This is a genomic window from Arsukibacterium sp. MJ3 (genome assembly GCF_000987765.1).
Classification (GTDB): domain Bacteria; phylum Pseudomonadota; class Gammaproteobacteria; order Enterobacterales; family Alteromonadaceae; genus Alishewanella.
In genome coordinates this window covers 1-107,361 of sequence record NZ_LAHP01000013.1, presented here as the reverse complement: position 1 = coordinate 107,361, position 107,361 = coordinate 1, and the positions used below count along the sequence as shown (strand labels likewise).

Annotated in this window: 105 protein-coding genes; 72 read left to right on the top strand and 33 right to left on the bottom strand. The window is 46.2% G+C overall.

The features are described from left to right. The 16 genes from miaA to alr form a co-directional block, all read left to right on the top strand. Positions 1–983: tRNA (adenosine(37)-N6)-dimethylallyltransferase MiaA (miaA, locus tag VT06_RS11180; protein WP_369796911.1), on the top strand; the 983-nt coding region annotated here is incomplete at its 5' end. 74 nt (positions 984–1,057) lie between these two features. After that, a complete protein-coding gene (gene hfq, locus VT06_RS11175) occupies positions 1,058–1,321 on the top strand; it encodes an RNA chaperone Hfq (protein WP_046554389.1) in 264 nt (87 codons plus the stop codon). Between the two features lie 545 nt (positions 1,322–1,866). Then, entirely contained in the window at positions 1,867–3,012 is a 1,146-nt protein-coding gene (gene hflK, locus VT06_RS11170; RefSeq protein WP_046554388.1) for an FtsH protease activity modulator HflK, read from the top strand. A 3-nt stretch (positions 3,013–3,015) separates the two neighbouring features. Then, complete coding sequence (gene hflC / locus VT06_RS11165; protein WP_046554387.1) at positions 3,016–3,897, top strand: protease modulator HflC; 882 nt, start codon at positions 3,016–3,018, stop codon at positions 3,895–3,897. 81 nt (positions 3,898–3,978) lie between these two features. Next, positions 3,979–5,142, top strand: coding sequence for an aminotransferase class V-fold PLP-dependent enzyme (locus VT06_RS11160; RefSeq protein ID WP_046554386.1), 1,164 nt, complete (start codon positions 3,979–3,981; stop codon positions 5,140–5,142). Between the two features lie 115 nt (positions 5,143–5,257). Beyond that, a complete protein-coding gene (locus tag VT06_RS11155) occupies positions 5,258–6,553 on the top strand; it encodes an adenylosuccinate synthase (protein ID WP_046554385.1) in 1,296 nt (431 codons plus the stop codon). A gap of 76 nt (positions 6,554–6,629) precedes the next feature. Beyond that, positions 6,630–7,973 carry a S41 family peptidase gene (locus VT06_RS11150; RefSeq protein WP_046554384.1) on the top strand — a complete coding sequence of 448 codons (1,344 nt, stop codon included), beginning with the start codon at positions 6,630–6,632 and terminating at the stop codon, positions 7,971–7,973. A 98-nt stretch (positions 7,974–8,071) separates the two neighbouring features. Continuing rightward, positions 8,072–8,689 carry a tetratricopeptide repeat protein gene (locus VT06_RS11145; protein WP_046554383.1) on the top strand — a complete coding sequence of 206 codons (618 nt, stop codon included), beginning with the start codon at positions 8,072–8,074 and terminating at the stop codon, positions 8,687–8,689. Positions 8,690–8,757: 68 nt separating this feature from the next. After that, on the top strand, positions 8,758–11,130 hold the full coding sequence (rnr, locus tag VT06_RS11140; RefSeq protein WP_046554382.1) for a ribonuclease R: 2,373 nt from the start codon (positions 8,758–8,760) through the stop codon (positions 11,128–11,130). A 41-nt stretch (positions 11,131–11,171) separates the two neighbouring features. After that, complete coding sequence (rlmB, locus tag VT06_RS11135) at positions 11,172–11,903, top strand: 23S rRNA (guanosine(2251)-2'-O)-methyltransferase RlmB (RefSeq protein WP_046554381.1); 732 nt, start codon at positions 11,172–11,174, stop codon at positions 11,901–11,903. A 147-nt stretch (positions 11,904–12,050) separates the two neighbouring features. Next, the gene (gene rpsF, locus VT06_RS11130) at positions 12,051–12,446 is read left to right on the top strand and encodes a 30S ribosomal protein S6 (protein ID WP_046554380.1); all 396 of its coding nucleotides are present in this window, start codon (positions 12,051–12,053) and stop codon (positions 12,444–12,446) included. A gap of 5 nt (positions 12,447–12,451) precedes the next feature. After that, the gene (gene priB, locus VT06_RS11125) at positions 12,452–12,757 is read left to right on the top strand and encodes a primosomal replication protein N (protein WP_046554379.1); all 306 of its coding nucleotides are present in this window, start codon (positions 12,452–12,454) and stop codon (positions 12,755–12,757) included. 11 nt (positions 12,758–12,768) lie between these two features. Next, positions 12,769–12,996 carry a 30S ribosomal protein S18 gene (rpsR, locus tag VT06_RS11120; RefSeq protein ID WP_008218940.1) on the top strand — a complete coding sequence of 76 codons (228 nt, stop codon included), beginning with the start codon at positions 12,769–12,771 and terminating at the stop codon, positions 12,994–12,996. Between the two features lie 18 nt (positions 12,997–13,014). After that, positions 13,015–13,467, top strand: coding sequence for a 50S ribosomal protein L9 (gene rplI / locus VT06_RS11115; protein ID WP_046554378.1), 453 nt, complete (start codon positions 13,015–13,017; stop codon positions 13,465–13,467). A 154-nt stretch (positions 13,468–13,621) separates the two neighbouring features. Beyond that, positions 13,622–15,007 (top strand): replicative DNA helicase, encoded by a 1,386-nt coding sequence (gene dnaB, locus VT06_RS11110; RefSeq protein ID WP_052750232.1) that lies wholly within the window; start codon positions 13,622–13,624, stop codon positions 15,005–15,007. After that, the gene (gene alr, locus VT06_RS11105; protein WP_046554377.1) at positions 15,008–16,090 is read left to right on the top strand and encodes an alanine racemase; all 1,083 of its coding nucleotides are present in this window, start codon (positions 15,008–15,010) and stop codon (positions 16,088–16,090) included. It begins immediately after the preceding gene. 20 nt (positions 16,091–16,110) lie between these two features. On the opposite strand, the gene VT06_RS11100 is transcribed toward alr, so the two are convergent. Both VT06_RS11100 and zur read right to left on the bottom strand, forming a co-directional pair. After that, the gene (locus tag VT06_RS11100) at positions 16,111–16,575 is read right to left on the bottom strand and encodes a chemotaxis protein CheX (RefSeq protein WP_046554376.1); all 465 of its coding nucleotides are present in this window, start codon (positions 16,573–16,575) and stop codon (positions 16,111–16,113) included. Between the two features lie 100 nt (positions 16,576–16,675). Then, positions 16,676–17,116 carry a zinc uptake transcriptional repressor Zur gene (gene zur / locus VT06_RS11095; protein ID WP_046554375.1) on the bottom strand — a complete coding sequence of 147 codons (441 nt, stop codon included), beginning with the start codon at positions 17,114–17,116 and terminating at the stop codon, positions 16,676–16,678. A 192-nt stretch (positions 17,117–17,308) separates the two neighbouring features. Here zur and VT06_RS11090 point away from each other — a divergent pair, with 192 nt between their 5' ends. From VT06_RS11090 to VT06_RS11055, 8 genes are all read left to right on the top strand, one after another. After that, the gene (locus VT06_RS11090) at positions 17,309–17,557 is read left to right on the top strand and encodes an RNA-binding protein (protein ID WP_046554374.1); all 249 of its coding nucleotides are present in this window, start codon (positions 17,309–17,311) and stop codon (positions 17,555–17,557) included. Positions 17,558–17,877: 320 nt separating this feature from the next. Then, positions 17,878–18,084 (top strand): cold-shock protein, encoded by a 207-nt coding sequence (locus VT06_RS11085; protein ID WP_046554373.1) that lies wholly within the window; start codon positions 17,878–17,880, stop codon positions 18,082–18,084. A gap of 233 nt (positions 18,085–18,317) precedes the next feature. After that, complete coding sequence (gene dusA, locus VT06_RS11080; RefSeq protein ID WP_235357416.1) at positions 18,318–19,316, top strand: tRNA dihydrouridine(20/20a) synthase DusA; 999 nt, start codon at positions 18,318–18,320, stop codon at positions 19,314–19,316. 199 nt (positions 19,317–19,515) lie between these two features. After that, the gene (locus tag VT06_RS11075; protein WP_046554372.1) at positions 19,516–19,791 is read left to right on the top strand and encodes a hypothetical protein; all 276 of its coding nucleotides are present in this window, start codon (positions 19,516–19,518) and stop codon (positions 19,789–19,791) included. A gap of 231 nt (positions 19,792–20,022) precedes the next feature. After that, entirely contained in the window at positions 20,023–20,460 is a 438-nt protein-coding gene (locus VT06_RS11070; RefSeq protein ID WP_046554371.1) for a copper chaperone PCu(A)C, read from the top strand. A 9-nt stretch (positions 20,461–20,469) separates the two neighbouring features. Then, positions 20,470–21,447, top strand: a complete 978-nt coding sequence (locus VT06_RS11065; protein WP_046554370.1) for a DUF2333 family protein — start codon at positions 20,470–20,472, stop codon at positions 21,445–21,447. Positions 21,448–21,452: 5 nt separating this feature from the next. Next, positions 21,453–22,256 carry a TIGR04219 family outer membrane beta-barrel protein gene (locus VT06_RS11060; protein ID WP_052750231.1) on the top strand — a complete coding sequence of 268 codons (804 nt, stop codon included), beginning with the start codon at positions 21,453–21,455 and terminating at the stop codon, positions 22,254–22,256. 177 nt (positions 22,257–22,433) lie between these two features. Continuing rightward, positions 22,434–24,530, top strand: coding sequence for a response regulator (locus VT06_RS11055; RefSeq protein WP_046554369.1), 2,097 nt, complete (start codon positions 22,434–22,436; stop codon positions 24,528–24,530). A gap of 39 nt (positions 24,531–24,569) precedes the next feature. Here the strand turns inward: VT06_RS11055 and VT06_RS11050 are convergent, their stop codons facing one another. After that, positions 24,570–25,472, bottom strand: a complete 903-nt coding sequence (locus tag VT06_RS11050; protein WP_046554368.1) for a TIGR03899 family protein — start codon at positions 25,470–25,472, stop codon at positions 24,570–24,572. Positions 25,473–25,659: 187 nt separating this feature from the next. Between VT06_RS11050 and VT06_RS11045 the strand changes: the two genes are divergently transcribed. Continuing rightward, entirely contained in the window at positions 25,660–27,891 is a 2,232-nt protein-coding gene (locus tag VT06_RS11045; RefSeq protein ID WP_046554367.1) for an EAL domain-containing protein, read from the top strand. 85 nt (positions 27,892–27,976) lie between these two features. On the opposite strand, the gene ppa is transcribed toward VT06_RS11045, so the two are convergent. Both ppa and VT06_RS11035 read right to left on the bottom strand, forming a co-directional pair. Next, the gene (gene ppa / locus VT06_RS11040; protein ID WP_046554366.1) at positions 27,977–28,504 is read right to left on the bottom strand and encodes an inorganic diphosphatase; all 528 of its coding nucleotides are present in this window, start codon (positions 28,502–28,504) and stop codon (positions 27,977–27,979) included. A 56-nt stretch (positions 28,505–28,560) separates the two neighbouring features. After that, positions 28,561–29,532 (bottom strand): class 1 fructose-bisphosphatase, encoded by a 972-nt coding sequence (locus VT06_RS11035; protein WP_046554365.1) that lies wholly within the window; start codon positions 29,530–29,532, stop codon positions 28,561–28,563. A gap of 135 nt (positions 29,533–29,667) precedes the next feature. Here VT06_RS11035 and mpl point away from each other — a divergent pair, with 135 nt between their 5' ends. The 5 genes from mpl (at position 29,668) to panP (ending at position 35,145) form a co-directional block, all read left to right on the top strand. Further along, on the top strand, positions 29,668–31,023 hold the full coding sequence (mpl, locus tag VT06_RS11030) for a UDP-N-acetylmuramate:L-alanyl-gamma-D-glutamyl-meso-diaminopimelate ligase (protein ID WP_046554364.1): 1,356 nt from the start codon (positions 29,668–29,670) through the stop codon (positions 31,021–31,023). Positions 31,024–31,025: 2 nt separating this feature from the next. Beyond that, a complete protein-coding gene (locus VT06_RS11025) occupies positions 31,026–31,670 on the top strand; it encodes a flavin prenyltransferase UbiX (RefSeq protein ID WP_046554363.1) in 645 nt (214 codons plus the stop codon). Beyond that, positions 31,667–32,593 carry an ABC transporter ATP-binding protein gene (locus VT06_RS11020; protein WP_046554362.1) on the top strand — a complete coding sequence of 309 codons (927 nt, stop codon included), beginning with the start codon at positions 31,667–31,669 and terminating at the stop codon, positions 32,591–32,593. Before VT06_RS11025 ends, VT06_RS11020 begins: the two co-directional genes overlap by 4 nt. Further along, positions 32,593–33,363, top strand: coding sequence for an ABC transporter permease (locus VT06_RS11015; protein WP_046554361.1), 771 nt, complete (start codon positions 32,593–32,595; stop codon positions 33,361–33,363). The genes VT06_RS11020 and VT06_RS11015 overlap by 1 nt, the downstream gene beginning before the upstream one ends. Before the next feature lie 144 nt (positions 33,364–33,507). Then, complete coding sequence (panP, locus tag VT06_RS11010) at positions 33,508–35,145, top strand: pyridoxal-dependent aspartate 1-decarboxylase PanP (protein WP_046554360.1); 1,638 nt, start codon at positions 33,508–33,510, stop codon at positions 35,143–35,145. On the opposite strand, the gene frdD is transcribed toward panP, so the two are convergent. Genes frdD through VT06_RS10985 form a run of 5 tightly spaced genes read right to left on the bottom strand, consistent with a single transcriptional unit; the run spans position 35,122 to position 39,372 of the window. Continuing rightward, positions 35,122–35,511, bottom strand: a complete 390-nt coding sequence (frdD, locus tag VT06_RS11005; protein WP_046554359.1) for a fumarate reductase subunit FrdD — start codon at positions 35,509–35,511, stop codon at positions 35,122–35,124. The genes panP and frdD overlap by 24 nt on opposite strands. Further along, positions 35,508–35,897: a fumarate reductase gene (locus VT06_RS11000; protein ID WP_046554358.1), complete on the bottom strand. Its 390-nt coding sequence runs from the start codon at positions 35,895–35,897 to the stop codon at positions 35,508–35,510. The genes frdD and VT06_RS11000 overlap by 4 nt, the downstream gene beginning before the upstream one ends. Before the next feature lie 11 nt (positions 35,898–35,908). Further along, on the bottom strand, positions 35,909–36,619 hold the full coding sequence (locus VT06_RS10995; protein WP_046554357.1) for a succinate dehydrogenase/fumarate reductase iron-sulfur subunit: 711 nt from the start codon (positions 36,617–36,619) through the stop codon (positions 35,909–35,911). After that, positions 36,612–38,432: a fumarate reductase (quinol) flavoprotein subunit gene (gene frdA, locus VT06_RS10990; protein WP_046554356.1), complete on the bottom strand. Its 1,821-nt coding sequence runs from the start codon at positions 38,430–38,432 to the stop codon at positions 36,612–36,614. Before frdA ends, VT06_RS10995 begins: the two co-directional genes overlap by 8 nt. Positions 38,433–38,475: 43 nt before the next feature. Continuing rightward, positions 38,476–39,372 (bottom strand): prenyltransferase, encoded by an 897-nt coding sequence (locus VT06_RS10985; RefSeq protein ID WP_046554355.1) that lies wholly within the window; start codon positions 39,370–39,372, stop codon positions 38,476–38,478. 171 nt (positions 39,373–39,543) lie between these two features. Here VT06_RS10985 and VT06_RS10980 point away from each other — a divergent pair, with 171 nt between their 5' ends. From VT06_RS10980 to VT06_RS10965, 4 genes are all read left to right on the top strand, one after another. After that, positions 39,544–40,191 carry a DUF2959 domain-containing protein gene (locus tag VT06_RS10980; protein ID WP_046554354.1) on the top strand — a complete coding sequence of 216 codons (648 nt, stop codon included), beginning with the start codon at positions 39,544–39,546 and terminating at the stop codon, positions 40,189–40,191. A 54-nt stretch (positions 40,192–40,245) separates the two neighbouring features. Continuing rightward, positions 40,246–40,470: a hypothetical protein gene (locus VT06_RS10975; protein ID WP_046554353.1), complete on the top strand. Its 225-nt coding sequence runs from the start codon at positions 40,246–40,248 to the stop codon at positions 40,468–40,470. A 71-nt stretch (positions 40,471–40,541) separates the two neighbouring features. Beyond that, complete coding sequence (locus tag VT06_RS10970) at positions 40,542–42,404, top strand: SLC13 family permease (protein WP_046554352.1); 1,863 nt, start codon at positions 40,542–40,544, stop codon at positions 42,402–42,404. After that, positions 42,401–44,758 (top strand): SLC13 family permease, encoded by a 2,358-nt coding sequence (locus VT06_RS10965; protein WP_046554351.1) that lies wholly within the window; start codon positions 42,401–42,403, stop codon positions 44,756–44,758. The genes VT06_RS10970 and VT06_RS10965 overlap by 4 nt, the downstream gene beginning before the upstream one ends. 113 nt (positions 44,759–44,871) lie before the next feature. Here the strand turns inward: VT06_RS10965 and VT06_RS10960 are convergent, their stop codons facing one another. The 7 genes from VT06_RS10960 to dksA all read right to left on the bottom strand — a co-directional run bounded on the left by VT06_RS10960 (position 44,872) and on the right by dksA (position 50,870). After that, the gene (locus VT06_RS10960) at positions 44,872–45,693 is read right to left on the bottom strand and encodes a DUF72 domain-containing protein (RefSeq protein ID WP_200897965.1); all 822 of its coding nucleotides are present in this window, start codon (positions 45,691–45,693) and stop codon (positions 44,872–44,874) included. Positions 45,694–45,718: 25 nt separating this feature from the next. Further along, the gene (gene panC / locus VT06_RS10955) at positions 45,719–46,561 is read right to left on the bottom strand and encodes a pantoate--beta-alanine ligase (RefSeq protein ID WP_046554349.1); all 843 of its coding nucleotides are present in this window, start codon (positions 46,559–46,561) and stop codon (positions 45,719–45,721) included. Beyond that, a complete protein-coding gene (panB, locus tag VT06_RS10950) occupies positions 46,562–47,356 on the bottom strand; it encodes a 3-methyl-2-oxobutanoate hydroxymethyltransferase (protein WP_046554348.1) in 795 nt (264 codons plus the stop codon). A gap of 53 nt (positions 47,357–47,409) precedes the next feature. Then, on the bottom strand, positions 47,410–47,922 hold the full coding sequence (folK, locus tag VT06_RS10945) for a 2-amino-4-hydroxy-6-hydroxymethyldihydropteridine diphosphokinase (protein WP_046554347.1): 513 nt from the start codon (positions 47,920–47,922) through the stop codon (positions 47,410–47,412). Next, complete coding sequence (gene pcnB, locus VT06_RS10940; protein WP_046554346.1) at positions 47,915–49,375, bottom strand: polynucleotide adenylyltransferase PcnB; 1,461 nt, start codon at positions 49,373–49,375, stop codon at positions 47,915–47,917. Before pcnB ends, folK begins: the two co-directional genes overlap by 8 nt. A gap of 122 nt (positions 49,376–49,497) precedes the next feature. Beyond that, positions 49,498–50,403: a tRNA glutamyl-Q(34) synthetase GluQRS gene (gluQRS, locus tag VT06_RS10935; protein WP_046554345.1), complete on the bottom strand. Its 906-nt coding sequence runs from the start codon at positions 50,401–50,403 to the stop codon at positions 49,498–49,500. Positions 50,404–50,420: 17 nt separating this feature from the next. Continuing rightward, a complete protein-coding gene (gene dksA, locus VT06_RS10930; RefSeq protein WP_046554344.1) occupies positions 50,421–50,870 on the bottom strand; it encodes an RNA polymerase-binding protein DksA in 450 nt (149 codons plus the stop codon). Positions 50,871–51,183: 313 nt separating this feature from the next. Between dksA and pepB the strand changes: the two genes are divergently transcribed. The 6 genes from pepB (at position 51,184) to VT06_RS10900 (ending at position 61,998) form a co-directional block, all read left to right on the top strand. Further along, positions 51,184–52,500: an aminopeptidase PepB gene (gene pepB / locus VT06_RS10925; RefSeq protein ID WP_046554343.1), complete on the top strand. Its 1,317-nt coding sequence runs from the start codon at positions 51,184–51,186 to the stop codon at positions 52,498–52,500. Positions 52,501–52,507: 7 nt separating this feature from the next. Beyond that, positions 52,508–55,030 (top strand): ATP-dependent helicase HrpB, encoded by a 2,523-nt coding sequence (gene hrpB, locus VT06_RS10920; RefSeq protein ID WP_235357415.1) that lies wholly within the window; start codon positions 52,508–52,510, stop codon positions 55,028–55,030. Next, complete coding sequence (mrcB, locus tag VT06_RS10915; protein ID WP_046554342.1) at positions 55,014–57,263, top strand: penicillin-binding protein 1B; 2,250 nt, start codon at positions 55,014–55,016, stop codon at positions 57,261–57,263. The genes hrpB and mrcB overlap by 17 nt, the downstream gene beginning before the upstream one ends. A gap of 37 nt (positions 57,264–57,300) precedes the next feature. Continuing rightward, complete coding sequence (locus VT06_RS10910; RefSeq protein ID WP_046554341.1) at positions 57,301–59,469, top strand: winged helix-turn-helix domain-containing protein; 2,169 nt, start codon at positions 57,301–57,303, stop codon at positions 59,467–59,469. A 111-nt stretch (positions 59,470–59,580) separates the two neighbouring features. Beyond that, entirely contained in the window at positions 59,581–59,823 is a 243-nt protein-coding gene (locus tag VT06_RS10905) for a hypothetical protein (protein WP_046554340.1), read from the top strand. Between the two features lie 93 nt (positions 59,824–59,916). Next, complete coding sequence (locus tag VT06_RS10900) at positions 59,917–61,998, top strand: winged helix-turn-helix domain-containing protein (protein WP_046554339.1); 2,082 nt, start codon at positions 59,917–59,919, stop codon at positions 61,996–61,998. 47 nt (positions 61,999–62,045) lie between these two features. Here the strand turns inward: VT06_RS10900 and hemL are convergent, their stop codons facing one another. The 4 genes from hemL to VT06_RS10880 all read right to left on the bottom strand — a co-directional run bounded on the left by hemL (position 62,046) and on the right by VT06_RS10880 (position 66,577). Beyond that, entirely contained in the window at positions 62,046–63,326 is a 1,281-nt protein-coding gene (gene hemL, locus VT06_RS10895; protein WP_046554338.1) for a glutamate-1-semialdehyde 2,1-aminomutase, read from the bottom strand. 18 nt (positions 63,327–63,344) lie between these two features. Further along, positions 63,345–64,349, bottom strand: coding sequence for an aspartate carbamoyltransferase (locus tag VT06_RS10890; RefSeq protein ID WP_046554337.1), 1,005 nt, complete (start codon positions 64,347–64,349; stop codon positions 63,345–63,347). A 90-nt stretch (positions 64,350–64,439) separates the two neighbouring features. Further along, positions 64,440–64,877 carry a CopD family protein gene (locus VT06_RS10885; protein ID WP_046554336.1) on the bottom strand — a complete coding sequence of 146 codons (438 nt, stop codon included), beginning with the start codon at positions 64,875–64,877 and terminating at the stop codon, positions 64,440–64,442. After that, the gene (locus VT06_RS10880; protein WP_046554335.1) at positions 64,874–66,577 is read right to left on the bottom strand and encodes a chloride channel protein; all 1,704 of its coding nucleotides are present in this window, start codon (positions 66,575–66,577) and stop codon (positions 64,874–64,876) included. The genes VT06_RS10885 and VT06_RS10880 overlap by 4 nt, the downstream gene beginning before the upstream one ends. A 178-nt stretch (positions 66,578–66,755) precedes the next feature. Here VT06_RS10880 and erpA point away from each other — a divergent pair, with 178 nt between their 5' ends. Further along, positions 66,756–67,097 (top strand): iron-sulfur cluster insertion protein ErpA, encoded by a 342-nt coding sequence (gene erpA, locus VT06_RS10875; protein WP_046554334.1) that lies wholly within the window; start codon positions 66,756–66,758, stop codon positions 67,095–67,097. A 505-nt stretch (positions 67,098–67,602) separates the two neighbouring features. Beyond that, positions 67,603–67,845, top strand: coding sequence for a helix-turn-helix domain-containing protein (locus tag VT06_RS10870; RefSeq protein ID WP_046554333.1), 243 nt, complete (start codon positions 67,603–67,605; stop codon positions 67,843–67,845). Positions 67,846–67,868: 23 nt separating this feature from the next. Here VT06_RS10870 and VT06_RS10865 read toward each other — a convergent pair whose 3' ends face one another. The 5 genes from VT06_RS10865 to VT06_RS10845 all read right to left on the bottom strand — a co-directional run bounded on the left by VT06_RS10865 (position 67,869) and on the right by VT06_RS10845 (position 71,945). Further along, positions 67,869–69,209 carry an MFS transporter gene (locus tag VT06_RS10865; RefSeq protein ID WP_046554332.1) on the bottom strand — a complete coding sequence of 447 codons (1,341 nt, stop codon included), beginning with the start codon at positions 69,207–69,209 and terminating at the stop codon, positions 67,869–67,871. 64 nt (positions 69,210–69,273) lie between these two features. Then, a complete protein-coding gene (locus VT06_RS10860) occupies positions 69,274–69,594 on the bottom strand; it encodes a hypothetical protein (RefSeq protein ID WP_046554331.1) in 321 nt (106 codons plus the stop codon). Between the two features lie 54 nt (positions 69,595–69,648). Further along, positions 69,649–70,230: a peptidylprolyl isomerase gene (locus VT06_RS10855; RefSeq protein ID WP_046554330.1), complete on the bottom strand. Its 582-nt coding sequence runs from the start codon at positions 70,228–70,230 to the stop codon at positions 69,649–69,651. Between the two features lie 4 nt (positions 70,231–70,234). Further along, positions 70,235–70,786 carry a YajG family lipoprotein gene (locus VT06_RS10850; protein WP_046554329.1) on the bottom strand — a complete coding sequence of 184 codons (552 nt, stop codon included), beginning with the start codon at positions 70,784–70,786 and terminating at the stop codon, positions 70,235–70,237. Positions 70,787–70,790: 4 nt separating this feature from the next. Then, positions 70,791–71,945: a methyltransferase gene (locus VT06_RS10845; RefSeq protein WP_046554328.1), complete on the bottom strand. Its 1,155-nt coding sequence runs from the start codon at positions 71,943–71,945 to the stop codon at positions 70,791–70,793. A 32-nt stretch (positions 71,946–71,977) separates the two neighbouring features. Here VT06_RS10845 and VT06_RS10840 point away from each other — a divergent pair, with 32 nt between their 5' ends. The 12 genes from VT06_RS10840 to VT06_RS10785 all read left to right on the top strand — a co-directional run bounded on the left by VT06_RS10840 (position 71,978) and on the right by VT06_RS10785 (position 82,719). After that, positions 71,978–72,601 carry an alpha-ketoglutarate-dependent dioxygenase AlkB gene (locus VT06_RS10840; RefSeq protein WP_046554327.1) on the top strand — a complete coding sequence of 208 codons (624 nt, stop codon included), beginning with the start codon at positions 71,978–71,980 and terminating at the stop codon, positions 72,599–72,601. Positions 72,602–72,640: 39 nt separating this feature from the next. Then, positions 72,641–72,961: a BolA family transcriptional regulator gene (locus VT06_RS10835; protein WP_046554326.1), complete on the top strand. Its 321-nt coding sequence runs from the start codon at positions 72,641–72,643 to the stop codon at positions 72,959–72,961. A 126-nt stretch (positions 72,962–73,087) separates the two neighbouring features. Beyond that, a complete protein-coding gene (fabV, locus tag VT06_RS10830) occupies positions 73,088–74,281 on the top strand; it encodes an enoyl-ACP reductase FabV (RefSeq protein WP_046554325.1) in 1,194 nt (397 codons plus the stop codon). A gap of 328 nt (positions 74,282–74,609) precedes the next feature. Beyond that, positions 74,610–75,947, top strand: a complete 1,338-nt coding sequence (locus tag VT06_RS10825) for a Na(+)-translocating NADH-quinone reductase subunit A (RefSeq protein ID WP_046554324.1) — start codon at positions 74,610–74,612, stop codon at positions 75,945–75,947. A 2-nt stretch (positions 75,948–75,949) separates the two neighbouring features. Beyond that, entirely contained in the window at positions 75,950–77,155 is a 1,206-nt protein-coding gene (locus tag VT06_RS10820) for an NADH:ubiquinone reductase (Na(+)-transporting) subunit B (protein ID WP_046554323.1), read from the top strand. After that, the gene (locus VT06_RS10815; RefSeq protein ID WP_046554322.1) at positions 77,148–77,951 is read left to right on the top strand and encodes a Na(+)-translocating NADH-quinone reductase subunit C; all 804 of its coding nucleotides are present in this window, start codon (positions 77,148–77,150) and stop codon (positions 77,949–77,951) included. Before VT06_RS10820 ends, VT06_RS10815 begins: the two co-directional genes overlap by 8 nt. Next, positions 77,944–78,573: an NADH:ubiquinone reductase (Na(+)-transporting) subunit D gene (locus tag VT06_RS10810; RefSeq protein ID WP_046554321.1), complete on the top strand. Its 630-nt coding sequence runs from the start codon at positions 77,944–77,946 to the stop codon at positions 78,571–78,573. The genes VT06_RS10815 and VT06_RS10810 overlap by 8 nt, the downstream gene beginning before the upstream one ends. Before the next feature lie 10 nt (positions 78,574–78,583). Then, complete coding sequence (gene nqrE, locus VT06_RS10805; protein WP_046554320.1) at positions 78,584–79,192, top strand: NADH:ubiquinone reductase (Na(+)-transporting) subunit E; 609 nt, start codon at positions 78,584–78,586, stop codon at positions 79,190–79,192. Between the two features lie 20 nt (positions 79,193–79,212). Then, positions 79,213–80,439, top strand: coding sequence for an NADH:ubiquinone reductase (Na(+)-transporting) subunit F (nqrF, locus tag VT06_RS10800; protein WP_046554319.1), 1,227 nt, complete (start codon positions 79,213–79,215; stop codon positions 80,437–80,439). A gap of 70 nt (positions 80,440–80,509) precedes the next feature. Beyond that, a complete protein-coding gene (locus tag VT06_RS10795; protein WP_046554318.1) occupies positions 80,510–81,541 on the top strand; it encodes an FAD:protein FMN transferase in 1,032 nt (343 codons plus the stop codon). A 3-nt stretch (positions 81,542–81,544) separates the two neighbouring features. Continuing rightward, on the top strand, positions 81,545–81,757 hold the full coding sequence (gene nqrM, locus VT06_RS10790) for a (Na+)-NQR maturation NqrM (RefSeq protein WP_046554317.1): 213 nt from the start codon (positions 81,545–81,547) through the stop codon (positions 81,755–81,757). Between the two features lie 98 nt (positions 81,758–81,855). Continuing rightward, entirely contained in the window at positions 81,856–82,719 is an 864-nt protein-coding gene (locus VT06_RS10785; protein WP_046554316.1) for an MBL fold metallo-hydrolase, read from the top strand. A 33-nt stretch (positions 82,720–82,752) separates the two neighbouring features. On the opposite strand, the gene dbpA is transcribed toward VT06_RS10785, so the two are convergent. From dbpA to ygfZ, 5 genes are all read right to left on the bottom strand, one after another. Continuing rightward, positions 82,753–84,132, bottom strand: a complete 1,380-nt coding sequence (gene dbpA, locus VT06_RS10780; protein WP_046554315.1) for an ATP-dependent RNA helicase DbpA — start codon at positions 84,130–84,132, stop codon at positions 82,753–82,755. A gap of 64 nt (positions 84,133–84,196) precedes the next feature. After that, positions 84,197–84,535 carry a polymer-forming cytoskeletal protein gene (locus VT06_RS10775; protein ID WP_046554314.1) on the bottom strand — a complete coding sequence of 113 codons (339 nt, stop codon included), beginning with the start codon at positions 84,533–84,535 and terminating at the stop codon, positions 84,197–84,199. Between the two features lie 8 nt (positions 84,536–84,543). After that, on the bottom strand, positions 84,544–85,494 hold the full coding sequence (locus tag VT06_RS10770; protein WP_046554392.1) for a M23 family metallopeptidase: 951 nt from the start codon (positions 85,492–85,494) through the stop codon (positions 84,544–84,546). Between the two features lie 151 nt (positions 85,495–85,645). Further along, positions 85,646–86,131, bottom strand: a complete 486-nt coding sequence (locus tag VT06_RS10765; RefSeq protein ID WP_046554313.1) for a peptidylprolyl isomerase — start codon at positions 86,129–86,131, stop codon at positions 85,646–85,648. Between the two features lie 10 nt (positions 86,132–86,141). Next, the gene (ygfZ, locus tag VT06_RS10760) at positions 86,142–87,113 is read right to left on the bottom strand and encodes a tRNA-modifying protein YgfZ (protein WP_046554312.1); all 972 of its coding nucleotides are present in this window, start codon (positions 87,111–87,113) and stop codon (positions 86,142–86,144) included. Positions 87,114–87,249: 136 nt separating this feature from the next. Between ygfZ and VT06_RS10755 the strand changes: the two genes are divergently transcribed. Then, entirely contained in the window at positions 87,250–87,501 is a 252-nt protein-coding gene (locus VT06_RS10755) for a succinate dehydrogenase assembly factor 2 (RefSeq protein ID WP_046554311.1), read from the top strand. After that, positions 87,488–87,985: a protein YgfX gene (locus VT06_RS10750; protein ID WP_369796906.1), complete on the top strand. Its 498-nt coding sequence runs from the start codon at positions 87,488–87,490 to the stop codon at positions 87,983–87,985. The genes VT06_RS10755 and VT06_RS10750 overlap by 14 nt, the downstream gene beginning before the upstream one ends. Here VT06_RS10750 and nadB read toward each other — a convergent pair. Continuing rightward, entirely contained in the window at positions 87,962–89,572 is a 1,611-nt protein-coding gene (gene nadB, locus VT06_RS10745) for an L-aspartate oxidase (RefSeq protein WP_046554309.1), read from the bottom strand. The two genes, VT06_RS10750 and nadB, sit on opposite strands and share 24 nt — an antisense overlap. A 214-nt stretch (positions 89,573–89,786) precedes the next feature. Between nadB and rpoE the strand changes: the two genes are divergently transcribed. The 11 genes from rpoE to acpS all read left to right on the top strand — a co-directional run bounded on the left by rpoE (position 89,787) and on the right by acpS (position 98,818). Further along, positions 89,787–90,362, top strand: coding sequence for an RNA polymerase sigma factor RpoE (gene rpoE, locus VT06_RS10740; RefSeq protein ID WP_046554308.1), 576 nt, complete (start codon positions 89,787–89,789; stop codon positions 90,360–90,362). A 35-nt stretch (positions 90,363–90,397) separates the two neighbouring features. Continuing rightward, a complete protein-coding gene (locus VT06_RS10735) occupies positions 90,398–91,012 on the top strand; it encodes an anti sigma-E factor RseA C-terminal domain-containing protein (RefSeq protein WP_046554307.1) in 615 nt (204 codons plus the stop codon). Between the two features lie 2 nt (positions 91,013–91,014). Continuing rightward, entirely contained in the window at positions 91,015–91,944 is a 930-nt protein-coding gene (locus VT06_RS10730; RefSeq protein WP_046554306.1) for a MucB/RseB C-terminal domain-containing protein, read from the top strand. 20 nt (positions 91,945–91,964) lie between these two features. Next, on the top strand, positions 91,965–92,417 hold the full coding sequence (locus tag VT06_RS10725) for a SoxR reducing system RseC family protein (protein WP_046554305.1): 453 nt from the start codon (positions 91,965–91,967) through the stop codon (positions 92,415–92,417). A gap of 155 nt (positions 92,418–92,572) precedes the next feature. Beyond that, on the top strand, positions 92,573–94,372 hold the full coding sequence (gene lepA / locus VT06_RS10720) for a translation elongation factor 4 (RefSeq protein WP_046554304.1): 1,800 nt from the start codon (positions 92,573–92,575) through the stop codon (positions 94,370–94,372). Positions 94,373–94,398: 26 nt separating this feature from the next. Next, positions 94,399–95,322 carry a signal peptidase I gene (lepB, locus tag VT06_RS10715; protein WP_046554303.1) on the top strand — a complete coding sequence of 308 codons (924 nt, stop codon included), beginning with the start codon at positions 94,399–94,401 and terminating at the stop codon, positions 95,320–95,322. A gap of 9 nt (positions 95,323–95,331) precedes the next feature. Further along, positions 95,332–96,006, top strand: a complete 675-nt coding sequence (gene rnc, locus VT06_RS10710; RefSeq protein ID WP_046554302.1) for a ribonuclease III — start codon at positions 95,332–95,334, stop codon at positions 96,004–96,006. Further along, positions 95,996–96,904 (top strand): GTPase Era, encoded by a 909-nt coding sequence (gene era / locus VT06_RS10705; RefSeq protein WP_046554301.1) that lies wholly within the window; start codon positions 95,996–95,998, stop codon positions 96,902–96,904. The genes rnc and era overlap by 11 nt, the downstream gene beginning before the upstream one ends. 19 nt (positions 96,905–96,923) lie before the next feature. Beyond that, positions 96,924–97,607, top strand: coding sequence for a DNA repair protein RecO (gene recO, locus VT06_RS10700; RefSeq protein ID WP_046554300.1), 684 nt, complete (start codon positions 96,924–96,926; stop codon positions 97,605–97,607). A gap of 102 nt (positions 97,608–97,709) precedes the next feature. After that, positions 97,710–98,441: a pyridoxine 5'-phosphate synthase gene (gene pdxJ / locus VT06_RS10695; protein ID WP_046554299.1), complete on the top strand. Its 732-nt coding sequence runs from the start codon at positions 97,710–97,712 to the stop codon at positions 98,439–98,441. Further along, positions 98,441–98,818: a holo-ACP synthase gene (gene acpS, locus VT06_RS10690; protein WP_046554298.1), complete on the top strand. Its 378-nt coding sequence runs from the start codon at positions 98,441–98,443 to the stop codon at positions 98,816–98,818. The genes pdxJ and acpS overlap by 1 nt, the downstream gene beginning before the upstream one ends. Here acpS and VT06_RS10685 read toward each other — a convergent pair. After that, complete coding sequence (locus VT06_RS10685) at positions 98,802–101,555, bottom strand: response regulator (RefSeq protein WP_046554297.1); 2,754 nt, start codon at positions 101,553–101,555, stop codon at positions 98,802–98,804. The two genes, acpS and VT06_RS10685, sit on opposite strands and share 17 nt — an antisense overlap. Positions 101,556–101,637: 82 nt before the next feature. Between VT06_RS10685 and rlmD the strand changes: the two genes are divergently transcribed. The 5 genes from rlmD to VT06_RS10660 all read left to right on the top strand — a co-directional run bounded on the left by rlmD (position 101,638) and on the right by VT06_RS10660 (position 106,815). Further along, positions 101,638–102,975, top strand: a complete 1,338-nt coding sequence (gene rlmD / locus VT06_RS10680) for a 23S rRNA (uracil(1939)-C(5))-methyltransferase RlmD (RefSeq protein WP_046554296.1) — start codon at positions 101,638–101,640, stop codon at positions 102,973–102,975. Between the two features lie 9 nt (positions 102,976–102,984). Next, a complete protein-coding gene (relA, locus tag VT06_RS10675) occupies positions 102,985–105,183 on the top strand; it encodes a GTP diphosphokinase (RefSeq protein ID WP_046554295.1) in 2,199 nt (732 codons plus the stop codon). Between the two features lie 20 nt (positions 105,184–105,203). Next, complete coding sequence (gene mazG / locus VT06_RS10670) at positions 105,204–106,004, top strand: nucleoside triphosphate pyrophosphohydrolase (protein ID WP_082122500.1); 801 nt, start codon at positions 105,204–105,206, stop codon at positions 106,002–106,004. 102 nt (positions 106,005–106,106) lie between these two features. Further along, entirely contained in the window at positions 106,107–106,331 is a 225-nt protein-coding gene (locus VT06_RS10665) for a Rap1a/Tai family immunity protein (RefSeq protein WP_046554294.1), read from the top strand. Positions 106,332–106,377: 46 nt separating this feature from the next. Beyond that, complete coding sequence (locus VT06_RS10660; RefSeq protein WP_046554293.1) at positions 106,378–106,815, top strand: T6SS effector amidase Tae4 family protein; 438 nt, start codon at positions 106,378–106,380, stop codon at positions 106,813–106,815. Positions 106,816–107,361: the final 546 nt, after the last annotated feature.

Genomic DNA, 107,361 nt, shown 5'->3' with positions numbered 1-107,361 from the left:
TTATCCAGCAGTATTGCTGCGTTAAACCGGGAGCAGCCGACATGAGCAACGCTTTACCGGTCATTTTTATTATGGGGCCAACAGCGTCAGGTAAAACCGCATTAGCGATGGCGTTGCTGCAGCATTTGTCAGTCGAACTGATTAGTGTTGACAGTGCGCTGGTATATCGGGGCATGGACATTGGTACTGCCAAACCGACCGCTGCTGAGCTAGTACTGGCACCACATCATTTACTGGATATTCTTGAACCAGAGCAAAGTTACTCTGTAGCCGATTTTCGTGCTGACGCTTTGCGCTTAATTGTTGAAATCCACGGGCGGGGGCATATACCAGTGCTGGTTGGTGGCACTATGCTGTATTTTAAGGCTTTGCTAGAGGGGCTTTCGCCTTTACCTGGTGCTAATAGCGACATCAGGACCGAACTGGAAGCTGAAGCTGCTCAGCACGGCTGGCAGGTTATGCATCAGCAATTAGCGCTAATTGATCCGGTCGCTGCCGCCCGTATACACCCTAATGACCCGCAGCGAATTAACCGGGCCTTAGAGGTGTTTAGGTTAACAGGAAAAAGCATCACAGAATTAACTGCAGAAAAAGGGGAACCTTTTCCGTATAACGTACACCAATTTGCCATTGCGCCCACTGATCGTGCGTTATTACATCAGCGTATAGCAGACAGGTTCAGGCAAATGCTGGCAAATGGCTTTGAGCAAGAAGTGCTAAATTTGAAAATGCGGCCGCAGTCACATGCAGATTTACCGGCGATGCGCTGCGTTGGTTATCGTCAGGTTTGGCAGTATTTGGATGAAGAGTGCAGTTATGAGCAGATGGTTGAGCAAGGTATTGCTGCTACCCGGCAACTTGCCAAGCGTCAGCTAACCTGGCTTAGAGGGTGGCCAAACGTTACCTGGTTAAAAAGCGAGGTAGCACTGGCGGAAAACTTGCAAGCTGTACTTTCTTCGCTAAGCTTGATAAGTCGTAAATAAGTAAGCTTTTACAACTTGAAATAAAAAAAATAATACCTATATACAGCTCACTAATAAAAAAAGGAAAGCGGCACATGGCAAAGGGCCAATCTTTACAAGATCCATTTTTAAACACCTTAAGACGAGAGCGTATTCCGGTCTCTATTTATCTGGTGAATGGAATTAAACTGCAAGGGCAAATTGAGTCTTTTGACCAATTCGTCATTTTGCTAAAAAACACAGTAAGCCAAATGGTTTATAAACATGCTATTTCAACAGTGGTACCTTCACGTGCGGTGAATACTATGGTCACTCATGGTGCTGGCCAAAACGATAATGATGGCGAGGACTTGGAATAACACTAGAAGTAACAATGCTTGTTTGTTTTGGCTGCGCTGGCAGAACAAGCTCTTCTAGTTCATGTAAACTGTTCGCATGAACAACGCAACGACAATTTGCAGGAGTTTACCATGTTGGTAGCATCTGCAAATATCGATGCGATGTTCGTTACTATTGCTGATTGCAGAGTACCTGGCGTTAGGCTTTTTGTCGGGTAGGTTCACGCTGAAGAAATAAAAACTGCGGTGCAGTGTATCTCTGTTATTGCATTTGCCTTCAACCCTATCTTAAGCCCTAGCCAAACCCGTAACCTTAAGCAAATATTGGTTTTAGTAAAGTAGACCAAATGGGCCAGTTTGCCCGTATAAATAATGTGGTTAGTAACAATCGCTGAGTGTTTTGATGTATCGGGTGTCTTCTGGTTGAATATTATTGTCGGCTTTTGATTGCTCAATGGGCATTGATATTGAATCAAAGAGAGGGTGAGCTGGAAAACTATATCGTCATCGCCTCCGTTATTTGATACATTAACCGTAAGTTTTTTTAATTAGAGATGGAGTAAAGCATGGCTTGGAACGAGCCGGGTAACAATGGTAAAAACAACGACCCCTGGAAACAAGGCGGTCGTGACCAGGGTCCACCCGATTTAGATGAAGTATTTCGCAATTTTGGTAAAAAATTTGGCGGAATTTTTGGTGGTGGCGGTAATAAGTCATCAGGCAACGGGGCGTCTGCTGCGTTGATCTTGATACTGGTTATTGCTGCTGTGGTTTGGGCTATCAGTGGTTTTTATACCATTAAAGACGCCGAGCGCGGGGTAATTCTGCGATTTGGTCAATATCATACTGAAGTTGGTGCGGGTATCCACTGGAAACCTACATTTATTGACACGGTAACGCCGGTAAACGTGCAGGAAGTAAAATCATTACGTGCTGATGGTTTTATGCTAACGCAAGATCAGAATCTGGTACGGGTAACCTTTGAAGTTCAGTACCGGGTGTTTAATGCTCGCGAATACTTATTTTCTGTTATTAATGCCGACAGCAGCCTAGCTGAAGCAACCGATGCTGCTGTGCGCTTTGTTATTGGTCACTCGATCATGGATGACGTGTTAACCAGGGGCCGTGAAGTGGTTCGTCAGAATACTCGCGATGAACTGGTGTCTATTATTGCACCTTATAACATGGGGTTAACCCTCGTAGATGTTAACTTCCGCGATGCGAGGCCACCAGAAGAAGTGCGTGATGCTTTTGATGATGCGATTAAAGCACAAGAAGATCAGGAACGTTTTGTGCAGGAAGCAACCGCTTATGCCAGAGAAATTGAACCACGTGCCCGTGGTCAGGTAAACCGTGTAATGCAGGAAGCTGAAGCATATAAGCAACAAATTGTGTTAAAAGCTCAGGGTGAAGTGGCCCGCTTTGAACAATTGTTACCAGAGTATTTGGCTGCGCCAAGAGTAACTCGCGACCGTTTGTACCTGGAAACTATGGAATTTGTTTACAGCAACACATCGAAAGTACTAGTTGATGTTAAAAACGGTAATAATATTATGTACTTACCGCTAGATCGGCTGATGAACCAATCGGGTAAAAGTAATACTAACAGTGATGGCACAAACCTAATGTCGGTGCCTGGGCAAGCTAACGATGCCAGCACGCCGCGATCTGAAACAACGCGTAGCAGCACAACTCGTAACGGAAGGGGGTAATTTATGAAGAATTTTATTATCGCTATCATTATTGCAGTTGCGTTTATCGTGGTTTCAGCGTTGTTTGTGGTACCAGAAGGTCAGCGTGCTATTGTTACTCAATTTGGTAAAATTCAACGTAATGATGCCGGCGAAGTTGTGGTTTACCAACCAGGCTTACACTTGAAAATTCCAATGATTGAAGTGGTACGTAAGCTCGAAGCTCGCGTGCTAACGCTTGATGATCAACCTGATCGTTTTGTAACTGCTGAGAAAAAAGACTTATTGGTCGACAGCTACGTTAAATGGCGGATTAATGACTTCGGCACCTTTTTTCTAACCACCGGTGGTATTACTTCTCAGGCTGAAGTGTTACTAAAGCAGTATATCAACAACGGTTTACGGACTGAGTTTGGTGCTCGTACTATTCAGGAAATTGTCTCGGGTGAGCGTAGTCAATTGATGGAAAGTGCCTTGGCACAAGCTGGCGCTGCTGCTACTGAACTGGGTATTGAAGTAATTGACGTACGGGTAAAGCAAATTAACTTGCCAACCGAAATCAGTGAATCTATCTTTGCCAGAATGCGCGCTGAGCGTAAAGCAGTAGCAGACGAACATCGTGCCAGAGGTCGTGAGCAGTCAGAAATTATTCGTGCTGATGTTGATGCAAGGGTAACCGTTATGCTGGCTGACGCTGAACGTAACTCTCGTACTGAACGTGGTCAGGGTGATGCTTCAGCAGCAAAAATCTATGCTGAGGTATTTAACGCTAATGCTGAGTTCTATTCATTTGTTCGTAGTCTTGAAGCGTATAAAAACAGCTTTAATAATAAAAACGACATCATGGTAATACAGCCGGATAATGACTTCTTTAAATATATGAAGTCAGACAAAGTGCAAAACTGAAAAGTGGATAACTACGTTTAGTTTTAGATAAAAAGGTCCGAAAGGGCCTTTTTTGTCTGTGGCTATGTCAGCGGAGACTTTATGTATCAACAATTTTATCAACGTTTTTTGCAAGCAAATCAGGGTAAGCAACATTTTGCCTGTCATTCGCATCATTATTGGCCAGATGTCACCCGGGATGCCACCTTGGCTTATTGGGATGACAGCGCCCGGTTGGTTGATGATAAATGGCAAACCATTTTTGGTGAGAAAATTCCGCAAACCCAACAGCTTATTGCAGATATCCTTAACCTGCCAGCACCAGAACAAATTGTTTTTACTACTAATACTCATGAACAGGTGATGCGGTTATTCAGTTGTTTTGATTTGCAAAAACCGTTAAAAATACTCAGTACCGACAGTGAGTTTTATAGCTTTCAACGCCAGGCTAAACGTTTAGCTGAGCTTGACAATGTAGAAATTATAACGGTAGCAACGGAGCCTTTTGCCAGTTTTACCGAGCGTTTTATTGCTGCAGCCAAAGAAAATCAGCTTGATATGGTTTTTTGCAGCCAGGTATTTTTTAACTCTGGTTATGCGATAGCCGATTTACCCGCCTTTGTGCAGGCTTTAGCAGCGGTAACGCCTGCCATGTTGGTGATAGATGGTTATCATGGCTTTATGGCGTTACCTACCGATTTATCTTCAATTGCAGAACGGGCCTTTTATTTGTCGGGCAGTTATAAATATGCACAAGGTGGAGAAGGCTGCTGTTTTATGGCAGTACCACCAGGCAGCAAACAGCGGCCATTATACACCGGTTGGTTTGCTGAATTCGGCACCCTGGCAGCAAAAAAGTCGGCGTTAGTTTTATACAGTAATGACGGTAATCGCTTTGCCGGAGCCACCATGGATTACACCGCGTTGTACCGGTTGCATGCTGTTTTATTGTTGTTTAAACAGCAGGGGATTACCGTCGGACGTATCCACCGTTATGTGCAGCAGCTGCAAGAGGCTTTTCTTGCTGAACTGGCCCGATGGCAGCATTCTGCTATTAACCAGAGCAATTTATTAGCCCATCAGCTGGGGCAGCATGGTCATTTTTATACTTTCAAACTGAGTAACACCAGTGAGGTGGCTGAATTAGCTGCGTTTTTAAAGAATAATGGCATCATTACTGACTTCCGAGGCGATCGGCTACGTTTTGGTTTTGGCCTGTATCAAAACCATATCGATTTTGATTTATCTTGCCTGCAGCATGGTTAGTTTAGAGTGTTTAGGAAAAGCCGGATAAAAAACCGGCTTTTTTTGGCTATACAGCTGTAAGTTGGCTGACGATTTGATAGAATCGACGCCTAATTTTTTCCATGATGTAGGAACCATGGCCAAAAACGTCGTTGTGCTCGGCACCCAGTGGGGTGACGAAGGTAAAGGTAAAATCGTTGACTTATTAACCGATAAAGCCAGTTATGTGGTGCGCTATCAAGGCGGCCATAATGCCGGCCATACTCTGGTTATTGAAGGTGAAAAAACGGTATTACATTTAATTCCATCAGGCATTTTACGGCCAAACGTAAAATGTGTTATCGGTAATGGCGTAGTGTTATCGCCAGAAGCTTTTTTAAAGGAAATGACCATGCTTGAAGAGCGTGGTGTGCCGGTAAAAGAGCGGCTGTTGCTAAGCGAAGCCTGCCCTTTGATCTTGCCATTTCATGTGGCCTTAGATGTGGCGCGGGAAAAAGCCCGTGGTGACAAAGCCATTGGCACTACCGGCCGTGGTATTGGCCCCGCTTATGAAGATAAAGTGGCGCGCCGCGGATTACGGGTTGGTGATTTATTTAATCCTGAATTGTTTGCTGAAAAGCTGAAAGGCGTGATGGAGTTACATAACTTCACTCTTACTCAGTATTACAAAGTGGATGCAGTGGATTACCAAACTACCTTGGATAACGCCTTGGCTATGGCTGATTTACTGAAGTCGATGGTGGTTGATGTTACTGATTTGCTGGATAAAGCCCGCAAAAACGGTGATAACATTATGTTTGAAGGTGCACAGGGTACTCTGTTAGACATCGACCATGGTACTTATCCTTATGTTACGTCGTCGAACACCACCGCCGGTGGGGTAGCTACCGGCTGTGGTTTTGGACCGCGTTATCTCGACTATGTGCTGGGTATTGTCAAAGCCTATACTACTCGGGTGGGTTCAGGGCCCTTTCCAACTGAACTTGATTGTGCAGTTGGTGAGCACTTAGGTGTTAAGGGCCATGAGTTTGGCGCCACTACTGGCCGTAAACGGCGCACCGGCTGGTTTGATGCGGTAGCCGTTCGCCGTGCGGTGCAGCTGAACAGTATTTCCGGGTTTTGCTTAACCAAGTTGGATGTGCTTGATGGTTTAGAGAGCATCAGTATTTGTATTGGTTATCAACAGCCCGATGGTAGTGTGCTTGATACGCCGCCACTGGCCGCTGAAGGTTATGAGCTGGTTATTCCAGTTTACGAAACCATGCCAGGGTGGTCTGATAATACATTTGGTATTCAGCAGCTGGCACAATTGCCACAAGCTGCCCGTAATTATATCAGCCGTTTGGAGCAGCTTACTGGTGTATCCATTGATATTGTCTCTACCGGACCAGACAGGGTGCAGACTATCGTGCTGAGCCATCCGTTTGCGTAACACGTGCATATAAAAAAACGCTGCCATTTGGTGGCGTTTTTTTATACTCTGTAGCCACAATGGCGGGAGGGATCTGATGAACAAGCTTCTGATTTTAATATTTAGTATGCTGTTAGTGGGCTGCGGCGGCTCAGACAGTGCTGATAATAGCCCAACGAATGATATTGCTGAATGTAATCGCTCTGATATTAACAGCCAGCTCTATTGTAAGTTATATGCTGATTATCTGTGGTACCGAGAGCTTAAAACCGGTGTTGATCCGCTGGCTTTCAGCACTCCTGCAGCCTATTTAAGGCAAGTTATTGCCGATCGCGATCGTTACAGTTTCGTTATGACGGAGCAGGAATATCAGGATCGATATATAAATGCAGTATTTTTTGGCTACGGTTTTGCTACACAACGCACCGACAACAACACGGCACTGCAAGTGCTTTATGTTTTTAATGCCGGATCTGCCGCCCAGCAAGGTTTACGCCGGGCCGATAAAATTACGCAAATTGACGGTATTAGCGTGGCAGAGTGGTTAAGTCAACTGGATGCTGGCACGGTAACCAATGACGATATTTATGGTCCAAATGAAGAAGGTGTGGTGCGTAATTTTGTGTGGCGCAAGCCAAATGACACGCAGCAGCAGGCTGATTTTGTGAAAGGTACAGTGAGCACCAACACGGTAATGCACCGTTCTGTGGCAGCAGTTGGCACAAAAAAAGTTGGTTACCTGGTGTTTAATACCTTTATTGAGCTATCAGAAACTGAACTTGAACAGGCCTTTAGCTACTTCGCTGCTCAAGACATTGATGAGTTGGTATTGGATGTGCGCTACAACGGTGGTGGTTTAATTCGGGTAGCCAACCAGTTAAGTTCTCATATTGCCTTAGCTAGGTTGCAAGATAATATTTTTGTAAAGTACCGTTATAACGATAAAAATACCCGCAAAAATAGTACGGTAACTTTTGCTTTAGGTGCTGGCAGAACGCAGTTAAACTTACCGAGGGTGTTTGTACTGACTACTGCAGGGAGTTGTTCTTCCAGTGAGTTGGTAATAAACGCCTTAAGCCCGTTTATTGACGTAGTACAAATTGGCGAAACAACGTGTGGCAAACCAGTTGGTCAGGTGCCTGACCGGGTCGGTGATTTCAGGCTGTTCGCAATTAATTTTCAAACCGTTAATGCGCTCGATTTTGGCGAGTATTTTACTGGTTTAATGCCTAACTGCCCGGTAACGGCAACGGTGACCGGCGATTGGGGTGTATCGTCTGATCCGCTGTACGCTGAAGCGGTAGCCTACATTGCTAATGGCAGCTGTAGCCTGGTTGCAATCAGCGACCAGAATGCTCAGCTTTATTCGAGAGCAGAGCCAATAATTGAGCCTAACGTTGAGCCAGTACAACCACAGTGGCTTCGATACAATGAGCAGTAATAGGCCTTGGTAAATACAACATGGTTTAGCTTTTGAGACTGGCGTATTTTTTGCAATAAAATCGTATTGCTCAGACCTTATTAACGGTTATTTGACAGATGATAAAAACAGCTATTTTATGTTTAACAGCGATATTGCTGATTATTCCAGCTGCAGCACAGCAAGTTGATGTGGTGCAACTGTACAGCCAGGATCAGTTGCTGGAATTAATTAAAACCAATAGCCATTTAGCTAAGGTGAAAGCAGATGACTGTCAGCTGGTAGAGGATATTGAAGCACGGGCTGATATTATGAGCTTGCCAGCTTATCAGTTTTTATACGGCGACATGTTGGCTTATGCTGTTTGTGTGCCACGTAATGTAGAACGTGGCTGGGATTTAATGTTGCAAGCTGCGGCACAGGGCCTACCTGAAGCGCTGGAGCAAGTAGGGCGTTATTATCATATTGGTCGTTTTGTACAGGTTGATATCGATCAAGCTTTGGTTTACTTGCATGAAGCGGCTGCTATGGGTAACCTTAATGCGCGCCTGCGCTATGGCCAGCTGTTGGTTGACGGCTATGGTTCGCCGGTAGATTACGAACAAAGCTATCGTTGGTTACATCATACGATTAGTGCAGATAAGGCTACTCATGCTAGAATACAAAAATTACTGCAACAACTTGCCAAAAAAATGCCAGAACGGGTAATTGCTAGTGCCCGTCGATCTATAAAATGAATTTCATCCAATTTTTCGGCTTAGCTGTTACACTCAATATATGAACACAGGAAATAAAAGTTTAAGTAATGACGGTAAATGATCCGCATCTTGCGCGTGAGCAAGAAAAATATGACAATCCCATCCCCAGCCGGGAATTTATCCTGGAGCACATCGACAAACGGCAACAACCTGCCTATTTTGACGAATTAGTTACCGAGTTAGGCTTAACGGACGACGATGCTATTTTCGCCCTGAAAAAGCGGCTGCGGGCAATGGAACGCGACGGTCAGCTTATTTTCACTAAGAGTAAACGCTATGGTCTGGTTGATCATATGGATTTGGTGAAAGGCACAGTGATGGGCCATCGAGAAGGGTTTGGTTTTTTAAAACTGGAACAAGGCGGTCCCGATTGGTACTTACCTTACCATGAAATGCAACGGGTATTACCAGGGGACAAAGTACTGGCAACAGCCGCCGCCATGAAAAGTAAAGATAAAGTAGAAGCCCGCGTTGTCCGGATTTTAGAGCCTCGCACCGAACCGATAGTAGGCCGGTATTATAAAGATTCTGCGGTAAGTGTGGTGGTGCCTGATGATCCAAGGATTACTCAGGACATCATGGTGCCGGAAGGCGAGCAAGGCGCAGCGCGACATGGACAGATTGTGTTAGTTGAAATTAGCCAGCGCCCATCTAAACGGGTCAGTGCTGTAGGTAAGGTTATTGAAGTGTTGGGCGAGCATATGGCGCCAGGCATGGAAATTGAAGTAGCGATCCGTAATCATCAGATCCCACATGAGTTCCCCCAAGCCGTATTACAACAAGTATCAAAATACGGCGAGCAAGTGCCGGCAGACGCTAAACAAGGCCGGGTTGACCTGACTACATTACCATTGGTAACTATTGACGGTGAGGATGCCCGCGATTTTGACGACGCAGTATATGCACAAGCCAAAGAAAGCGGTGGCTGGAAACTTTGGGTCGCTATTGCGGATGTTAGTGCCTACGTTAACCCGGATTCACCGCTTGATAAAAGTGCATTGGAGCGCGGCAACTCAGTGTATTTCCCCGATCATGTGGTGCCAATGTTGCCGGAAGCATTATCAAATGGTTTGTGCTCGTTAAATCCGCATACTGATCGTTTGTGTTTTGTCGCCGAAATGCACGTTAGTGTCAGTGGCAAGCTCGACAGCTACCAGTTTTATGAAGCGGTAATGCACTCAGCTGCGCGTTTTACGTACAATAAAGTACATGCCATTTTGCAGGGCGATGCTGAACTTCGGCAGCAATATGCGGCAAACCTGACTAACTTAGAAACACTGAACAGCCTCTACAAGAAATTAGCAAAGGTGCGCGGTCAGCGCGGAGCCATAGAATTTGAAACGGTTGAAACCCGCTTTATTTTTAATAGCCACCGTAAAATTGAGCAAATTGTGCCTGTGCATCGCAATGAAGCGCATAAAATCATTGAAGAATGTATGATTATGGCTAACGTGGCGGCAGCCCGTTTTGTTGAAAAGCATGAGGCGCAGGCACTTTTCCGGGTACATGAGCGGCCCGATAGCGATCGCTTTGCTAATTTTCGCCGGTTTTTAGCTGAATTAGGTATAGAAGCTAATATATCCAGCGAGCCCACGCCGTTAGAGCTTACTCAAATATTGGCGACGTTAGTCGACAGGCCTGATCGGGAACTAATTGAAACCACCATGCTACGTTCGATGAAGCAGGCGGTGTATCAAGGCGATAATCAGGGCCATTTTGGTCTGGCGCTGGAAGCTTATGCTCACTTTACCTCACCGATACGTCGCTATCCCGACTTAGTATTGCACCGGGCGATTAAAGCTATTTTGCTAAAGCAAAACCAGGCAGTCAACGGCGAACGTGCTTATAGTGAAAAAGAAATTACTCACTTTGGCGAGCAATGCTCAATGACCGAGCGCCGCGCTGATGACGCGACCCGCGAAGTATCTGATTGGTTAAAATGTGAATACATGCAAGATCACCTAGGCGATGAGTTTGAGGGGGTGGTTGCTACTGTTACTAACTTTGGTTTATTTGTCCGGTTAAGTGAGTTGTACATTGAAGGCTTGGTGCACGTTACTTCATTGCAAAATGACTACTATCGTTTTGATGCTGAGCGGCAAGTACTTACTGGCGAGCATAGCGGTGTCAGTTATCGGATGGGCGATCAGGTAAAAGTAAAAGTGGTGGCAGTAAGTCTGGAGTCCCGCAAGATTGATTTAACGGTTGTCGGCGAGCCGAAGCACAATGTGTCGGGTCGGGCGGTAAAAGCCAGCCGTAATGCAGCTTTTGCAGAAAAAGACGCTAAGGCCGGTGCGGGACGATCCAGTACTAAAAGTAATGCTAAAGGCTCAGCTAAACCGACAGCTAAGGCTGGCGACAAACCTAAAACTGCCAAAAGTGCGACTAAAAAGCCGCGTCGCCGGGCGAAGAAGTCTTAAACACCTGATTAAAACTTTTAAATAAAGAGAATAAGCTAACAATGAATGCAGATTTTGTCTTTGGTATTCACGCTGTTAATGCCCTGTTGGCAAGGGCGCCACAGGATATTTTAGAGCTGTTTATCATGAAAGACCGTGAAGATAAGCGCATGCAACCGCTTATTCAGCAAGCCCGGCAAAATGGTATTTCAGTGCAGTTTTGTAACCGTAAAACATTGGATGATATGGTCAGTGGTCAGCACCAGGGTATTGTTGCTAAAGCGCGTTTGGCCAGTAGTGGCAATGAAAGCGACTTGATTACTTTGCTTGAGCAAAAAGAAAAACCATTTTTATTAGTGCTTGATGGTGTTACCGATCCACATAACCTGGGCGCCATTTTACGCAGTGCTGATGCGGCCGGAGTGCACGCGGTTATTTCACCAAAAGACCGCTCAGTAAAACTCACCGCAGCCGTTCGCAAAGTTGCCTGCGGTGCAGCTGAAGCCGTACCCTTTATTACCGTGACTAACCTGGCGCGAACTTTGCGCGAATTACAAGATGCCGGGGTGTGGGTAGTAGGTACTGCAGGCGAAACGGATACCACCATTTATCAGGCTGACTTTAAAGGCCCATTAGCCTTAGTACTAGGGGCTGAGGGTGAAGGGTTACGTCGGTTAACACGCGAAACCTGCGACGCCTTGGTAAAAATACCGATGTTTGGTAGTGTCTCCAGCCTGAATGTCTCAGTAGCGGCGGGTATTTGCTTATTTGAAGCAGTGCGTCAAAGAACATAACTCTTTAAAATTCTCTTGGTATATTCTGCTTGTTATTTACCCGCTAACTCCGTAAACTACGCGACCTTCGGCCATACACTCACGTTCCTTGCCTCTATGCGGACCCGGCCGAGTTCACCCGAGGCTTACTAACCGTAAGGAGCTACAATGCGTCATTACGAAATCGTTTTTATGGTTCACCCTGATCAGAGTGAACAAGTGCCTGGCATGATCGAGCGTTACACTGGCTCTATCAAAGAAGCGGGCGGTACTATCCACCGTTTAGAAGACTGGGGTCGTCGTCAACTGGCTTACCCAATCCAAAAACTGCACAAAGCACACTATGTGTTGCTAAACGTGGAAGCACCACAAACAGTGATTGATGAGCTGGAAACTAACTTCCGTTACAACGATGCTGTTTTACGTAACCTGATTATGCGCACCAATGGTGCCGTAGTTGAGCCATCTCCAATGGCTAAGGTACGTGATGAGCGTTCACGTGACGAGCGTCCTCGTGACCGTGCTCCTCGTGAAACAGAAGAGCAGGTAGAAAACGAAGAGTAAGTTTGATGGACAACATCATCGTGCTTAGTGGCGCCGTTTGTCGGCATCCTGAACGCAGTGAGAGTCCGGCGGGGATACCGCACACTGTTATCACGGTAGAACATCGTAGCAACCAGCAGGAAGCCGGCCTTAATCGACAGGCTTACGTCAGGATGCAGATTGTTTTAAGCGGTACAGTGTTACATCAGCAAGCTCAAACTTTGACGTTGGGTAGCATGGTAAAGGTTAGCGGGTTTTTAAACCGGCACCAAAACCGCAGTGGACAGGCAAAACTGGTACTGCACGCCCAGCAGATTGAACAAATAAGTTAGGAGACAGACAAATGTCACGTTTTTTCCGTCGCCGTAAATTCTGCCGTTTTTCTGCAGAAGGCACTGTAGAGATTGATTACAAAGATACCGCTGTTCTGAAAAACTACGTTACAGAAAGTGGCAAGATCGTACCTAGCCGTATTACTGGTACCAGCGCTAAATATCAGCGTCAGCTGGCTCGTGCTATTAAGCGCGCTCGCTACCTGGCCTTGTTGCCGTACAGCGACTCACACAGCTAATACAGAAGGGGTATAAGTATGCAAGTAATTCTGTTAGACAAAGTCTCTAACCTTGGTAGTTTAGGTGACAATGTTACTGTTAAGTCTGGTTATGCTCGTAACTTCTTATTCCCACAGGGTAAAGCAGTTCCGGCTAACAAAGCTAACACCGAAAAGTTCGAACAGCGTCGTGCTGAATTAGAAGCCAAACTGGCTGCTGGTTTAACGACTGCCAACGAACGCGCTGCTAAGCTGGCAGAACTGGCTGAAGTGACTATTGCTTCTAAAGCCGGTGATGAAGGCAAGCTGTTTGGTTCAGTAGGTACCCGCGATATCGCTGATGCCATTACTGAAGCTGGCGTAAAAGTAACTAAAGCTGAAGTAAAATTACCTAATGGTACTTTACGTGAAACTGGCCAGTTCGATATCGATCTGCAGTTACATGCTGAAGTAGTAGCAACTATTAAAGTTGTTATTATCGCAGAAGCCTAAGGCTATAGGCGCACTGCATTGCAGTGCGCCACTCTCTCGTTTTCGGCTGTCTCCCCGTAATATCCTCTATTTTTAAAAATAATCTCAACGTTGCTTTTTATTCTGCCGCTTGCAAGGTAGCATTGCATTGTTATTCTAAATATTGTCAGGTGTTATGAGCAGTAATAAAGACAAGCAGGTCGCTGGCCTAAAAATGCCCCCGCACTCAATTGAAGCTGAGCAATCTGTGCTGGGTGGTTTAATGCTGGATAATCAGGCATGGGACCGGGTATCAGAGAAGGTGGTTGAGCAGGACTTTTATTTGCGCTCGCACCGTTTTATCTTCAGTGCCATGGCGCGGATTGCTGAAGCAAACCAGCCGATAGACTTAATTACCGTATCGGAAGCGCTGGAAGCTAACCAGAAGCTGGACGATATTGGTGGCTTTGCTTACTTAGGTGAAATTGCCAAGAATACCCCCAGTGCCGCTAATATTATGGCCTATGCCGATATAGTACGAGAGCGTGCTGTGGTGCGTGACATGATTGCCGTAGCACATGACATAGCTGATGCTGGCTATGACACTCAGGGGCGTACCAGCGCTGAGCTACTGGATTTTGCCGAAAGCAAGGTGTTTAAAATTGCCGAGCAACGGGCGAATGCCAATGAAGGTCCCGAACCCATTAACAATATTTTAGCTAAAACCATCGATAAAATTGATGCCTTGTTCCGTTCGCCACAAAGTGGTATTACTGGCTTGTCATCGGGGTATATGGATTTAGACAAAATGACCAATGGCTTTCAGCCATCAGATTTAATTATTGTGGCGGCGCGGCCATCAATGGGTAAAACCACCTTTGCTATGAACCTGTGTGAGCATGCTGCCATTACCAGCGATAAACCCGTACTGATTTTCAGTCTGGAAATGCCCTCAGAACAAATTATGATGCGAATGCTGGCCTCTTTGGGCCGGATTAACCAAACCAAGGTGCGTACCGGTCAGCTGGAAGATGAAGACTGGGCCCGGTTATCATCTGCTATCGAGTTGTTAAACAGCAAAGGCAAAATGTATATTGACGATGCGTCAGGTTTAACGCCAACCGAGGTGCGCTCGCGAGCCAGACGAGTGGCGAGAGAGCATGGTGGTCTTAGCATGATTATGGTTGACTACCTGCAGTTGATGACGGTGCCTGGCATGACTGAAAACCGTACGCTGGAAATTGCCGAGATATCCCGTTCATTAAAGTCGTTAGCCAAAGAGCTGAAAGTACCAGTGGTGGCGTTATCGCAGCTAAACCGGGGGTTAGAGCAGCGTGCTGACAAACGTCCTATTAACTCTGACTTACGTGAGTCGGGTTCAATTGAGCAGGATGCTGACTTAATTATGTTTATCTATCGTGACGAGGTTTATCACGAAGACAGTGCCGAAAAAGGCCTGGCTGAAATCATTATTGGCAAGCAACGTAATGGTCCCATCGGCAAGGTACGGTTGACCTTCCACGGCCACTTTTCCCGTTTCGATAACTACGCGGGCAGTGCCCGCTTTGAAGATGACTATTAAATGTCACGCCGGCCGATAGCACAAATTAATCTGGCCGCACTTAGCCATAATTTACAGCGGGTGCAGCAGTTGGCGCCTGCCAGTAAAATATTAGCGGTTTTAAAAGCCAATGCTTATGGTCATTGCTTGGTTAAAGTAGCCCAGACCCTTACTGAGGCAGATGCTTTTGCTGTGGCCAGAATAGATGAAGCGTTAGCCTTGCGTACCGGCGGTATTGTTAAGCCAATAGTATTGTTAGAAGGCTTCTACGAGGCCGCTGAATTGCCGTTACTGCTGGCCAATAATTTACAAACTGTAATTCATAATGAAGAGCAGTTACAGGCGCTGGAGCAGAGCACCCTAGGCGGCCAGCTGAAAGTGTGGCTCAAAATTGATACCGGTATGCACCGGTTAGGTATAGCGCCGGCGCAATTTAGTGAATTTTACCGCAGGCTATGGCAATGCGCTGCAGTGCAACCCGGAATTAGGTTAATGAGCCACTTTTGCTGCGCTGATGAGCCTGGCTCAGCCAAAACCTTGCAACAACTGGCGCTGTTTAATCAGTTGTGTACTGACAAAGCGGAAGAGCGAAGTTTGGCCAATAGCGCTGCAATTGTTCGCTTACCACAAAGTCATGCTGATTGGGTTCGTCCAGGGTTAATGCTGCATGGTATTTCACCGCTGCCGTCACATCAGGGCCACCAGCATCAATTGCAGCCGGTAATGCGGCTAAGTAGTAGGCTAATTGCCATGCGCCAGGTACCGCAGGGCGACACAGTGGGTTATGGTGGCAACTGGCATGCTGTTACGTCAACTTGGATTGGGGTAATTGCTATTGGGTATGGCGACGGTTACCCGCGCCATGCTGCCAATGGCACCCCGGTGTGGTTAGCCGGGCGTGAGGTCAGCCTGGTTGGGCGGGTCTCAATGGATATGATAACGGTTGATTTGGGCGAAAATCCTACCGAGACCATTGGTGCTGAAGCAGTATTGTGGGGGCCAGAGCTGGCCATTGAGCGAGTGGCTCTGTGCGCTGCTACCATTCCTTACGAGCTATTATGTAACATTACGCCGCGGGTAGATTATCAATACTTAACCGTTTAGTGGACACAATAGCTGGCACATTACTTGTCGAAACTAACTTCAATATGCACTTTGCCAAACTCAGAATCAAATGGCATTAAAATGGTTGGCCCTTCGCACTTGTGAGTAATAGTATGCGCTTTACCTGATACTACGATTGGCGTCGCCATTGAAAATTCGTAACCTTTATCGCCCAAAATACGCTTAGCACCTCCGGTAACCATATTGGTAATTTCACCTACCATGTCAATGACGTCTGCATTAATAGCTTTTGGTTTTTCACCCAGCATTCGATACATCACTTCCAACGCCAGTGATTCTTCAAAACTAACCGAAAATGAGCCTTTAATATCAGCGCCAACCATACCAATTAGCCCTGAGACATCGCCGCGCGCCACTTCATCTTTTTTTATCCTTGGCTGGCCCGGCACTATAGTGGTATTGGCCATAGTTGCCAGTACATTGACCAGCGAGGACAGAAACGGGTTTATATACTCAACATTCATGAAACGCGCCTATTTTGTGTGCAGTGGAATATGTCAGTATGCCGCGTAAAGATTCAGAACTTTTATAGAACCCAAAATCAGCCTATTATTATAACGGTAATTATGCAACTTGCTGACACTTATGGCAAAAACCATGTGCTTCAATCGTCTGATGTTTAATCTTAAAGCCCTGTTCAGTTGCCAGTTCTCTAAATTCTTGTTGTAACACGACAGAATGTAATTCACTTACACTACCACAGCTGTCACAAATCAATAACTGCGCCGGATGATGATGCCCAAAATGATGGCACAGCATAAAGGCATTGCTGGACTCAATTTTGTGAATAAAACCTTGTTCAGTTAAAAAATCCAGAGCACGGTAGATGGTCGCAGGTTTTGCCGCAGGCTCAGTTTGCTTTAATTGCTCTAGTAAGTCATACGCCCCCATGCCGCCATCAGTTTCAGCCATCAGCCGAAATACTTTTTCTCTTATAGAGGTAAAGCGAGCACCATTGTTGTCGCAGATGGTTTTCGCCCGGCTTACTAATGATTCAGTTGACATACTTTTATCTCCTGGCAGCAGTCGATGGCAGTGTAGCATAACGCGATTTAACTTCCACGCCGTGCTTTACCTTTAAGCTATACAACAGTGTTCTATTATAATTTGCTACTAACGCCACAAATTATCGACAGTTTGCTGTAGAATGTGTTTTTAGTCATTTAGCTTTAATAAATAATTACTGATGGAATTTAAATGAAATTATTAGTACGAAACTTGGACCGATTAACCACAGAAGATCAACTGCTGAAAATTTTTCAGGAATATGGCACAGTGCAATCATGCAATGTAGTAGTAGATTTGGTTAGTGGCTCGTCTAAAGGTTTCGGTTTCATTGAAATGCCAAAATCAGGTGAAGCTAAAGCCGCTATTAAAAATCTAAACAACACCCTTATCGGCAGTAATAAAATACGCGTTAAAAAAGCGGATGATAAAACGATATAATGTGTTTATCTAAAATTTCCTAAGGTAAAATGGCTTATTTGTTTTATAATAACCATTCGGCTTCTTGCTTTAAAGAACACTGTATTGCCTAGGTTTTTCGGCAGCAGGCTAAAATTTGTCGATTTTTATCAGTAAAATACGCTATAAATAATTGATTATATGTAAAGTAGCGGTTATCTTTCCGCATAACGGGCTTAGATTGCTAATCTGTTGTACTATTGCACTGTGACATACGACGAGTCTGAAATATTCGATTTATACCCGAACTGGTGGATTCGTGTATAATAATTATTCTTCACCAACAATCATGAGATAAGAAAATGGCTAAAGGTACTGTAAAGTGGTTCAACGCTGAAAAAGGTTTCGGTTTTATTACTCCAGAAGACGGCAGTAAAGACCTGTTCGTTCATCACTCTGAAATTCAAGCAGGTGGCGGTTACGCAACATTAAGCGATGGCCAAAAGGTCGAGTTTGAAGTTGGCCAAGGCCAGAAAGGTCCTTGCGCAAATAAAGTTGTTGCTATCTAATAAGCTGCAGCTTACAAGTAAAACAACCGGTTGGCTTTGCCGCCGGTTTTTTTTATTGTCATTTACACCATTTTTTAAAAACCTAGCTGAACCTCCCCCTTCAATATTAGCTTTTTAAACAAGCCCGGTTTGCTCTCGCTCAGCAGTCTGACTGCGCTTGGTGTTTTGCTATGGTATAATTCACTTCCTTTTTTATCTGTGTTACGTCACTTACGTGGAATGTCATAAAATCAATGATCAACAATAGTCTGCATCAGCCCGACTCCAGGATGTTGTCACCCAAGTTCTCTGTCGCTCCCATGCTGGACTGGACCGATAAACATTGCCGTTTTTTTCACCGGTTAATGACCAAACATGCGGTGCTTTACACCGAAATGATCACCACGGGTGCACTTATTCATGGCAAAGGTGATTATCTGGCGTTTAACGAACAAGAGCACCCATTGGTGTTGCAGCTGGGTGGCTCTAATCCGCAAGAAATGGCCCGCTGTGCTTTGATGGCACAGCAGCGGGGTTATGATGCGGTAAACATTAATGTTGGTTGCCCATCAGATCGGGTACAAAACGGTATGTTTGGCGCCTGTTTAATGGCCCGCCCTCAGTTAGTTGCCAGCTGCGTAAAAGCTATGCTGGATGTGGTCACTATACCTGTAACGGTGAAAAGCCGGATTGGCATTGATGAGCTTGATAGCTACCTTTTTTTAACTGATTTTGTTGGTACCATTGCTGATGCAGGTTGCAGCCATTTTATTGTGCATGCCCGAAAAGCTTGGTTAAAAGGGCTTAGCCCCAAAGAAAACCGAGAAATTCCAGCACTGGATTACCCCAGAGTTCACCAATTAAAGCAGGATTTTCCTCAGCTTGATATTAGTATTAATGGCGGGATTAAAACCCTCGACGATGCGCGCTATCAACTGCAACGGGTAGATGGAGTGATGGTGGGGCGGGAAGCTTATACCAATCCCTATTTACTGAGCCAGGTTGATCATTTTATATATGGCGATGAACGGCCCGTATTAAGCCAGCATCAGCTAGTTAGAGCGATGCTTCCTTACATTGAACAGCAGATGCAGCAAGGTGCCCGTTTCTGGCATATTGCCCGGCATATGCTTGGGTTATTTCAGGGCTTGCCTGGCGCACGACTGTGGCGGCGCCATTTAAGTGAGCATGGTCATTTAGCGGCGTCAGGGCCTGAGGTTTTAATACAAGCGCTGGCAGCAGTACCAGAGTAAATTAATGTTAGTTAAATTAACCAGTAGAGTGGTTAAAAATACCACTTTTTGGCTTTTAAATAGTGCATAAAATATTGCCATTGCGAAGATTAAATTTAATTGTATAAATATTAATGGTTTATAAGATTTTTAAAGTTGGCATAAGCTTTGTAATAAGACAGTTGTAGTACCAACTAATCTCATTATGAAGGAATATGATATGAAAACTTTAGCTACTTTAACCTTTGCTGCCGGTGTTTTACTGGCTGCTTTACCAACGCAAGCTAACCCGGTTACTGAAGTTATGCAGCAATTAGCCGCCAGCCAGTTAGCTGAAATTAAAACTGCCGTGGTGCAACAAGCGCGGCAAGCTGTAGAACAAACAGCCACTGATTTACGTCAGTTATTGCAAACAACGGCACCCTTAACAACAGAGCTGGTAGCAGTAGGACAAGACGCTGTTGTTCAGACAAATACCAAGCCCGCGGCAGAGTAGACGATGTTTCCTGCCAGTAATTTATTGCTGCTGTATTTACTGCCAGTTGCTAGCATATTTTCGGCATTTATTTTGTGGTGTTATGTTATGCCGATAATATTGTGGTGGCAAAGAGCCCGGAGCTAGTTGTTCCGGGCTTTTGTCTTGTTAAACGGCATAACGTTGCTTGTTGACGCTGCTTGCTGCCATAATTTGGTGTAAGATAAGTTAAATTTGTTAAGGGAGCCTAACATGCGCCGACTATTTCGTTTTGTTGCAGGTGCTATATTCAGTTTGTCAGCGGTAGCCGCCATCGCGTCAGAATTAACCGTTACTGATGGTCAGGTAAGAGTACCTATGCCAGGTCGAACAGTGACTGCAGCTTATTTTACGCTGCAGAATGATACTGCCGCTGCCGTTAGTTTGCTGGCGGTACAAAGCTCTGCTTTTGAAAAAGCTGAATTACATCAACATACGCATCAGGATGGGGTGATGCGGATGGAGCAAGTCGCACAGATTGATATTGCAGCAAATTCCAGTGTTACTCTGCAACCCGGTGGCTTACATCTGATGCTGTTTAACCCTGTGCAGCCTTTACTGGCTGGAGAGAGTGTTACGGTTACCTTGAGCTTTAGTAATGGCGAACAGCTGTCGTTAAGTATGCCGTTAACTGAAATGCCGCGTCGCTAAGGATAAATTATGATTAAGCGTAACATCACATACCTTATTGCAGGCTTGTTATTGTTTATTTTTGTAGTCGTTAGCTGGTGGGTAAGCCGGGAACCAGAAGTAATTGCCGAACAGATACAACAAGCTCAACAAACGGCGGGTGCAACACCGACTGTCGGTTTTACAATGACCACTGCATTGATCAAAGTGACTGAAACCTTACTAGATAAGCCAGGTGGTTATTTGGCGAACGATATTTTACCGCCCTATAGTTTGTTAGATAACATGCCAGCCTGGGAGTTTGGGGTGTTGGAGATGTCGCGCGACCTGGCGCTAGCTTTTCGCAAAGACTTTAGCCGTTCACAGTCGCAATCGGCTGAGAATGAGTTTCTAAAAGTTGCTCAGCCTCAATTTAATATTGATCATAAAAGTTGGGCTATTCCCAGTGCCGAATCTGAATATCGTAAGGCAGTTGAGCAATTGTATTTGTATCGGGACGCGTTATCTAACAGCAGCCAACCCGATAGTCAGTTTTATGCCCGGGCTGATAATCTCAGAGACTGGTTAAAGAACGTGGAAAAACGGCTTGGCAGTTATTCTCAGCGACTCAGCGCCAGTGTTGGCCAGGATCGTTTAAACACTGATTTAGCCGGTGATGCCGGAGCCAGACAGTCTACTAATGCACCAGCAAATCAAGTTGTTAAAACCAGTTGGTGGAAAATTGATGATGAATTTTATGAAGCTCGTGGTGCAGCCTGGGCGTTATTACATTATCTGAAAGCGGTAGAAGTCGACTTTGCAGAAGTGCTGCATCGACGCAATGCTATGGTAAGTTTACAACAAATTATCCGCGAACTTGAAGCCACCCAGCAACCGATTTGGAGTCCGATGGTATTAAATGGTAGTGGTTTTGGTTTGCTGGCAAACCACAGTCTAGTGATGGCAAATTATATTTCCCGTGCGAATGCCGCCCTGAATGATTTATCAGAATTATTGATTCAAGGATAAGCAGTATGAAGCAAGTCGTTGCCAGTAAAACGGTTATTAACAACACAGTCAGCAGCAACACTGCCTTAACCCTGGTGCTAGTGGCATTTCTGGGATCGTGGCAAGCAGCCGCTGACACCCTATTAGGCCTTTATATTGGCGCAGACGGTTGGCGTAGTAACGTGGCTGGTAGTTTTGGTAATAGTGAACCTGCTCCAGAGTTTAATTTTGGCAGTAAAACTCAGGGGGCGTACTTTATTGCATTGGAACATCCGATACCGGTATTGCCTAATGTAAGGCTGGCACATAACCAGCTTGAGGCGAATGGTATTACGGTGCTCGACGGTCAGTTTAGTTTTGCCGGCCAGGACTATTCGGTCAATACGACCCTGGCAAATCAGGTCGATCTGACGAATACCGATATCGTGCTGTATTATGAGTTGTTGGACAATAGTGTCGTTTCCCTTGATTTTGGCGTAAACAGTAAACTTATTAACGGTTCTGCGGCGGTGCAGGAGCAGACCGAAAACGGTTTGCAAGCGGAAGAGTCGGTTTCACAATGGCTGCCTATGTTATATCTTAGTAGCAAAGTTGGCTTGCCGCTTACTGGTTTAGACGTGTTTGCTCAGGGTAGCTATGTTGGCTGGAGTGACAGTCAGATGTACGATATTCAAGCTGGGGTTGGTTATGAGCTTATTAACTCATTAACTGTTGATATCAGGGTTAAGCTCGGATACCGGGCGGTTAATCTGCGTTTAGACGATTTGGATGAGCTGTATAGTAATCTTGATTTTAAAGGCGTCTTTGCCGGGGTCGAGTTACACTTTTAATCAGGTGTTTATAGTGGTCTTATTGTCAGTGTGGCTCGGGGTATTACAACACTTGCCGTTGTCGTGGAAGCACTTTATAGTAACTTTATATTTTGAGTCGGCAGCCACGTTTTGATAAATATATTCAGACAGTTAATAGTCCCCTGGTTGTTGACGCTGTTGCTGGCGTGGTTGCTAGTGAGTGTGTGGCTTTATAATGATAGCCGTAGTCAGCAACAACTGCATATTAAGCAGCTTGGTGTTACTGTTGACTATGCCGTTAAGGCTTATTTGCCGACAGGTTCCAACGAACAACTGGCTACTTTATTAGGGCAAATTCACTATAGCTCGCCTTTAGTAGTACAGCAAATTGCCCTCTATAATAGCCAGCGCCAATTTATAGCCAGTAGCACATCGTTGATTAAGCCGCCAGAGCTTGTCGACACCCCGTTATCTTATCAATTCACTACGTTGGACGACGGCAGTCAACTGGCGTTGTTGCCGTTGAATGTTGGTGCCAGCGCCGCTAATGATCCTATTTCAGGTAAGCTTGGCAGTAATGGCTTTATCTCGGTGGTATTCGTTGCTCAATTTGACTGGTTCGTCTGGTTATTGTCGTTGGTACTGGTCAGTGCGGTAATGGCCACAGGTTTGGCACTAAGTGTTACTGCGGTAAAACGTGGCCAACTGCGCCACAATACTGATATTGAGTTATTAACCCATAACATGCAGCGTCTACAGGCAGCTCAGCAACAGTGTCAGCTGCATGAGCTGATGGTTCCGGTGTTATGGCCTTTACAACAGGCCTTTAATGAATTGGCCGGAAGTATCGACCAGCGGACACTCGGCTCGGAGCAACAGGTGCAGCAATTAAACCAGCGCTTACAACGACTCAATATGCAAAACACTGAACTATCGCAAAAGAATCAACGCTTAATTGCAACACAGCAAGAGCTGCAACGCCAGATCCGACATTGGTTTGAGCAAAGTCAGTTATTGTGGCAGCGCAAAGATCAATTGCAATCCTTACCGCTACAGCGATTATTACAGCTGCATTTATTAGCAGGCCACTATCAGTTTAGCCAAATTGAGATCAGCGGGCAGCCTTTTAATCTTGCCAGCTGGTTAAGCCAGCAGGTTGACGATCTAAATGGCTTGCTGCTTTCTGAATCAGTCAGGCTTGACTGGCTGGAACATCCGGATAATTTAGGTTATTCAGTTTACTATTGCAGGCAAACGTTAACGTCTTTGGTAGAGGCATTACTCATGCTCTGTTTACGGGCTGAAGATGTCAGTAAAATCAGTATAGCGCTAAAGTTACAGTTCAGTGGCGAACAACATAGCTTGTTACTGGTCGCTAGTTGTAATGGCAATGGTTTGCCGGAACATTGCCGCCAGCTGCTGCAAACAGCCGATATGCTTGACTTGCAATGGAGTGATGCTGATATTGCTTTACTCAATGCAATAAAGACAACGGGTGCCAGTTTTACCAGTCAAACACTGGATGGTCTGGGCTGTATTTTACAACTTACCTTGCCAATGCAAACTGAAGCTGCACCAGCAGCAAAGTTGTTACAGCATCTGTTAGTGTTTGATGCGGATGCTGAACGTTTGCAACAACGTTCGGCTGCACTTGCTGCAATAGCTGCTCAGGTAACGCTGTGTAGTAACGTCAGCGAGTTAGAGCAGTTAATTCAGCACAATGGTCAGCAATTTATGTTGGTTTTCGCGCCACTGGCTTCCGCGAGTGCAGATTGGCAACGACTGTTTAACCTAACCAAAAACCAGCCATGTTTGCTGTGCGTTGTGCCGGCAGTACAGTTTAAAACCTGGCAAGATGCAATACAAAATGTGTTTTTTGAACATCAATTTTGTCTGGCACGTTTGATTAAGTTTGCTGAAGTTCAAACAAAAATTACCACATGCCAGCATATTTTAGTGGTGGATGATAACGAAACGAATTTGGCTTTTGTTCAGGTGTTATTAAAAAATAAACCATTAAAATTACAAACTGCGACTTCTGCAGCTCAAGTATTTTTACTGTGTCAGCAACAAAAGTTCGACATGATTTTACTGGATATTCAGTTACCGGATATGTCAGGCGTAGACGTTGCGCGGCAGCTTCGGCAATTGCCGCAATATCAAAAAGTTCCTATTGTGGCTTTTACCGCTCATGCTATGCCTGATGAAATTGACCGTTACCGCCAGGCTGGAATGAACGATATTATTTTTAAACCGTTAGAACCAGCGCGTTTAGATAGTTTACTGGCTAAATTCTGCTTTATGCCAGCCTGAAGGTCGATTCTGCTGAAAATATCTGGTAAGCAGGTTGCACTAGTTAAAGTGCAGAACCGAGGCCATTTGCTGTTGTAAGTGGGCTAAATAACCACTATGAGTAGGGCTGTTTAATAGTGGTAATAATTCATTTCCTACTGTGGTGTATTTATAATATTGTAGCACCACGCCACGTTGTAAAGCGGTACATTCCAATGTTTTACTTTGAAATTGCCAGCTAAACTGTTGTTCTGGCTGCAATTCACCACTCTCAATTTCTACATTATGTAAGATGTCAATATCAATCAGATTAAGAATTTGCGGGTAGGATAAACCAAATTGGCTTAAATTTAACAGCGCCATACTGCGACCGGTTAATAGCTGCCACAACGAGGGTTTTCGAATAAAACCAAAGTAAATCCGACCACTTTGTTCATGTCGGCTGCGACAGCTTAAACTGGCGGCGAGTTGTAAGCTTTGCGCCTCTTTGTGGCTCATTTGTTTTAATACTTGCAATGTTTTCAGCGAAAAACGCCCTGGAGTGGCAATTTCACCCGCCAGTATTTTAGCCCACAATTGCTGCATACTATCGTTTGAGATATCCAGCACTAATTCACAGTATTGTGCAAACCAGTCTGGGTCGACTTCTTGCCCCGACACTCTCTCCGGACAATATTCTAACGCCAATGCCATAATTTTTTCCAGGTTTTGCTGTTGGCGTTCGCGTTGCATTTGTAGCCGACGAGTAACCCGTTGTGACAAACTGAGTTCGTCAGCGAGGGTTGGTGCGCCTGAGCGAGCGGCTAGTTGTTGATGTTTAGCTGTAAACGGGGCAGTACTATTATGTTCATCAGCGGCATCAATCCCAGTCTCAGCTGAGGTTGACATTATGGACCCGCCAAGATGATAACGGGCCAGTTTTACTAGTCGCTGCTGACCTGAGGCCGAGGTTATTTTGCTCAAAATAAATCCGATATTTATTGAATAAATAATGTTATCTTGGCATTAAGCTGTTGTAGCAGCAAGTAGTCTGCACGATTTAACATAGTGCGTTCCGGAATTAGCAAAGTTTAAAATAAACATTAATTCGTTTTCTGTTTTGTAAAATAAGCATGTATATTTAAATCAGGACTTCGGTAAAGGCGTAATCATGAAATCGAATGAAACAGAGGACGACTTTCTGTTTTTTGCACAAGACGAGCAAACAACACCGGAACCAGAACTGGCCTTGGGTGTTTGGCATATTTTGATCGTCGATGATGACGAAGAAATACATACTGTTACCAAACTGGCCCTAAACGATCTCATTGTGCTTGGTAAAAAGCTGACTTTTCATCATGCTTATTCTGGTGACGATGCCATACGAATTTTGCAGAGCTCGTCAAATATGGCCATGGTGCTGCTTGACGTAGTGATGGAGTCTGATGATGCTGGTTTAAAAGTCGTGCAGCGGATCCGTGATGAACTGCATATGGAAGAGGTGCGGATTGTTCTCAGAACGGGGCAGCCGGGCTACGCGCCGGAAGAAAGTGTTATTAAAGAATATGACATTAATGATTATAAAACCAAAACCGAATTAACCCGTGGCAAACTAGTGACGACTATTATTGCGTCACTGCGCTCTTATCAGCAAATTCGTACTATAAATCAAAATAGAATTGGTCTGCAGAAAATTATTAATGCTGGTGCCAATTTACTTGAGCAGCACTCACTGCATGAATTCTCTGAAGGGGTGGTCACCCAAATTGCCTCACTTATCGGCTTGCATGCAGAGGGTGTGCTGTGCGCACAAATTGAAGATGACGGCAGTGCCAGTGACAAAATATATGTGCTGGGCGCTGCCGGCCATTATGCGCCTTTTATTAAATGTCAGTTAGACCGGCTGGATAACCCCCGAATTGTGCAGCAGATTAACCTGTGTCTGACCCAACGGCAGAATATTTTTGGTCAGAATGATACGGTGTTATACCTTGGCAGTGACAGTCGCTGTGCTGCCGTTTATATTGAAACCAACCGGCCAATTGAAGCCTTCGATCGACAACTAATTGAGGTATTCCTTAGCAATATATCAATTGGCTATGAAAATGTGACATTATTTCAGCAGTTAAAGCATGCCGCTTATATCGATCCGCTGACCAAAACACCCAACCGCAATGAGTTTATTCAGATTTTGCAAGACACCCGTCGTTTTGATGCGCAAGGTATGGTAGCGGTTCTGGTTGATATTGACCATTTCTCTGATGTTAATGATGGTTTAGGCCAGGATGTTGGTAATGAATTACTCATTGCCCTCACCATGCGTTTAATTGCTTTTTTTGGCACTAGCTGTCAGTTGGGGCGCATTGGTGCTGATGTATTTGGTTTGGTTGGCCCGGCGCACGAATTATCGCCTGAGCGGTTAGCGGAAGTATTTAACGAGCCCTTTCAGGCTTCAGAACATGCGTTACAGGTTACCGCCACTTTTGGATTATGCCGTTTAACTGACTCATCCGAGCAAGGCTTAACTATTTTAAAGCATGTTTATATTGCCTTAAATAAAGCTAAAAAGAGTATCAGCCAGGGTTACCAGTATTATCAACCGGAAATGGAAGATGAAATGGCAGAGCGGCTGTCCTTGCTTAGAAAGCTGCGCAGCGATTTTAGCCGAGACAAACTAGAATTATGGTATCAGCCACAGGTATCACTAAGCACTAAGCAAGTGGTGGGCATGGAAGCGCTATTACGTTGGCCGGTAGCCGATGGCCAGTATATTTCGCCAGCGGTGTTTATTCCTCTGGCAGAGTACTCAGGTCTTATTGTTGAAATTGGCAGCTGGGTCTTAGAGCAAGCTTGTCAGCAAATAAAACATCTTTCTACCAAAGGATATCGTAATTTACGCATCGCCGTAAATGTCTCGATGCCGCAGTTTCGAAATCATCATTTTGTACAGACGGTGATTGATTGTGTTAACCGTTACAATATTGACCCCGCATTATTAGAGCTTGAGATCACTGAGTCAGTGGTAATGGACGAGCCAAAAATTGTCATAGATGCACTGAATAAATTAAAAAATGTTGGCATTAAAGTGGCGATTGATGATTTTGGTATAGGGTTCTCGTCGCTCAGTTATTTGCAGCAACTGCCACTGGATCGGATTAAAGTAGACCGGGCTTTTGTGCATGAGGTTACCAAACCCGCTGGTGAAGTTATTGCACAAACTATTATTAATTTAGGCAAGCGTCTGGGCTTGTCTACCATTGCTGAAGGGGTAGAAACCCTAGAGCAGCAACTGGCGGTAACGGCAATGGGCTGTGATGAAGTGCAGGGTTTTTTATTCGCTAAACCTATGCCTACAGCTGAGCTGCTGGAATATCTTGAGCGCAGTAATACACAAACCAGCTAATGATAAAAAGTAATAAATAACCAATAATAAAGCCGCATTACGCGACTTTATTATTTTGTATCAGCGGCCATTTGCAGCAAAACGTTTATTTTTTTGCACGCTCAAACGACGTCATAATTTCATTTTTGGCTGCAGCAACGTCACCCCAGCCCAAAATCTTCACCCATTTACCGGGTTCCAATTGTTTATAATGCTCGAAGAAGTGTTGAATTTGCTGCTTTAACAACTCAGGTACATCGTTAATATCCTGAATATGGTCATACAGCTTAGTCAGCTTACTTATCGGAACGGCGATAACTTTCGCGTCTTCACCTGCTTCATCCGACATATGTAATACGCCAACCGGACGACATTTTATTACTGCACCCGGCACCAACGGGTAAGGCGTAGGCACTAATACGTCTACCGGATCGCCGTCTAATGAAAGTGTTTGGTTTACAAAACCATAGTTACAAGGATAAAACATCGGTGTAGACATAAAGCGGTCAACCCATACTGTGCCGGTGTCTTTATCTACTTCGTATTTAATCGGATCGGCGTTAGCCGGAATTTCAATAATGACATTAATTTCGTCAGGCAGATTTTTACCTGCCGCTACATCGCTTAAGCTCATGTTGCTTCCTTTTTGTTTAATTTATCCGGCCATTATAGCGGTGACAGTAAAAATGGCTATGCTTTGTGATAACCAATACAGGTTTCCACTTCATGTTTTGAGCCGAGAATTACCGCAACCCGCTGGTGAATATCCGTGGGCATAATATCCATAATCCGCTGGTAGCCGGTTGAACTTATGCCACCAGCCTGTTCTACCAGAAAGCTCATTGGATTGGCTTCATACATTAGTCGAAGTTTATCTGGCTTTTGTGGGTCTTTAGTGTCACGTGGGTAGGCAAAAATGCCGCCACGGCACAGTACCCGATGCACATCACCCACCATGGCCGCTATCCAGCGCATATTAAAGTTTTTACCACGAGGGCCAGCTTTGCCCAGCAACAAGTCTGCAACATAATGCTGCATCGGTTCCTGCCAAAACCGTTGATTAGACATATTAAGGGCAAACTCGGTAGTGTACTTTGGAATGGCGGCTTGCTCCGCTGTTAGCAAAAAACCACCATAGGTGTTATCCAAAGTATACATACGGGTACCGTGGCCGGTGGTTAGCGCTAACATCGTTGACGGGCCATACAATACATAGCCAGCGGCTACCTGGGCCGTACCGGGTTGCAGGAACAGGCTGGCGTCGTCAGGCTCTTTATCTGCTGCGGCGGGTAAAATTGAAAAGATAGTACCAATTAAACTATTAATATCGGTATTCGACGAGCCGTCTAGCGGATCAAAGGTTACCAGGTATTTGCCCGCAGGGTTTCCGGCAACAATGGTATCCTCTTCTTCTGAGCTGATGGCCTTGACCACACCAGTTTCTAAAATGACTTCTTTAAGCAGTTCGTTGGCAATGACATCAAGTTTTTTTTGGGTTTCCCCTTGAATATTCTCGCCAAGGGTAGAACCTAATACACCAGCTAGTTCACCCTGGCTAACCCGAAAAGAAATTTCCCGGCACGCGGCAAGAATAGTTTTAAGCAAGGCAATGAGATCAGGTTCAACTCCGTCCTGTTTTAGTACCGGGGAAATACGGCGCATGTTGTAGGTCCTTTTATTGCTGTAGTTCGGTTGTAGGCTAAGCTATTTTAAAGAATTTATTGTTAAAATGCAGTTTTGATCGTAGTTTTATCTGCTTTTCTGTTCTCAACGGGCCTGCACAGCAGGAAATAACTGATGCATATTCATATTTTAGGTATTTGCGGCACCTTTATGGGCGGCATTGCCGCCATTGCCAAAGCCATGGGCCACCAGGTTACCGGTTCAGATCAAAATGTCTACCCGCCGATGAGTGAGCAACTGGCCGAGTTAGGTATTGGTTTAATGCAAGGATATGACATAGCACATTTTAACCCAGAACCCGATTTAGTCATTATTGGTAATGCGTTATCCCGTGGTAACGAAGCTATTGAGTATGTGCTGAGCCGCGGTTTGCGCTATACCTCAGGACCACAGTGGCTGGCCGAGCAAGTACTGCAAGACCGTTGGGTATTAGCGGTAGCGGGCACCCATGGTAAAACCACCACCAGCAGCATGTTGGCATGGATTTTAGAAGCTGCGGGCTTAAAACCCGGGTTTTTAATTGGCGGCATTCCACAAAATTTTGATACATCGGCCCGGCTGGGAGAGTCACCCTTTTTTGTGATAGAAGCAGACGAGTACGACACCGCTTTTTTTGATAAACGCTCAAAGTTTGTTCATTACCGGCCACGCACGCTTATTATCAATAATCTTGAATTTGACCACGCCGATATTTTCCCTGATCTGGCGGCCATTCAACGCCAGTTTCATCATTTATTGCGCATGGTGCCGGCCAATGGTTTGGTGTTGTCGCCGGAAGATACCAAGGCGGTCAGTCTAACGCTGGCAATGGGTTGCTGGAGTGAACGCCAGAGTTACGGTCAAGACTGGCAAGCAGAGCTGCTTAATAGCGATGGCAGTGCCTTTAAGGTGTTTTACCAACAACAACTGCAAGGCGAGTTACATTGGCAACTGGGTGGTCAGCATAATGTCGACAATGCGGTAATGGCCATTGCCGCCGCCCGGCATGCTGGTGTGCCCGTGGCGGTAGCACTGGACGCTATGCAACATTTTGTCGCACCCAAAAGACGCATGGAATTAAAAGCGGAAATTGCTGGCATAAAGGTTTATGACGATTTTGCTCATCATCCCACGGCCATTGCCACTACCTTACAAGGGGTGCGGAATAAAGTGGGCCAGGGCCGTTTACTGGCCGTACTTGAACCACGTTCTAACACCATGCGTATGGGTGTTCATGAAGCCGCCTTGCCCGTCGCGTTAGCTATTGCCGATCAGGTTTACTTATATGAGCCAGCAAATGCCAACTGGTCATTAGATGGACTAACCCGCAGTTTAAGTCCGAAAGCCCATCTGTCGCACGATGTCAGTGAGCTGGTCGGTTTACTGGTTAAACACGCCGGCAGCGGTGATAACATTGTCATTATGAGTAACGGTGGCTTTGCCGGTATTCACGATAAGCTGGTTAGCGCCTTGGCGCAAAAATGGGAGTAACAATGCGGGAAATAACGTTAGCATTTACTGGTGCCTCAGGTGCACCCTATGGTTGGCGACTGCTTGAACTGCTGTTGCAGCAAGATATTAGGGTGCATTTGCTTATTTCTAGTGCCGCACGGGTTGTGTTTGCTACTGAGCATAATATTAAACTGGCGGCTGCGCCGGAAAAATGTACTGCGCAAATACAAGCGCAGTTTGCTTGCAAAACGGGTCAGTTAACCGTGTATGGAAAAGACGACTGGTTTTCGCCAGTGGCTTCAGGCTCAGCAGCACCCCGCCACATGGTAATTTGCCCATGTTCAACCGGTGCCGTGTCTGCTATTGCTTGTGGAGCCAGTAATAACCTGATAGAGCGGGCCGCTGATGTGGTAATTAAAGAAGGTGGCAAGCTTATTCTGGTGCCAAGAGAAAGCCCGCTAAGTGCCATTCATCTGGAAAATCTGTTAAAGCTGGCCCGGCTGGGTGTTACCATTATGCCTGCCGCACCCGGTTTTTATCATCAACCTCAGCAGATTAGCGATTTAGTCGATTTTATGGTGGCACGTATTTTAGATCAGCTGGGTGTATCTCAACAGCTTACTGCCCGCTGGGGTTACGGCGGCGAGCGTTCGCTTAACAGCAATAAAACAGGAGAACGCGAGTGAGTGTTGCGTTAGACATTTCCGGCTTACATAAAGTGTATAAAAGCGGCACGGTAGCGCTAAGCGGCATAGACTTGCAGGTGCAACAGGGTGATTTTTTTGCCTTGCTTGGCCCAAATGGTGCTGGTAAAAGTACCACTATAGGCGTGATTACCTCGTTGGTGAATAAAAGTAGCGGCAGCGTAAAAGTTTTTGGTTATGACATTGACACCGAGCTGGAGCAGGCCAAAAGCCAGTTGGGGCTAGTGCCGCAAGAGTTCAATTTTAATCAGTTTGAAACCGTACTGCAGATTGTGGTTAACCAGGCCGGTTACTACGGAGTGCCGAAAAAACTGGCATTGGTTCGGGCTGAAAAATACCTGAGCCAACTTGGGTTGTGGGATAAACGTCAGGCACCGGCTCGCGAGTTGTCTGGCGGTATGAAGCGGCGGTTAATGATTGCCCGGGCGCTGATGCATGAGCCAAAGTTATTGATCCTGGATGAACCGACCGCTGGGGTTGATATTGAGCTGCGCCGCTCCATGTGGGATTTTTTGCGCAGTATTAACAAAGCCGGTGTGACGATTATTCTTACCACTCATTATTTGGAAGAAGCCGAAACGTTGTGTCGCAATATAGCGATTATCGATAAGGGCCGGATTATTGAAAATACCAATATGAAAGCGCTATTGAACAAATTAACCATGGAAACCTTTATCTTCGATTTAGATCAGAGCCCGGCGGGTTTGCAATTGAACGACATGAGTTGGCGCCAGCTGGATGAGCGCAGCATTGAGATTGACGTGGCCAAAAGCCAGGGGTTAAACCCGATTTTCAGCCAGCTGAGTAACCAGCAGATTAACGTGCTGTCGATGCGTAACAAAGCTAACCGCTTAGAAGAGTTATTTGTTGCCCTAGTAGAAAATGGTCGGGGAGAGGTAAGCTAATGCGTACCAGCTATTTTATTGCGCTGCAAAGCATCTTAAATAAAGAAACCAACCGTTTTTTACGGATTTGGGTGCAAACGTTGTTGCCGCCCGCGATTACTATGAGCCTGTATTTTGTTATTTTTGGCAGTCTCATCGGTTCGCGTATTGGTGAAATGGGAGGCTTCAGTTATATGGAGTTTATCGTGCCCGGGTTAATAATGATGGCCGTAATTACTAACTCCTATTCTAATGTCGCCTCATCGTTTTTTAGTGCTAAATTTCAGCGTAATATTGAAGAGCTATTAGTGGCGCCGGTCCCAAATTATCTGATCGTGCTGGGATATGTGGGTGGTGGTATGGCTCGCGGTATGTTAGTTGGTTTAATAGTAACGATTTTATCTTTGTTTGTGGTCGACATACATATCCATAATTTGACGATTATTATTGTCACGGTCGTGCTGACGTCAATGTTGTTTTCCCTGGGAGGCTTAATTAATGCCATTTATGCGAAAACCTTTGATGACATCAGTATTATTCCCACTTTTATTCTAACGCCACTCACTTATCTGGGCGGCGTATTTTACTCACTTACCATGCTACCGGGCCCTTGGCAGAACGTCGCGGCGCTGAACCCTATCGTATATATGGTGAACGCCTTTCGCTATGGTTTCTTGGGGGTAAGCGATGTCAGTCTGGTGTTGGCATTAGCGGTGGTGGTTAGTTTTATTGTGGTGATGTTTAGTTTCGCTATTTATTTAATAAACCGCGGCATTGGCCTGCGCAGTTAGCGCCTGTTGCTGGTTGCTGATGAAATTTTTGCAGACATTTTAATGTAGTTGCAGTAGAGTTAGTCCCTTTCTGCTGGCCTTTCTACGGACGTTAACGTAGACCTAAATGGGGCTGATGTTCAGGCTCAGTGAGTAGTATAACGCATGACAGAACCGACAAAACGGCTTGCGGCCGCCTCAGAAGAGGCGCTTTGGCGTATTTTCACCATACCCGAGGCCCCGGATTCCACTTTAAGTATTATTGAGCAGAATCTGTCACAGAATCTGGCCGGCTTTTTACGCGAAAGTATAGTGGCATTGGAAAAACCGTTATGGCAAATAGAACGGGATTTTCAGGCACACCAAATTCCGCTATCACCGCAATTTGTTTCTGACTATGCCGAAAGTATTATGCAAAAGCTGGTGGCGCATTCGGTGCACACCGCCTCACCAAGTTTTATTGGTCATATGACCTCTGCTTTACCTTATTTTGTGTTGCCGTTGTCAAAAATGATGGTGGGGCTGAATCAAAACCTGGTGAAAATTGAAACATCAAAAGCCTTTACACCATTAGAGCGGCAAGTGCTGGGCATGATGCACCACTTGGTTTATGGCGAGAAAGACAGCTTTTATAAAAAATGGATGCACAGCGCCAATCACTCGTTAGGCGCTTTTTGCTCCGGTGGCACGGTTGCGAATATTACGGCGCTGTGGATAGCCCGAAATCGCTTGTTAAAAGCTGATGGCAACTTCAAGGGAATTGCTAAAGAAGGTTTATTTCAGGCGTTAAAACATTATGGTTATGATGGCCTGGCGATTGTGGTGTCAGAGCGCGGCCATTATTCATTAGGTAAAGCAGCTGATGTGCTGGGTATCGGACGTGATTATGTGGTTCCGGTAAAAACCGATGCCGATAATAAAGTTGATGTAATGCAAATGCAACAGGTGCTGACTGAACTTAATGCTAAGAACATTAAAGTACTGGCTATTGTCGGCGTGGCCGGCACTACTGAAACCGGCAATATCGATCCGCTGGCCGAACTGGCCGATTTAGCTGAGCAATTTGGCTGTCATTTCCATGTTGATGCGGCCTGGGGCGGTGCCACATTGCTGTCAGATAAGTATCGACCTTTAATGGCAGGCATTGAGCGGGCCGATTCGGTAACCATTGATGCGCATAAGCAAATGTATGTGCCAATGGGTGCCGGTATGGTGGTGTTTAAGCATCCTTCCTCAGCTCACGCTATTGAGCATCATGCCGAATATATTTTACGTAAAGGCTCAAAAGATTTAGGCAGCCAAACGCTGGAAGGATCGCGCCCTGGTATGGCAATGCTGGTGCATGCGTGTTTGCAGGTAATAGGCCGCGATGGCTATGAAATTCTGATTAACCGCTCGTTAGAAAAAGCCCGCTATTTTGCTACCTTAATTGAGCATAATATTGATTTTGAACTGATTACTGCGCCAGAGTTGTGCTTGCTAACGTATCGTTATGTGCCAGCCCAGGTGCAAAAAGCCATGGCCAGTGCCAACACTGAACAGCGCCTGCAATTTAATGAGCTGCTAAATGGTTTGACTAAATTTGTACAAAAACGGCAGCGGGAAGAGGGTAAATCTTTTGTGTCACGTACTCGCTTAACCCCAGCCAAATATGATCGGCAGGAAACTATCGTATTTCGGGTAGTGTTAGCCAACCCACTGACTACCGAGAGTATTCTGCATGATATTTTGGTTGAGCAAGATCAGATAGCTCAGCAAAATAAAGAGTTTTATCCAAAATTATTGCAGCTGGCCAGCCAGTAGCAGGCCTATTGCTATTGCACTGGCAAATGCTGCCAGGCCATAGCAGCATATTTTGCTTAGCAAACCACCGCCGAGTTTGAGATCATGCAAACCATGCTGAATGCGATGCGCGGTGTGAAATAGCGGCAAGCAGATCACGCCGCCGACAAAAGCCAGACCGGCCATGCCGTACAATGCCTGATAAAGTAACGCGCTTACCCTTGCATAATTTAAGCTGTCAGCTGAAGTTAGGCCCAGCGCGGGCAAGAGCGCCAGCGCTAAAATGCTCCCCGGCATTAGCACCGCAAAACAGACACCACCTGCGCTAAATAATGCCCACCATATCGGTTCGTCTGAACGTTTTGGTGGTTCAGTAAAGGGTGTCATAGCCAGCCCCCCAACAATAATATTAAGCCTGCTGCTACGATGAATGTCGCAAGCCACTGGGCGACAATCATTAACGCTGCCGGTGCCAGTGGCATTACCCGTGGGAATAACTCAAAAAAAGTTTTGGCATGATACAGGCTGGCGGAAAAAGCCAGTAGGTTAAGCAATACTACCCAGGGCGTAGCCATAAACGTTAACCAGCTTTGCCATTGCACTTCGCCTTGGCTTAGACTAAATAGACCATACAGCAAGCAGATAATAAAAAAAAGCAATGGCAAAACAGTCGCTTCGCGCAGCATATAAAGTTGAAAATAGCGGTGCTGCAGCCACCAGTGGCGCGACATAACAGGCTTGTAGGCTGTGGACGCTGATTTAGGATCAGGCATTAGATTGCTCCTTAAGGTGTAAACATGCTGATAATAAAATCGCTGGCTGAGGCAACCTTACCCTGATTAACCGCTGCCGCCGGGTCAACTTTTTTTGGACAGACCTCAGAGCAAAACCCCACAAAAGTACAAGCCCATACGCCATTCTTGCTGTTTAATTGTGGCATCCGCACGGCCTTGCCCTGGTCACGACTGTCCAGGTTATAGCGCTGGGCTAATGTTATGGCTGCTGGCCCGATAAACTCCGGGTTTAAACCAAATTGCGGGCAGGCTGAGTAACACAATCCGCAATTAATGCAGTTAGCAAATTGCTGGTACTTTGCCAGTTGCGCCGGCGTTTGCTTATGCGGTTGCAGGCTTTTTTCGGCATTAATCAAATAGGGCTTTACGGCGCTAAGGTGTTGTAGAAAGGGGCTCATATCAACAATTAAGTCTTTTTCAACGGCAAAGTGAGCTAGAGGGCTTATCACTAACTGTTCTGGATAATCACGAACAAACGTTTTACAGCCGAGCTTAGGTATACCGTTTATCATCACACCACAAGAGCCACAGATTGCCATCCGACAAGACCAGCGTAAGCTGAGGCTGGGATCCTGTTGTTGCACTTGCAGCAAGGCATCCAGTACGGATGTGCTGTGCTCAGAGACAACCTGATAAGTTTGCAGCTGTGGCTGGCTATCTTGCTCTGGGTTATAACGGCTGATGCTGATCGTTTTATTCATGTTGCAGTCCCTTTTCCTGAGCCGCTTTTAGCTGAGATATGTTGGAATTGGCTGGGCTGTGTGCGGCTGCACCATAACGACGCTCAGTCGGCGGCAGGCTGGTAATAGTTACGGCTTGCCAGCTAATGGCAGTACTGCCATCGGCTTGGCGTAACGCCAGACTATGTTGTAAAAAATCGCGGTCGTTACGCGTTGTCATACCTTCGTCCAAGCGCTGATGCGCGCCTCGTGATTCAGTTCGGGCTAAGGCACTGCGGCAAATTGCTTCAGCCACATCTAGGCTAAAACCTAACTCAACATGTTGCAGTAAGGCGCTGTTATATACCTTGCTGCTATCGCTAACGGTTAAACGGGCATAGCGACTTTTCAGGTTGTGTAGAGAAGTTAAACAGCGTTGCATACCGTTGTTGTCGCGGTAAATGCCGCAGCCTTGCTCCATTGCCTGGGTCATTTCTGTGCGAATAGCCACCATCGATTCGCTACTATTGCCAAATAAACTGCTGATACTGGTTTGTTGGTGCTTACTTTGCGCCATTATAGCGCTCACCGGGACGAGGCTGGTTTGCTGCGCCAAGGCAGCGGCTTGCTCACCCGCTACCTTGCCAAATACTAACAGCTCGGACAGCGAATTTGAGCCAAGCCGGTTGGCACCATGTAAGCCAACAGAGGCACACTCGCCCACGGCAAATAAACCGGCGATACTGGTGTGGCAGTTAATATCGGTTAAAATGCCACCCATGGTGTAATGCACCGCTGGCCGAATGGGTATCGGGCTATTAGCCGGGTCAATATTGACATAGGCTTTAGCCAGTTCACAGATAAATGGCAGCCGCTGTGTCAGGTGCTGCGAACCCAGATGGCGTAAATCTAAGTACACCACCGCATGGCCCTGATAATCGGCAGTAAGGCCCAACTTCTGTTGTTGCCAGAACGCCTGAGAGAGTTTGTCGCGCGGTCCCAGTTCCATATAATTATTTTTCGGCTGGCCAGCAGGCGTTACCGGGCCAAGGTCATAATCCTGCAGATAACGATAACCGTCTTTATTTAACAAGATGCCGCCTTCGCCGCGACAGGCTTCGGTGATTAAAATGCCGCTACCCGGTAAACCGGTGGGGTGGTATTGCACAAATTCCATATCGCGCAGCGCTACGCCATGGCGGTAAGCCAGTGCCATGCCATCACCGGTAACAATGCCGCCATTGGTATTGTAATGAAACACTCGGCCCGCGCCGCCGGTAGCCAGAATTACCGACTTGGCCTGAATTTGTACCAGCTGGCCAGTTTTGAAATGAATCGCCAGCACACCGGCGATTTGCTGCTCTACCACTAATAAATCGATAACAAAGTACTCGTCAAAGCGGTTGATAGTTGGGTAGCGTAACGAGGTTTGAAATAAAGTATGCAAAATATGAAAACCGGTTTTATCGGCGGCAAACCAAGTGCGTTCAGTTTTCATACCGCCAAAGCGTCGTACCTGCACCGTTCCATCGGCTTTGCGGCTCCAGGGGCAGCCCCAGCGCTCTAGCTGTACCAGCTCCTGATAGGCATGCTGTACAAAATAGTCAACCACGTTTTGCTCGGCCAGCCAGTCGCTGCCACTTATTGTATCCTGAAAATGCCCGGCCAAGCTGTCTTCGGCTAAGGTTACGGCCGCCGCACCACCCTCCGCTGCTACCGTGTGCGAGCGCATCGGATATACCTTAGACAGCAACGCAACTTGCAAACCGGGTGCCGCTTCAGCCGCAGCAATAGCCGCGCGCAACCCGGCACCACCGCCACCGACAATAATGATGTCCTTCTGTAATAGTTGCATTTATCGTCCTTAATGACAGGCTTTTGAATTATTGCCCTTAATGTTAGTTTGGACCGGCCCAGAGCAACCCGGTTATTAGTAATAGTGGAAAAAGATGACATAACATAACGTTCAGGCCCAGATAGGGAGTAAGCAAAGCAGGCTTATCAGCAAATCGGAATAAGCCAGGTAGTAATTTTACCGTTAATGGCAAGCTCAGCAGCGCTAATAAGCATTGCCATGGCAAGATGCTGCTAAATACGGCCATTAACAGCAGCAAATAACTTAACAGCAACAGTAGCGTATAAACACTGGCACTGTGCCGCCGCCCTATCACGATGGGTAAATGCCGCCGGCCAACTTGCCGGTCGGCATCAACGTCCGGAAACTGGTTCAACAGTAATAAATTACTGACCAGTAGCGTCATAATAAAAGCCAGTAGCCAGGCGGTAGCACTAACCGTGCCGGCCAGCACCCAGTAGGCACCTAAGGTCATTACCACGCCAAAACCGATACCAGGTGCGAGCAGACATAACAGCGGCCAACGGTTAACATATTGGGTGTAGCCATAAATTAGCAGTACCCCAGGAATGCCAAGTACCAACGGTAACCAGTTAAGTTGATAACTAAGGTACAGGCCGCCGCTAACGGTGAGTAATAAGCTGGCAATAGCCAGTAACAGCGTAAAATGACTGGCTGCAGGGTAGTTAATAAGGGTGCCACTACCGCCACTAAACGGGGTGCGCTCTGTTAAAAAATCCAGACCCGACTTAAAATCAAAGTATTCATTAAAAGCATTGACACTAATGTGAGCGCACAAGCCAACCGCAGTAACCAGCGCCAACAATCCGGGTTTTAAAACATAACCTGCTTGCCAGCACGCTGTTGCTGCCAGAGCAATACACAGCAGGGTCAGCGATAAAAAATTAATTCTGGCAACGCCACAAAAATGTTTTAGCAAAAAATAATCCTGTTAACCTATTTGCTATAGAGTATAACGTTCAGCGCGGTTATAGCTTGATCTGCGACATTTTTACTGTATTTATGTTGTAGACTAACTAACAGTAGCAGCAATAGTCATTTTCGCTGTGGTAAGGCCATCGCTGACATAACACCAACCTAAGGGGAAAATATGCGTAAAATAGTATTACTATTGCCATTGTTATGGCCATTAATCGTCGTTACCGGCTGCCAAAGTGCTTACTATTCAACGATGGAAAAAGTGGGAGTGCATAAGCGGGATATTTTGGCTGGTCGGGTCGACAAGGCACAACATGCCCAGCAAGAAGCCCAGCAGCAATTTAAATCAGCCCTGGAGCAATTCAGCACCTTAATTAAGTTTGATGGCGGTAACTTACAACGGCAGTACGAGTTAACTGATGCCGAGTATCAGGCTTGTAACGAAGCCGCTGCAGAGGTGTCGGAACGAATTAATAGTATTGACGATGTCGCAGAAGCCCTGTTTGACGAATGGCAAGACGAGTTGGAAATGTATACTAACCCTAAATTAAAGCAGGACAGCAAGGCGAAGCTTAACGCCACGCAGCGTCAGTATAAACAACTGCTAAGCACTATGCGCCGGGCTGAAAGTTCTATGGCTCCCGTGCTGAATAGCCTTCGGGATAATAGTTTGTATTTAAAGCATAATTTAAATGCACAGGCGATTGGCGCCTTGCGGGGAGAGTTTGCTAATATTGAACGTGACATTACGTTGCTAATTCAAAACATGAATAAAGCTATCAGCGAGTCGCAGAAGTTTATTGCGACGCTTAAACAATAAATTTAATAAAAATGCCTAGTATTAGCGTGTTACCTATTTAAACAGGAGAGAAATATGTCAGGACAGGGTTCTGGTGGCAATGTTATCGCGGCGTTATGTAATGTGTTCATCCCCGGCTTAGGACAATTGATCCAAGGCAGAATTTTGGCAGCACTGCTGTTCTTTGTTATCTGTGTGGTGGGCTACGCGCTGTGGTGGTTAATCATTCCGGCAATTATTGCGGTTATTTGCCATTTATGGGCGATTATTGATGCGGCAAAATTCCGCGCGCGCTTTTAAGCCGGTAGTCATCATTACCTAGCATACTCTGCTGGTATTCCTGCCAATGTAGTCAACCCAAAGAGTGTTCTATGACCACGGCGCAAAGCATTATTATTCTGATTTTATTGGTGACTGTCGGCATGTTTTTATGGGGCCGTTGGCGTCATGACATGATAGCCCTGGCCGCATTGCTGGCTTGTGTGCTGACAGGCGTCATTGACCCTGCCATTGCCTTTAATGGTTTTGGTCATCCGGCAGTTATTACCGTAGCCTGCGTGCTGGTGCTAAGTGCTGGTTTGCAGCGTTCGGGCGCGGTTGATGTGCTAACACGTTACGCTATGCCAAAAAACGCCGGGCTAATGGTTAGCATGGGGGCACTGGTGGGTATTGGTGCCTTATTGTCGGGCTTTATGAATAACGTCGGCGCGCTGGCGCTATTAATGCCAGTTGCTTTGCAGGTTGCTAACCGGCTGGAAATACCGCCAGGACGAGTATTAATGCCGTTGGCGTTTGGCACTATTTTGGGGGGGATGACTACCCTGATAGGTACTCCGCCTAATTTAATTGTATCGGGCTTCAGAGCGCAGCAAGGCAGTGAAGGTTTCGGTATGTTCGACTTTGCCCCGGTAGGGCTGGCTGTTGCATTAGCAGGCTGTGTCTTTGTGCTATTGGCCTGGCGTTTAGTGCCGGCAAGGAAGCAAGCGGGTACTGAAGGGTTTGAAACGGGTGCCTATCTGACCGAAGCCCGGGTAACTGAAAAAAGCAAAATTGTTGATAAACGGTTATACGATATAGAAAATGAGTTTGACGATAGCGGTGCGCAAATTATTGGCCTTATCCGGAATAACGTCAAAATTAATGCGCCCAGTGGTGGTCGGGTTATTCGGGCCGGCGACATTCTAGTGCTCGAAGCCGAGGTTGATTCGTTAGGCGCGGTGCTATCCAACTTGGGTTTGGAACTGGAGGAGTCGGTAACGGTAGACAAGCCTGCTAAAACCGAGCAAGCCCAAAGCGACAAAGCGACAATAACAAAGGCTGCACCTAAAGACGCAGCTTCGGAAGGAAAGGAGCAAGAAGCAAAATCACTAAGTGGCGAGGATATTGTGTTGATGGAATTAGTGGTCAGGCCTGAGTCAAATTTACAAGGCCGTTCAGCCACTAATATTATGTTGCGCTCGCGTTACAGCCTTAACCTGCTAGCAATATCGCGTGATGGTGGCCGGTCTAAGTCGCGTTTACGAAACTTTAGAATGCAAGCGGGCGATTTATTGTTACTGCAAGGCACCACTGACAGTGTATTAGAATTTGCCAATGATTATGGCTGTGTGCCGCTGGCAAAAAGAGAGTTAAAAATACCGGATAAAAAGCAAGCCATTCTCTCTGGCATGATCATGGTTGCTGCGGTGGCGGGTGCGGCGTTTGGTTTGTTACCTGCGGCTATATCGTTTGCCCTTGGAGTGCTGGCATCAATGGTGTTTAAAACCGTACCACCACGTTCAGTGTATGCTGCTATTGACTGGCCCGTTATTGTCTTGCTGGCCGCCTTGCTTCCCGTAGCGGGCGCCATGGAAGCTACCGGTACTGCCGAACTGATTGCTAGTTTACTGATGGAATATATTGCTCAGGGTAACGCGGTAGTGGCATTGGCTATGGTATTGATTATTACTATGTTTTTGTCTGATTTAATGAATAATGCAGCAACAGCAGCGGTAATGTGCCCCATTGCCATAGGGGCCGCCATGACGCTGGGTGTCAATGCCGATTCATTTTTAATGGCTGTGGCGATAGGTGCCTCTTGTGCTTTTTTAACACCGATAGGGCATCAAAACAATACGTTAATTCTTGGACCGGGCGGCTTTAAATTCGGTGATTACTGGCGTTTGGGCTTACCGCTGGAAATTTTGGTGGTGTTGGTAGCCTTGCCGCTGCTTACGGTATTTTGGCCGTTATGACACTGGATATTGCGCTGGTACTATTGCTGCTACTGACAGCTCTGGTGCTATTTGTTACCCAATGGCTGCGTATGGACCTTGTTGCCTTGCTGGTTTTGTGTTCGCTGGCCTTGCTGGGACTGGTATCACCTGCTGAGGCGGTAAGTGGCTTTAGTAACCCGGCGGTGATCACCGTCTGGGCCATGTTTATTATGAGTGAGGGGTTAACCCGGGCGGGTATCGCCGATAGCATTGGCCGTCGGGTTATCCGCTTATCCGGTAGCAGCGAAACACAGATGATCATCGTTATTATGCTGGTCGCCGGTTTGTTATCAGCCTTTATGAGTAATATCGGAGTGGTGGCGTTGTTGTTACCAGTAACTGTCGAAGCCGCCCGGCGCTGCGGGGTGGCACCGGCAAAAGTACTGATGCCAATGGCCTTCGGCGCTATGCTCGGAGGCTTGCTTACATTAATTGGTACTCCACCCAATTTATTGGTGAGTATTGCGCTTGAAAAAACTAACCAGCAAGGGTTTCATTTATTTGATTTTGCACTGATTGGTTTACCGATATTGCTTACCGGAACGCTATTTGTGGCTTTTATTGGTCGCCATTTTCTGCCGGCAACCGATCCTGATCGTGCCGGCTTTGGCAACAGTAAAAACCTCAGCGACCAATACGGCTTACAAGATCGGATTTTTGCTCTGCGCTTACCGTTGTCGTCATTACTGGCCGGGCGCACGCTAGAAGAATCGGGATTAATTAATACTGTTGGTTTAATGGTGATCGCCCTGACCCGCGGCAAAGAAACCTTTACCTTACCCTCGCACCAGATGACATTAAAAGCCGGTGACATTGTATTGGCGCAAGGCAAGTTTAATCGTTTTGAGCGGTTGCGTAGTTGGAACTCTCTGACTATCGAACGCGAAGCGCCGTTACTGCATGAAAAACTGTTGGCAGCCAGTGGCTTGGCAGAGCTAGACATTGCCGCAGACGGCTCGCTAACGGGTGAAGTATTACAACATTTCAGATTTCGTGAGCATTATCAGTTAAATGTATTGGCCGTTAAGCGACCGGGCCAGACCTTAAGCACGCGGTTGGCTGATTACCCCTTGCTGGCGGGTGACAAAATTCTGGTGCAAGGCAGTCGTAGTGCCTTAGAGGCTATTGATGAACAGCCGGCATTTAGCAAGGTAAAGTTGCTCAGTACTGATGATGTAAAAGCGCAATACAAGCTTGAAGAGCGTTTGTTTGTGTTGGGCTTACCGGCTGACAGCCCGTTGGTCGACAGTACCTTTGCGGAAAACCGACTAGGAGACGCCTTCGATTTTCGTTTGTTGGGATTATTTCGGCAAGGTGAAATAATCCAGCAGTTTCATTCTGACGATACACTGCAAGCCGGCGACTTACTATTGATCCAGGGGCGGGAAGAAGACCTAGATATTTTGCGCGGTTTTAAGCAGTTAGAGCGTTTGGACACTATGTCACCTTATCTTGACTTGCTGGCTAAAGGCAAACTGGAGCTGGTAGAGGCTACTTTGCATCCGCGTAGCAAATATATTGGTCAAAATGTCAACGCGCTGCAATTAGATAAGCGTTACAAGGTAGAGGTTGCGGCCATTTGGCGCGAAGGCCGTTCTTATCGCTCGGCGCTGGGAAGTATGTTGTTGCAAGCGGGTGATGCGCTGCTGATAGTAGGGCCGCGCTCCCGTCTGGCAATGCTAACCGACAGTGAACATCTTATCGTGCTGAACCCCATACAGGTAAAGCCAATTAATGCCCGTAAAGCGCCATTGGCAGCCGGATTAATGCTACTGATGATTGCGCTGACGGTAATGAATGTTTTACCAATTTATCTGGCCGCTATTCTGGCCGCTACCCTGATGGTGGCCAGTCGCTGCTTAAGCATGGAGCAGGCCTATGCTGCGATTGACTGGCGTTCTATTTTTCTCATCGCAGGTATGTTGCCGCTGGGCATAGCGATGCAACAATCGGGTACCGCCGATTGGCTGGCCGAAGGCGTACTGTCGGGGTTAGGCCAATATGGCCCGCAGGCTGTATTAGCCGGGTTGTACCTAGTTACCGCTTTAGGCACCTTGGTGGTGCCTACCGTAGCGCTGGTGCTGATCATGGCGCCTATCGGCTTAATGCTGAGCACTGCTCTTGGTATTAACGGCCAAAGCGCTATGATGGTAGTCGCGGTGGCCGCGACCAGCCTAGCCAGCCCGGTATCGCACGCCGCCAACACCCTGGTAATGGGCCCCGGCGGCTATCGCTTTGTCGATTACTTAAAAGTAGGCGGGCCATTAAGCTTGGTACTATTTGTGATTACCATGCTGTTACTGCCAATTTTCTGGCCACTGAGCAACGGTTAAGGACATAGCAGCCCTCGCTGCAGTGCCTTCAGGTAAAAAAAGCCTTTTGCAGATCCTCACTCTGGTGTACAGGCAACATGCCCTAGTTGAAGGCGCTTAAAACCACCACAACACTACCACAGGCCAAGTTGTGTTTGTTGCTCGCCAGGCCAGGGTAACAAAACGGCGTGGGGGTGTTGTAAATCTTCGACAAATTGGCGGCAAAGTTGTGGTGCTAAGGTATTATCCGGAGTATGGAAAAAACAATAGGGAGTTTTACCCTCTGCCAGCCAGAGTTTAATTTTATTTAGCCACGGTGAGTAAAACTGCCGGTTCAGCGCTAAATCATCGGTGCCAATAAAGCGCAGCATCGGCCTGGCACTCAGGCAAATGGCATGCACCGGTAAGCGCGGCTTTTTCGCCTGAGCATCTAGCAGAGCGGGGCTGTTGGCAGGTACTGAAAACAATGCCCGGCTATCTAATACCACCCGCTCTGCCTCATATTCCTGCAATAAGCGGTTTAATGCCAATTCATGCTCTGCTTTATCAAAAAATGCCAGGTGGCGCACTTCTACAGCCAATGGTACTGCGCTGCTAAGTAGTTTAAGTACAGTGGCCAACTGCCTTAGCATAGACGGGCCAGCACTTGCAGGCAGTTGTAAGTGAATTAAACCAATATAAGGGTGTAGTGGGGAAAAATGCTGCCACCATGCCAATAGCGCGCTGTGGTCAAGCTCGTTCAGCGCATGGCTAAAACGGCGGGGGATTTTAAACACAAATCGGAAATCGGCTGGCAGCTGCTCTGCCCAGCGTTTAAGCTGATTTGCTGCAGGATCAGCATAAAAGCTGGTATTGCCTTCTACACTATTAAAATACTGGCTGTAACCGGCTAAAAATTGGTTGTTATGCAGATCATCGGCAAACAGGCTTCCTTTCCAGCGGCTATTTGCCCACATCGGACAACCCAGATAGAGCAATGGCTTACAACTCCAGGTTATCAATCAGCCGGGTAGTGCCCAGTTTGGCTGCGGCCAGAATGACTTTTGGCTCAGCGGCGTCACTGGCCAGTGTCAGGCTGTGCTGGTTGCTGATATTAACGTAATCCGGCACAAACCCTGCTGCAGACAACTGAGCGTTAGCATGTTGCTCCAGTGCACGATAATCGTGGTTTCCTGCGGCAATAGCAGTTTTAAGCTGTAGCAGTATCTGATATAGCGCAGGCGCTGTCTCACGCTGTTCGGCCGTTAAGTAGCCATTGCGTGAACTGAGTGCCAGACCATCGCCGGCGCGTTCCGTTGTTACACCAATAATCTCTATTGGCAGTGACAAATCTATGACCATCTGGCGGATAATGGCCAGCTGCTGATAGTCTTTTTTACCAAAGCAGGCAATGTCAGGTTGCACCAGATTAAACAATTTACAGACCACAGTTGAAACGCCGCGAAAGTGACCTGGCCGGTTAGCTCCGCAATGTAAATCACCGAGTTGGGGTACTTCAACAAAGGTTTGTGCTGCAAGACCCCTGGGGTAAATCAGTTGTGGTGTTGGGGTAAATAGCGCATCGGCAGCGTGTTGGTGTAAGCCTGCAATATCTGCATCTGGCGTGCGCGGATAATTGGCTAAATCTTCGTTTTGACCAAATTGCATGGGGTTTACAAAAATACTGACAACCACTTTATCAGCACGACTTTTTGCCTGCTGCACCAGCTGCAAATGCCCCTGGTGCAAGTTACCCATGGTAGGGACGAAAGCAATTTGATGACCTCTGCGGCGCCACGTTTTTAACAGCGCGTGAAGCTCATCAATATTATCCAGTATATTCATTTAGGTAAAGCTATGCTCAGCAGCAGGAAACACCTGGCTTTTTACTTCACTGACATAGCTGGCAATAGCACTTCTAATCTCACCGGTTTGTGCTAGGTAGTTTTTCGAAAATTTAGGAATATAGCCGCTACTAATACCGAGTAAGTCGTGCATGACCAGTACTTGACCATCCGTAACATTACCGGCACCAATACCAATTACCGGGATACGCAGTGCCTCGGTAATCCGTTTTGCTAAGGGTGTTGGGATACATTCGAGTACCAGTAATTGCGCACCGGCTGTCTGCAATGCTTGTGCTTGCGCCAGCATTGCGTCAGCGGCTTCCTCGGTTTTACCTTGTACCTTATAACCACCGAAAATATGTACCGACTGCGGTGTTAAGCCCAGATGGCCACACACCGGCACACCGCGTTCGGTTAAGGCTTTAATAGTGGTTAATAAGAAATCACCGCCTTCTAATTTCACCATATTGGCACCTGCTTGCATTAGAGGTGTAACACTTTGCATGGCTTGTTCGGGCGTGGCATAACTCATAAAAGGTAAATCGGCAATAACAAAGGCATCGGGTGCACCGGCGCGCACACTTTTGGTGTGATAAGTAATGTCGGCTATGGTTACCGGTAGGGTATCGCTATGGCCTTGCAGCACCATGCCAAGCGAGTCGCCAATTAGCAATACGTCTACGCCCTGCTCGGAAAACAGTTTGGCAAAGCTGGCATCGTAGGCTGTCAGCATGGTAATTTTATCTGCCTGCTGTTTCATTTTCTGTAATACAGCGGTGGTGATCTTAGCCATAAAGTTCTCGTCCGACCATTAATTCCGGGTGCGCAAGATCGCACAAAGTGTCTTTAGCTGCAAGTGTTGCTGAGTTTTTCCAAACCATTTAAAGGCACCTGGCTGAGTAAAACCTGTAACGAAGTACCGCAGGGTAATTGCAGCTGTGGTGCTATTTCAGCAAGCGGATATAACACAAACTCACGTTGGGTCAGCCCATAGTGCGGCACTATTAACCGCTCGCTGCTAATAGTGTGATTGGCATACAGCAAAATATCCAGATCTAACGTTCTGGCGCCCCAGCGCTGAGCTTTACGTTGTCGGCCATGTTGCTGTTCTATCTGCTGCAAGGCATCGAGCAGTTCAATTGGCAAGAGCTTAGTCGCCAACTTAGCTACCGCATTAACATAATCTGGCTGATCTTGCGGGCCCATTGGCTTAGAGCCATAAAAGCCAGATACTGCTAATAAACGACTGTGCGGTAACTGGCGTAAAGCGGCAACTGCGCTGTGTAATTGGGTTAGCGGGTTGGCTAAGTTGGCACCCAAGCCCACATAAACGTTATGCTCAGTTACTTGCTCAGGCATCAGGAGTACTGGTACGCTTGCGTTTATAATTACGTCGCCGTTTCGGTTTATCAAAGGCTTCCCGACCCAAGCTGTTAATCAATTCCATTTTCTCTGTTTCATCAGCAAACTGGAATTGTTGCCACCAGTTTGCCAGTTCGGTCAGCGAGCCTTCTTCAGCTTGTGCCCGTAACACTAGAAAATCAAAGGCGCCGCGAAATTTGGTTTGTTCAAGCATTTTAAACGCCCGTCGTCCACCACGTTTGGCCAGCCGGTGCTGCAACGCCCAAATGTCACGCATGGTCAAACTAAAGCGCTTAGGAATAGCGATGGTGCGCTGCACATCGTCTAACACTTCGGTCATGGCAATGTTTAATGCGTCAATGTCGTTTAAACCACTTTCTATCAGCAATGTTTGACTGCGCAGTTCTACCGGGTACCACAGCATGGCGGCAAAAATAAACGCCGGCGTAACGGGTTTATCAACTGCCACTCGCTGGTCGGTATCTTGTAATGCTCGGGTTATCAGGCTAAATGCTTTACCTTCAGGTTCTTGTTTTAACAGTTTATCCAGCTGAGGTAATAACTGCTTTAACACCCGGGTATCGCGCAGCAACATAAAGTTGTCGAAAGCCTTGCCAACTAATAACATTTTTACCAGCTCGTCGAATAAACGTGGTGCGGGAATGTTTTTCAGTAGCACGGCTAATTGGCTTATCGGTGTTAGTGCCTCAGGGGCAATGTGCATATTGAGTTTGGTCGCAAAACGAATAGCGCGCAGCATTCTTACCGGATCTTCCCGATAACGTACGTCTGCATCGCCGATTAATTCAATGCGCTTAGCCGCAATGTCCCGCATGCCATTGGCAAAGTCGTAGATGGCAAAGTCTTTAACTGAATAGTACAGTGCATTAATGGTAAAATCGCGCCGCTCGGCATCTTCTTCAATACTGCCGTAAACATTGTCACGCAGAATCTGCCCATGGTCGCTTAAGCTGGCGGTTTTTAACTTGGCCGTGGTACTGGCATCATCTTCTGTGCCACTATGGTGGCCGCGAAAAGTCGCTACTTCAATAATTTCCCGGCCAAATACGACGTGTGCCAGCCGAAATCGCCGGCCAATTAAGCGGCAATTTCGAAAGACTTGCTTTACCTGCTCAGGGTGAGCATTGGTCACCACATCAAAATCTTTCGGCTTTAAACCGAGCAGTAAATCGCGGATGCAACCGCCCACCAAATAGGCTTCAAAACCAGCATCTTTAAGCCGGTACAATACTTTTAATGCACTGGGGCTAATATCCCGGCGAGAGACACTATGCTGATCGCGGGTAATAACTTGCATTGGTGGTAATATTGAACTGGCACGTGCCTGGTTTATTGGCGCAGCAGCGGCCGCCGCCTGCACCGCAGCCGGTTGTTGGTTATTGTTGCCCTGGGGCTTGCCGCCAAGCGTTCTGCGACAAAAATCTAACACACGCGAAATAATGATATTTCTCCTAAGCGCTAACCCGTTTGGCTGGCGGTATTAGCATTTGACTGAAAAAAGCGACTAATAATACCGCAGCAGACGACAAAAAAGAATTAATCTGGCCATTATTAGACAAAATCGGTTGTTAAAACCTCACTGCTGGCAGGAATATTAGCCGGACGCCAGTGTATCAGCGCATACGTTAACTGCTCTGCTGCTGGCGCGTGTTGCAAAGGCAGTGGTAGCGGCAGGCCTAATATCTCCAAAGCTCTGGCCATGGTGTAACTTTGCGGCCAGTGACTCAATGCCCTGGCGTGGTTTTGTTTGCTTAGCTTTTGCCCTGGCGCAGAAACGGCTAACGGTAAATGGCCATATGCCGGCGGCTTAGCGCCAAGTAATGTAAATAAATGTTGCTGGCGTGGTGTCATACTGAGTAAGTCGGCCCCGCGGATCACTTCGCTGATACCTTGATCCCAGTCGTCTACTACAACGGCTAGCTGATACGAAAATAAACCATCTCGGCGCTGGACAATATAGTCTTCACGGGCAAGGGCGGTGTCAATGTGTTGCTGACCTAACAATAAATCCGCGAAGTCGGTGGCAACCCCTTTGGTGCGTAAACGCCAGCTTAGTTTACTGCCGCTTAACTGCAACTTAGCGCAGCTGCCAGAGTAGAGGCCGCCGGCTTGATTAATTTGCTTGCGGCTGCATTGACAGCCATAGACCAACTGTTGTTGCTGTAATTGCTCAAGTATTGCTTTGTAACGCCCGATACGCTGGCTTTGATACATTACAGCGCCATCCCACAACAGACCATACTGCTCTAATGTGTGCATTATAAGGCTGTCAGCACCCTGGCTTACTCTGGGTGTGTCGATATCTTCAATGCGCAATAACCACTCACCAGCTCGTTGCTTAGCGAACAGGTAGCTGCCAACAGCGGCGAGCAGTGAACCAAAGTGCAGCGGGCCAGACGGGGAGGGAGCAAAACGGCCAACAACCTTAGCTGTTGGCTGGCGATGAGCAATTAGCATAGCCTAAATGGCAGCGATTAGCCGCCTAGTTGCTTTTCTTTAATTTCAGCCAAGGTTTTACAGTCGATACACTGATCTGCAGTTGGCCGAGCTTCTAAGCGTTTAATGCCAATTTCGATACCACAGGTATCACAGAAACCGAAATCATCATTTTCAATTTTTTGTAAAGTTTTTTCAATTTTTTTCAATAGCTTACGCTCACGATCCCGGGCGCGTAATTCCAAACTGAACTCTTCTTCCTGAGCGGCGCGGTCGACCGGATCAGGAAAATTTGCTGCTTCATCCGCCATATGGGTTTTAGTGCGGTCAACCTCTTCACGCAATTGTTGGCGCCAGGCGTCGAGAATTTTGCGAAAATGCTCGAGCTGCTTCGGGTTCATATATTCTTCCCCGACCGCTTCCTGATAAGGTGTTACACCGGCCAGTGCCAGTAACCCTAATGTCTTAACATTCTTGCCGTCCGGCATGATCATCTCCTGTACAATACTGCCAAGCAAAAAAAGATGGCGGCTATAAATAGCAGAATATCGCCACTACCGCAATCACAAATAAAAAAGCCGGCGAAGTATACAGATTGTGGCTCTGGCCGTCACCTGTTTTAGTCTTAGCGCCTTTTGCCAATAAAATGTGGCCTTATTCAAATGGTGTAAACTGCCCCAATAGCCTATGGCTGCAGCATTCTAACGCTTTACGCTCGTGATATGGCGTTGCGCTATGATACACTTCGCCAAACAAAAGTGAGCGGTTAACACTGATAAATTCGATAAATTGGGGATGATCATGTCTAATTCAACGCCAGATATATTACAAATCAGTATTGCTGCCGATAAAGCGGCAGAAAAGTGGGGTAATAATGCGTTATTAAGCCCGACTGCGCACGGCTATCAAATTCATTTAGCTGAAAATGAGTCACTGCGTGCCATGCAAAAGGCTGGTCGTAGTCTGGATAATCTGGGTATTTCTAGGTTGCAACTTAGTGGTATCGGCTGGAGCAAAGACTTGCAATGGGCATTTTATCAGGGGTTTTGCAATGCCAGAAAACACGATGGCATTAGCTTTAACGACGAGCAAGGTGCTGCCTCTGAGTTAGCAAAATTGGCGCAGTGTTTCAGTTTCGCTAAAAAAATGATTAATGAAACCCCCGAAGTATTATCGCCCGTAGCATTGGCAGAGCAGGCAGAAGCCTTTATCCGGGCTATTGCACCAGCGGGGTCGGTTAGCAGCGAGCTGATTAGGGGTGAAAAATTGGCTGAGGCTGGTTGGCATGGTATTTATCAGGTCGGGCGCGGCAGTATGCGGCCACCGGCATTACTAGTACTCGATTATAATCCGGCTAAAACCAGTAACCAGCCGGTTGCGGCAGCACTGGTCGGCAAAGGGATCACGTTTGATAGCGGCGGTTATTCCATTAAACCTACCGAAAGTATGGCTAGTATGAAATGTGATATGGGCGGCGCAGCAACGGTAACGGCGGCACTAGCGCTGGCGATAATGCAAGGCCTGCAGCAACGAGTAAAACTGATTTTATGCTGTGCAGAAAACCTGATCAGCGGTCACGCTTACAAGCTGGGCGATATTATTACTTATAAAAATGGTACATCGGTTGAAATTGTTAATACCGATGCCGAAGGTCGCTTAGTATTAGCCGATGGCCTGATGTGTGCTGCTGACAGTAAAGCACCGTTGATTATTGATGCGGCAACCTTAACAGGTGCTGCCATGGTCGCGGTAGGTGGCGAATACAATGCATTGTTTGCCTTAGATAAACCGCTGGCAGCCCGCGCCTTACAGCATGCTGCCAATGAGCAAGAAGCCACTTGGCAGTTGCCACTGGAAAAATGGCATCAGCAGCAATGCCCATCACCTTATGCTGATACCGCAAATAGCCGACCGGTAAAAGGCGGTGGTGCAGGCGGTGCTAGTAATGCTGCCGGTTTCTTAAGCCGTTTTGTGCCAAACGACGGCAAGGGTTGGCTGCATTTTGATTTAGCCGCGGCGTTTAACAACTCTGCCAACGGGTATTGGGCAGCTGGGGCAACCGGTCACGGTATTCGAAGCATTGCGGCTATCTTATTAGCAGAAACGGCTGAAAAGTAACTCTACAGTGGCAGCTGAATTTGCCAATACTAACGCCGGCTCGGTGCCTGCCACTATGGCGTTACCGGTAGCCGAGGTGCTGCCTGAGCTGTGTCGGTTATTGGCAAGCCATAACCGGGTTATTTTATCGGCGCCACCCGGCGCCGGTAAATCAACGTATTTACCACTGCAGTTATTACAACTGCCAGCTTTTGCTAACAGCCAGATTATTATGCTCGAACCACGGCGATTGGCAGCCAAAACCATTGCCAGTTATCTGGCCCGGCAGTTAAACGAGCCAGTCGGGCAGACGGTAGGGTATCAAATCCGCCAAGACCGTTGTCAGTCAGCGGCAACCCGGTTGTTAATTGTTACCGAAGGAATTCTTACTAGTAAATTGCAGCATGATCCTGAACTTGCCGGCATTGGTTTGCTGATATTCGATGAATTTCATGAACGTTCAATGCATGCGGATCTGGCATTGGCGCTAAGTTTAGAAGTACAGCAATTACGCCCGCAGCTGAAAATTCTGGTAATGTCGGCAACCCTGGATGTTGCGGCGCTAGTAAACTACTTACAAGCTCCGGTGGTCAGCAGCAGTGGTCGTAGTTATCCGGTTGATATTCATTATATAAAGCCTACAGCAGAGCCGGTGGCATTGTTGGCAGCCCGCCAAGCGCTGGCTGCTTTTTATGCCCAGCCCAGCAATGTGTTGGTTTTTTTAGCCGGCCAGGCAGACATTACCAAGGCGCGCGAATATTTGTTAAGCCAGCCATTACCTGCCAACCTGAACGTTTATTCGCTGCTGGGCGCGTTATCGCTGGCCGAGCAGCAGGCGGCTATTGCAGCCCCCGCGCTGGGCCAGTATAAAATTGTGCTGGCAACCAATTTGGCTGAAACCAGTTTAACCATCGAGGGTGTCAATCAGGTGGTTGATAGCGGTTTGTGCCGCCGTGCCAGCTTTAATCCGCGCCATGGGATCAGTAAGTTAGAAACGGTAGCGATTAGCCAGGCAGCAGCTATTCAGCGTGCAGGGAGGGCTGGCCGGCAAGCGCCTGGGCGGTGTTACCGATTAGACACGGCAGAGCTTTGGCAGCGGCGAGCTGCGTTTGAGCCGGCTGAAATCGAGTTGGCGGAGCTTACGCAATTAAGGTTAGAGATTGCAGTGTGGGGCTGCCAACCTGACGATATTAGCTGGTTAACACCACCACCTGCAGCAAATTTAATCGTTGCCAGCCGTTTGTTGCAGCAATTTGAGGCACTGGATGAGAGCGGAGTGTTAAACCGTTATGGCCGGCGTTTATATCAAACCGGCAGTTCAGTGCGTTTGGCTAATATGCTGCTTTATGCAGTTGATCACGAACAGCAGGTACCAGGGGTGGCCTGGTTGGCCGCATTATTGGCGGCGATACTTGAAGATAGCCGCAACGTGCAGTCAAATCTGCCGCAGCAATTACAAACCTTAGCGCAAAGTAAACATTTACCGCAGCATCAGCAGGCACGGCAATTTGCCCGCCGTTTAAGCATCAATACCATCTCATTATTACCTTTACACTGGCTGCCACTGTTATTGTTAAGAGCCTTTCCTGACCAGTTAGCGCAACAGCGAGGCCAAGGTTATTTGCTAGCCAATGGTGTTGGCGTAGTATTGCCACCGGATCATCCGCTGCAAGCGAACGAATACTTAGTGGTGCTGGATATTCAGCAGTGGCAACAGCAAAACCGTATTCGCCATGCGGTAGCTATTTCCCTGGATGAAATATTAACTGACTGGCCGCAACTTAGCTGGCAATTAAAAACCGGCTGGAACGATAAAAACACCGGTTTTAGTAGTGAGCGCCAGCGCTGTTTTGGCCAGCTGGTGCTGCAACGACAGCCAGTGCACAATCCAATAACCGCTGCAGAGCGCCAGCAAGCCTGGCTGGATTATCTGGGACGGCGTGGCTTAGCAGAACTGCACTGGTCTGAAGCAGCGCAAAGCCTTTGTGCCCGGGTGCAACTGCTGCTCCACCACCAAAACCCGGTAAGTTTCGACACCGCCAGCTGGCCCAATTTTAGTCAGGCGGGTTTATTGGCCGATCTGGCCACATGGCTTGGGCCTTATCTGGGCAATATCAGTAAAATAAACCAGTTGCTGCAACTGGAGTTAGACACGTTATTATGGGCCAGGCTGAGCTACCAGCAGCAACAGTTATTGCAGCAATGGCTGCCAACTTACTGGCAAAGCCCGATGGGCAGTAAATTAAAAATTGATTATTTGCACCCGGGAGGGCCGCAACTTTCAGTCAGAGTTCAGGAAATGTATGGCCAACTTGACACTCCCGTGGTACTTAATGGCGCTATTGCTCTTACCCTTGCGTTATTGGCACCAGGGCGCCAGCCATTACAAGTTACCCGTGATTTAGCCAGCTTCTGGCAAAACAGCTGGCATGATGTTAAAAAAGAAATGAAAGGTCGTTATCCTAAACATTATTGGCCCGACAACCCGGCCGAAGCGCAGCCAACAACGAAAACTAAAAAGGCGATGTTACGCGATGTCAACCCGAAGTAAAGGTGCCCGGTCGCCAAAAAAAATGGGCAAGCCCTGGTGGTATAAACCATTATTTACCTTAGCAAAAGTGGCTTTAGTGCTGTTTTTTGTGCTGGCAACTTACCTGATTTACCTTGATAGTAAAGTGACTCAGGCTTTTGCTGGCCAAAAGTGGCAGGTGCCGGCGCAAATTTATGCGCGTAGCCTGGCACTCTTCCCCGGCATGGCGTTAACCTCTGTGCAACTGCAAGCCGAGTTAGAGCAATTGCAGTACCAACGAAACCCGGCGCTCACTTCCGCTGGCCAGTACAGCGTGTCGCGCAATCATGTCACTATTTTTAGGCGGGCTTTTACCTACATTGATGGTAATGAGCCAGAGACGCTGTTCAGTGTTGAATTTAATAGTAGTGGTATAAACCGGATCCGCTACCGCCAACAGGAAGAAGTTAATTTCGCCAGATTAGAGCCTCAGCTAATTGAACATATGCTATCACCACATCAGGAAGATCGTGAGTTGGTGCGGTTAGAGCAGGTACCAATACTGTTAAAAGAAAGTTTACTGTTGGTAGAAGACCGCGATTTTTATCATCATCGAGGTGTGTCACCGCTGTCTGTATTGCGGGCATTATGGGCCAATATTAGTGCCGGGCGCACAGTGCAAGGCGGCTCTACGTTAACCCAGCAGTTGGCTAAAAATATGTATTTAAGCAGCGAACGCACGCTGCTGCGTAAAATAAACGAAGCGATGATAGCGTTGATCCTGGACTACCGTTTTAGTAAAGATTATTTACTGGAAGCCTATCTGAATGAAATATTTCTTGGCCAGAATCACGCCACTGCGGTGCACGGTTTTGGTTTAGGCAGCCGTTTTTATTTTGCCAAACCACTTACGGAGTTGCGTCCGGATGAAATTGCATTATTAATTGGTTTATTAAAAGGCCCGTCTTACTACGATCCAAGGCGTTACCCTGAACGCGCTATTACCCGTCGCGATCTGGTACTAAGATTGATGTTTGAACAGCACTTGCTGGACGCTAAGCAATATCAGCAAGCCGTGCAGCAGCCTTTGCAACTGGTGGCACGTGGCCAGTACCTGAACGCCCGTTTTCCGGCTTATCTGGATGCGGTGAAAAAAGAACTACGCCAAATTAATTTTGATCAACAACTACTCAGTAGCGGCATTAAGGTTTTTACCTTTTTAGATCCTAAAGCGCAGCAACAGGCCGAACTGACTGTGCGTCAGCAATTACAATCTCGGGATGAGCAAGTGCAAGCAGCTATGTTGGTTGTTAACTATCAACGGGCAGAAATTCAGGCATTAGTTGGCGGTAAAGAAAGTGGCTTTGCTGGTTTTAACCGGGCACTAGATGCCCGCCGCCAGATTGGTAGTATTATTAAACCGGTTATTTATTTAGAAGCGCTAAACCAGCCGGGTCGTTTTTCCCTGGCATCAATGCTGGAAGATCAGCCGTTAAGTTTACGTTCTACTAATCAGGACTGGCAACCACAGAACTTTGATAAAACCTTTCGTGGTAAAGTGCCTTTAGTGACCGCATTAACAGATTCACTGAATGTGCCCACGGTAAGACTTGGCTTGCAATTGGGCATGCCGACTATTAGCGACGCTTTAAAAAAATTGGGATTAAGCCGGCGTATAACCTTACAACCTGCGGCACTGCTCGGCGCCATTGAGCTAAGCCCGCTAGAAGTCAGCCAGCTCTATCAAACCTTAGCCAACAATGGTGTTTACCAGGCACTGGCAACGGTACAAGCGGTGACCGATAAAGATGGCCATCGCCTGTATCACCGACCGGGTCAGCGTTTTAGCCGTTACTCTTTACAAAGTATATATTTATTACAACATGCCCTGATTGCGGTAACTCAAACCGGCACAGCTAAAGCCATTCAACGGGCATTACCAATGACCGTCTTCGCTGGGAAAACCGGCACGTCCAGCGATTATCGCGATAGCTGGTTTACGGGCTTTGACCAGCAAACGTTGCTGACGGTTTGGCTGGGACGTGATGACAATAAACCTATTGGTTTAACGGGGGGTAGTGGCGCTTTACCATTATTTATTGATTACTTTACGCGCCAGGGGGCGCAATCGATAATTCGTTACCTGCCAGAACAGGTAACCATCCAGGCATTTTCAGCTACCAGCGGTGCTCCGGTAGCAGAAACTTGCGCTAACGTATTGTTATTACCTGCAATAGTAGTTGAAATGCAGCAACTGTCAGCATGTGATAATTAAGCTTGGGCAATAAATATGATGCAGCACACTCAATATTATGGAATTTAAGCCCGAACGTTCGTTAGTGGTGGGTGAATGGCACTATCTGACCAATGAGGACAAGCTGGTTAAGCTGGACGAGCAAGGCCAGATTTATGCTACTGCCGATTTAGATAACCTTGGACAGAAGGTGGTTAACTACTTTATCGTGCATGCTGGCAGCTTGGTAACTAAAGAGCAGCTATTGGCTGACGTTTGGAAAATCCGTGACGTTTCTGATGGTCGGGTAATGCGGGTAATTCGGGCTATCCGGGTTGCGCTAAACGATGATACCCGCCAACCTACCTATATTGAGACCATCCCAAAACGTGGTTATCGGTTTATTGCCAGTGTCACTGATATTCCTCGGCAGCCGGTTCAGCTTAACACTGCTGATAACGCGGCTGCTAACCATGCAGCCAAAGACGATACCTCTAACAAGCGCTTGAAAGTATTCGCTGGTTTGGCATTGTTGCTTGCTATAACAATGTCTTTTTTGGTGTGGCAGTGGTGGTTACCCTCTACTAACCCAAAACACGCCTTAGAAAACAACACCATTCCTTTATGGCGCTATAAGCCCATTACCTCGCTCGATGGCCTGGAGTTTTATCATAATGTGTCAGCAGATGAACACTATCTGGTATTTAGCCATGCTGAAGCCGGTACAGAGCAAATAGCGGTTCTTAATTTACAGAATTTGCAAAATCATCAACGGGTACAGCTTACTCAAGGCGAGAGCATTAGCCTTGGTGCTGCTTTTAGCCCTGACGGCCGGTATATTGCTTATCATAAAATGTTACCTGACCGCGGCTGTGAGATTCGGTTGATTGAGCTAGAATCAGATAAAATGGCAGTAAAAAACGATAGCCTGCTAACGCTTTGTACGCCTGAGTCGGTTTCCGCCCGAATTAGCTGGTCACCCGATGGCCGTTATATTGTTTATCCTAGCTTGGACCCGGTGCAAAAACAAATGGTGATGATGATGTATCCGTTGGCTGGCGGTAGTGCCGAGCAATTAACGATACCACCGGGCAGCAGCTTTGGTGACTATGTTGGCCGTTACTCACGTACTGGCGATAAAATCGCCTTTATTCGCGATGCAGCTGGTGCCGCACAGATTTGGGTGCTCAATTTAACCAATCGGGCAACTCGGCTGTTAGTACAGATTGACGACGCTTATCCTGGCAATATCGACTGGACTCTGGATGATAGTAGCATAATCTACCCTTCAGGCCCCACTTCGCTTGGTATTGTCGAAGTGGCAACAGGTGAAAGCAGGCAACTGGCTTACACCGATAACCATGCCAGTGAAATTCAAGTAAGTAGTTTAAGTGGTAAAATTTACGCCTCGGTAGGTTTTTTCTCACACACTAACATTAAAAAAGTGAACAATAAGTTAGTCACTGCCACACCTTCAGAAAGTTTAGTTTTTAGCTCAAATCGAAATGAGTCATTAATTGAAATTAACCCGCAAGCGGATGGGCCAGCTGCAGTGGTATCTCGTCGCTCCGGCTTACCACAGGTCTGGTTATTTTATCCCGATGGACACCAGAAACAGATTACAGAATTTGAAACAAGAGAAAGAATTCGGAGCATGGCATTTTCGCCTGACGGTAATCAGTTATTATTGCAAATAAACAGCGGTATTTGGCAACTGATGTCTGATGGTAAATTAACGCAGATAGTTGGGCAGGATAATGAGTCAGTCGCATATCCAGCCTGGAGTCGCGATGGCACAAAAATATTTTATGCTCAGTCACGGCAGGGGCGTTGGGATATTATGGTGGCGGCTGTTGATACCGAAATAGAGAAGCGGGTGCTGGCAACGGATCGAGAGTTATATCAGCAAAGTTATATTGCTGACTACATTATCTGGCGTGATGCCAATTCTAAGAACTTTGTTATTGAGTATAGCAATGGTGATACCAAGGAACTAAATTTAGACACCACAGCTGATCAAGTTTTTTTTAAATTTGATCTACGCCAGCAAGGTTTTTATTTTACTTATTTACTGGATAGTACTCAATATCAATTGCGTTATTACGATTTAACCAGCGGTAAGGTACATCAGCAAGTTATTGATGATAATTTGTACCATAGCCGTTTTAGTTTGTCGCTGGATGAAACAGAGGTATATTATTTAGAAGCTGCCAGAGCTGATTTCGATATAGCTGAAATTACTTTTTAGAGCGACGTTTTGTACGTTTTTTATTGAAAAACCATCGAGTTTCAGCAGAAGTTCAGGTGTAAGGTCAACGATGTTAAACATAATTGTGTAACTAAAATCGGAGTCTTTACAATGATAAAAGCACTTAAAGTAATTATTATTTGCACCGGCTTTACTGTAGCGTTAGCTGCCAACACTTTTAGTATTTCAGAATCTACTATTGAACAACAACAATTAGACAATTTATATGCTTGTGGTTTGTGGCCAGCGTGTCGTGACCCCGATCAACAAAAACCAACCGACATACCCACGCCAAAACCTAACGGTGATACAGACGCGGGTAAAGATAAAAAAGATCAGGCGCAGTTGGCCTAAAACTGCTTAGCAAGTGTTTCAAAATTAGATACTCTCTACTTTTTAGTTTATTAAGGTATAATCCGCCCTGACACTTTAGTCAGGCGGGCCTTAATGTCGGATTTAGAACCACTGGTAAAAATTGGTCATTGGTATTATCAGGCTGCTTATGGCCATTTGTTGCCAGTAGCACCTGAACTCACCGGCACTTTGCCTGTGGTATTAGAGCCGCGGCTGCACAGTTTACTGAATTATTTTTTACTGCATCCTAATCAGGTAATTGCTAAGGACACACTTATTGATGGTGTCTGGCCAGCCGCAGAAGGCACAGATGCTGCTGTAATGCGGGCGGTAGGTGCTTTACGTAAAGTGCTGGGTGACAACGTTAAAGCACCGCAATACATTGCGACCATTGCGAAGAAAGGCTACAAATGGCTCTGTCATATTGAACCGCTTACTAGCAGCCAGCGGCATCCTAAGGTTAGCCCAGACATCGCTGTTGCTAACGTGCCTGCGGCGCAACCACAAATAAACGTAAACTCTAAAGCTTTACCATGGCGCTTTATTGCTGCAGTTTGTTTGGCACTACTAATGGGTGGCGCGGTATTGGCCTATATTTTGGCAAGCGTAACGGTTATGCCGCTTACTAAGCTGCCTGACACTGTTAAGCCAATAAGTGCGCTTACGGGGCAGGAGTTCTGGCCAACCCTAGCCCCTGATGAGCAATTCGCATTTTATTTGTTCCGAAAAAGCGAGGCTGGCACACAACAACTCGCCCGCCAGGATTTAACCAGTTTAAAAGTTAGCTATAGTGATGAGCACTATTTACAGATTAGCCAGCCAATCTGGTTGAGTGAGCAGCAATTGCTGTTCCGGGCAATAGATATGCAACAACAGTGTTATTTTTACCAGCAGCAAGTACTACCGGAGTTTGCTCCCGCCAGTAAAGTAATGCCATGCCAACAAGTAATAGCCCAGGGTGTGGTGATAATGCAGCAGCACTGGTACTGGCTGGATTATGCCGCAGATTTACAACGCTATGAATTATGGCAACGTAGTCCCGAGGGTAACAGTAAACGTATAATGGTATTGCCGCAGCAATGGCAAAAGGTTGAGCAATTACTGGTCGTCGGCCAATCTATATATTTAATGGCTCAAAACGATTTTTATCATAGCCGCTTATATCGGCTAAATGTGTTGCAGCAACAATTGGAATCTATTGGCACGTTTGAGTACCCGGTTACCGCCAGTAGTCGCTGGGATAAGCAACATGTGCTGTTAACCCTGGCTAATAACGCGCTGCAACTGTTCAATTTAAAAAACACTACATCATTGAGTTTAGGGGCTATGAGCTGGGGTCTGACCCAACCACAGCGTTATCAACAGCGAGTGTTAGCCACTCAATATCTTGATTATATTACTGATATTGTGCAGGTGACAGTTGCTGGTGAGCAGTTAACCAGTCAGGATAGCTGGCAAAGCAGTAATCGTAATGAACGGTTATATGCTGCCAACGGCTATCAGACTGCATTTGTTTCTGAACGAGCCGGAGATAATCAGGTGTGGTTGTCGGCTGCGGGTGAAAGTCGCCAGTTGTCAGGCTTAAAAAATGGTCAGCATATTCAGCAGTTATTTTGGCATCAGGATACGCTATTAACGGTGGTGAATAATCAGTTGTACCAAATGGCGTTGGATGATGGCCGTTTAACCTTATGGCACAACCGGCCGGTTTCAGGGCGCTATCAAAGTTGCCATGATACATTATATTGGACAGAGCAGGATAACAAAGGCTGGCAGTTGCTGCGTTATCAACAACAGCAACCAGAGGCGTTGCTATCCGGTGTCGTCAATATAAAGTGTGCACCTGATGGAGTAGTGCTGCAATTTTATAACAATAGTACGCTGGTGTTATGGACCGCTGAGCAACCGCAGCAGTTAACACCGCTAGCCATAAGCCTGAATTGGCATCATGTTATGCCAGAGCAGTGGACAAGTAACAGTGAACAACTATTGTGGATAGATAAGCAGCAGCGGCAGCTACTGGTTTATTATTGGCACAGCGGGTTGGTTAAAGGTTATAACTGGCCGGCAACAGCCTTACCGCTGGAAATACACAGTGATGCTGCCAACAGTGTGTTTAGCGTGCAGCCCCGACAATATGATACCGATATTGTCTGGCTGCAAAATCGTCCCTAGACTTTTTTGGTTCTTCAATAGTTCTTACGGGTTTGCCTGGTTAACCGTTACAGTGCTGCAAAGCTATTAGCGGCCGCATCAATGGTGGCCTTCAAATCTGCATCACTGTGGGCCAGCGATATAAAACCGGCTTCGTAAGCAGAGGGTGCAAGATAAATACCCTGCTGCAGCATTAAATGGAAGAAATGTTTAAAAGCGGCGGTGTCACATTGGGTTGCCTGCTGATAATTGCTTACTCTCGCTTCATTACTGAAGAAAAAGCCAAACATGCCACCCACCTGGTTAAACGTCATTGGCACGCCGTGTTGCTTAGCCGCTGCGCTAAGACCGGTAATAAGCTGACTGGTTTTGGCGGTAAGCTTTTCAAACACATCGGGTTTACTAATTTCGGTTAATGCGGCCAGGCCCGCAGCCATGGCAATGGGATTACCAGATAAGGTCCCCGCTTGATACACTGGTCCTAGTGGCGCAATATGCTCCATTATGGCGCGTTTACCGCCAAAAGCGCCTACAGGCATGCCGCCACCAATAATTTTACCTAAGGTGGTTAGATCGGGGTTTACCTGGTAAACCGCTTGCGCCCCTCCTAACGCTACCCGAAAACCAGTCATTACTTCATCAAAAATGAGTACGCTGTGATATTGATCACAAATTCGACGCAGTCCTTGCAAAAAACCCGGTTCTGGCGGAATACAATTCATATTACCGGCTATGGGTTCCACAATAATACAGGCAATATCCGCGCCTTTTTCAGCAAAAATGTGTTCTACCTGAGCCAAGTTATTAAATTCTGCGGTCAGCGTATATTTAGCAAAATCAGCGGGTACGCCAGGTGAGTTAGGTACCCCCAGGGTAAGCGCACCCGAGCCGGCTTTAACCAATAATGAGTCGGCATGCCCATGGTAACAGCCCTCAAACTTTAAAATAGTGTCGCGGCCGGTATAGCCTCTGGCCAGACGAATAGCGCTCATGGTGGCTTCAGTGCCAGAACTAACCATTCGCACCATTTCCATTGAGGGTACTAATTGAGTAACTTTTTCAGCCATATCAATTTCAGCCGGACAAGGTGCGCCAAAACTTAAGCCCTTTGCTGCAGCTTGAATAACCGCATCACGAATTGCCGGATGGTTGTGGCCTAATAGCATTGGCCCCCAGGAGCCGATATAGTCTATATAGCGTTTGCCATCAACATCATATAAATAGGCGCCATCAGCACGCTCCATAAAAATCGGCGTACCACCAACACTTTTAAAAGCACGTACCGGCGAATTCACGCCGCCAGGGATAGTTAGCTGGGCACGTTGAAACAGGGTTTCTGATAAAGACATAGTAAATTCCGTTCGCAGTTATTTATTGCTGTACCAGGGCACCGCACATTCGTAATCTTTGACGATGTTTTCAACGCCAAGGGTCAGGGCAAATAAAGCCATTCGCACCAGAATTCCGTTGTCGGCCTGGCGAAAAATAGCAAGGTTAGGGTTAAGATTTAAATCGTTATCTAATTCATTGGCCTCGATACGGGAATCGCGCGGCAATGGATGCATAATAACGGTATTCGACTTACAGTAGCGGGTATATATTTCCTGATTTAACCGAAACTTACCACGGTATTGATCTGCTTCAGCTTTCGAGGGAAAACGTTCTTCCTGGATCCGTGTTTGATAAACAATATCAGCATTTAAATGGCCTTCCAGCTTATCGCTGATAACAACTTGATGGCCCGCATTGCAAAGACTACTGATAATATCATCTGGCATCGCTAATTCCGCCGGCGATACCAGGGTTAATCTAATATTGCGATACAGGCATAATAATTTTGACAGTGAATGCACCGTGCGGCCAAATTTCAAGTCACCGACCATAGCGATATGCATGCCATTGATGTGTTGCCCGGACGATGCCAGTTCGCGTTCAATAGTAAAGAGGTCTAGCAATGCCTGAGTGGGGTGCTCGTTGGCGCCATCGCCACCATTTAATACCGGTACACGGCTGCCTTCAGCAAATTCGGCAACTGAACCCGCTTGCGGATGACGCATGGCAATCACATCACTGTAACTGCTAATGACTCTTGCCGTATCAAATAATGATTCACCTTTAGATAATGCTGACGACTCCATACCGGTGGTTTCACGCACTTCGCCACCCAGCAAATTAAAAGCACAGCCAAAACTAACCCGGGTGCGGGTGCTGGGCTCAAAAAAAAGGTTGCCTAAAATGGCGCCGTCCAGCACCTTGGTACGTTTTTTTCGACTGGCGTAAGGTGCCATGTGGCGTGCGATATCAAATACTTGGGTAATTCTGTCATGATCGAACTGTTTTACAGACAGGATATGTTGGCCCTTGAAGCTCATAGTCAGTACTCAGTTAACACTTGCCTGGACACGCCACTTCGGGCGCAAAGTGACCACTATTATACGCAAAACTAACAACTAAAAGCGAGGTTAGTACAGTGGTGGCTTCAGGATAGCCAGTAAAATGATGGCTAGTAGTAGTAAAACCGGTAGCTCATTAAAAATTCGATAAAAACGTGAACTATGTTGGTTACGATTATGTTTAAAGTCAGCCAACAGCTTAAAACACCAGCCGTGGTAAACATATAACAACAGCACCAGCAGTAGTTTGATATGCAGCCAGCTACTGGCGGCAAACCAGGCTTTACCATAGGCGATAATTAACAACACGCCAAAAACCAGTGTTAACAGCGCAAACGGGGTGACAAAATATAATAAACGCCGCTCCATTACTTTAAACGTGGCATCGCAGTCAGCACTGCTGGTTTCAGCATGATAAACAAACAGTCGCGGTAAATAAAAAATACCGGCGAACCAGGCAACCATAAAAAAAACGTGTAATGCTTTGTATAATAATAGCAAGCTCATAGTAAATTATTCTGCTTAACAAGTAGGCCGCGAACCTGATCCCAGCGGATAATGCCGATCGGTTCATGCGGGTTTTCCTGGTATATATACACCAGACCCTCGCGGTTTTCTTCCAGCAAGGCAAATACTTCTGCCATAGTGCACTGGTGAGATAAACCGGTTACCTTTTGATAACGAATAGCACTGTCGCCACTAAGTGCCAGACTGACATCATAACTGGCAGCAACAAACTCAGTATCGTCGGCGTTATTGCGTCGTAATAACAGTTGTACCGGCGGCTGCAATTGCGCCAGTTGTTGCCGTAGTGTGGCGTCGTCAGGGTCATTCAGTAATATGTATTCTTTGCTGAGCAATGCCAATACGCCGACTTTCTGCAGAATATCATCAGCCGGTGCTAACTTATAGGGCATTTGTAAAAAGTCGAGTTGCATCATAAAAATAGACTTGTTATTAAAAAACTGCACGGTAGTAACATAAGCGGTGACGATAACCACCATTGCCGGTAAAATAATTTGCTGGTTTGAGGCGAGCTCTATTACGGCCAGTAATGCAGCTAGTGGTGCATGCAGAGTGGCGGCCATTAACCCCGCCATACCCAGCACCGCATAGGTTCCTGCAGTGCTGCTGTCGCCAATAAATATCGCCGGGATGATCGCCAGTAAGGTACCTAACACGATCCCAATACCGAACACAGGGCCTATCACGCCACCCGGTACACCCAGCCCCAATGCGACAATAGTTAATACCAATTTCCCGATAAATATAACCAGTAATAGTTGTACATCAGTTGGGTTGTTAACAGCATGAAAAATGGCACCGGTTTCGGCACCCATGGCATCGGGAATGAGAAAACCCACTGCGGCGGTAATAATACCGGCTAAAGCCAGTCTGAGTAATAACGGCCAGTTTTTAAACCAGCGAAACATGCGCATCAAATTTTGGTTGAATAAAAAAGCCACGCCTCCAAAAACAATGCCACAAAAAATCAGATACGGGAAATGCCAGATACTAATGGCAACAATGTCAAGTGATGCTAATTCACGATCATGGCCAAAAACCAGCTGAGTGGCCAATGCGCCAACCACAGACGCTAGCATTATCGGAATAAAGACATGAATACGATATTCGCGCAGCACTACTTCCATAACAAAAATAACCGCCGCCAATGGGGTGTTAAAGGAGGCAGAAATAGCAGCCGCAATACCGCAACCGGCCAGAATACGAATGCTGTTGTAGGGTAATTGTAAATAACGGCCAACGGTACTGGCACCATAAGCACCCAAGTGCACCGATGGTCCCTCCCGGCCAACTGAAAAACCACTGGCCAGTGCTACGATACCGCCTAGAAACTGATTCAGGGTATTTCGAAATGGCATAATGCCATACTGAGTTTTAATCCGGTGAATAACAAATGGAATGCCCAGGCGGTAATGTCGGTAGCCGGTAATAAAAGCAATTAAGCCGATGATGGCCGCACCGCCCAGTGGCAATAACCAGACAATTTCCGGATCGGCACTGGAAAAATCATCTGCCTTATCCAGAAATACCAGTTGAATGGCAATAATGGCTAATCTGAAAATAATGATCAGTATTGCGGCTATTAAACCGCCCAGCATACCAAGCAGACACAACTGTAAAGACGTTTGTGGTAGTGCTAATCGGCGCTGCAACCCGGGCAGCCAGTCTCGCCATCGTCGCATAATAAAAATAATGAAGTAAACTATAGGTTAAGTCTAACATAAGCGACTGACAACGCAGATCTTATTTAGTATTGTCATTTTTTTCTAAGACGCCGATTGTTATTGAGGCCGGAAATACTTGAATAAATTACTCAGGTATTAGATAATTTACGCCGTTGTAACCCTTGTTGGAGCACTCATGTCTGATATGCCTATCCCTTTAGAGTTTAGTGATGCCGCCGCGCGAAAGGTCGCAGCGCTGGTTAGCGAGGAAGACAATCCCAATCTGAAACTACGGGTTTATATTACTGGCGGTGGTTGTTCGGGTTTCCAGTATGGTTTTACGTTTGATGAAAAAGTAAACGAAGGTGACTTAACCGTTGAAAAGCAGGGTGTCTCGATGGTTGTTGACCCAATGAGCCTGCAATATCTGATGGGTGGAGTTGTCGATTATACTGATGGCCTGCAAGGTAGCCGGTTTATTATTCAAAACCCAAATGCTACTACTACCTGTGGTTGCGGTTCATCATTTTCTGTATAGCGAAAGCAGCATTTTGTAAATAATACGTAACGGCTTTGCTCGAGTTTCTGGCAAAGCCGCAGTGTCGTTTCATCTGATACTATCTATGGGTTGCAAGCAACAATAGGGTTAGTACCAGTGCAATGACGATATTAAAGGCAATAATATAAATAAAGCCCTTTTTGCCTTGGCGTAAGCTCCAGTTATTTTGCAGTAAGTACAAATACCAGCCCAAACACATCAATAAAGGAAGTATAAACAACAATTTAACCATTTTTTAAAACCTCTGAATACCATCAATTAACGAAAAACCCTGGTAATATCATTACCCATTTTTAATCTTAATATCTGCTGTTGTAAAACTGCTGTACATTTTTTAGCTTTAGTAGCTATACGCTTGTCGCATCATATGGTTTAATTAACTGTTTTACATTGCTTATTGCGTTTGCAATAGGGTTTGAGTTTTATTTCGCAGGAAGGCTGTTTAAGCATAATAAAAGCGTAACACGCTGGGAGAAGAAAAAATATGAAAGGTACTAAAAGTGTTATTTCAGACGAAAATAAGCGTCTTTGTGTTTGGTTAAAGAGGCAACGTCAGGACAAAGGCCATACTATGCGCAGTTTATCTGAAATATTGGGTACACCACATTCATTTATAGGCAAAGTTGAAAACCAAGAACGCCGTTTAGATGTTATTGAGTATGTCCGTTATTGTCAGGCGCTTGAGGTTGATCCAACTGAAGGTTTAAAACAGGTGCTTAGCACTTAAACATATAATGCGGTATAAAGCCGCTAGCTAGCGGCTTTTTTTCTTGCCAGAAGTTCGTTAGCACGCGCCAGCAGCATAATTAACAGTATAGCGGGAATGCCCATTAATGCAGTCATGATAAAAAAGTTACCATAGCCTAACTGGTCTACCCATTGTCCAGAAAACCCCCCGATAAATTTTGGCAGCAACAACATCAAAGAACTAAACATTGCATATTGGGTGGCGGTAAACGCTAAATTTACTAAAGATGACAAATAGGCAATAAATGCGCTGGTGGCAATGCCAGCACTTAAGTTATCTGCAGAAATTATTAATGTTAACCACATCAAGTCGTAACCAATCTGGCTTAAGGCCGCAAAGAGTAAGTTGGTAACTGCGCTTAATATCGCACCGGCAAACAACACTTTTAGCACACCAAACTGGTTAATTAATACCCCACCCAGCGCTGCACCTACTAACGTCATTATTACGCCATAGATTTTAGACACACTGGCAACCTCTTCTTTGCTATAGCCCATATCGACATAAAAGGCGTTGGCCATTACGCCCATCACGACATCGGTAAGACGATAGCAGGCAATCAGCGCCAGAATAAGTAAAGCATGCCACTTGTAGCGATTGAAAAAATCAGTAAACGGCGCCACTACAGCTTGCGCTAACCATGCAATTAGCCGCTGGTACCAGCTACCATTAACATATTGTTGCTGTTGTAAAATGCTTTCCGGCTCTTTACTGAGTAACGTAGCTAATATGCCCGGTAACATAAATAAGCCCATCACCAGGTAGGCGTGTTGCCAGCCCAATAAATCGTAACTGCTGCCATCGGAGAACAATGCTGCTAACCACAGGGTTCCAGCTGAGGCCATAATCATTGCTAGTCTGTAGCCGGTAAGGTAAGCGGCAGCAAGCGCTGCCTGCATTTCAGTAACTGCACTTTCGATGCGAAAAGCATCAACATTAATATCTTGGGTTGCCGACGCTACCGCCAGTAATATAGCAAAAGTGGCCATAAGAGCTAAATTTTGCTGCGGATCGGTCATTGCGATACAACAAATAGCAATTACCACAAAAACTTGAGAGGACAATAACCAACTGCGGCGTCTGCCTAAACGTTTATGTAACAACGGGATTTTCAAGTGATCTGCTAAAGGGGACCAAAGCCATTTTACGGCATAGGCCATGGCAACCCAGCTAAAGTAGCCAATATCGGTACGTGAAACGTCTGCTTCACGTAGCCAAAATGACAATACGCCAAAAACCAACATCAACGGTAAACCACTGGAAAAACCCAGTACAAAAATACTCAAAACGCGGCGATTGAAATAAATACGCAGGCCAGACAGCCAGGCAAGATAAATGGGCAAAGCGAGTATCCGTGCAATTAAGCTTAGGTTCTAGCTTACCTCGCTGATTATTCTGGTCAAGTAATTACGGCCTAACGCCAATACAATCTAGCGGACAACGCCCTTGACCGCATAAAAAACTCAGGCAATGTTGAATATTTGCTCTAAGCTGATAATTTTGTTGCAAGCTATGCGCAGGCCAGTATTCTAGTTGATGCAGCAGGTGCCAGAATGCCCTTTCCCTTAAACTATTGGGCGTACCTGCCAATAGCTGAAATTGCGACCATTCTTCCAGCGTATCCCAAATAAATAAATGCAGTTCGCTGTGGGCCAGCCGACCCCGCAAAAACTGGGACACGTAGTAAACCAGTTGCTGAGCTTTTAATTCAATAAACCGTTCTGACATAACTTGCCTTAACTGTTGTAAATGGGACAACAATTACAGCAAGTATAGTCGGTTTTATTCGCTCGGCAGCAAACGAACCGTTTTTAATAGTAATGGTTGGCGCGGAACATCAGGCCAGCCCAACGACACGCTGGTCTCAGTTTCCAGCAAATTAAGGTTATCTAGTACCTCAAAACCGCTAACTACCCGGCCAAATACAGCATAGCCCCAGCGTAAACCGGGATCGAGACTGTTGTTGTCTGCCAAATTAATATAAAACTGGCTACTGGCGGTATGTGGATCGGATAGCCGTGCCATGGCAATGCTGCCAAGCTGATTTTTCAGGCCATTACCGGCTTCATTAAAAATAGTTTTATTCTGTTTAATTTCTTTAAATTGCATATCATAACCACCACCCTGAACAACAAAATCAGGAATAAGACGATGAAATATCGTATTATTATAAGCATTACTTTTTACGTAACTTAGAAAGTTGTTAACCGTAATGGGGGCACGGCTACGATCAAGCTCTAATACTATATCACCGGCCGATGTTTCTAACTGCACCCGCGGGTATAGATTATCGGGCTGCATAAACTGGCCAGCAAGTAACGGTAAGCTGCACAGTAGTGTTACTGTCATTAACCATAAGCGCATAGTGTCATTCTCGAATAAAAGTTTGCCAGCTGTCGTCCTGGAGTAAGTCGGTAAGTACCTGCTCGGTTAGCACTCTCAACTCGCGTTCAATTACCGCTATATCAGCCTGTAGCGGCGCAATTTGTCTGCTGTCACCACTATAGGCTTTAGAGAAACTGTTGCCGTTATTCTGCACCAGTACTGTCATGGTTACACTGTTTACCACTTCATGATCAAGTGGGCGTTGATTAACTCGGGCCTGCAGTTGGTTAATTTGAATGGTTAGTGAGCGCGTGTCTTGGTTAACTAAATTTGCGCCCCGCTGTTTCAACGCGTTGGCAACAGTTTGTTCCAATTCGGCCCTGAGGTTGTTTGCTGTAGCGTAACCCTGATTTTTTTTGCCCCGTACAATCACCAAGGTGTTCATACTTGAGCGTTGATCGAGCAAATAAAAATTAAACGAGCTTTGCGCCAATGACGGTGCCTGAGGCCAGAATACCTGAGGACTGACAATCAACATTGGCGGTTTGCTGGCACAACCGGCCAGCATGACTAAACATAGCAACATAATACGCATGCGGTTAGCTCCTTTTAATGGCTTCTAATATCACAAATTTTGGATTAGCAGCCAACTGCTGACAGTGGCCAAATAATCGGTTTAATTGCTGTTGATAATTAAGGTGGCGATTGGCGACAATTCGCAAGCGGCCTCCTCGTTTTAGCACCCGTTTCGCTTCGTTAAACATTTGGGTAGCAATATGAGTGGTGACAGTATGTTGCTGATGAAACGGCGGATTACAAATAATCTGATCAACGCTTTGTTCAGCCTGACTTGCCAAGCAATCGTCGACCAAAAACTCGGTTTTAGCAAGACATTGCGGCATATTGAGTTCAATATTAGCTTTAGCTGAGGCCACCGCCATATAAGACTCGTCGGAGAACACTAGTTGCAGATCAGGATGGGTATGCAACAGCGTTAACCCTAGTACACCGTTACCGCAACCTAAATCAATAACCCGTTGGCCAGCGATATCAACGGGCAGGTGCTGCAGTAAAAAACGGGCACCTAGGTCAAGTTTTTCTCTGGCAAACACGTTGGCATGATTAATCAACGTAAAAGGTGTGTCATCCAGTTTCCATTTTAACGGGAACTGAGGCTGCGGTTTGCCAAGTTCTGGCTGGCAGCGAATTAATCGACATTTTTTTACTGTTAGTGACGCTTCGGCATGACCGAGTTGCCGGCCAAACATTTCTAGCACATTGCGATTAATATCTTTGGCTTTGGCCGTGGCTAAAACAACAGTATCTGGTCTGCTAATGCTAGCCAGTTGAGAGAGAATAAAGCTTAAATAACTATGGTTATTAGGTAATTTCAGTAAAATAATATCGGCATGGGCTGGCAATGGCGTTAAACTATCGTGGTTTTGGTAACGTTGGTCATTCAGACCATTTGCTGCCCTGTTATGGGCTAAAGCTTGTTGTGCCAGGTAAGAATCTGTACTGTTAATTTGCGGGCAATGCGCCAAGGCGCAAGACAGAGCGCCAAAACTATCATTAATGATCAACAACTGCGGTAAAGCCGTATCGTGGCGTTTAAAATTATCGATAGCATTATTAGCCGCCTCTATCAGCAGCTCATCTGCTGCATCCCAAGCTTGTAAGCTGTGGTTAGGCTGATTTAAAGGCCAGCGCTGCAGACTTAAGTTGATGTGGCCAAGCTGAAACTGGGTATTCATAACGACAACGTATTAGTTGAGAGAACCGCATTTTGACACGCCAGGCTAAGAGCGACAACAGTAAAGCCGGTCTACGGCAATTTATATTACCTGATGCAGAACTGACTCTCTGGTCATCCTGGCTCAGCCATGCTGAAACCACTGTACTACAAACATTGCTAAGTGCTGAATTAGCATGGCGCCAGGAACAAATCCGCATTTATGGTAAAACGGTAAACATTCCCCGCCAGCAAGTTTGGATGGGAGAGCCACATTGCAGCTACCAATATTCCGGAGTGTGCTTTGAGCCGCAGCCCTGGCATCCGGCCATTAAAAAACTTTGCAGTAAGTTGAGTGGTGAGTTGAATCAGCCCTTTAATTGTGTACTACTTAACTTATATGCTAATGGCCAGAATCATATGGGCTGGCACGCTGATAATGAACCTGAACTTGGCCCCACACCGGTTATCGCGTCAGTGAGTATCGGCGCCAGCCGTCGTTTTGACCTGCAACATCGACAGCATGGCCATCAGCTTCAGCTACAATTAGATAATGGGAGTCTACTAGTTATGGCGGGTACTTGTCAGCAATATTGGCAGCATCGTTTACCGAAGCAAAGCAGGGTATTGACCCCTCGGTTAAATCTGACTTTTCGCTATATTGCACCACAACAGTAATTAATATTTAACAGAATACCTAATAGAGGCATCAGTACTATGCAGATCCAAACTGTAATAACACAAAAACTATTGAGTACATTTGCTCCTGTGGTACTGGAGGTTATTAACGAAAGTAGTAACCATAATGTAGCAGCCGGCTCTGAATCGCATTTTAAAGTGGTTATTGTTACTGCCGCTTTTGATGGAATGCGCTTGCTGCAACGGCATCGGGCGGTAAATGCGGTTCTGGCGGTTGAATTAGCAGAAAAAATTCATGCGTTGGCGTTGCACACGTACAGCCCCGCAGAATGGTATAAAGATCATGCTGAAACGTCGCCAATTTCTCCAAAATGCCTGGGTGGCAGCAAGGTTGTATAGGCATCGCAGTAAGTATTTTTTAGTCAATTAAGCTGATATTAAAATAAATCGGCTGATCAGACCTGTTTTCTGCGTTAAAGTTTTACACTATCGCAATTCTTTAATGAGCTAACAGCAGGACAACTTATGGTTATTCAACCGAAAATTCGTGGTTTTATCTGTACCAATGCACATCCGCTTGGCTGTGCAGAAAATGTTAAACAGCAAATTAGCTACGTTAAACAGCAAGGGCCAGTAGTTAACGGCCCTAAGAATGTCTTGGTTATAGGTGCATCTACCGGCTACGGTTTGGCATCTCGCATTACGGCTGCCTTTGGCTCTGGTGCCAACACACTGGGTATTTTCTTTGAAAAAGCGCCTTCTGACAATAAAACAGGGTCGGCTGGCTGGTATAACACCGCCGCATTTGAACAGGCAGCCAGTGCAGAAGGTTTGTGGAATAAACACTTAAATGGTGATGCGTTTACTGACGAATTAAAAGCCGAAGCCATTAATCTTATTCGCAGCGAGATGGGTAAAATAGATTTAGTAGTTTACAGCCTGGCTGCACCGCGGCGTAAAGATCCGGTAAGCGGCGAAATATACAGCTCGGTATTAAAACCAATTGGTCAGGCGTATACCGCAAAAACACTTAACACTACTAAACGTGAAATTGAAGATGTGTCGGTAGAACCTGCCAATGATGATGAAATTTTTAACACTGTTAAAGTAATGGGTGGAGAAGACTGGGAGCGCTGGTTAGACCAATTGCATGCGGCTGGAGTGTTGGCTGAAAATTGTCAGACCGTCGCCTACACTTATATTGGTAAAAAGTTAACCTGGCCTATTTACGGTAAAGCCACTATTGGCAAGGCAAAGGAAGACTTAGATCGCGCCGCAGAGGCTATTAGTAGCGAACTAAGTGCGCTTAAGGCCAAAGCGTATGTTGCTTCCCTTAAAGCGTTGGTTACTCAGGCCAGCTCTGCTATTCCCATTATGCCCTTGTATATTTCGTTGTTATATCGGGTGATGAAAGAGCAAGGTAGCCATGAGGGCTGTATCGAGCAAATAAATGGTTTATTTAGACAAGGCCTTTACAGTAGTTCACCACTGCTTGACGAGGCAGGACGCTTACGCATGGATGGCAAAGAACTTGCCGATGAGGTGCAGGATAAAGTTGCTGCGCTTTGGGGGCAGGTTACTACAGAAACCATTGACAGCCTGACCGACTACCAAGGGTATCATACTGAGTTTCTTCATTTATTTGGTTTTGGTTTTAATGATGTTGATTATGATGCCGATGTGGCACATCTGGTGCCGTTAGTTCATCTGGTTAATTAGTCGTATTGACAAGCCGCCATTAGGCGGCTTTGTTTTAGTTATTTCAGCATAGAGAGTGAGCAAACCTAGTAAAAACGCCATGCTTAGCAGTGAAAGGGTGGTGCGAAATCTGCACAATTGTACTATAGCGAATCAATGATTTTGCGGATAATTTTACGCTGCACCATGGATAGCAGCTTGCTTTAATGGTAGAATTCACAACTTTAATACGTGTATCTGATTAAATAATAACCGCCGAGGCGCTTATTTAGTATAATTAGGTGTGCTGCGGTTACGGCAGCTGAAAAACTAGACCCGGTTTCTTCTTAAAATAGTAGTGCAAGTACGTATGATAAAACTCAAAAAAGGCTTGGACATTCCCCTTGCAGGCAGTCCTAAACAAGAGATAAGTGCGGGCAATGCCATTACTACCGTCGCTGTTTTGGGCGAAGAGTATGTTGGCATGCGTCCGACTATGTCAGTGGAAGTGGGAGATACAGTAAAAAAAGGTCAGGTGCTTTTCGAAGACAAGAAAAACCTTGGCGTAAAATTTACTGCACCTTTGGCGGGTACCGTGAAGGAAATTAACCGCGGTGCTAAGCGGGTACTGCAGTCGGTAGTTATTGCTGTCAGCGGCAATGATGCTGAGCAGTTCAATAAGTATAGCAGTGAACAGCTAGCGGGATTGAGCCGTGAACAAGTAACTCAAAACCTGGTTGATTCAGGGTTATGGACAGCACTGCGCACCAGACCATTTAGCCAAATCCCTGCTATTGACAGTTCAGCGCGAGCCATTTTTGTTAATGCCATGGATACCAATCCGTTGGCAGCTGAGCCATCAGTTATTATTAATGCTGAAGCGAAAGCCTTTACTCAGGGCCTAGCGCTACTGACTAAGCTGACTGATGGTAAAGTATATCTAAGTAAGAAAGCAGGGGCACAAATACCAAGCGCTACTGGTGTAGATGTCGTTGAATTCGACGGCCCGCATCCTGCTGGTTTAGTTGGTACGCATATTCACTTTCTAGAGCCAGTAAGCATGAAAAAAGTGGTATGGCATATCGGTTACCAGGATGTGATTGCCATCGCTAAATTGTTCCTGACGGGTGAACTCGATGCTAACCGCGTCGTGGCATTGTGCGGTCCTGTAGTGAAAAGCCCACGTTTAATTAAAACGGTACTGGGTGCCTCTTTAGCTGAATTGACTAAAGATGAACTTAATGATGGGAAAAACCGTATAATTTCAGGTTCAGTGCTGGCAGGCACAAGTGCTCACGGCGTGCATGGTTACATTGGACGTTACCACAATCAGGTGTCAGTGCTTGCTGAAGGCGACAATAAAGAATTTTTAGGTTGGATAGCTCCTGGCGCCACTAAATTTTCTGTAACGCGCGCTTATTTGTCGCATCTGAGCCCGAAGCGTCTGTTTAATATGACAACGACCACCAATGGCTCAGCACGTGCCATGGTGCCAATTGGTAATTATGAACGGGTAATGCCGTTAGATGTATTACCAACCCTGTTGTTACGGGACTTGGTTTCCGGTGATACCGACAGCGCCCAAACCCTGGGTTGCCTGGAATTAGACGAAGAAGATTTATCACTGTGTACTTTTGTATGCCCGGGTAAATATGACTACGGCACTATTCTTCGCAACTGCTTGACGACCATCCAGAAGGAAGGCTAATCATGAGTTTAAAGCATTATTTAGAGCGCATCGAACCGCAATTTGAGAAAGGCGGTAAATATGAAAAGTGGTACGCGCTGTATGAAGCCGTTGCCACCGTTTTATACACTCCTGGTTTAGTAACCAAAAACGGCACTCATGTTCGCGACAGTATCGATTTGAAGCGCATAATGATCTTCGTTTGGTTGGCACTATTTCCAGCACTATTTTTCGGCATGTTCAATATTGGTCATCAGGCAGTGCAGGCGCTTGCTGCTGGCTATGGCACGCCAGACACCTGGCAGGTCGCTATTTTTCAGATGCTCGGAGGTAACTTAACTGAAGCCTCAAGCTGGGCTGGTAAGATGTTTTATGGCGCAGTATGGTTTTTACCTATTTATGCTGTAACGTTTGTGGTGGGTGGTTTCTGGGAAGTATTGTTTGCCTCAGTGCGTAAGCATGAAGTGAATGAAGGTTTCTTTGTCAGTTCTATCCTGTTTGCCTTAATTATGCCGGCTACTATTCCACTTTGGCAGGTTGCCTTAGGTATCACTTTCGGTATCGTGGTTGCTAAAGAGGTATTTGGTGGTACTGGCCGAAACTTTCTCAATCCGGCACTAGCAGGTCGTGCTTTTTTGTTTTTTGCTTACCCGGCACAAATTTCAGGTGATTCGGTATGGACCGTTGCAGATGGTTATTCAGGTGCAACCTGGTTAAGCCAGGCCCAGATGGGTGAACTGGATTATGCGGCTAACACCCAATTGTGGTGGGATGCGTTCTTAGGTTTTATTCCAGGCTCAGTGGGTGAAACGTCGGTGTTAGCGTTGTTAATTGGTGGTTTGGCGTTAATTTATTTCCGTATCGCTTCCTGGCGTATTGTTTCCGGTGTGATGGTGGGCATGATCTTAACCAGTTACCTGTTTAATGCTGTAGGTTCCAGTACTAACCCGTTATTTGCTATGCCTTGGCACTGGCATTTGGTATTAGGTGGTTTTGCGATTGGTCTGTTTTTTATGGCAACCGACCCAGTGTCAGCGGCGTTCACCAATAAAGGCAAGTGGGCTTACGGTATTTTGATTGGTTTTATGGTGATTATGATTCGGGTTGCTAATCCGGCTTATCCGGAAGGCATGATGCTGGCCATTCTGTTTGCCAACTTGTTTGCACCATTGTTTGACTTCTTCGTAGCGCAAGCCAATATTAAGCGGAGGATGGTACGCAATGTCTAGCAAAAATGACAGCATCAGCAAAACGCTGATCGTAGTAGTTTCTTTATGTTTAGTGTGCGCTATTGTGGTTTCTACCGCAGCAGTGCAACTGCGTCCAAAACAAACGCAGAATAAGTTACTTGATTCTCAGGTAAATATTCTGCGCAGTGTCGGTTTAATTGAAGGTAAAGCCTCACCACAAGTGATTGCTGATACGTTTAGCAAGCATGTCGAGTCGCGGCTGATTGATTTGCAAACCGGTGAAATCGTTGCTGATTGCGATACAAGCTGTGCTGAAGAGTACGATTATCGCCGGGCGATGAAAGATCCAATGCAAAGCAGCGCACTGGATGGAGCCGCTGACGTTGCTTCTATCCGCCGGGTTGCCGGGCGGGCGCCGGTTTATCTGACTTACGATGAAAACCGCAATCTGCAAGCAGTAGTGTTACCGGTGCATGGTTATGGCTTGTGGTCTACTATGCATGCTTTTTTAGCGGTAGAGACGGATGGTAATACCATCATACGCTTAAATTATTATGAGCAAGGTGAAACTCCGGGTTTGGGTGGTGAAATTGAAAACCCACGTTGGAAAGCCCAGTTTGTAGGCAAAAAACTAACTAATGAAGCGGGCGAAGTAGCGCTGGAAGTAAAAAAACCAGGCAATGCTAACCCTGATTCGCCTTATGAAGTTGATGGCTTATCAGGGGCAACCTTAACTGCAAATGGTGTGCAAAACACCTTTACTTTCTGGATAGGCGAGAATGGTTTCGGTCCATTTTTAGCTAAAGTGCGTCAAGGAGCCTTGAATAATGGCTAATGCAAAAGAAATTAAAACGGTCCTGTTTGGGCCCATTTTTGCCAACAACCCGATTGCACTGCAAGTACTGGGCATTTGTTCAGCACTGGCCGTAACCACAAAAATGGATACGGCTTTAGTGATGTGTTTTGCCCTCACTTTCGTGGTAGCGTTTTCAAACTTGTTTATTTCAATGATCCGCAATCACATTCCTTCGAGTGTGCGGATTATCGTGCAAATGACCATCATTGCCTCTTTGGTTATTGTGGTTGATCAGTTCTTAAAAGCCTTTGCTTTTGACTTGTCTAAGCAATTATCGGTATTTGTTGGCCTGATTATTACCAACTGTATCGTGATGGGCCGAGCTGAAGCCTACGCCATGAAAAACTCACCTGGTATGAGCTTTTTAGACGGTATAGGTAACGGTTTAGGTTACAGCGTCGTGTTGCTGGTGGTGGCATTTATTCGCGAGTTAGGCGGTTCAGGCTCACTATTTGGCGTGCAAATCATGCCGCTCCTTAGCGAAGGTGGCTGGTATCAGCCTATGGGCTTCCTGCTGATAGCCCCTAGCGCCTTTATTATTATCGGTTTGTTTATCTGGGTGTTGCGCGCTTATCGCCCGGAACAGGTAGAGAAGGCATAAGGAACAGCAAATGGAACATTATTTAAGCTTATTTGTACGTGCCGTCTTTATTGAAAATTTGGCGTTAGCCTTCTTCCTGGGGATGTGTACCTTTTTAGCCGTATCGCAAAAGATTAAAACGGCTTTTGGTTTGGGTGTTGCGGTTATTGTGGTATTGGGTATTTCGGTACCGGTCAATAATCTGGTGTTTCACCTGTTGCTGGCACCAGGCGCTTTGGAGTGGGCGGGTTTTCCAGAGGCTGATTTAAGCTTCCTTGGTTTCTTAACCTACATCGGGGTAATTGCGGCGCTGGTACAAATTCTGGAAATGACTCTGGATAAGTTTTTCCCGGCTTTATACAACGCGCTGGGCATTTTCTTGCCGTTGATTACCGTAAACTGCGCCATATTTGGTGCGGTAGCCTTTATGGTTGAGCGTGATTATAACTTTGGTGAAAGCGTGGTATTTGGTATCGGTAGTGGTGTCGGTTGGGCATTGGCAATTACCTTGCTTGCCGGTATCCGTGAAAAATTAAAGTATTCTGACATTCCAGCAGGTTTGCGCGGTTTAGGGTCTACCTTTTTGGTAGTGGGTTTAATGGGATTAGGCTTTATGTCTTTCTCTGGCGTTTCACTGTAAAGCAGTAGAAGGAAAATACAATGCAAGAGATATATCTTGGCGTTGGCATGTTCACCGTAGTGGTAGTGATGCTGGTATTTATTATCCTGGCAGCAAAATCCAAACTGGTCGCCAGCGGTGATATTACAATTAGTATTAACGATGACCCGGATAAAGCCATTAAAACCAAAGCGGGTGGTAAGTTACTCGGCGCCTTAGCAGACAGAGGTATCTTTTTATCTTCTGCTTGCGGCGGCGGTGGTACTTGTGGTCAGTGCCGGGTACACATCAAATCAGGTGGTGGCGAAATACTGCCAACTGAAATGGGCCATATCAGTAAAGGTGAAGCCCGTGAAGGCTGTCGTTTATCCTGTCAGGTTGCAGTTAAATCTGATATGGAAATTGAAGTTGAAGAAGAAATTTTTGGTATTAAAAAATGGGATTGTGATGTCATTTCTAACGATAATAAAGCGACCTTTATTAAAGAGTTAAAAATGGCTATCCCGGATGGCGAATCAGTGCCGTTTCGTGCTGGTGGTTATATTCAGATTGAGGCTCCGGCGCACCATATTAAGTACAAAGATTTTGAAATTCCAGCGACCTTCCGTGGTGATTGGGAACGTTTTAAATTTTTCAGTTTAGAATCAAAAGTGGATGAAGAAACCATACGTGCTTATTCAATGGCGAACTATCCGTCAGAAGAAGGCATTATTATGCTTAACGTGCGGATAGCTACACCACCACCTAATAATTTGACCTTACCGTGTGGCAAGATGTCATCATATATTTGGAGCCTAAAACAAGGTGATAAAGTGACGATATCGGGTCCATTTGGCGAATTCTATGCTAAAGAATCTGAAGCTGAAATGGTCTTCATTGGCGGTGGTGCCGGTATGGCACCTATGCGGTCGCACATATTTGATCAATTGCGCCGGATAAAGTCTAAGCGTAAAATTAGTTTTTGGTATGGTGCCCGGTCTAAGCGTGAAATGTTTTATGTTGAAGATTTCGATATGCTGGCAGCAGAAAATGATAATTTCGAATGGCATGTTGCCTTATCTGATCCGCAACCAGAAGATGACTGGAAAGGTTACACCGGTTTTATTCATAATGTTATTTATGAAAACTATCTGAAAAAACATAAAGCTCCGGAAGATTGCGAGTTTTACATGTGTGGTCCGCCAATGATGAATAAGGCGGTAATAAACATGCTGAAAGATTTAGGCGTAGAAGACGATAATATTTTATTGGATGACTTCGGCGGCTAAGGTTGACATAACGTGGCTAAAATAAAGGGGTAACGTGTAACGTTACCCCTTTATGCTATCAGGACATACCATGAAACACATTTTTTCAAATTCTATTATCTGGTTACTGCTGTTTAGCTTATGGCTTGCCGGCTGTTCACCAGCAACGACTAATACACTTGAGCAAACGCTACAAGGTAACACGATGGGGACGACCTATAGTGTTAAATTTTATAGCCAGCAGCCGGTGGATAACCAGGCATTACAACAGCTAATAAACCAGGAACTTGAGCTGATTAACGATTTAATGTCGACGTATCGGCCAGAGTCTGAGCTAATGCGTTTTAACCAGTTACCAGACACGGCGTCTTTTACATTAAGTGAACAAACTGCCAAAGTTGTTGCCGAAGCCATTAGAATTGGCCATCAAAGTGGCGGGGTACTTGATATTACCGTCGGCCCGCTAGTTGAATTATGGGGCTTTGGTGCCAGCGGCAGGATAACTGAGCGACCTGCTACTGATACCTTGGCAGCAATTCAGCACTATGTTGGCTTGGAAAAAATTAGTTTAGCGGGTAATCAGCTAAGTAAAACTGATCCACGGCTGGCGATTGATTTATCTACTATTGCCAAAGGCTATGGTGTTGACCAAATTGCAACGATATTAGAAAACCATGACATTAATGATTACTTGGTCGATATTGGTGGTGAAATGCGGCTAAAAGGTAGTAAGCCTGATCGAGCCTGGCGCATAGCGATTGAAAAACCTGTTGCTGGGCAACGTTCAATGCAGCGAATACTAGAACCGGGTAATATGGCCGTAGCAACGTCGGGAGACTACCGCAATTATTTTGAACAAGATGGAATAAGGTACTCACATTTAATTGACCCACGAACGGGCGCGCCTATACAGCACCGTACGGTATCAAGCACGGTATTACATGCCAGTAGCATGACGGCAGATGGTTATGCCACTGCACTGCACATAATGGACGCCAATGAAGCACTGCAATTTGCTAATCAGCATGATATTGCTGCCTTGCTGATTGTAAAAACCGATGACGGTTATACCGAGATGGTCAGTAACGCCTTTCAACCTATTATAGATAACGAGAAGAGGTAGCCGATGGCTGTATTTTTATTTACCTTTGGTTTATTCCTGCTGGTGGTGTTCGCCATGGCTATAGGCTTTATTGTGCAACGCAAAACCCTGGCCGGAAGTTGTGGTGGTCTCGGAGAACTTGGTATAGATAAAGCTTGTGATTGTGATAAGCCTTGCGAGAAACGCCGCAAACGGCTCGAGAAAGAAAAGTTCTGGCAGGATAATAAAATCATCTGAATGCGGTTGCTTGGCGTATAATTTATACGATTAATCCTGTCAGGCTCTGTAAATAAGCGTCTGGTGTGCTTCACTAACCTGCTATAAGGATATTTATTATGCCACGATTATACCCTTACGCTTTGTTACTGGTTCTTTTCTTAAGTTTACCGGCGTTAGCAAATCGTTTTGCTAACGTTGAAATAAAAGCCACCCCCCTTGCCGACAACCTTTACATGCTAACAGGCTCTGGTGGCAATATGGCGGCTCTGGTTACCGACAAAGAGGTAATATTAATTGATGCCCAGTACGCTGAGCTAGCAGATAAAATTAACGCTAAATTAAGTGAACTTAGTGCGGGTAAACAACTTGGCACCTTGATTAATACGCACATGCATGGTGATCATGTTAATGGCAACAGCGCTCTAATGCCAAAAAGAATTATAGCCCATGATAATGTATTAACGCGTTTAACGGCTGATACGGCATTTCCGCGTACCGGTTTACCTACTGAAACCTTTAGTAAACAGCTAAGTCTTAGCGGAAATGGACAGACCGTCCGCTTAGAGTATTTGCCGCCAAGCCACACTGATGGCGATATTATTGTTTGGTTTGAGCAAGACAATGTGGTGCATATGGGCGATATGTTGTTCGAAGGGCGATTCCCGTTTATTGACCTGAATAACGGCGGTTCTGTTCGCGGATATATTGCTAATGTTGTATATGTATTGAATGTAATTGATGAGCAAACCAAAGTAGTACCGGGACACGGTGAATTAACGGATAAAGCCGGCTTACAACGTTTTCATCAGATGATGGTGAAAACGTTGGCATTGGTAGAACAACAGCAAGCTAAAGGGTTAAGTAGCGAGCAAATTGTTGCTGCCGGTCTGGGCGATGAATGGCTTAACTGGCATTGGAATTTTATTACGGAAGAACGTTGGATTAATACGCTACTGCAAGCAGAGCCAATAACACAATAGTGTGCTTAATTCGCCGTAACATACCGGGCTTTGCTATAAACGCCATACCCGGTATTTTTTACCTTTCATATTGCCGTCATTCAACAATGCTAATGCTTGTTTAGCCACTTTATTGCTGACTGCAACAAAGGCAACTGTATCCAGCATCTGAATTTTTCCAATATCTGCAAAGGCAATACTTTTGGTACTGGTTAAGGCACCGACAATATCGCCTGCTCGTAATTTATGTTTTTTACCACCGTCGATTTGCAATGTTTGCATCAGCGGTTGCGGCAGGGCGTGTTGTAAAACGGTTTTATCCGGTAATGGCTGCACATTAATATCCAGTGCTAACTGCTGCGCTAAAGCGGCTAACTTATGGCCATCGTCTGGGCTAATCAGTGAGCAGGCAATGCCGCTATTACCGGCACGGCCGGTACGTCCAATCCGGTGAGTATGCGTTGCTACATCGTGTGCTAACTGGTAGTTAATAACTACATCCAGTTTTTCGATGTCAAGACCACGGGCAGCAACGTCGGTAGCGACTAATACGCTGACGCTATTATTACTAAATTTTAATAACGCGTGTTCACGATCACGTTGCTCCAGATCGCCATGCAAGGCAATAACGCTTATTCCTTGCTGTTTTAGCGTATCGGCCAGTTCCTGAGTCTCGCGCCGGGTATTACAAAATACTACGGTACTGACAGGTTGAAACTTATGCAGTAGCAAACAAACCGCATTAACACGCGGGCAACCATCTAACTGGTAAAATTGTTGTTCTATAGTACTCTGAGTATGTGGTGCATCTACCGTAACCGTTAGTGGCTCATGCATAATATTATCGGCTATTTGCCGTACTGCTTTGTCAAAGGTTGCACTAAATAATAAGGTTTGACGTTTAGCCGGCACTTCAGCCAGGATGGCGTTAAGTGCATCAGCAAAACCCATTTCTAGCATGCGGTCTGCTTCATCCAGTACCAGAGTGCTTAAATCCGTTAAGTTCAAACGTTGTTGTTGTAAATGGTCTAATATCCGACCCGGGGTGCCAACAATAATATGCGCACCATGTTCCAGTGAAACGATCTGGCTGCGTGTCGGCACACCGCCGCATAAGGTTAATACTTTAATATTATGAATATTCCGGGCTAAGGTACGAATTTCTGCGGCGACTTGTTCTGCCAATTCACGCGTTGGACACAGCACTAAGCTTTGAATACGAAAGCGTTTTACATCAAGTTTAGCCAGTAAACCTAAAGCAAAGGCCGCTGTTTTACCAGAACCGGTCTTGGCCTGAGCAATAACATCGCGATGGGCTAAAATGGCTGGCAGGCTTTGTGCCTGCACTGGGGTCATTTCGTGGTATTCAAGGCTGGTTAAACAGTCCAGCAAGGGGGCTGGTAACGCCAGCTGACTAAAAGCATGATCAGACACTATGATATCCTGCAATAAATAACAGGACACGGCCTGCAAACGGCCGGCATTATAGCAGAAGTTATTATGCTTTGTTCTCTAATCTGCTCTCGGCGTTATCGCTGGCTTTTAGTGGTTGTTTTTGTTCAATTTTAGAAAGTTTTACCACTTTATCTTCAGTTGCCGGTAACGTTTCGCCAATAAAACTGCCGCCACGTTCAATGCATAAATCATCAGTGTGAATGGTGCCCTGTGCCTTGCCTTGGGGTAAAATTTCAACAGTATTCGCAAAAAGCTGACCATCGAATAACCCATTAATAATGACTTTATCGGCGGTAACTTCTCCTTTTATCCGGCCAGCCGCACTGATAATAAGGGTTTTTTCGCTACTGATTTTTCCTTCGACATAACCATCAACCTGCATATCACAACTTAATCTGATGCTTCCGTTAATTGCGCATCCCGCAGCGATGACAGTTGTAGTTGTGTGCTTGCTTTGGTTTGTAGCATCGTGACTAAAGAATCCCATTTAATACTCCGTTCTTTTTCAAATACCAGGTCAAAGTTGTTAGCATCCCAATCCAAAAAATGTTGTGGGTTAAGCGACCGGTCCAGAAAATGTACCTCATAATGCAGATGTGGAGCCGTTGAATTGCCGGTATTACCCGATTTAGCAATTAGTTGCCCTTTATGCACAAAGCTACCATTGACAACACTAAACTCGTCAAGATGCGCATACAAGGTAGAAAAACCGAAAGCATGCCGAATTTTTAGTAAATTACCATAACCATTTTTGCTGGGCCTGACAATTTCAACAACCCCATCAGCCGGTGAATAAATAGGTGTTCCGCGGTTAGCGGATAAATCAATACCATTGTGATGCTGCTGTTTGCCCATTATGGGATGGGTGCGTATGCCAAATCGTGAAGAACGGCGCTGGAAATCAAGCGGTGAACCATTTGGGACCAGTTGTAACATGGCCATTTTAGCACTGGAATTAACGGTGGCAGTATCTAACCGCGCTTCTAAATCTTGTGGGAACTGTTGTTCCAGGCCAAGTGTTAACTCGATTTCACCCAGCCGGTTGCTTACTTGCAGCATTTCATCTTTTTTTACTGCAAGCTCATGTTGTAATTGTTCACGTGTTTGACTAAGTTCGTTAATTTCAGCAGTAAGTTCTGATGCTTGGGTGGTGAGTAGTTGTTGTTGACTTTTGGTATGATCGACAGTCTGTAGTAAATAATCTATAACCGCTGCGGTAATAATAACAGTAAATAAAATTAACCATAAACTAATCACCGCGTTGCGTTTAAACAACTTACTGATACTAAAATGGCGGGTACCATTGATGCTCGATACCGAGATAATAATGCGATCTTTCATCTGATATGACAGCTTTTTCAATGGCCAAAAACAAAACAGGAAGTCAAAATAGGTGGCTTTGTTGCTGCTGTCAAGGTTTTCATTACTGTCGTAAAAAGCAAAACCGCAGCAAATGCTACGGTTTTGGTGCAAACTGCGTTAGCAAAAAAACTTAATGACTTTCGTCACCCTCGATGCCATGCACATGACCATGAGCCAATTCTTCTTCGGTTGCATCACGAACTTTTAGTACTTCAACGTCAAATTTTAGTTCAATACCTGACAACGGATGATTACCGTCAACTACTACTTCTTCTTCTGTAACATCCAAAATAATTACTGATTGTTCGCGGCCATCAGGACCGGCGGCTCGAAAACGCATACCTGGAGCTACTTCCATACCTTCAAACATCGTCTTCGGTACGGCTTGAACTAATTGGTCATGGCGTTCGCCATAGGCCTCAGCAGGGGCGATGGTTGCGGTAAAGCTGTCACCAACGGCTTTACCGTCGAGCGCCTTCTCCAAACCCGGGACTAATGCACCGTGGCCAAACAAAAATACCAAAGGCTCGCCATCAACAGATGAATCCAGTTTATTACCTTCCGGATCGGTAACGGTGTAATGCATGGCGACGACTTTGTCTTGTAAAATGGTCATGAAAACCTCTTTAACTTAATGGATAAGGTAACGGTAGCAACTGCAATGCCGGTGCACTGTCTGACTTCAACCGTAAGGAGTCTGCCGGTGTTATGTCATTAGGCAGCACAGCAATTAACCACAGTTGGTTATTGATATTGACCGCATTAATAACCTGGCCCACCCGGCGCCAGTTGTCATTGAACTGTTGTTCTATATCGTTACCTGCCGCAGGCGCTTCATCCGTTTTGGCTTGCAGTAACCAAGCAGCCCGTTTATTGCGACCCAAATATTTCATCCGGGCAACCGTTTCCTGGCCGAGGTAGCAGCCTTTGCTAAAACTAATGGCATCTACTGCTTGTAAATTCAGCATTTGCGGAACAAATTCGCCAATAAGTGGCTGCTCAAGATAGCAAAAGCCTTGTAATATATGTTGTTTTAACCATAACGTTGGCGCGGCTAATGGCAAACTGCTGTTAAGCAAGGCAATGGCATCTTCTTTGGGCAACAACAGCATAAAATGTTGCTCGGCCAGTTGCAACACCACACCGTTATTATGCCGGCTTACGCCACCGTTGCCAGCTGGTAGCGTAAAACCAAGCTGACAGACCAGTTGCGCGGCACCGTCGCCGCCTAATCCCAAGGTAGCCATGCTATCTTGACAAGATTCAAAGCTTACTTTGGAGAAAACGCTAAATTTGCGCCACTGCGCCATTGAGGCCGTCAGTTCATCGCGAAAAGCCACAACGAGCAAATCATCAGCTTGTTGCAGCAGATGAAACACCGATAATGTTTTACCTTTAGCATCACATTGAGCACCACGTAAAAAGTTTTCACTGTTTAATTGATCAATGTCGCAGGTAGCCTGGCTTTGTAAATACTTACGATTATCAGCACCGCTGACTTTAATAATATCAAATGCCGGCAAAGGCGCGATAAAAGCCCCTTGAACCTGATTGGATAATTGAGCGTAACTCTGTGCAGTTAACCATGAAGTATGCATTGTTTATTTCACCAGAAGTATCACCAAAGCCAGTATAGTTGTAATATTGGGGCAGCAGAGCAAAGCTCAACCCCAGGCCAACAGATTTGTTGTGCTGTGGCTATTTTCTTAATCGCTTTAGCAGTAAGGATGTAAAATGACCGAGTTAATGATTAAACCACGGCTGCGCTGGGCATGCCGGCGTGGCATGTTGGAGTTAGACGTGCTGTTAGCGCCGTTCGTTGAGGAAGGCTATGATGCGTTAACACTGCAACAAAAACACGATTTTGAACGCTTACTAGCCTGTGATGATCCGGATTTGTTCGCCTGGTTTATGGGGCATGCTAAATCAGCTGATCCTGCGCTACAAGCGCTTATTGCATTAATACTAGACCGTGTCCGGGTGTAGTGTCGCAATAGAAACATCGCGTTGGTGGCGTTATATGCTACTGGCGTGTGGTGTGGCGTTGATAGCACTGTTTTGTCTTCAACCGTTACCGCTAATGATACTTTTTTTGACGGCACCATTACTCTGCTGGCTGTATTGGTATGGCGTGACGTTGTATCAACAAGGCACGCTAGCTAAAGGGGTAACTGTGCAAAGCGATGGCCAGCTTCAGTGGTGGCAGAGTAAGCAACCCGGCGGTAAATTAACACCGGGTTGTCTGGTTAGCGAATTTATGGTGTTGCTGCGTTGGCAAAGTGCCGATCAGCGCCAACATCAGCAATGGTTGCTGGCTGACCAGTTTACGGATGTTGATTTTCGGGCGCTGGCCCGGTTACTTAACCAACTGAGCTGGCAGCAACCGCTTAATCACCCCGCACATTCTACTACTGACACCGTGGCTAACCAATTTTCGATAACCGCATTACTGGGCCGGTTGCGGCGTTAGCAAGGTGGGCTCTGCGTTACTTAATAGCTCAGGATAATCCAAATTGTAATGTAAACCACGGCTTTCTTTTCGCGCCATGGCGCAGCGAATAATCAGTTCTGCAACCTGCACCAAATTACGTAATTCCAATAAATTATGGCTTAAACGGAAGTTGCTATAATAATCTTGTATTTCTGACTGTAACAGCTCTACCCGGTGCAGGGCACGCTCCAGCCTTTTGTTAGTGCGCACTATGCCTACATAGTCCCACATAAATAACCGCAGTTCATGCCAGTTATGCGTGATAACTATTTCTTCATCCGAGTTACTAACCCGGCTTTCATCCCAGGGCGCAATATCGGCATAGCGTGAGCACACATCACGCTGGCTTAAAATATGTTTGGCCGCAGCCTGAGCAAACACAACGCACTCTAACAGCGAATTGCTGGCCATACGATTTGCCCCATGCAAGCCAGTATAAGCCACTTCGCCTATGGCGTATAAGTTGCTAAGATCGGTTTGACCATTGAGATTAGTTACCACGCCGCCGCAGGTATAATGTGCTGCAGGTACCACAGGAATAGGCTGGCGGCTAATATCAATGCCGACGCTTAAACATTTAGCATAGATAGTGGGGAAATGCTCAATGATAAAATCTTTTGGTTGGTGACTGATATCCAGATAAACACAATTAGCCCCGAGCCGCTTCATTTCATAATCAATAGCTCTGGCAACGATATCACGCGGTGCCAGTTCAGCACGCTCGTCAAATTCAGGCATAAAGCGGCTACCGTCTGGTCGGCGTAAGTAGGCCCCTTCACCACGTAATGCTTCGGTAATCAAAAAATTCGGTGCATCCGGATGATACAAGCTGGTAGGGTGAAATTGGTTAAATTCCATGTTAGCTATCCGGCAACCGGCCCGCCAGGCCATGGCAATACCATCGCCACTAGCAACATCAGGATTGCTGGTATACAAGTAGACCTTGCTGGCACCACCGGTAGCTAATGCTACAAAATGGGCTTTAATGGTTTCGACTTTAGCTTGCGTTTTATTCCAGACATAGGCGCCATAACAACGTTGTGGATCCAGCCCTAATTTACTGCCATTAATTAAATCAATAGCATTGTAGTTTTCCAATATTTGAATATTCGGGTGTTGTTTTACTTGATCAACCAAGGTAATTTGTACCGCTTTGCCGGTGGCGTCTGCAGCATGTAGGATCCGCCGATGGCTATGGCCACCTTCGCGAGTTAGGTGATACTTCAGGCTACCATCAATATCCTTATATTGATCAAAAGGCACGCCTTGATCAATTAGCCATTGCATCGCTTGCCGGGCGTGTTCTGCGGTATACTGCACTGCAGTTTCGTTGCATAAGCCGGCACCAGCAATTAAAGTGTCGTTTACATGCGAGGCAATACTGTCGTTTTCGTCAAACACTGCGGCAATGCCACCTTGCGCATATAAGGTTGATCCCTCGCGCAGTGGGCCTTTACTTAACACTAACACCTTAACGTGTTCAGCCAGTTGTAACGCTAAGGACAAACCCGCAGCACCACTGCCAATAATTAATACGTTACAATGATATTCATGTTGTGGTGTCATGCGATACACTTACCCCAGTTAAGCTTTAATGTTAGGGCAACCTTAAGGTTACCGTTGGTAGTACCCGACAGCCAGACTGTTGGATCAAGTTATTGTAGCGGTTATGTCATAATAAACAGAACTATTTATTGTGGCCGCGGTCTGAGCTTCGACGCCAGACAAGGGCCATTTATCATCTATAGCCTAAAAGTATTACAGGGGACAGGCTCACAGAATGAGCGAGCAAGAATTAGATTGGCAAATTGTCCAGCGGGTACAACAAGGTGATAAAGCCGCTTTTAATCTGTTGGTGAAAAAATATCAACATCGGATCGCGAACTTAATTTCACGTTATGTCTCTAATCACGGAGATGTAGCAGACGTTGCTCAGGAAGCTTTTATTAAAGCGTATCGGGCCATGCCGGGGTTTCGCGGCGAAAGTGCGTTTTACACCTGGTTATATCGAATTGCAGTGAACAGTGCAAAGAATTATCTGGTAGCGAATGGCCGTAAACCGCCTGCTACCGATATCGATGCCGAAGATGCTGAGTATTTTGAGGGCAGTGACGCCTTAAAAGAGCAAGATTCACCAGAGCGGCTGCTATTGTCAGAAGAGATTCGTGCGGTGGTATTTAATACTATCGACAAGTTACCTGATGAACTTCGTACGGCAATAACCCTCAGAGAGCTTGAGGGGTTAAGTTACGAAGAAATAGCAGAAGTAATGGCGTGCCCTATTGGAACTGTACGTAGCCGGATCTTCAGGGCACGTGAAGCGATAGATCTTCAACTTAAACCATTAATAGGTTGATTCGGACTATGAACAGCAAGCAAACAGGAAATATTATGGCCTCAGAACAGCAAAATTGGCTTTCAGCCGCCAGTGATAACCGGCAAATCAGTGCTTCTGAATTAGACCAGTTATTACAGCAGCCAGAGTTGCAGCAAAAACTGGAACGCTATCAATTGGCTTCTGCTATTTTTCGGCAGGAAAACGTTATGCCATTACCTGCAAACTTTAGTGCTGATATTGCGGCGTTGCTGCAAGATGAGCCTGAATATAAACTTAGCCATAGTCGCAGTTTGCTGCAAAAAGTTGGTTCTGGTCTGAAGTATGCTGCTAATGGTAATTGGATAAAACCTGCAGCTCAAGGCGCAGTAGCGGCGGGTGTTGCGTTATTTGCAGTGCTAGGGGTGCAACAATACCAACTGCCGCTAGAACAAGAATTGTTGTTACCTAGTCCGGTATTGCAAACTAATCCGATAGGCGGGTTTGCCACGCCGGTTAGTTTAAGTTCTACAACGGTTGACTCCCGCTTTGCCGAACAAGAGCAGCAAGCCATGCAGGAGCAACAACGGCGGTTACATGCGTTGTTACAAGCGCACCGTCAGCAAGTGCGCACCATGGATCAGGCTAAAACTGAACCTAAGCAACACTCTGAGCAACCAAAAGAGCAGTAAATATGAGTAAAGTAGTAAGCCTGTGTTGCACCCTGATGTTATTGTGCAGCAGCTTGCTGCAAGCGGATGAATCCGGTTGGGATTTGTTTGACCGGGTGCAAAATAGTGTTAGCCAATACAATTTCGATAGTTCTTTTGTGGTGTTTAAAGGCAATCAGGTGGAAACATTCCGCTGGCAGCATGGCCGTAAAGACGATAAAGAAATAGAACATCTGGTGCCATTAGATGCTGAAGGTGTTGATATTTTGCGTTTAAATGGCGTGGTGTATTACTTTTTTACCGACCGTCCCACTTTAGTCACTACCAGCAATAGCATTAAAGAATTGCCGGCATTATTATTTCAAGATAGTAATCAGATCCAAAAGCTGTACAGCGCTGTGCTTGGTAGCAGCACTGTTATGTCAGGTCATACTGCCCAATTATTGCGGTTAAGTGCAAATGATTCAAGCCGGCACAGTTACTGGCTTTGGGTCGAGGTTGAATCTGGCTTTCCACTGCGCATTGATGTTATGTCTGAACAGCAGGCACCGTTAGAGCGCTGGTTAGTTACCCATATGCAAATTAGTCCTGAATTACCTGATAACTTGCAACTTTTGTTAGATACCGATCTGCCCGAACCTGCGGCACAAGCATCATCAGTTACCTTGCCGGCAAGTGAACTGCAATTAAATTGGTTGCCGGCAGGCTATCAACTAGTTGTTGAACCCACTATCCTGCCACAATTACAGCAAAGCCTGCTCAGTTACTGGTTATTAACCGACGGCCTACATCAGGTATCAGTCTTTGTGCAGCCTAGTCAGCAAATGCCAACCCAGGCTTATCGAGACGGCGCGACAACCATTTATATGTTAAGTGCAGCACAGCACGATGTCACCGTGATCGGACCTGTTAGTATCGACGTAGCCGCACGATTAGCCGCAGCAGTGCATTAAGTAACAGGTAACAGGGTAAAATGATTGAGCAGATAGCAACAGTGTTGGCAGTAGATGAAGGCGGGGTATGGCTGGGCACTACGCCGGTAACTACCTGCAATGCCTGCCAGGTAAGTAGCGATTGCGGCACCGGTATTGTCGCGAAAACCCTGACGCCTCGACAAAACCGTTTTTTTGTTAGCACCCACCTCACGTTATTGCCTGGCGAGCAGGTAAAAATTGCTACTACTGAGCAGCAAGTTGTTATTGCGGCGCTGCTGGTATACTTATTGCCGTTAGTACTAATGTTGTTATTGGCTTTGGTGGCTGATCTGGCCTGGCAGGTAAGCGAGGGCTGGACCATGCTAGCGGCACTGTTTGGTGCTTGTGCTGGTTTGTTAATTGCCCGCTATTACGGCAATAACGTTGCCACGGCGCAGCAACTTAATATTGTCGCGGTATTGCCGGCCTTAAAAGTACAGCAAGTGTCCTGAGCGCTTGGCGAAGAACACATAGCAAGCTGACGATGGATAGAGTACAATTCCCGCTAATTTTTTACAGCATTGGTATCACAATAGCCGCGCCTGAATAGGCTGCGACCTAGCTTATTGTTTGTACCCCCAGCATTTTTCGGACACTTGCGGATAACATGGCAAAAATAAACAATATCAGAAACTTCTCCGTCATCGCTCACATTGACCATGGTAAATCGACACTGTCTGATCGGCTTATCCAGTTTTGTGGCGGCTTGGCCGATCGTGAAATGCAGCAACAGGTGCTCGACTCTATGGATCTGGAGCGAGAGCGGGGTATAACCATTAAAGCGCAAAGCGTTACCCTTAACTATACCGCTGACGATGGCAATATTTACCAGCTGAATTTTATTGATACACCAGGGCACGTCGACTTTACTTACGAGGTAAGTCGTTCATTGGCTGCTTGTGAAGGCGCCTTGTTAGTGGTTGACGCCGGCCAGGGCGTAGAAGCCCAAACCGTGGCGAACTGTTACACCGCACTGGAAATGAATCTGGAAGTTATTCCGGTCCTCAATAAAATTGATTTACCCCAAGCTGAACCCGAACGGGTTGCCGAAGAAATTGAAGATATTATTGGTATTGAAGCGCTTGGCGCAGTGCAATGTTCGGCTAAAACCGGTTTTGGCATTAAAGATGTATTAGAAACCATCGTTAAAAAAATCCCACCGCCGGAAGGTGATCGTGACCTTCCGACCCAGGCGCTGATTATTGATTCATGGTTCGACGCTTATCAGGGTGTTGTCTCACTGGTGCGGGTAAAGCATGGTTCAATAAAGACCAAAGATAAAATTAAAGTGATGTCGACTGGTCAAGTTTATGAAGTAGACAAAGTAGGTGTTTTCAGCCCAAAAGCCACCAACACCGGCCAATTAAATACCGGCGAAGTGGGCTTTGTAATCGCGGGTATTAAAGAAATTAAAGGTGCACCGGTCGGTGATACGCTTACCTTAGCAAAAAACAGTGCAGAAAAACCTCTGCCTGGCTTTAAGCGGATTAAACCTCAGGTTTATGCCGGGGTGTTTCCGGTATCTTCCGATGATTATGAAGATTTTCGTGATGCCCTAGCTAAGCTTAGCTTGAATGATTCTTCCTTATTTTATGAGCCAGAAAACTCTGGTGCCCTCGGCTTTGGTTTTCGTATCGGTTTCCTTGGCATGTTGCACATGGAAATTATTCAGGAACGCTTAGAGCGGGAATACGATTTAGACTTAATTACCACCGCACCCACAGTGGTGTATGAAGTGGTAAAGAAAAACGGTGAAACGGTGTTGGTAGATAACCCCAGCGATTTGCCAGCAGTAAATGATATTGAAGAAATGCGCGAGCCGATTGTCGAGGCGCATATTCTGGTGCCACAGGAATACTTGGGTAATGTTATTACGCTGTGTATCGAGAAGCGTGGTACTCAGGTCAATATGACGTATCACGGTCGACAAGTGGCGCTGGTCTATGAGCTGCCGATGGCTGAAGTTGTGATGGACTTTTTTGACCGGTTAAAATCAACCAGTCGTGGTTATGCTTCACTTGATTACTCGTTTAAGCGTTTCCAGACGTCGAACATGCAACGAGTTGATATTTTAATCAATGGCGAGCGGGTAGATGCGCTTGCTATTATTAGCCATATTGATTTTGCCCAGGGCCGTGGCCGGCAACTGGCAGAAAAACTGAAAGAGCTTATTCCGCGGCAAATGTTTGATATTGCTATTCAGGCGGCTATTGGTAACCACGTTATTGCCCGCACTACCATTAAGCAAATGCGCAAAAACGTATTGGCAAAATGTTACGGCGGTGATATCAGCCGTAAGAAAAAACTACTGCAAAAGCAGAAAGATGGTAAAAAAAGGATGAAGCAGGTTGGTAATGTTGAAGTACCACAAGAGGCCTTCCTGGCCATTTTGAAAGTAGGCAAGTAAAACGTAGGTAATAAAAAGGGAAACGCATGGCGGGTTATTTTGCAATATTTTTAGTGTTACTTACGCTGGCCAGTGGCTTAGTGTGGCTGCTCGATGCTTTGGTGCTGGCACCAAAACGTAAAGCACGGCTGGTGTTAGCGCAAAATAGCGCCGGTACTCAGTTAACACATGATGCCACCGACAGCTTGTTAAAAGAGCCGGCATTGGTGGAAACGGCAAAGTCTATTTTTCCGGTAATAGCGGCTATTACCTTGTTTCGATCGTTTTTATTCGAGCCGTTTCAAATTCCCTCCGGGTCAATGATGCCCACCTTATTAGTCGGTGATTTTATTCTGGTAGAAAAGTTTTCTTATGACGTAAAAGACCCGGTATGGCGCAAAACGTTGTATCACAATAAATTACCTGAGCATGGAGATGTTGCGGTATTTAAGTACCCAGAGCAGCCAACGGTAGACTATATTAAGCGCATTGTTGGATTACCCGGCGATCGGATTATTTATCGTGACAAGCAACTGTATATTGATAAAGCCTGCACTGGCGGCCAAACGACAGGGTGCGGCACGCTGGAGCGAATTGGCTTGGAGGATATTGCCGATAATCAGTTTTTCCAGGGGCGGTTGCCACAACGCCGATACCGCGAAGCGCTGGGCGAAAATGGCCATGATATTTTAGTTACGCCAGGTGCCATAGAGCAACTGCGGGGTTTTTATCAACAGCAGGGTACTGCCATTGATGAGTTTATCGTGCCAGCGGGGCATTATTTTGCGTTGGGTGATAATCGTGATAACAGTCGGGATAGCCGGTTTTGGGGCTTTGTACCCGCCGATAACCTGGTTGGGAAAGCGGTATTTATCTGGATGAGCTTTGAATTTAGTGACGATCCGACAAGCTGGTTACCTGGCTGGGTGCCGGTGGGCGTGCGGTTTGAGCGCCTGGGTAAAATTGAATAAGGTGCGCTGATGTTACAACCGGTTAAGCCGTTAATGCAAAAACTAGGTTACCAGTTTGTGCAACCTGAATTATTGGAGCAAGCGTTAACTCATCGTAGTTGTAAAGGGAAACATAACGAGCGGCTGGAGTTTCTTGGCGATGCGGTATTGGGGCTAATTATTGCCCAAACGTTATTTAGCCAGTTTCCACAAACCCGCGAAGGTGATTTAACCCGCATGCGATCTGCCTTGGTTAAAGGCGTAACATTAGCTGAAATTGCCCAGGAGTTAGCCATTGCGCAATACCTGCGTCTAGGCCCGGGCGAGCTAAAAAGCGGTGGCCATCGGCGCGAGTCTATTTTGGCTGACGCGCTGGAAGCGATTTTAGGTGCTATCTTTTTAGACAGCGGTATGGAGGCCTGTCGTGAGCGGATCCTCGATTGGTTTGGTGAGCGCTTAAACCACATTGCGCCTGGCGAGCAGAAAGACTCTAAAACGCTGCTGCAGGAACATTTACAAGGCTTGCGGTTAGCGTTGCCACTGTATGACGTTATTGCTACAGAAGGCGAAGCGCATAAACAAACCTTTACCGTGCGCTGCACGGTACCTGGCCTTAAGCCGATTACTGCTTCAGGCAGTTCACGGCGTAAAGCTGAGCAAGATGCCGCTAATGCGGCTTTGGAACAGATTAAAAATGAACGATAAACCTACGCCTACCACCCATGCTGGTTTAGTGGCGATAGTTGGCCGGCCCAATGTTGGCAAATCTACCTTGTTAAATAAACTGGTGGGTCAAAAAGTTAGTATTACCTCAAAGAAACCGCAAACTACCCGGCACCGCATTGTCGGTATTGATACCGTTGATAATTATCAGACGGTATATGTCGATACTCCGGGGTTACATATTGAGGAAAAGCGGGCGATTAACCGACTGATGAATAAAGCGGCTGCCAGCTCTATTAACGATGTTGAATTGGTGCTGTTTGTGGTGGAAGGTACCCGCTGGCATGATGATGATCAGATGGTGTTAAACCGACTGATTGCCTCGGGTAAGCAAGTGGTATTGGTGGTGAATAAAGTCGATTTATATAAAGATAAATCGGAGTTGTTGCCGCACTTACAGTGGTTGGGCAGCCAGCTTAATTTTGTCGATATTGTGCCGTTGTCGGCGGAAAGTGGTGACAATGTTGCAGCATTACGTAGCGTTGTGCATCGGCATTTACCGCTGTGCGAGTTCTATTTTCCAGAAGACTATATCACCGATCGTTCACAGCGCTTTATGGCGGCAGAAATTGTCCGCGAAAAACTCATGCGCTTTCTTGGTGATGAATTACCTTACTCAGTAACCGTAGAAATTGAACGGTTTAAGTGGGAAGAAAAGCATTTTCACATTGCGGCTTTGGTATTAGTTGAGCGCGAGAGCCAGAAGCGGATGGTGATTGGTAATAAAGGCGAGCGCATTAAAACCATTGCTACCGAAGCCCGGTTAGATATGGCGGCAATGTTAGAGCAGCCGGTGTTTTTGCAGGTTTGGGTAAAAGTTAAGTCTGGTTGGGCAGACGACGAACGTGCACTGCGCAGCCTTGGCTACGGCGAAGATTAAAGACCCGGAGGCTTAGCCCATGCAGCCGCTGTGTCCTGCTTATATTCTGCATAGCCGGCCGTTTCAAGACAATAAACAGCTGTTACAATTATTACTGCCAGAGTTAGGCCGGGTGTCAGCGGTTATTCGAAAGCGTCAGGGCAAACAACGTTTTGCCTTGCAACCCTTTCAATTAGTAACCGTGGCGCTTACCGGCCGCAGTAGTCTTAAAACTGTTACCACTTTAGACGAGCTGGCCCCGGCCAATCGCTTTGTTGGCAAGTTTTTGTTTAGCGCGCTGTATCTTAATGAATTAGTTTGCCGGCTGTGGCCGGCTGATGTCGGTTCAGAGCAATTATTTGGTTATTATCAACACAGCCTGACGGCATTAAACCTAGCCCAACAACAGCCAGTGTTACTTGAACCTTGCTTACGCGAATTTGAATTTGCCTTGTTAAGTGAACTGGGTTTACCGGTAGATTGGCAACATGATGCCAGTGGTTTGCCTTTAGATCCCAGCCAGTTATATGCCTGGCAGCAACAGCAGGGCTTTGTGGCCGTCAACAATGGTTGGCCTGGCACCGCACTGTTAGCCATTGGTCAGTATGACTGGCAACACAGTGCAACCCATAGAGTAGCCAAACAATTAAGCCGCCAGTTATTGGCGCCTTTGCTGGGTGATAAGCCATTGAGTAGCCGCGCCTTGTTTAGCGCCCAATTTTAATTAAGAACGGACATTAAAAGCGTTAATTTAGCCGTGTCATTCAGCATTTTGATCCATAAAATCTTTTATAACGTTAATTGACAACTTTAAGCCGGAGCCATTATGAGCCCTATTTACCTTGGTGTTAATATCGATCACGTAGCGACCTTGCGTCAAGCTCGCGGAACCTGTTACCCGGAACCTGTGCATGCCGCGTTAGTGGCCGAGCAGGCTGGTGCCGATGGTATCACCGTGCATTTACGTGAAGACCGGCGCCATATTATTGACCGCGATGTTTTTATGCTGCGGCAAAGCCTGACCACCCGTCTGAATTTTGAAATGGCGCTTACTGATGAAATGCTAAGTATTGCCGGCCAGTTGAAACCTCATTTTTGTTGTTTAGTGCCAGAGAAACGCCAGGAGCTGACCACCGAAGGTGGATTGGATGTTGCCGGGCAGCTAAGCCGGATGACTGAAGCCGTGACGCAGTTGGCGTCTGACAATATTTTGGTATCGTTGTTTATTGATGCAGATAAACTGCAAATAGACGCCGCAGCAGCGGCGGGTGCGCCTTTTATTGAAATACATACCGGCCGTTACGCCGAAGCCACAGATAGCAAAGTACAGCAGACTGAGCTTGCCAGAATAGCAGACGCTGCTGCGTATGCCGCTTCGCTTGGCATTACCGTTAATGCCGGGCATGGCTTGCACTACCATAACGTGCAACCGATAGCGGCAATTCCTCAGATGTACGAATTAAATATTGGCCATGCTATTGTTGCCCGCGCCCTGTTCAGTGGTTTAGCCGCTGCCGTGACTGAAATGAAAAGATTGATGGTAGAGGCGCGTGGTTAATGGCCATTGTGGGGCTTGGCACTGATATTGTAGAAATTAGCCGGATTGAGCAAAGCTTAGCGCGCACGCCGGGCCTTATGCAGCGTGTACTTACTGCCACTGAGCAGCAGTGCTTTGCCAACCATACGCTTGCCAGCCGTTATTTTGCCAAACGGTTTGCGGCTAAAGAAGCCGCAGCCAAGGCTTTGGGTACCGGCATTGGTCGGGGAGTGTCGTTTCAGCATATTGAAATAAGCAATGATAAGCTGGGCAAGCCAGAGCTTTGTTTTACTGGATATGCTGCACAAAGGGCAGCAGAGCTAGGCGTAAAGCACTGTTGGTTGTCGATAAGCGACGAGCAGGCTTATGCCATCGCCACCGTTATTCTGGAAGGGTAACCCGGTCCAGCCAGTCGGTGTCGAGCTGGCCTAATGCCGTTAATATGTCATCCAGCTCAAATAACTCTGGCTCTAGCCGGGTTAAACTGGCGCCGGTTTTTAGTTGTGTTTCCAACGTTTCAACCAGCTTGGTTAAACTCGGTACGCCGGTATAACAACAGGCACCATGTAATTTATGAATTAACTGTAATAGCTGCTCTGGGTTACTGGCGCTTAACGCCGCACTAATTTGTTGCTGCGTTTCGGTTAAGCTGTTAAGTAGCATTTTTAACATCTCTTTCGCCAGTGCGGGTTTGCCAGCAGCGCGTTGCAGCGCAATTTTCCAGTCGATCAGGCTGTTATTGCCACCTGTTGGTTCTATTATTGCGGTGCGCGAGCCACTAAGTTGGCTGCTATGCTGGCCAATTAAAGGACAAAATTCTTGCAGTGTGAAGTGCAGCATTTTTTCATCCAGTGGTTTACTTAAAAATTCATTAAAGCCCAATGCTAGCAGCCTGGCACGCTCACCGGCAACCGCGTGCGCGGTTACTGCGACAATCGGCGTATGTTCGTTTAACGAACTTTGTCGTATGCGCTGGCAGGCATTAATGCCATCCATTACTGGCATATTAATATCCATAAAAATAATGTCATAGACATGCTGTGTGGCTTTTTGCCAGGCATCCGAACCATTGGTGGCTGACTCAAGATGTTCTACCAACTCGGTCAGCAGAGTATTAATCAGTTTCAGGTTAGCGTCGTTGTCGTCTACGGTTAACACTTTTAAGGCCGCTTTAGGCAGCGCCACCGGCAGTGGCAGGTATTTAGCCTGGTCTAGATAAGGCTTGGCCAGGGCCAGCGCTAATTTACGCTGGTGGGTTGGTTTTGGTAAGCAGGCATTGGCACCTGAAGCTAGCATCGCCTCGCGTAAATTAGGCGATAAGGTATTTACCAACAAATAGGTATGCTGGCAACTGGGCCGAATTTGCTGCACCAGACCAATCACCAAATTAACCTGGTTAATAGCAATGGCCCGGCCAATTAACCCTATATCATAATGCTGACCATGGTTCAGTGCTTGCTGCAACTGGCCTTTAGTGGCGCAAGCGGTGACTTGTAAACCCCAGCTATGCAGCAAGTTAAGGGTGGCTTCACGCGAATATTGCTGCGGTTCAAAATACAGGACACTTTTGCCATCTAATACATCGATGGGCAGCGGCTCTGCTACCGACAAGTGATAGCGCTGACATTTAACGGTAAACCAAAACGTTGAGCCTTCTGCCGTTTTACTCTCGAAGCCGATATTGCCGCCCATGGCCTGTACCAGGCGCTGCGAAATCATCAGGCCTAGGCCTGAACCGTTATGGTGGTCGGTTGGCTCACTGCTGGTAAAACCCTGAAACAGCATATTTTGCTTTTCTTCACTGATGCCGCGACCGGTATCCTGCACTGAGCTGTGTAAAATTAACTGATCTTCATTTAACAACGTAGCGCTGACCCGAATAACGATACTGCCGTGCTGGGTAAACTTAATGGCATTACCGGCTATATTCATTAGTATTTGAGTTAAGCGCCCCGGATCGGCAATAAGATCATCCGGGCAGCCATTTTCAATAGCGATAACCAGTTCCAGATGTTTATCAAAGGCATTAGCCGCTAATAACTCGGTAGCATCGTTTACTACATCGCGCAGTGAAAACGGCTCGGGGTTAATCGACATGCGGCCTTCTTCCAGCTTGGAAAAGTCCAGCACATCATTCACCAGATGCAATAAGCTGTTAGCTGATTTCTGAATAGTGCTAAGGTAATCATGTTGGTTAGCGCTAAGCTGTGTTTTCAGTAGTTGGCGGGTAAAACCAATAACGCCATTTAGTGGGGTTCGTAATTCATGGCTCATTTTAGCCAGAAATTCTGATTTTTGGCGGTTTTCTTCCAGCGCCTTGCGCCTTGAAAAGTCCAGTTGGATGTTTTGCACTTCAAGCTGCTCCATACTGAGCTGCAAATCACTGGTTACCTGTTCAATATTATGCTGCATTTCCTGTTCAAGTGATGCCAGCTGCTGGCAAAGTTGATTAACACTGTGCTGCACCTGATCAAGTTCTTTAATACCTGACACGTTTTGTTGTTGTTGATAATGTCCGGCTTGTAATTGTTGTACCTGCTGTTGTAAACGGTGAAGTACCGGCTGAATTTTTTGGCGCAGCCATTGGCTTAGCATTACGCACAGCATAATAACCGCGGCCACTAACATGGCAACATGCAGCTTATAACGTTGTTGTTGGAGTAAAATTTGCTCGTTTTGCAAATGTAGTACTAAATAGGGGCCTGCAGCGGGTTGGTTGCTGTCTGGTAATAATGACTGATAAAGCAATAACCCCTGGCTAAAGGGCACCAGCCCGCCAACACTAGCCGTGTCGTCTGTGTTAAACGTGGGATATTCTGTCGCTTTAAGTTGCGGATTACTGCTGGCAAGTAGTGTGGCTTGCTGGTTAAACAGTACAATGTTGCTGATAACCGGCGAGTTAAGACGGTGGCTGGTATTTAACAGGGCTTGTATTGCAAGCATGTTATTGTCGGCTAATAATATCTCACTATTAATGGCTAAAGGTACGGCGATATTACGGGCTTGTACTGCTAAATTGTGGTGCAGCTCCACCGATTCCCGGTAGACGAAATAGCTGCCCAAGCCAACGCTGGCCAATACCGCCGGTAGCAGGGTGCACAGTAATATCCAGTAGGGTAAAGCAATTTTCGTCATTCGCACCAAGGCTTGTTGCAATGCTTACGGGCTAGCCCATAATGACACAACATTTTCTAATTGCCTACATGACAGAGCACTGATGGTAACACTATATAAAGCAAAGGCTAAAGCCAGCCTGAATAAGGCCACACTCACTCTGGACATTCATGATACTGATTATGAAGTGCATGGTTTGAGCCGCTATAAGCAAAAAATTGTTTTTGTAAGTGGTGCGCTTAACGGTGAAAAAGTTCAGGTGCAGGTACTTGAAGATAAACCGGGTTTTCTGAAGGCTCGTACTGTTAAGGTGCTTAAGGCAGCTGCTTGGCGACAAATTCCTTTTTGCCCGCACTTTACACAGTGCGGAGGGTGTCAGTTGCAGTATCTGAATGCTGATAACCAGCGGCAATTAAAACAGCAAGGGGTAGATCAGCTGCTACGCCACCAAACCGGCTTGGCTAATTTACCCTGGCAGCCGATGCTTATTGGGCCAGATAAGCACTATCGGCGTAAAGCCAGGCTGGGAGTGTGGTTTGACAAAAAAACCAAACAGCTAAGTGTTGGCTTTCGGGCCACTGGCAGCAACACAATCATGCCAATCAGTGAGTGCAGCATGCTAAGCCCCCTGTTAGCGCCGGCGCTGCAAGTGTTACCGGCGGCGATCCGTGCCTTGCCTGATCCGAATAGTGTTACTCATATCGAGTTATTAGAAGTAGGGCCACGGCCTTATGTGGTGGTACGGCACGTTAAGCCGCTAACGGCTGAGCAGCAACAGCGTTTTGTACAAAGTTGGCCAGAGGCCTATTTTTTAGGTGATGATGGCAGTGCCGACTTGTTACTATGGCAAATTGATACACCGATAGCGGCGTATACTCTGCCAGAGCAAAATATTACCCTGCAGCTTGAACCAGCAGATTTTATTCAGGTAAATGCGCTTGTTAACCAGAAAATGGTAACACAAGCGTTGGCGTGGTTAGCCGTTAATGCCGATGACACTATTCTTGATTTATATGCCGGTATAGGTAATTTTAGTCTGGCACTCGCCAAATATGCTAAAGCAGTGCAGGGCGTTGAAGGCGTGGCTAAAATGGTGCAGCAAGCGCTAATTAATGCTAAGCAGAATGGTCTGACTAATGTCAGTTTTGCCCGGGCCGATTTGCATTTGCCCTGGCCCGATGCGCCCTGGCGCCAGCAGCGCTACACTAAAATTGTGCTTGACCCGGCGCGGGCCGGCGCGCAGGGTGCTATAGAGCAAGTGGTTAAGCTCAAAGCGGCACAAATATTGTACGTGTCGTGCAACGCTGCCACCTTTGCAAAAGATGCTAAGGTGTTACTTGCTAATGGTTACCAGTTGCAAAAACTGGCCGGGGTAGATATGTTTCCGCATACCAGTCATCTGGAACTGATGGCATTGTTTTGCCTGCCAGCAAAAAAATAAGGAGTTGCCATGGTTAGGGTTCGTCAATCACATAGTAGTGGCTATCATGGCGGCGACACGCTGGAATGGCTGTGTTCGCTGGGATTGACTGAAAAGAAAATCAGCGCCTTACTGCAGTGCGGTTTATGGTTAAAGCAGCAGGGGTTGGATGACAGCATTGCCCAAGTTCGTACCGGTTGGGAAATGGTAGAAATTCTGGCAGATTTGAAAATGGACCATGACTCGCTGCTGGCCGCCTTATTGTTTCCGGCGTTTGATGCCCATTTGCTAAAGGCCCCGACACTTGCAGATGAGTTTTCGCCGACCGTTATTGTGTTATTGCACTCGGTGCAGCAAATGGATGCCATTCGCACTATTCCCACCGGCGCTAATCAAAGTGTTAACCCGCAGCAAGCCGATAACCTGCGAAAAATGTTACTGGCGATGGTAGAAGATGTGCGGGCCGTGGTGTTAAAACTGGCGGCTCAAATTTGCTATTTGCGTGATGTTAAAGACAGTGATGAAGAAACCCGGGTGCTGGCCGCGAAGGAAACCAATGCCATTTTTGCACCATTAGCCAATCGATTGGGTATTGGGCAACTTAAATGGGAACTGGAAGATTTAGCGTTTCGGTATTTGCACCCCGGCGTGTATAAACAAGTCGCCAGCTTACTGGAAGAAAAACGACTGGATCGCGAACAATACATGCAGGATTTTGTGGCGGCAGTGCGTCAAAAAATGCAGGACGCCAAACTTGCAGTAGAAGTGTATGGCCGGCCGAAGCATATTTTCAGTATTTGGAAAAAAATGCAAAAAAAACAGCTGGATTTTGAGCAGCTGTTTGATATACGCGCAGTGCGGATTATTTCTGAACGGGTGCAAGATTGTTACGGTGCACTTGGCGTGGTACATACTGGCTGGCGCCATTTGCCGAAAGAATTTGATGACTACATTGCCACCCCCAAACAAAATGGATACCAGTCTATTCATACGGTAGTGCTGGGGCCGCAGGGCCGGCCGGTGGAAATTCAGATCCGTACCCGGCAAATGCATGAAGACGCCGAGTTAGGGGTTGCTGCGCATTGGCGCTATAAAGAAGGCGCCGTGGGTGGTAATAAAGTGGTGGCTACCGATGAGAAAATTGGCTGGCTGCGTAAATTACTGCAATGGCAGGAAGACGTAGTTGATGGTACCGACTTAGCCGAAGAGTTACGCACTCAGGTGATTGAAGATCGGGTGTATGTGTTTACGCCAAAAGGCGATATTGTAGATTTGCCAATAGGGTCAACCCCGCTCGATTTTGCCTATTATGTACATTCTAATGTTGGTCATCGCTGTATTGGGGCAAAAATCACCGGTCGCATCGTACCTTTTACTTATCAATTAAAAACCGGCGATCAGGTGGAAATTTTAACCGGCCGTGAACCTAACCCCAGCCGCGACTGGTTAAACCCCAATTTAGGCTATTTAAAATCTAGCCGCGCCCGCTCTAAGGTGCAATATTGGTTTCGCTTACAAGACCGCGATAAAAACCTGGCGGCCGGTAAAGAGTTGCTGGACACAGAACTGAGCCGTTTAAACCTTGTTATGGACTACCCAACCAAAGTGCTTAGTCGCTTTAATGTAAATGCCATGGATGAGTTGCTGGTGGGGATTGGCGGTGGTGAAATTAAAGTGACCCAGGTGGTGCATTTTATTCAAAGCCAAAGCGGTAAGCTTGAGCTGCCAGAAATTGACCCACGGTTAAAAACCAAGCCTTTACCGTCAACGAAAACCCAAAGCGATGTAGTGGTGCAGGGCGTGGGTAACCTGCTAACCCATATGGCAGGGTGTTGTCTGCCGTTACCGGGTGATGCCATTATTGGTTATATTACCCAGGGGCGTGGCATTGCCATTCATCGAGATGATTGCGACCAATTTAAAACGCTGCAAGATGGCCATCCAGAGCGGGTAGTGGATGCCACCTGGGGTGATAAATACGCCTCGGGCTATGAGGTAGACATTCGCATTGTGGCGCATGACCGCAACGGCTTATTGCGTGATATCACCAGTATATTGGCCAACGAGAAAGCCAACGTTACCAAAATGAGCAGTAGCTCTGATATTAAAGCGCAAACTGCGGTGATTAATATGACATTAGAGCTGTATAACCTTGACTCGCTTAATAAGCTTTTGAGCAAAATTAGCCAGATAGACGAAGTGGTTGAAGCCAAGCGGTTTCATCATTAGCCTTTATAAAAGAGAGCAATGTGTCAGATAATATTCAGCGCCTTTTAACGATTATGAGCCGGTTGCGCGACCCACAAACTGGTTGCCCTTGGGACCTAAAACAAAGCTACGCCAGCATAGTGCCCTATACCTTAGAAGAAGCCTATGAGGTAGCCGATGCTATTGCCCGTGATAGCTTTGACGAGTTAAAAGACGAGCTGGGCGATTTATTGTTTCAGGTGGTGTTTTATGCGCAAATGGCCAAAGAAGACGGCCGCTTTCAGTTTGACGATTGCGTAGCCGCTATTTGTGACAAATTAGAACGCCGCCACCCGCATGTGTTTGGCGAGCTTGCAGTTGACGCCCCTAATGCAAGCGAGGCTAACAATGCAGAAAAAGTACTTAAAAATTGGGAAGCACTAAAAAGTGTTGAACGTAAAAACAGCGGCCAGCATAGTGTACTGGACAATATTCCGCAGGCCATGCCAGCACTTAGCCGCGCCTATAAACTGCAAAAACGCTGTGCCAATGTCGGTTTCGACTGGCCAACAGTAGACGGCTGCTGGGATAAAGTAAAAGAAGAAATACTAGAAGTAGAGCAAACCGAAACCGGCAGCCCGGAACTGGCAGAAGAGCTGGGCGACTTAATGTTCGCTTTAGTAAATGTAGTACGTAAGCACAAACTTGACCCCGAAGCCGTGTTACGTGCCGCTAACAGCAAGTTTGAAAAACGTTTTCGCGGTGTTGAGCAGTTATTAGCTGCCCAAAATAAAAGCCCGCAGCAAAGTAACCTGAATGAAATGGAAGCACTGTGGCAGCAGGTAAAAGCTAATAATCGGTAATACGTTAGACGTCACGCTAGTTTTGCATCTTGAGCTATTTGTTAAATAAAGGTATTAATTGTTTATTTATTAATTTTTTATCGATAGGGTAAGGCTCTGTCCATGGAGGGTTTATGTCACAGTCTTATGCGTTTTTATTTATTGGGTGTAATGGATGCGACTGAAGGTAAAAGCTGGTGTAGTTATAAACAGTTTAAAACCATTTCCTTACGTGATTATCTGAATGGACATTTTAGTCATTTAAGCGAAGCGCAGATGCAACTAAGGGCTGCAGTTGTGATTGAAAACGCATTAATTGAACTGAATAAATGTAAAGAAAATTTATGAAACCAAGTTATGCAATCCTCAAGAAAACCATTACTCTGCTGACGACATGAATCCTAGTTATGTTGGTGCAATTGCTGCTTATCAGGAAGTTGGTTATGACATTAATGAGTTAATTAAACAAAACTCTGGGTATGTTAATACTTGCGCTTTGCGTATGAGTATTGCTTTGCTTAAATCAGGCGTACAGTTTACTGGGCGTTTGAGAATTAAAGCTGGGGAATTAATCGGTAAGAGTTTTGAACCTGGTGCCAAGTTATTAGCCGATCAGCTCAAGCGAGAAAGTGTGTTTGGAATGCCAACACTATTAAATCGGGAAAATGCATTAAAGTATTTGGTTGATAAGAAGGGTGTAATACTGTTCTGGAAAATAGACGGCTATAACGGCGGACATATTGATCTTATCGAGAGCAAAACCAGTGCCCAGGTATGCAACTCAGCTTGCTACTTTGCCTGTAAAGAGATTTGGTTTTGGCAGCTGAATTGATTGGGATAGTATAAAACGAGGGGATAACAACTTCTTTTGATATAAAACAGCTAAAGCTTCCTGGCTGGATTGAACAGCTGCTGGCCACACAAGATAAAAGCCCGCGGCAAAGTAACCTGGATGAAATGGAAGCACTGTGGCAGCAGGTAAAAGCTAATAGCGATACTGAACGGTAACCATGTTATGGCCAGTAACGTGCTGTAAAAAATACGATAACATAAGCGATACCTCCTAATATAAATATACATGTGTACATATACAGTAGTTGATGAATTTATTGTAAACATGTAAATCGCAAGTTTAAACCACGCTTTCCCCAAGCTGTTCCTATACACCTTACAAAAACCGGTTGATTTACCGATGGTTATTAGATAATGTATTTTTTTTACAAAAGATAGAATGGAATTTACACTGTGTGAAAGCGTGGACGTTCCAAACTAATAAGCTGTTATGGGTAAAAATAAAATGCGTTTAGTGGCAGGCGTAAGCTGCATTTTGTATTTACCGCTCCTTTTTGCAGTGTATTTTTATGCATTTTAAACATAA

Bases quoted from the DNA above. Each gene is read 5' to 3' on its own strand.
- hfq (WP_046554389.1), top strand. From the start codon at position 1,058: ATGGCAAAGGGCCAATCTTTACAAGATCCATTTTTAAACACCTTAAGA.
- hflK (WP_046554388.1), top strand. From the start codon at position 1,867: ATGGCTTGGAACGAGCCGGGTAACAATGGTAAAAACAACGACCCCTGG.
- hflC (WP_046554387.1), top strand. From the start codon at position 3,016: ATGAAGAATTTTATTATCGCTATCATTATTGCAGTTGCGTTTATCGTG.
- VT06_RS11160 (WP_046554386.1), top strand. From the start codon at position 3,979: ATGTATCAACAATTTTATCAACGTTTTTTGCAAGCAAATCAGGGTAAG.
- VT06_RS11155 (WP_046554385.1), top strand. From the start codon at position 5,258: ATGGCCAAAAACGTCGTTGTGCTCGGCACCCAGTGGGGTGACGAAGGT.
- VT06_RS11150 (WP_046554384.1), top strand. From the start codon at position 6,630: ATGAACAAGCTTCTGATTTTAATATTTAGTATGCTGTTAGTGGGCTGC.
- VT06_RS11145 (WP_046554383.1), top strand. From the start codon at position 8,072: ATGATAAAAACAGCTATTTTATGTTTAACAGCGATATTGCTGATTATT.
- rnr (WP_046554382.1), top strand. From the start codon at position 8,758: ATGACGGTAAATGATCCGCATCTTGCGCGTGAGCAAGAAAAATATGAC.
- rlmB (WP_046554381.1), top strand. From the start codon at position 11,172: ATGAATGCAGATTTTGTCTTTGGTATTCACGCTGTTAATGCCCTGTTG.
- rpsF (WP_046554380.1), top strand. From the start codon at position 12,051: ATGCGTCATTACGAAATCGTTTTTATGGTTCACCCTGATCAGAGTGAA.
- priB (WP_046554379.1), top strand. From the start codon at position 12,452: ATGGACAACATCATCGTGCTTAGTGGCGCCGTTTGTCGGCATCCTGAA.
- rpsR (WP_008218940.1), top strand. From the start codon at position 12,769: ATGTCACGTTTTTTCCGTCGCCGTAAATTCTGCCGTTTTTCTGCAGAA.
- rplI (WP_046554378.1), top strand. From the start codon at position 13,015: ATGCAAGTAATTCTGTTAGACAAAGTCTCTAACCTTGGTAGTTTAGGT.
- dnaB (WP_052750232.1), top strand. From the start codon at position 13,622: ATGAGCAGTAATAAAGACAAGCAGGTCGCTGGCCTAAAAATGCCCCCG.
- alr (WP_046554377.1), top strand. From the start codon at position 15,008: ATGTCACGCCGGCCGATAGCACAAATTAATCTGGCCGCACTTAGCCAT.
- VT06_RS11100 (WP_046554376.1), bottom strand. From the start codon at position 16,575: ATGAATGTTGAGTATATAAACCCGTTTCTGTCCTCGCTGGTCAATGTA.
- zur (WP_046554375.1), bottom strand. From the start codon at position 17,116: ATGTCAACTGAATCATTAGTAAGCCGGGCGAAAACCATCTGCGACAAC.
- VT06_RS11090 (WP_046554374.1), top strand. From the start codon at position 17,309: ATGAAATTATTAGTACGAAACTTGGACCGATTAACCACAGAAGATCAA.
- VT06_RS11085 (WP_046554373.1), top strand. From the start codon at position 17,878: ATGGCTAAAGGTACTGTAAAGTGGTTCAACGCTGAAAAAGGTTTCGGT.
- dusA (WP_235357416.1), top strand. From the start codon at position 18,318: ATGATCAACAATAGTCTGCATCAGCCCGACTCCAGGATGTTGTCACCC.
- VT06_RS11075 (WP_046554372.1), top strand. From the start codon at position 19,516: ATGAAAACTTTAGCTACTTTAACCTTTGCTGCCGGTGTTTTACTGGCT.
- VT06_RS11070 (WP_046554371.1), top strand. From the start codon at position 20,023: ATGCGCCGACTATTTCGTTTTGTTGCAGGTGCTATATTCAGTTTGTCA.
- VT06_RS11065 (WP_046554370.1), top strand. From the start codon at position 20,470: ATGATTAAGCGTAACATCACATACCTTATTGCAGGCTTGTTATTGTTT.
- VT06_RS11060 (WP_052750231.1), top strand. From the start codon at position 21,453: ATGAAGCAAGTCGTTGCCAGTAAAACGGTTATTAACAACACAGTCAGC.
- VT06_RS11045 (WP_046554367.1), top strand. From the start codon at position 25,660: ATGAAATCGAATGAAACAGAGGACGACTTTCTGTTTTTTGCACAAGAC.
- ppa (WP_046554366.1), bottom strand. From the start codon at position 28,504: ATGAGCTTAAGCGATGTAGCGGCAGGTAAAAATCTGCCTGACGAAATT.
- VT06_RS11035 (WP_046554365.1), bottom strand. From the start codon at position 29,532: ATGCGCCGTATTTCCCCGGTACTAAAACAGGACGGAGTTGAACCTGAT.
- mpl (WP_046554364.1), top strand. From the start codon at position 29,668: ATGCATATTCATATTTTAGGTATTTGCGGCACCTTTATGGGCGGCATT.
- VT06_RS11025 (WP_046554363.1), top strand. From the start codon at position 31,026: ATGCGGGAAATAACGTTAGCATTTACTGGTGCCTCAGGTGCACCCTAT.
- VT06_RS11015 (WP_046554361.1), top strand. From the start codon at position 32,593: ATGCGTACCAGCTATTTTATTGCGCTGCAAAGCATCTTAAATAAAGAA.
- panP (WP_046554360.1), top strand. From the start codon at position 33,508: ATGACAGAACCGACAAAACGGCTTGCGGCCGCCTCAGAAGAGGCGCTT.
- frdD (WP_046554359.1), bottom strand. From the start codon at position 35,511: ATGACACCCTTTACTGAACCACCAAAACGTTCAGACGAACCGATATGG.
- VT06_RS11000 (WP_046554358.1), bottom strand. From the start codon at position 35,897: ATGCCTGATCCTAAATCAGCGTCCACAGCCTACAAGCCTGTTATGTCG.
- VT06_RS10995 (WP_046554357.1), bottom strand. From the start codon at position 36,619: ATGAATAAAACGATCAGCATCAGCCGTTATAACCCAGAGCAAGATAGC.
- frdA (WP_046554356.1), bottom strand. From the start codon at position 38,432: ATGCAACTATTACAGAAGGACATCATTATTGTCGGTGGCGGTGGTGCC.
- VT06_RS10980 (WP_046554354.1), top strand. From the start codon at position 39,544: ATGCGTAAAATAGTATTACTATTGCCATTGTTATGGCCATTAATCGTC.
- VT06_RS10975 (WP_046554353.1), top strand. From the start codon at position 40,246: ATGTCAGGACAGGGTTCTGGTGGCAATGTTATCGCGGCGTTATGTAAT.
- VT06_RS10970 (WP_046554352.1), top strand. From the start codon at position 40,542: ATGACCACGGCGCAAAGCATTATTATTCTGATTTTATTGGTGACTGTC.
- VT06_RS10965 (WP_046554351.1), top strand. From the start codon at position 42,401: ATGACACTGGATATTGCGCTGGTACTATTGCTGCTACTGACAGCTCTG.
- VT06_RS10960 (WP_200897965.1), bottom strand. From the start codon at position 45,693: ATGTGGGCAAATAGCCGCTGGAAAGGAAGCCTGTTTGCCGATGATCTG.
- panC (WP_046554349.1), bottom strand. From the start codon at position 46,561: ATGAATATACTGGATAATATTGATGAGCTTCACGCGCTGTTAAAAACG.
- panB (WP_046554348.1), bottom strand. From the start codon at position 47,356: ATGGCTAAGATCACCACCGCTGTATTACAGAAAATGAAACAGCAGGCA.
- folK (WP_046554347.1), bottom strand. From the start codon at position 47,922: ATGCCTGAGCAAGTAACTGAGCATAACGTTTATGTGGGCTTGGGTGCC.
- gluQRS (WP_046554345.1), bottom strand. From the start codon at position 50,403: ATGCTAATTGCTCATCGCCAGCCAACAGCTAAGGTTGTTGGCCGTTTT.
- dksA (WP_046554344.1), bottom strand. From the start codon at position 50,870: ATGCCGGACGGCAAGAATGTTAAGACATTAGGGTTACTGGCACTGGCC.
- pepB (WP_046554343.1), top strand. From the start codon at position 51,184: ATGTCTAATTCAACGCCAGATATATTACAAATCAGTATTGCTGCCGAT.
- mrcB (WP_046554342.1), top strand. From the start codon at position 55,014: ATGTCAACCCGAAGTAAAGGTGCCCGGTCGCCAAAAAAAATGGGCAAG.
- VT06_RS10910 (WP_046554341.1), top strand. From the start codon at position 57,301: ATGGAATTTAAGCCCGAACGTTCGTTAGTGGTGGGTGAATGGCACTAT.
- VT06_RS10905 (WP_046554340.1), top strand. From the start codon at position 59,581: ATGATAAAAGCACTTAAAGTAATTATTATTTGCACCGGCTTTACTGTA.
- VT06_RS10900 (WP_046554339.1), top strand. From the start codon at position 59,917: ATGTCGGATTTAGAACCACTGGTAAAAATTGGTCATTGGTATTATCAG.
- hemL (WP_046554338.1), bottom strand. From the start codon at position 63,326: ATGTCTTTATCAGAAACCCTGTTTCAACGTGCCCAGCTAACTATCCCT.
- VT06_RS10890 (WP_046554337.1), bottom strand. From the start codon at position 64,349: ATGAGCTTCAAGGGCCAACATATCCTGTCTGTAAAACAGTTCGATCAT.
- VT06_RS10885 (WP_046554336.1), bottom strand. From the start codon at position 64,877: ATGAGCTTGCTATTATTATACAAAGCATTACACGTTTTTTTTATGGTT.
- VT06_RS10880 (WP_046554335.1), bottom strand. From the start codon at position 66,577: ATGCGACGATGGCGAGACTGGCTGCCCGGGTTGCAGCGCCGATTAGCA.
- erpA (WP_046554334.1), top strand. From the start codon at position 66,756: ATGTCTGATATGCCTATCCCTTTAGAGTTTAGTGATGCCGCCGCGCGA.
- VT06_RS10870 (WP_046554333.1), top strand. From the start codon at position 67,603: ATGAAAGGTACTAAAAGTGTTATTTCAGACGAAAATAAGCGTCTTTGT.
- VT06_RS10860 (WP_046554331.1), bottom strand. From the start codon at position 69,594: ATGTCAGAACGGTTTATTGAATTAAAAGCTCAGCAACTGGTTTACTAC.
- VT06_RS10855 (WP_046554330.1), bottom strand. From the start codon at position 70,230: ATGCGCTTATGGTTAATGACAGTAACACTACTGTGCAGCTTACCGTTA.
- VT06_RS10850 (WP_046554329.1), bottom strand. From the start codon at position 70,786: ATGCGTATTATGTTGCTATGTTTAGTCATGCTGGCCGGTTGTGCCAGC.
- VT06_RS10845 (WP_046554328.1), bottom strand. From the start codon at position 71,945: ATGAATACCCAGTTTCAGCTTGGCCACATCAACTTAAGTCTGCAGCGC.
- VT06_RS10835 (WP_046554326.1), top strand. From the start codon at position 72,641: ATGCAGATCCAAACTGTAATAACACAAAAACTATTGAGTACATTTGCT.
- fabV (WP_046554325.1), top strand. From the start codon at position 73,088: ATGGTTATTCAACCGAAAATTCGTGGTTTTATCTGTACCAATGCACAT.
- VT06_RS10825 (WP_046554324.1), top strand. From the start codon at position 74,610: ATGATAAAACTCAAAAAAGGCTTGGACATTCCCCTTGCAGGCAGTCCT.
- VT06_RS10820 (WP_046554323.1), top strand. From the start codon at position 75,950: ATGAGTTTAAAGCATTATTTAGAGCGCATCGAACCGCAATTTGAGAAA.
- VT06_RS10815 (WP_046554322.1), top strand. From the start codon at position 77,148: ATGTCTAGCAAAAATGACAGCATCAGCAAAACGCTGATCGTAGTAGTT.
- VT06_RS10810 (WP_046554321.1), top strand. From the start codon at position 77,944: ATGGCTAATGCAAAAGAAATTAAAACGGTCCTGTTTGGGCCCATTTTT.
- nqrE (WP_046554320.1), top strand. From the start codon at position 78,584: ATGGAACATTATTTAAGCTTATTTGTACGTGCCGTCTTTATTGAAAAT.
- nqrF (WP_046554319.1), top strand. From the start codon at position 79,213: ATGCAAGAGATATATCTTGGCGTTGGCATGTTCACCGTAGTGGTAGTG.
- VT06_RS10795 (WP_046554318.1), top strand. From the start codon at position 80,510: ATGAAACACATTTTTTCAAATTCTATTATCTGGTTACTGCTGTTTAGC.
- nqrM (WP_046554317.1), top strand. From the start codon at position 81,545: ATGGCTGTATTTTTATTTACCTTTGGTTTATTCCTGCTGGTGGTGTTC.
- VT06_RS10785 (WP_046554316.1), top strand. From the start codon at position 81,856: ATGCCACGATTATACCCTTACGCTTTGTTACTGGTTCTTTTCTTAAGT.
- VT06_RS10775 (WP_046554314.1), bottom strand. From the start codon at position 84,535: ATGCAGGTTGATGGTTATGTCGAAGGAAAAATCAGTAGCGAAAAAACC.
- VT06_RS10770 (WP_046554392.1), bottom strand. From the start codon at position 85,494: ATGAAAGATCGCATTATTATCTCGGTATCGAGCATCAATGGTACCCGC.
- VT06_RS10765 (WP_046554313.1), bottom strand. From the start codon at position 86,131: ATGACCATTTTACAAGACAAAGTCGTCGCCATGCATTACACCGTTACC.
- ygfZ (WP_046554312.1), bottom strand. From the start codon at position 87,113: ATGCATACTTCATGGTTAACTGCACAGAGTTACGCTCAATTATCCAAT.
- VT06_RS10755 (WP_046554311.1), top strand. From the start codon at position 87,250: ATGACCGAGTTAATGATTAAACCACGGCTGCGCTGGGCATGCCGGCGT.
- nadB (WP_046554309.1), bottom strand. From the start codon at position 89,572: ATGACACCACAACATGAATATCATTGTAACGTATTAATTATTGGCAGT.
- rpoE (WP_046554308.1), top strand. From the start codon at position 89,787: ATGAGCGAGCAAGAATTAGATTGGCAAATTGTCCAGCGGGTACAACAA.
- VT06_RS10735 (WP_046554307.1), top strand. From the start codon at position 90,398: ATGGCCTCAGAACAGCAAAATTGGCTTTCAGCCGCCAGTGATAACCGG.
- VT06_RS10730 (WP_046554306.1), top strand. From the start codon at position 91,015: ATGAGTAAAGTAGTAAGCCTGTGTTGCACCCTGATGTTATTGTGCAGC.
- VT06_RS10725 (WP_046554305.1), top strand. From the start codon at position 91,965: ATGATTGAGCAGATAGCAACAGTGTTGGCAGTAGATGAAGGCGGGGTA.
- lepA (WP_046554304.1), top strand. From the start codon at position 92,573: ATGGCAAAAATAAACAATATCAGAAACTTCTCCGTCATCGCTCACATT.
- lepB (WP_046554303.1), top strand. From the start codon at position 94,399: ATGGCGGGTTATTTTGCAATATTTTTAGTGTTACTTACGCTGGCCAGT.
- rnc (WP_046554302.1), top strand. From the start codon at position 95,332: ATGTTACAACCGGTTAAGCCGTTAATGCAAAAACTAGGTTACCAGTTT.
- era (WP_046554301.1), top strand. From the start codon at position 95,996: ATGAACGATAAACCTACGCCTACCACCCATGCTGGTTTAGTGGCGATA.
- recO (WP_046554300.1), top strand. From the start codon at position 96,924: ATGCAGCCGCTGTGTCCTGCTTATATTCTGCATAGCCGGCCGTTTCAA.
- pdxJ (WP_046554299.1), top strand. From the start codon at position 97,710: ATGAGCCCTATTTACCTTGGTGTTAATATCGATCACGTAGCGACCTTG.
- acpS (WP_046554298.1), top strand. From the start codon at position 98,441: ATGGCCATTGTGGGGCTTGGCACTGATATTGTAGAAATTAGCCGGATT.
- VT06_RS10685 (WP_046554297.1), bottom strand. From the start codon at position 101,555: ATGACGAAAATTGCTTTACCCTACTGGATATTACTGTGCACCCTGCTA.
- rlmD (WP_046554296.1), top strand. From the start codon at position 101,638: ATGGTAACACTATATAAAGCAAAGGCTAAAGCCAGCCTGAATAAGGCC.
- relA (WP_046554295.1), top strand. From the start codon at position 102,985: ATGGTTAGGGTTCGTCAATCACATAGTAGTGGCTATCATGGCGGCGAC.
- VT06_RS10665 (WP_046554294.1), top strand. From the start codon at position 106,107: ATGGAGGGTTTATGTCACAGTCTTATGCGTTTTTATTTATTGGGTGTA.
- VT06_RS10660 (WP_046554293.1), top strand. From the start codon at position 106,378: ATGAATCCTAGTTATGTTGGTGCAATTGCTGCTTATCAGGAAGTTGGT.